Below are 96,520 nucleotides of genomic sequence, written 5' to 3'. Positions count from 1 at the left end.
GCCCCATAAAAAACACCGCGGATCTGTCAGGCAGAACCGCGGTGTTAGGGGTTAGGGCTGCTTCGCAGCCCAACGCGGGCAAGCCCGCTCGCCACAAAAGCCCGCTTGCCACACAAGCTCAATTGCCACATTAGCCCGCTCGCCATAACAAGCCCGCTTGCAACACAAGCGGCTTGCCATAGCTTTAGGAGCGGCTTAGAACACCACGCCTTGGCTGCGCAGGTAGTCGTCGTAGGTGCCGCTGAAGTCGATCACGCCGTTGGCGCTCAACTCGATGATGCGGGTGGCCAGGGACGATACGAACTCACGGTCGTGGCTGACGAAAATCAGCGTGCCCGGGTAGTTCTCCAGCGCCAGGTTCAGCGCCTCGATGGATTCCATGTCCAAGTGGTTGGTCGGTTCGTCCATGATTAGCACGTTCGGCTTTTGCAGGATCAGCTTGCCGAACAGCATGCGACCTTGCTCACCACCGGAGATGACCTTGACCGACTTGAGAATCTCGTCGTTGGAGAACAGCATGCGGCCCAGGGTGCCACGGATCACTTGCTCGCCCTGGGTCCATTGGCCCATCCAGTCGAACAGGGTCATGTCGTCTTCAAAGTCGTGCGCGTGGTCCTGGGCGTAGTAGCCCAGTTCCGCGGCGTCGGTCCACTTGATGCTGCCGGCGTCCGGGGTCAACTCGTTGACCAGGGTGCGCAGCAGGGTGGTCTTGCCGATACCGTTCGGGCCGATGATCGCGACGCGCTCGCCGGCTTCAACCTGGAAGCTGAAGTCCTTGAACAGCGGCTTGCCGTCGAAACCTTTGGCCATCTTCTCGACCATGACCGCCTGGCGGTGCAGCTTTTTGGTCTGTTCGAAACGGATGAACGGGCTCACACGGCTCGAAGGCTTGACCTCGGCCAGTTGGATCTTGTCGATCGCCTTGGCACGGGAAGTCGCCTGCTTGGCTTTCGAGGCGTTGGCCGAGAAGCGGCTGACGAACGATTGCAGTTCGGAGATCTGCGCCTTCTTCTTGGCGTTGTCCGACAGCAGTTGCTCGCGGGACTGGGTCGCCACGGTCATGTACTCGTCGTAGTTGCCCGGGAACAGGCGCAGCTCGCCGTAGTCCAGGTCAGCCATGTGGGTGCACACGCTGTTCAGGAAGTGACGGTCGTGAGAGATGATGATCATCAGGCTGGAGCGCTGGGTCAGGATGTTTTCCAGCCAGCGGATGGTGTTGATGTCCAAGTGGTTGGTCGGTTCGTCGAGCAACAGCACTTCAGGGTCGGAGAACAACGCCTGGGCCAGCAATACACGCAGTTTCCAGCCAGGCGACACTTCACTCATCGGGCCGAAGTGTTGCTCCAACGGGATACCCAGGCCCAGCAGCAGCTCACCGGCGCGGGACTCAGCGGTGTAGCCGTCCATCTCGGCGAATTCGGTTTCCAGCTCGGCCACGGCCATGCCGTCGTCTTCGCTCATTTCCGGCAGCGAGTAGATACGGTCGCGCTCGGCCTTGACCTTCCACAGCTCCTCGTGGCCCATGATCACGGTGTCGAGCACGGTGAATTCTTCGTAGGCGAACTGGTCCTGACGCAGTTTACCCAAGCGAACATTCGGCTCCAGCATGACCTGGCCGCCGGACGGATCGAGGTCGCCACCGAGGATTTTCATGAAGGTCGACTTGCCGCAACCGTTGGCACCGATCAAACCATACCGGTTGCCGGCGCCGAACTTGACCGAGACGTTCTCGAAGAGCGGCTTGGCGCCGAACTGCATGGTGATGTTAGCTGTGGAGATCAATTACTTTACCTATCAATAGCTTAGGGTGCGCTTATTTGAGCTGGGACCAATTTGGGACCAATCTGGAGCTTTTGCATTTCGCTCCAGTCCGAGCTTGAGTTGATCCAACGCGCATAAGTCGAGAGCAGCATCTGCACACTATGGCCGAGCTGCTGGGAGATGAAGGCGGGGTTCATGCCAGACATAATGCATATTGTCGCATAGGTGTGACGACAGTTGTATGGCGGGCGACGACGGATATTCAACGCTTTCAGTGTCGGTATCCATTGCTTGTGCAGGTCGGAGGTCTGCCGCACGTACTCTGCGTTCTTCGACGGCGGGAAGATGAAAGGTGTTTCCAGAACCTTTCCCTTGCCCTTTTTCCGACGTTCTGCATATTCCTTGGCGAACGCCAAGGCGTGCAGGGCGCGGTCATTCAGCAAAACAAAGCGGTCACTGCCCGTTTTCGTGCGCTCCACCACTTCCCCCAAGGCGATCCCGCGACATACGTGGGCCGTCCTCTTCTCTTCGTCAATCGCATCCCAGCGCATAGCCAGGGCTTCGGATAGGCGCATTCCCGTAAAAAATACAAACTCAAAAAATGCCGCATAGATCGTGCTGGGCCAGTGGTCGTGCCCGTACATCTTGGCGATGATCTGGTTGGCTTCGTCCAAGGTGAATGGATCGATTTCCTTTTTAGTGCGCTTGGGCAGCTCGAGGATGGCAGCAGGGTTCTTCGGAATCAGCTCCTCGTTGACCGCCGAATTCAGGATCGTCGACAGCTTCGAAATCGCGTTGCGTTTCACCCCGGGCGATTTCCACTCACTGGCAGCCATTACCCGGCGTAGCAGTGTGGTGGTTATCAGATCTATCCGCACCCGGGCTAGGCCAGGCATCCAGTAGCGGTTCAGCGCGCCCTTGTAGTTCCCCTTCGTGCCGGCCACTACCTCGCGACTGTCCAGCCAGAGCTGGGCGTACTCGCCGAAGTTGATTTTGCCCCCGGATACGTTGCTTGAACTGGGGAACAGCTCGGCGTACTTGTCGTCGTCGAGCAACCCCAGCTTGATCAGGCCTTTTACTTGATCAACAACCTGTGAGGCAGACTTGATTCCTTTCTGTGTCGCGGGATAGGGGAGCGTTTCACTGCGCCGGCTGCCGTTCCACATAAAGCGGATGCGGATCGATCCGTGGTGGAGGTCCATTCCTGCGGGCAAACCCATTGGCTTTCGAGCCATTCGTAGTATCTCCTGATGCTGTAGATAATCCTGCCGCAATGAGTGTTCCAGACACCTTCGGGTTTCTGTTTTCTGGCCCGCTTGGAGCGCAGGGCGGCGAGGGTGGTACCGAGGATTTGGGCCATTTGCGCCTCGGAGACTTTGTCGCCGGTGATGCCGTCGTTGAATTGTTCGGCTGCTGACATGGGGTGTCCTGGCCGCGCGGGGCGGCAAAAGGTGACCCGCCGCTCACCGGCAGGCACATATGGTTTAATAGGAAAAATTCTTGAATGGAATCGAACGATGGATAAGGCGTTCAAACAGCCAATTTTTGTAGTGGGACTGCCGCTTACGATTTGTGGCTTTGTCTTTGGAATTACTGGACTGCTCGCGAGTGGAACACTTGCCTATGTAGCTCCGGGGCTCTTGATACCTGGCTTGGTTTTCCTGGTGATTGGTTGGCGTAGACGGGATCAGTAATGCGCCGAACTCTTGCAGGCGTATGCGGGAATGGAGTGATAGCGTTTTGCTTGTATTCACTGGGCAGTGATACGGGTGTACAACTTCGTTCAACTCATTCAGCAAGCAGGCGAGCACGTGTCACACAACCTCGATGGTCCAGTTGTCCACGTTTATCGGGGTCAAACGATGTTTCTCAAGTTCGTATGGCGGCGCCCTAACGACAAAGCCCCCATTGCTGCCATGATCATCGAACCGGCGCCCATTCATGGCCTGGGCGAGGTTGCCGCCGAACTTACCGGCCCCTGGCCTGACTACCCATCCGCGATCGATGATGCCATGGCTGCTGCTGAGCGTTGGGTTGATAGCCAGCTGCCCTGACACCGATCACCGGCTGGCATGTAGGGGGATTGGGGTTAGGCTGCTGGGTGTTGCACTGTGTCGCGGAAGACATCCATCTGCGCCGCGCCGTCGAGCCAAGCGGCCGCGATCCGGCGTTCAGCCATTGCGGCATATTCCGGATTCAGCTCGCACAGGATCGATTTGCGACCTTCCTGCATGGCGACCACCGCCGTAGTGCCGGCGCCGCCGAAAGGGTCAAGCACAACGCCACCGAGTGGTGCGCCGGCCAGAATGCATGGCCTGATCAGGTCCGGAGGGAAGGTCGCGAAGTGGGCACCCTTGAAACTGTGGGTTGGCACTGTCCAAACGGTGCGCTTGTTTCGCTCGCTGGGCATTATCGCTAGGGCTGAGTCCATCGACTCGTTGTCCTTGATCCTGCCCCGGCATCTCTCCTTGTTATCCGTGCCGTGCCCCCAGCCCACGCCGTTTGATTTCCTGGCCACCGCCTTCATGTTGCCGTTGCTCTTGGCCCCACCATTGGCACGGTCACTGCCGACCTGCGCGAGAACGTCTTGCGAGAGCCGGTTGTGGGTGTTGGGTGAGCATGGCTCAAGGATCGCCGATTGGTCGTAGAAGTACTTCGGTGACTTGCTCAGCAGAAAAATGTATTCGTGGGCCTTAGTGCATCGGTCGCGGACGCTCTCAGGCATCGGGTTCGGCTTGTGCCAGATAATGTCCTGGCGCAGATACCAGCCGTCATCCTGCAGAGCGAAGGCCAACCGCCACGGCATGCCCATCAGGTCTTTGTGCTTGTAGCCTGCTGGCGCTGATCGCCAGCCCGTTGCCTGGCCCTTACCCTGCCATGCACCGTCCCCGCGCTCAGACATGAACGAGCCGCCACCGCCGCGACCACCAGATGCATAGCTGTCTCCCATGTTCACCCAGGCGGTGCCGTCGTCGCGGAGTACTCGACGCACTTCCTGGAACACCTCCACCAGCCGAGCGATAAACTCCGCCGGCGTTTCCTCCAGGCCGATCTGGCCGTCTACGCCGTAATCCCGCAGACCGTAATAGGGCGGGCTGGTCACACACATCTGAACCGATTTGTCTGGTAGCGTCCGCATCGACTCAATGCAGTCGCCGATCAAAACGCGATGCTGTTTCATGGCCTCGGCCCTCGATAGATGAACACGTAGGCGAACCAGAGGGTGGCGATCATGGCGTCACCGCCTGCTGCTCCTGGCGCAATGCCTGCTGCACGGCTTCGACAATCCGACGCAGGTAGGTGAACTTGTGGTTTTCTTCGACAGCCTTACCGTCGAGTGGGTAATGCCACTCATCCCCAAACAGCTCAGTCAATAGCTCGCTCTGATGCCAGCACTCGTTCGGGCTCTCGATGCTGAGTAATGAGTCGATGTCGTGCCAAAGATCGCGGGCTTCATCTTTGCTCAACTCGCCAAGCTCCCAGTCGTGTCGCCCGGTCTGTTGCCGGCGCCGCTGGACGATGCACTTCTTGGCCAGGGTGTGAAGCGCGTCTCCGCTGAATACAGTTGGGCTGATCCCACGATCTAGGCAGTTCAGGACGTAGTCCCATCCGCTGTCGGCGACGAACTCGGCGACGGTGCGCGGCCCCATCCCGCCCCAGTAGGCGTTCCAGCTGTTGTCCCAGCAGTTGATGGTGATCTTGCCCTGGGCGGTCTGGTAGTTCGGGTTCGAGTCAATCGGGCAGTCGCGCCGGCCGAAGTCCTCGAGAAACACAGTTATCGCATCGAGCCGAGGCGCACCGGTAATAACCAGCTTCGTTACTGTCGAGCGCTCCACCTGCAGGGGCGCGGCGACTTGGCTTTCTTCAGGCATGCCGAGATCCTTGCCGCTATAGCGGCTGACTTTGAAGGGATAGGTAGTGAGGGGTAGCTCTTGCTTGTGCGCTAGGTAATGGCTTCCGGTTCGCCCAGGCATCGTCTAGGTTGGGGATGGAGGAAAATCTGATGCGGGACAGCGAATAGTCTTCGTGTAAGATTTCTTAGTGAATCTAGTTTTGGGAAGGACAAGGAATGCTGGGGAAAGAGCTGAGGGCAGAGTATGAAAAAATTCAAGGTGAGTACAATTCGTTCGCAAAAAAAATCGAGACAGTTATAAAGGAATTTATCGAAGTTGATGGCCTTGCTGTTCATTCGATAAGCTCTAGGTGCAAGAGCCCCAAAAGCCTTGAAGCTAAAGCTCAGAAAAAAGTTGATAAAAAAAGTCCATATGGATCATTGGAGGAAATTACTGATCTGGCAGGTGTTCGAATAATAACGCATTTCGCAAGTGATTTGGATCGGGTGGCAACTCTCATCGAGCGCGAATTTGATATTGATTTGAAAAATTCGATCGATAAGCGAATGATGCAGGATCCTGATAGGTTTGGTTATGCGTCTATTCATTACGTAGTTGAGTTTGGCGCTGGCCGTCTTGCTCTTCCTGAGTACTCTCGATACTCGAAATTTAAAGTTGAAGTCCAGATCAGATCTATACTTCAACATGCTTGGGCCGAAATTGAGCATGATATAGGCTACAAAGCTGATGTTGAAATACCTAATAATATTCGGAGAAAATTTTCGAGGCTGTCAGGTCTGTTGGAGCTGGCCGATCAGGAGTTTGTGGCTATAAGCAGTGAGCTTGTAGAGTATGCAAAGTCTATTCGTGAAGCACCTGTAAACAAGCTTGATCAAGTATTTGTTGATAAAACCTCTCTGGAAAGCTTCGTAACTTCTAACGAATATATCGTTAGATTGGATCTCGAGCTGGCCAAAATTATGAGTAATGAAATTTGTGAACCTCAATTCAGCTTTAAGGAAATTGATGCCCTTCGGTATCTTGGGGTGGACACACTTGGTGAGATACTTAGGGGGGTTCGCTCAAATCGTGAACTTATTTTGAGTAGGGCAAGATCTATTGCGGACTCTAGCAATGATTTATCTGCCGGTATGCTTTGTGCCGGCGCGAGTGTTGCGTATCTTATGCAAGTTATCGCCGCGAAAACTAAAGATAAAAAATTTATCAGAGGCTATGTGGATTATCTGGACGTTTATAATCCAGATAATTTCGTTAGCTATTTACTCGATTTTACTAAGACATAGCATTCTCTTTTCGGACAGTTTGTTGGATCCGGAGACTCACGATCACTATGCATGCCCGGGCGGTGGAGTGAGGGAGTTATGCGGCGTCAAACGTGATTTTCTACAGGGGGTATAATCAGTACTTCTAAATCGATGAGTAATATGCTATGCGAGAAAACAGCTATATGTTTGGCCACTGGATTGTTTGCGCCGACCGTTTCAAGACGGCTCCTCTTGGGCTGCTTCTGGGGGGCGTCGGAATAGAGACGAACCCTGGAGACGTGCTTTATTCGATAAAGGGCGATCACCTCTTCTCTCCGAGCGATGAAGACCTTGGAGAGCTGAAAACACTAGGGGATTCTTGGGCTGTTGATCTTGGCGGCGGCCGATCAGGACACATTCTGAGACGGAGTCGTGAGGCCTATCCTCCGCAATAGCCTGAGTCGCACTCAGCGGGGAACATTTCCATTTGATCTCGCGGCCTGGGTGCTGCCGCCCATTGCACGACGGCACGGATGCCAACGGCACCTTTGCGGCGGGCCGTGCGAAACATCACTCGGGGCTTTCCTTTTCTGGTGAACCCCAGGTCTTTCTCGGTGATGTCGATCAGCCTTATCCGATCCTCGGAAAGCAGCCTGATGTCGTCGATATTCGCATTGATGCACGGGTAGCACTCAAGCGACCTATGAGGCAGCACATCAAAGCCTGCGCGATGAAGTAGGGCATCACGCATTGCATCGTCGTGCCGCACTAGGGGCTGCCATAGTTCCCGGCCGCCATGCCGCTCTGATTCCACGATGTGCTCCTCTGCGTCCGAACGGTGCCTGCTCTCGCTGCGCCTTACTCCGGTCATTGCCGTGGACTCCTTATCTGAGTCATTGACGTCGAGCCACTCCAAGGCTGGAAGCACCTTTAGCTCCGCGGTGCAGAATTGACCCTGTCCGCCGGCACCTGGCCAGCCGCGTTTCCGTTTTACCAGTTCGAGCATCCCCTCCGACTCGGTGCGTGCCGTGGTGAATCCATAGCCCTGAGCCAGCGCCTCGCCTCTGGCTACTCGGTCGATCCACCAGCTTGCAGACCATCCAGTGTCGGAGTAGAGGCACACAACATCCTTCAGGCCGCGCTCGTGCGCCCACTGGATAAGGGCGATAGAGTCGTTCCCGTAACTGCAGAACAAAACGTGCATAGGGGATCCTCGCCGGCTGGCGTGATTCGTTGATATGGGGTATTACGGGTGACCGGCATGAAGCCGGATCAAGGAGCGTTTCGTGAGCGATAAGCCTTCAGACAGAGAAGTGGCGAAGCTGATCGGCATAACTGAAAACGAGGTCGGCACCTATCGTGTCAACTCCGATCTGAGGCCTGACGGTCGATGGCTCATCTATTTCGGATACCAGATGCCTGTAGCTTTGCGCAAAGGCCTGACTGGGAGCTTCACGTTCTTAATGCCTGAGATAGGCTAAGCGCAATCTCAAGCGGCCTGGCGCTGTCCCAACACTAGTTGCCGCGCCGCTTCAAACTCGCTGCCGAGGATTTCGGCGGCGCCCTCGATGTTCTCGTGTCCATCCTCAAGCCTGAGGCCGAGATTCAGGTACACGACCCCTTCCAGCTCAAAGAACACGCCGCCGCACATCCACAGCGCGCCTGGGTTAAGGCCGATCGCCTCCCAGGCTTCGTCCATGTCGATGCTGGCGGGGCAATGTTCCTTCCAGAGAGCCAACAGGCGTTCATGCTCGGCGACCTGGGCGGCGCGAGCTTCCTTCGGCGTCCCTTTCGCAGGCTTGGCGCTGGACCTAAGAGCGCGGTAGCCGTACTGATCGGGGCGGCACCAGTGCACGTCCAGCTCGCGGCTATCACTGAGCTTCACGCCACCGACATAGCTCCGATTGCCCGACCGCATCGGCGAGGCCGCACCACCAAACACCTGGCCAAGCTTGGCGCGCTGGGCGTCCCATTCTTTGCGTTTGGCCTCCCAGGCGATTGCCGCGGCAACCACGGCCGGGGCAGTGGTCTTGTACATGTAGTTGCTCATGGATTATCTCCAGTCAGGCGCCGCCCTCCGTTACCGTATGCAACAAAGGTGTAGTGGCGTTTTGATTTTGTATGGGGTATTTGTTCTGGTCCGGCATGGAGCCGATTGAGGAGTTGTAGAAATGAAAAAAAGCGATTTTGAATACGATGCCAATCTTTTTCGTGAGGAAATGGCATCCGCTGACTTTGCTGCTAAGTATGCAGCGGGAAAATTGCTCGCAATGTTTGACCATTGGCGGGAACTGGGAGAGCGTTACCTAGATGGTGCGGTACTGATTTCACCTGCCTCAGGAGAAAGCCGGATAGATGGCGAGGTGATGGGAAAGAAGTTTTCAGTCCGCTACCAGGCGGGTTTGCGGACGGGGAGCGGCATGGTAGAAGCTGCTGTTTGCACAAGCTCTTTGATTTCTTTAGAACCCATTGAAGTTGTCCGATTTTTGGTGGATCAGAACGGCACAATTCTCTCTGTTACTGGCGAGGAGCTTGTTAATCAAGATCACCCACAAGCTAGCTATGTAACTTTCGCTGCAATTATCAGGCGCGTACTCAACGCATCCTCGTGATTTCTAGCGCGCAGGTTTGAAAGCTCCAATTGTCCTGATCATGCTTAATCATCAGCACGATATTGCCGGGGAGGCTCATACTTCTTCGGCGTCGAGCCGAGATGCTTGGCGCTGTCCTATGGCGTAGAGTTCTGCCGCCACGTTTTCGTTAACTTCGATTTTGTGGCGCGAACGAAGCGCATCTGCTGCGCCGTCCTTGCCGAGGGAGTGGACATAGCGAAGGCACCCAGCCATCACCGAAGCCTGCTCGGTGTCTTCAGTCCACGCCATTAGGTCGGCCAGCGCCTGCCGTGTGCCGGGCCGAACCCTGAGCCTCAATTCCTCTTCGGCATTCGCCACGCGCTTCCTGGCGGTTTTTGCCGAGCGCTCCTGCACAGTCTTGGCCATGGCCTACCTCTTCTATTCCGCTGGTCGGCAGTGCGAGCCAGGTTTGACGTTTGCGTTGCTGGACTCGACTCACGCAGCGCATCGATTACCGCCGGCGCGTGACATCGGATAGTCAATCGAGTGTTCTTCGATCAGACGTTTCAACGTGGTGTTGTTGATGTGCAGCTTTTCGCACGCCTGGCGCCGGCTGATACCAAGCTCCTTGTAGGCCTTGATCCGTTCGACCAGGATCAGTTCGTGCGCCTTCACTGCTTGCATCCGCTCAGGGCTGTCATGGCCGCCGTGGGTGCAACGCTTGAAGCTGAAATTTAATTCCTTGGACATGCTCAACAGGGTTCGCCTGCCAATGCCTGTTGCCAGGGCGACTTCTTTTTGCGTGTGGGTTGGTGCCAGTTCCATGACCTTTGCTACTCGCTGCCGCCGCTGTTCTTCCTGGCGCTCCAGCGGGGTAGGCGGCGGTGGCGCGACCGGCTCAACTCGACGCCGAACGAATGGCTTCGGCGCCGGAGGTTCCTGAGGGACGTATGCGACTGGCTTCGGTGGATGTGGTGGCTCGGCCACTTCGATCCTGCCGCCGGCCGCCAGGTACTGCTCGACCGCGGCAGCCAGTTCGTTGGATGCAGGCCGAAGCGCCTCGACCATGCTGAGGTGGTTGCTGATCATGCTGCTTTACTCCGCAGTTTCTCCTCATATCCGTCCACCAGAAGCTTGAACTCCCAAAGCTCCTCTTCAAGCTTGTCGATGTAGTTGTCGTCGCGCTTAAATTCCTGCCACCACAACTGGCGTCCGACCGATTCAAGGGCTGGACAGTACATCCCGATGTGCCACCACTTGCGACCGGTGATCCACATGCACCCCTGTACCTGGTCCATGATCTCGCTGGCGTCATTGTCGATGTGAAACGACCGAAGTTTTTCAGGGGCGAGGAAGCACTTGTACTCCGAGCCGCCATCTTCGCCGATGAAGCCATCTGCACTGGCGCCAAATGCGCCGTCGTCGGTTTTTACAAGTCCGACTTGAGTGACAATCAAGCCGGTTTGAGCTTCATGCTCCATGCGAGCCTGTGGTTCAAGTTCATGCCCGCGGCGCATTTGCCAGGTCTCAAAGCCGCCATCAAGGGGCTTGCCGCTGATCCGCTCCACAGCCAGTCGGAATGCATAATCCTGAGCCTTGGCGGTTGGTTCGCCCTTGTTCGGTCCTGACTTGAGCTTCGCTCGCGCATCGCCAAACATGCTGGCTGTGATAACGCCTGCTCGCTCCTGGTGCCACTCTTCAGAGCCCTGCGCGCAATTCACAATGATCATTCTGGAGTCTCCTCAAATTCAACTTCTTCGTCGACTGTTGGCTCGGGCTGCTGATCTGCGACGTCCTCGCTTTCCGGCTTGGCCTCTTCGGTGGCTTTGAGCTTCACTCCGCGCGCCACCACTGCGGCCTTGAACAGGTCGTAGGCTGTTGTGTCTTTGGCGTCATTGATGACAGCCACCCCGGCCTTCCAAACTTCTGTCAGTGCGTCGGGCGTGATGGCAGCTTCGGCCTGGGTAATCCAGTGAGCGGACAGGGCAGGGTCATGGGGGACTGGTGCGGCTTTCTGGCTTTGCGCCTGAGCCTGAGACTGCTCCTGTGGCCGCAGCTCCTCGGGTAGATCTTCGATGTCCTGCGTGAAGATGTCCGATGCCGCAGTGACGTTGAGCGTCATGGCGATCATGGCCCGCTTGCAGGCCATCTTGAGGATGGTGTTGGCCAGGTCTGCTGGTTCGGTGCGGATCTGATCGGCGGTATTGCCGTTTTTGTAATATTTCTTCCGGCGCAGATTCTCTGGGGTGGCGTCCAATTCCGCTTTGCAGATGACGCCGCGCCACTTGTACTTCTCTTCGCTGGACGAGCATTCGCCGACGCCTTCGCCGAGAGCAACACCGGTCATCTGGTGACGACCAACACAAGTGACCCGGTAGCGTGCTACGCCTGGGCCGGATAGATCTTCAATTCGGTATTCCTGCGCAACCCGGAAGGTCACACAGAGCACCTCTGCACCCGGCTTGTACAGGGTTGGTTTCTGGGTTCCAGGGATGGTGCCGTAGTGCGTTTCACGCTTCATGATGCCCTGCATCACTTCCTGCACCAGGTTAACGCGCTGGCGAATCTCGACGGCCGAGAAGCGGTGAACCTCGGCGGCAGTAAGGCCGGCACTTTCGCGTGCCGGCATTTGAATGATCTCGTTCATGACGACCTCAGTAAGTGATGGCGATGGCTGGAATTTTGCGCTGAGCAATCAAGGTGACTGCCTGTTTCGCGCATTCCACGGGCATACCGCCGGCGATAAATGCGTCCAGCGCGGCGCGGTTGATCTTTGCTTTGTGCGCCTTGTCCGCTTCCCGCGCGGCGGCTTGGCGGTTGATCTCGTCGGCAGCGGCATTTGCCCGTGCGATCTCTGCGAGTCTCGCTCGCTCAGCGGCTTCAGCTTGGCGGCGCTCCGAGTCAATGCGCTCTTGTTCTGCACGCTGCTCAGCAGCGAGCCGAGCGAAGAGTTCCGGCTCGATCCCGAGGACTACGCTGCGGCGGAAGACCTTGGCGAGCTGATCGGCATCGTTCACTCGCACCCGGACGCCACCAGCAGGCCGTCCCCGCATGACCTGGCCATGTGCGAGGCCACGGCGCTGCCCTGGCACATTCTGTCGTGGCCCGAGGGCGATATGCGCACGATCACGCCAACGGGCTGCACGCCGCTGCTCAAGCGCCCGTTCGTGCATGGGGCATGGGACTGCTGGCAGGTTTGCTCCGATTGGTACCAGCGCGAATGGGGCCTGGAGTTTGAATCCTTCCAGCGCACCGACGGCTGGTGGGAGAGTGCCGAGAACGCCAGCCTGTACGAGCAGCACTACGAGGCCGCCGGATTCGTTCGCGTAGACCGGCCGCAGCGCGGCGATATGATCGTTATGCAAGTCGGTCGTACGGTTCACCCGAATCATGCAGGGATCTACCTTGGCACCGATCCGTCGCTGCCTGGTGAGGATTCAGGTGTTTTCGACCCGGGCCCGTTCCTGTTGCACCACCTGTACGGCAGGCCGTCCGAGATCATCGTCTACGGCGGCCCTTGGTATGACCGAACGCGCCTGATCCTCAGGCACAAGGATGCAAAACAACCATGACGCGACAGGGTCGCCGGAGCAGGGCATGCAGACCGCACAATGCTACTTACTGACCATTCACGACCTTTTCAACATTACCGACGCTGGTGTCTGCGGCGCTGAAGCCGAAGTCGCCATTCTGGATGGTGTTGTCGAGATTGATCGCATGAAATTCTCCGGCAAGTGCCAGAGCAAAGGCGGTTACAGCCGCAGCTACTACGGTAAGTCAGGGCTTAAAGCAGCGCTTGTATCTGGGCCTGGGAGAATTGATTTTGGTTTGAAGCAGGCGGTCGCTATCTAGGTTCTTCGCCGCCACCCATAAAGTCATCTGTTCCTAGCCTATGCGACCCATACTTCACAGTGTGGCCATCACCCAGTCGCTCAGCCTCGATCTCTGCGACATTTTTGTCGGCGTAGATGTCAACAAAGCTCCATGGATCATTACGACCCACGGCCCATCCCATCACCCACCCAGGCATATCCGGGTCTGCTGGTAGATTTTTCACGAGACTTCTGACTGACATGGCCATTCCTTGGTAATTAAAAGCGCAACGCTACTACGCCAATCGTCAGGCGAGTTACTGGCATTTCATCCAGCTATATCAAAGATACTGAACGGTCTAAGATGGTGGTTTTGTTGGGACTAGGGAGCTATTGGAATGCCGAAGCGTATAGAGCTCAAGGAGAGCATGAATGCATCACGTGCAGAGCAGATGCTATCTAGCGATCCAGATTCGTTTAAAGACGCTAAATGCTGCGCTCATCGAAGCGAGCTCTTGACGATCGAAGCAGACGGGAAAGAATCCGGTTTTGTTCTTCTTGGTTATTGGCAAGGAGACGACGGAGTAGCTGTTGAGGTTTCTAAGTTCTTCGTTAAGCCTGAGTGTCGCGGGGAGGATGGGATTTCAGTTGCTGCTGCGCGAGAGGTTTTGTCTTTGCTTAAAAAACGTGGACATGAGCACTACGTACTACACTCCCTAAATGAAAAGGCTTCACATTTTTGGAAGAAAGCGCTGTCTGAGGTGAGCTACAGAGAGGACGGAAGCCTATTCAGAGTAGGTGAAGAGGTGTCGTAAAGTCTTCCCTCAAACCTAGGTGAAGCAAGTTTTTGCATCTGGCCACTATTTTGCTCCCTGAAATATGAGAGTAGCCGAAGCTGTTTTTATGTGGGGTATTCACATGGCCAATTTGACATTTGCCGAAGCCGGCCGGGAGCAGGAACTAGCTGCCCAGAAGATTTTGCGGCTCGATCCTGACTGTGGGTTTAGCGAGATCAGAAGTGATGCATTAGATGAGGGTGAGCGCTGCTACGTTATACTTTATGGTAAAGAGGTGGTGGGGTTCTATTCATTTCGCTGGGTTAGTAGCCAGATTTTTTACTTCTTCGTCGCGCCGGCTTGGCGAAAAAAGGGAATCGGAACGCAAGCGTTAGGGCAGCTGATTTTGGAATTGAGGGGGCAAGGAGTTGATCATGTTATTGTGAACATGACTCCCGGGTCAGAACCATTTTGGTATGCAGCTTTTCGTGGCTTCGGAAGTCAGAACGAATGGAGCAGTCGTCACAGATTCTATATCTAAAAAGCTCCTTGGTGCCTCGATCCTTGCTCCACGCCCAGTACCGTGCTGGGCTTTTTGCATTGGATGCTCTCAAGTTGATTTTTAGCTTATAGATCCCTAAGTGGGGAGGCTAGTAGCTCATCTACTTTGTAATTAATGGGCTGCGGCCAAGCCGATCAAGACTATGCTTGAAATGGCAGATAGAGTCACTCCACATTTAATAGCGATCCAAGCATTTTTCCGTATATTTCGATACTCGGGCTCTCCTGTTTTCACAGTATCCCATGTGGATTTCAGTAAGTGAGATGCTGCGTCGCGTATATCAATGCAGCATTTGCTAGCGTTTTCATAGTTCTCTTTGTTGAACTCGTTACGTGCATTTGTGATGTGTCGCATTAAAATGGCTTCATAGCTTTCAGGATCATTTTTTACGCTCTCTGGGTTTAATCTCATCTGAATGCAAGATAATGTTTTTATTGCCTGCTGGAAGGCCTCTTTACTGTTTTCAAACCATTGCTGGTCCAGCTCGACTTCGGTTTTTGTTGACTCATTGTAGTACTCTCGAAGGTTTTCTACTCTGATCAATTCTTGTAGTGCTGCACTATATTCAGCAATCTCGTTCCGCAGGCCATCAATCCATGAGAGTCGGAACTCAGATATTTTGTTTTCTTTTGAGCTTACTAGGTTTGCGAAAGAGAAGAAGCCCGCGATGACGGCAGCTAAAATTGCACCGATTGCAATATATAAAGTGGGTGGCATTGTGGTTGATATGTCCATATTAATTCCATGTCAGTGACAGTCCACACCTTGGTGGCGGTTAATTGGTAAGTGGTGTCATAGTTGTGCGCTCATAAACTCACTCGTAAAATACTCTGCCGGTGGAGCCGCCTAGGATGCGGTCACGGATTGGCATGTGACGGAAATATTCGCCGATAGCGCTGACTGATCCAGGCCTTGGATCTACGTCGTCTCTCCAAAAGGAAGCCTTCAGTGGGATGTCCACATTGAAGAGGCAAACAAACTGCTCCTCATCTAGATCATAGATGACTTTCTCAACAGCTGGCGCAAGCTCCGATCCTGTCATCGTTTCCCATAACGTGCAGCTGGTTCCTTGCTCAAAACGAAGGCCAAGGAAGGGGGCGAAAGGAAGGGTTACCTGATGGCTGCAGTAACCAAGTAGCTCGCCCTTCTGGACGACTCTGACAGCGAGCAAAACCTTATGCATTGGTGCTCCTATTATTGAGGCGTGTTGTCGAAAAGCCCGGCGGGTCGGGCATGGCGTTATTTTAAATTACGCTCGTATAGCAGCTCACTGCACCGACGCGCGACGTTTAGAAATAACCAGGCGCTTACTGCGAGGCCGCCCAAGAATACGAAAGCCAAAATGGCTTTTAGCGGTAGGCCGTGATCGCGAGTCAGGACTAACAGATCAGGTGTCGTTGTGGTGACAACCCATAAGTAAAAGCTGCCAACCAGAAAGCTCGGGGCGCCGATGAAGGCTAGCGCCCAGTCATTGACGCCTGGTCGCTACTGCGCGATATCTCGGCGATTTACCGCGGCATGACCTACTGGGCCCAAGGCCAAGTATTCACGCTGTCGGACATGCCGCGCGCCACCGACTTCGACTTCGCCTATACACGGGCGAACGTGATCGATGGCAAGTTCACATACTCCAGCGCATCGGAACGTACCCGTTACAGCCGCGCGCTGGTCAGCTATGACAACCCGCTGAACAACTACGACACCGATGTCACAGCTGTGACCGATGCCAAGCTGCAGCGGCGCTACGGCGACAACCCGTTGGAGATCAGCGCAATTGGTTGCGACCGAGAGTCGGAGGCCCAGCGGCGCGGTAAGTGGGCGCTGCTCACGAACTCGAAGGACCGGGCTGTCACCTTCAAGGTCGGCCTCGATGGGCGCATCCCGCTCCCTGGCTACGTGATCCCGATCGCTGACGAACTTCTCGCCGGCTGGCCGGTGGGCGGGCGCATCTCGGCGGTGAGCGGCAAGGTCATCACCCTGGATCGCGACACCCAGGCCAAGCCCGGCGATCGGTTGATCCTCAACCTGCCCGACGGCAAGTGCGAGGGCCGCACCGTGCAACTGGTCAGCGGCCGGCAGATCACTGTGACCGTGGCTTACTCCGTGGCGCCTGAGCGCGAACTTGTGTGGGCGCTGGATGCGGACGACCTGGCAATCCCGCTTTATCGTGTCGTAAGCGTGGCCCGGCCGGAGCCAGGCGTGTTTGAAATCTCGGCCGTTCAGTACGACCCGAGCAAGTTCGATCACATCGACACCGGCGCCCGGCTGGAAGAGCGGCCAATCAGTGTTGTGCCGATCACCGTCGTTCCGGCGCCGGCGAGCGTCGACATCACTTCGAACTACTCCGTTGACCAGGGCCTGGCTATCAGCACCATGAACATCTCATGGCCTGCCGTGGCTGGCGCTGTCGCCTATGACGTGGAGTGGCGCAAGGACAGCGGCAACTGGATCAAGCTTCAGCGCACGGGCGCGACAAGCGTTGACGTCACGGGCATTTACTCGGGCGCCTACCTGGCTCGGGTGCGATCGGTGAGCGCCTTCGAGATCTCCTCGATCTGGAAGAGCTCCAGCCTGACCAACCTGGAAGGGAAGGTCGGCTTGCCGCCGGCGGTAGCGTTTCTATCCACCACCAGCGAACTGTTCGGAATCGGCATTCGCTGGGGTTTCCCTGCTGGCGCCGAGGATACCCAGCGCACCGAGCTATGGTATGGCCAGGCCAATGACCTGTCGGTGGCCACCAAGCTGGCCGACCTGGCGCACCCCCAGGCGAATTACAGCATGCAGGCCTTACAGGCAGGTGCTCAGTTCTTCTTCTGGGCGCGCCTTGTGGACCGCACCGGCAACGTGGGGCCGTTCTATCCGGTCGGCAACGGTGTAATGGGTATGGCCAGCGCCGATGCGGCGCCAGTGCTGGACTTGATCGCCGGGCAGATCGGTCGCACGGAGCTTGGCCAGGATATCGTCGACGAAATCGACAAGATTCCAGGCCTGCAGGCGCAGATCGATGCGCTCGATGGGCTGTCGGCCTATGACCCTGAGTCCGTCTACCTCGAGGGCGACCTGGTGGTGGTAGGCAAGCGGATCTATCAGGCGACCCAGTTGGTGCCGGTAGATACCTCGCCGCCGAACGCCGCTTACTGGGTGGACGTGGGCCAGGTGCTGGTCACGGCAAACGGGCTGGCGCGTCAGGTTGAGATCAACACCACCAGCATTACCGAGTTGGATGGTGTGGTCACGGCCCAGGCGTCGAGCCTCCAGGCCTTGCAATCGGCCTACAGGGATGACACCGGCGAGGGTGATCTTGCTGACGCGCTCCAGGGCTACAACGCCTCGGCAAGTTTCGCGCAGGAAGTGAAAACGCGCGCCTCGCAGAACGAGGCCATGGTTCAGCGGCAGACGGAACTCACCGCTTCGGTGGGTGAGGTTAGCGGCTCGGTGACCGAGCTCGAAAGCGTTGTGGTCAGCGATCGCGAGGCAACTGCCCAGGCCATCCAGCAGATCGGCGTGAAGATCGACGACAACTCCGCAGACATCCAGACCGTAAGCCAGGCCCAGGCCGACACCGACGGCAAGTTCTCCACGATGTATTCCGTGAAAATGCAGGTCAATGCTGATGGGCAATTGGTCGCAGCTGGTTTTGGCTTGGGTATTGAGCAGGACGAAGAGGGGGTGCTTCAAAGCCAGTTTCTGGTGAGCGCCGATCGTTTCGCGATCGTCAGCACACTGGCCGGCGGCCAGGTGTTCACCCCGTTCACGGTCGATAACGGGCAAGTCTTCATGCGCGCGGCCTTCATCCAGGACGGCAGCATCACCATGCTGAAGATCGGCCAAGCCCTGCAATCGGACAACTACGTCGCCGGCGTGCAGGGCTGGCGCCTTGATAAAGCGGGCAATCTGGAGTTCAACGGCCCCGCGCCCGGCGGTGGCCGCCTGACTATGACCAACCGCGCTATCAAGGTCTACGACGAAAACAACGTCAAGCGCGTTCAATTGGGGGATCTTGATGCATGAGTTTTGGCATGAGGATATGGGGCGCCGATGGCGCCCTTGAGTTAGATGAAAACTCATTCACGGTGAGGGTCATCTATTCGGGCTTGGTTCCCCGGAGCGGCAGCGGCCGAAGCGTAGATATCGTAGTTCCAGGAGTGGTGCCACTAAATCATTCTGCGGTGTGCGTACCGGTTGGGGGTTATCCCACTGATGCACAATTTCCCAGCGCTATAGGGTTCACCGCGAGCATCGGTGCGGGATTTGTCAGGGTGTATTTCGGCAACCCAAACTCCGGTCCGGTTGGGACTACAACTCAACGTCTTATCGTAACTAGGTATCGATAATGACATATGGACTGAGATTCACAAATAGTAGCGACGTTGTAAATCTTGACTCGGAGTTTGCGAGACTAGTTATTTTGGATACTGGTACGTGGAGCGGCAATGGCTCAGGAATTACCGTTTCTTTTTCCAAGGTCATTAATACAATTGAGCCACCGCTTGTGTTTGTTCGACCAAATCAATCAAACACATTTTGTTTTTGCAAAATTATAGGTTCAACGGGGGCGTGGCGTGGGTTTTCATTCGTGGGGATATCCGGGCAGTCGACTTCGGGGAGGTGGTTTTGCGCGGGCTTTAAGTCCTCCGAAACAGCTAGGTTCGGAATGAGGCTATGGGATGGAGATAGTAATCTTCTGTTTGATACCGGAACCCCGTGCGCGCAGTTCACTAGGTCGATATCTTCGTGGTCGTATCTTGGGAGTAGCTCGACAGGCCAGGGTACGTCTCGGCTTAGCTGGACCTCTTCGTCGAGTCTAAGTACTGATTACATGATGCTAAATAATATTGCCATGGATATAGGTGGCACACAAAGTCGACAAGGCAGCATGTATGCCGTATGGCAATATAATAACGATAGATTAGTGATTCAGGCTGTCGGTGTTGATATGGCCACTTCGCTTTACAATACCGTGATATTTGCCAAGCCAATATCTTAGATGCCTACACAATGTATTTAATGGCTAGACCGCCATGAGCGGTTTTTTATTGCCTGGAGAAAAGTATGAGTTGGTACAAGACGGGCGTTGTTACCGTTACTCAAGGTTCCAATACTGTCATCGGTACGGGAACGTCCTTCATAGCAAATTCGCGCGTAGGCGATGCCTTTCGAGGGCCTGATGGCAAATGGTACGAGGTCATCAACATTGCAAGTAACACGGCAATGTCGATCGCTCCCGACTACCAAGGCCCTACTCTGGCTTCAGGCAGTTATGCGCTCGCCCCTATGCAGGGTTACATCAAAGATTCGGCTGACGCCCTTCGGGCGGCCACGCAGATAATTGCCAGTGGCGTGTCCGACATGCAGGAGCAGGTTGCGGCTGCCACAGAGGCTGCTGAATCCGCCGAACGATCCAAAGCGACGGCCACCGAGCAGGCCGGTATAGCGGGATCAGCAGCGGAGGCCGCTACCGATAATAAAAATGCCGCACTCCTGGCGGCCCAGCAGAGTCAGGGCTCAGCCCAGGCATCCGGCGAAGCTGCTGGTCGAGCGGAGTCGGCGAAAAACTCCATTATCCAGTCCGAGCAGGCGGCAGCGGCCTCGGCTACTGAGGCCGAGGAGTCCGCCGAGCGTGCTGAGGCCGCCACGGTCGGTAAGGCGTCCAGTGGCGACAACAACGACATCAAGTCACTACGTGCACTCACCTTGGATGGCTTCGACCGAATCAGGCAGGGCCTGGCGGCGTTAGTTGGCGCAACGACTGGTGCGGCGGGGGTAAAGGGACTTGTTCCTGCGCCATCTGCAGGGCCGCTCCGGTTCCTTTCTAGCCTGGGAACCTGGTTGGTCGTCAATACCTCGACGTCATGGGGCGCAATTACGGGTGCGCTTTCTGAGCAAGCGGATTTGCAGAATGCCCTAAGCGCGAAGATGGATGCTTCACTTGCGGACTTTGTCTACCTCTACCCAAATGGCACCGAGGCAGCTCCGGGAACCATCGCAATTAACACCCGCCTGGTAGTCGATAACCCGTTCCAAGGGAAGCCCGTTTTCTGTATCGCTGAAATTGTTTACAACAACATTTGGGGTGAGACTGGGTGGATCTACAACGGCGGGGGCTATGGGGTAAAGGCCGCTCAGCTACCTGTTACGGACAAAATCGTAATTCAGAGTGGAAGTTCTTTCGTCATGACCGGATCACAAAACGGGGGTAGCCCGCATGGCAACTCGTCAAATATCAACGCGGCGTCACAAGTTCGCGTTAAGGTCTGGAGGCTCAAAGGATGATGGTGTTTGCAATGGTTGGTGAAAATCTGCAACAAGTTGGCGGTGATTGTCCCGACGGTTTCATTGTGATGAACAGCCTTCGCCCTGAAGATTTAGATGCGCCGTATTACGTCGCGCAGGGAGACGGAGAGTGGGCTGTTAATCAAGAAGCCAAGCAAGCGAGCGAAGGCATGATTGAAAACGCATGGCGCGCCGAACAAATGCCTCTGGCCATGGAGGCAGTAACAGCCTTCCAAATGGGTGAAGAGGATATTCCGGGCACTGAGCAGCTGTGGAAAGACTACTGGATCGCATTGCGCAAATGGACGAACACCAACCCTGACTTCCCCGACACCAGCAAGCGCCCGATCGCGCCAAGCTGACTCATAGCCGAACACCACCACCCGCCATCGAGCGGGTTTATTTTTGCCTGGAGAAAAGCAATGGCACGACTTTCCGAATCGCTCGCCGGCGGCCGCAATGCTTTGGCGTTCCTCGATATGCTCGCCTGGGGCGAGGGCACCAGCACCTCCCCGGCCACGGCCATGGATGGATACGACGTGATCGTGACCGGTATCGACCGTAAGCCCGAGGTATTCAAGGACTTTACGGATCATCCTTTCGCCAAGGGCCGCGCGTCGAAGGTCATCAACAGCAAGGGGCTCACGTCCAACGCTTCCGGCCGCTATCAGCAGATGCTGAAGGACTGGCCGCATTACAAGGCGTTACTCAAGCTGCCGGACTTCAGCCCGATCAGCCAGGACATGTTGGCGCTGCAGCACATCCGTGAGTGCCGGGCATTGCCTGACGTGCTTGCGGGCCGGATCGAGACGGCCATCGCGAAGTGCCGGAACATATGGGCCAGCCTGCCGGGTGCCGGGTATGGCCAGCGCGAGCACCGACTGGAGGACCTGCTGAAGCAATACCGCCTGGCTGGCGGGGCCATGTCGTGACGCCCGGGCAGATCCTGGCCGCGATCCTGCTGGGGATGATGATCACCGCCGTTGGCACCTGGCAGGTCCAGGACTGGCGCTACGGCACAAAGCTGGCAGACATCGGCAAGGCCCAGGCTATCGCTATCACCAATGCGGGCACCGAGGCCCGCGCCGAAGAACAGCGCCGCCAGGCGTCCGTGAATAAGGAAGCAAGCGATGCGCGAGAACAGAACAAGGCTGCAACTGTGGATGCTGGCGCTGCTGATGCCGCTGGTGAGCGGCTGCACATCGAAGCCAACAAGCTTGCCGCCAGTGCCTGCCCCGGCGATCCCGGAGCTGCCCAGCGAGGCGCGTCAGCCACCCGCGCCGCTATGGTGCTCTCCGAACTGTTCGAGCGGGCTGACAAAAGAGCGGGGGAGCTGGCTGTTGCGTATGACCGAGCCCGAATAGCTGGTCTGGCGTGTGAGCGGAGCTATCAATCGCTTACCTCAATTCATCTAGGAAAAGCGGAATAGGGCTTCGTCGACTGAGTGTCGGCGGCGCATGGGCTATAAGCGGCAGCTGTCCTCAGCCTCTAGAGCTTGTCAGTTAGCTCTGAGGCTGCTCCGACTACATTTTTTTTGCCAGAGTGCTTTCATAATCTTGGCGGGCTTCCGCTGTGGGATTCATTCTAGAGAAGCATTGGGTGTCTTTGATGCCTCTCTGGTAGCCTTCATATTGAAAAGAGGCGCCATCACACTCGGCTTTTCACTTATCTTGCAAGGAGCTAAGTCTTTTCAACGACCATCGTCTGACGCCTTCAGAAAATGTAGGGCGGGGAGGCCAGACAGTGATTCTTTCGAAATCTATTTCTAAAGCTTCGCCGACAAAGCGCCCTCTAAAGGTGCGGACATCAGTGTAGACCGTCTCACCCGTTCTACTTAGGAGCGGAGTTCGCGAAACCGCGTTTAAGTCGTTTTCAGTTCGTTTGTATGGCACCGGGCTGCCAACATCGAGACCGGTGCCTTTCATGTAGGAGTCAATTTTTTTGAGTACAACATCAGGTTTTTCTACAGTGCGCCAATAGATGAAATGACCGTCGTCAGTAAATACCAAATAGACGTGCCAAGGGGCGGTGGCTGGTCTCTCTCCTTCGGAATACCACACTCGCTCGCGCACGTCAGGACTGACGCTTGTTGTGCAACTGGAGAGGAGCATTAGGCAAAGCGTAGCAATCAATAAGCGAATCATATTTCCTTCCTTGAGTTACTATCCACCTCGAAGCGTCGCGCGCCGCCGGGCTCTAAAAAAACTTAACGACTTCTGCCTTGCCGATCCGTAAAAGTTGCTCAGTACTCTTAACTCAAGCACTTCTACGAAACCGCAGAGCGCCAAAAGCAAAGACTGAAGACTCGCTTACGATGGAGTCACTCCGACAGATCAGCGTTCACCAGAACAAGCCCTAGATCATCCCGAAGGATATATAGAACGCCTAGAAGGTGCGAGGGCAATGACCTCAGCCAAAATTAAGCGTTATACGTGCCAATTGAGGCATTTGAGTTCGAGGCTCGTCAAGCGATGACGTTGTGAACCTTTCATCTATTGGAGTATGGGGAATTGATCTTCATTCCTCCGCGCATTTTTTTCACACCCGGCTCCATTCCCGCCGGGCAAGCGCCCTGAAAGCTGCCATTAATCACTGTGCGTTGTCTTTCAATTTTTCCATTTAGCTCAAACGACGTATCTGCCGTCAGTACATAGGACTTCGCAAGGTCGCCTTTGAAAGTACCGGCCATAATCGCTTCAGGGCAGCGTGATTTGAAACTGTAGCTATCGCCGCTGCCGCTTTTCGATTCGATTTTGCACTCCTGTTCGAAGTCGCTCCACAGGTCGTCATCTATAAGTCTGTCTTTAGCATGATCGACGCATATTTCCCAGGAAAACGGCGAGGTGGACGGCGTAACCTTCCACAAACCTGAAGCACGTTGCAGGCGCAATGATGGTTCAGCGGCTGCCTCCGACAATGTTACTGATAGAGCAATTGCAGTCGACAAAAATATGGCGAGGTCCTTCATCACGTATCCTATTTGTAGAGCATCAGGTAGAGCAGAGTACTTGAAAAACAAGTGCTCCTCGCTTCGAAAGAGTCATTGATTCTCTGCTGCGCGCCTAAACTGCCCACGGCATCGTCAGCGTTACTCGCATAGCCCGGAATACCTGATGTGCACCCAGTTCATGCTCAAAGAATTATCGCCATCACCGACGCCGGTGACCGAGGACTAATAACACTGCGCGCTTGCCAGGCCTATGTTAGGGAGGTTGTTTGGTGGGATCACTGAACTATACTTCCACCTTACGTTCGCACTGCAGTGACCGAATCATTCCTAAAAGGGGAAGCATGGACAAGCGGCTTGCAGGCCTTTCATTTCTGCTTACCTTAGGATGGGTTACTGCCGTCGGGTTCGTCATGTGGTTTTTTAGCCGATAAGTCCGGCTCTATAAGCTCTGGACCTTGGTTCCTGACGTTGCCGACGCCCCTACCAACAGGAAACCACTCGAACTGTTCGGTAGGCTGGCACAGCTCTTTCGCGATTTCCTCCGCGCGCGCCGGCGAGAGACCAGGTTCGAGCCATTCATTGGCGTGTTCAGGGGTAAGGACCAATGGCCGGCGGTCATGTATGTCCACCATGCCCTGGTCACTGGCCGCAGTGATGATGACGAAGCCGTCGCCCTCATGCAGTTCAAGGCCTGGGTGTACTTGGGCTAAGGCGCCGAAGAACATCGGCTTTCTGCTTTTCAGTCGGATGAAGTATGGCTGTTTCTTTTTCGGGTCGTCCGGGTCTTTGACCCATTCATACCAGCCTTCGCTGGGTACAATCGCGCGGCCAGTTGGCCAAAGCTGTTTGAAGAACTTGCCAGTGGTCACGGTTTCGACCCGAGCATTTATTGGATCAGGGCGCTTTCCTTTCGCCCAGAACGGCGCCCATCCCCATTGCACAGCGTCAATGTGCAACCCATCCTCTTTGCTGTGCAGCAACTGCACACGCGTTGTAGGCGCCACGTTAAACCGATTGATCGGTTGTGCGTCGTAGCCACTGAACAATTCGATCTGAGGGCTCAATTCCTCTATGTAGATCGCCATTCCCTCGTACTGCACGAATCGACCGCACATAGACACACCTCCGCCTGTCGAAATCCCCCATAGAGAAATTGACCGCAAGCCGCTTACAAAGTTAACTGTATATTCGTACAGTATTTGCATAAGGCACCGCCATGAGCTTCAACATCCTGGGTCCAATAGCTGAAGGAGGCGCAAAACTGCCTCTTTGCTCGTTTCATGTACCGGCTGGTTTTCCATCGCCTGCGGCCGATCACATTGAGCAGCATATTTCTCTGGATGAAGTGCTTAACATCAGGGCGCCCCATGTTTATCTGGTGATGATCACAGGTGAGAGCATGCAGGGTGCTGGGATATTCGAGGGTGATCTGGCGGTGGTGGATCGCTCAATTGAGCCTGCGCACGGCCACATAGTGGTGGCCCTCCTAAACAACGACCCCATGTGCAAGCGCCTCTGCAAGCGCGGAAAAGAAGTGATCTTACTGTCTGAAAACCCGAAGTACCCGGCGCGCTATGTACTGGAAGGCGACGAGCTATCGATCTGGGGTGTGATCACCAGCACAGTCCGCAGCCATGTCTAACTCGCCAGTCTTTGCCCTGATCGACTGCAACAGCTTCTATGCCAGTTGCGAGCGTGTATTCCGCCCGGATCTCGCCAGGACGCCGATTGTCGTGCTGAGCAACAATGACGGTTGCGTTATTGCTCGAAGCTACGACGCCAAGCCCTATATCAAGATGGGCGAGCCGTATTTCCAGATCAAGCACAAGCTCAAGCAACACGGAATCATCCCGTTTTCCTCGAACTACGCTCTCTACGGCGACATGAGCGAGCGCGTGATGACGCTTATTGAATCGATGGTGCCCGCCGTCGAGATCTACAGCATCGACGAAGCATTCGCCGACCTCACCGGAATTGGCGGGCTTGACGCTCTCGGCCGGCAGATCCGCGCCCAGGTGCTGCGGTGCACTGGTATCCCCGTCGGGGTGGGAATCGCAAAAGCTCCGGGCGCAGAACTCGCTCTGCAAGAAAGTCCGGGTCTGCATCCGCACCGGCATGTTCAATCCGGACGAGGCGAAGTACGCGAACGGGGTTGTGGTGGACGTGCCTTATCCAACCGACGATGTGCGATTACTCACCAAGACGGCGGTTGATGCGCTCGACCACATCTACCGTCCAGGCTTCAACTACAGCAAGGCCGAGGTGATGCTGCTCAATCTGTGCCAGCCAGGTGAATACACGGATGATCTATTCGCGGTGTCTCAGTCGACCGAAGCGACCAGGGTGATGACCGTACTGGACCAGATCAATGACAGGTGGGGAAGGGGAACACTACGGTCGGCCAGCGTGCCTACGAACCCCAACTGGGGAATGCGCCGGGAGATGATGAGTCAGAGCTACACGACGAGGCTTGATCAGCTTTGGTCGGTGGCTTGCAAGTAGAAAGAGTGGTTTCCGTCGGCAGGACGCTGGGGCAGGGATGGCCCCCATGGTACGCGCATAGCGCCTGCAGTAGCCCTTGAACTTTACTTGCCCTGTCAGCCTCTCAAATTCATAACCACTCATTTGGATTCAAATCATGAGCATTGGCGAAAGACTGAAATCTGAAAGGCTGCGTCTTGGTCTTTCTCAGGCGAGAGTAGGATCGATTGGTGGGGTTGAAGTTAATGCGCAAGGCCGATACGAAAACGGTATCAGATATCCTCGAGCCGATTATCTTGCAGCGATATCTGGGTTAGGCATTGATGTCCTCTTCGTTATCACCGGCCGTCGAAGTCAAGATGGCAATGTCGACACTGCGAAAGCTGCGGAGGCTCTAGATAGCGCAACGGATTGCTTAGAGAAAGCAAAAGAGATGATTCACTAGCAGGTTCTCTCATAGCCGGTTCATTCCGACGCCATGAGGATGGCTAGGCTCAGCTTGATGAACTCTTCGTTGTCATCGAGGGTGTGCAGCGCTCCCCGGATATTTTCTGCGACCTCGGCGGAGCCACGCTGCTCCACCCAGTTTGATAACTCCATGATCGAGGCTTCCAGGGCGAGTTGATTTTCGTAGAGCTTTGATAGCAGGGAAGGGAGTAGGTCGGTATTCGGCATGGCTGATTCTCCGTAGATCTCTCAGCGTAGCAGGCAGTGCATTGAGGGTTTTGATTCGGGTCGGCAGGACGCCGTAGGAGTGCGGTTATGCAGTTCTGGCATGGGCTGAAATTTCCCCGTTGGGACCAGTCTTGGGACCAACGGGTGCATTTCTGTGTGTTATGGCTGATTACTCATGACGACTTCGCCCAGCAAACACTGATCACCGCTAATCACCATTATGCGTTTCAGACCGCATGGTGATGTTAGCTGTGGAGATCAATTACTTTACCTATCAATGGGTTGCGAGCGTGGCGGCAGGAGCCTTCAGGCATGCATCAACAGCGACATCAAGGCGCGAAACCCGGTCGCTGAGCAAAAAATGGGGGATGTGTGTTGGAATTTGGCGCGCATTGTCGCATATGTCAGGCGACAGTTGTATGGCAGGCGAAAGATGGTTTCACCAGCGTCTCCGGCATCGCCAGCCACAACAGGGCCAACGCCAGCGCGGCCACCCCGGCCAGGGTCAGGAACGCGGCGTTATAACCGGCCTGTTGCACCACGAACCCCGCCAGGCTGCTGCTCAGTGCCGCGCCCAGGCCAAACACAGTGGACAGCGCCCCCAAGCTCACATTGAAACGGCCGGTGCCCTGGGTCAGGTCCTTGACGATGACCGGGAACAGCGCGCCAAAGATCCCCGCGCCAATACCATCGAGCATCTGCACCGCCACCAGCCAGTAGGGGTCGCTGGACAGGGTGTACAACACACCGCGCAACGGCAAAATCATGAAACCGGCCAGCAGCAGCGGCTTGCGCCCCCATATATCGGCCTTGAGCCCCACCAGCCAGGCCATCGGCACCATGACCAACTGCGCCGCGACGATGCAGGCTGAGGTTAGCGGTGTGGCCATCTGCAGGTTGATCTGCGAAAGCTTCTGGCTGACCAGCGGCAGCATGGCGGCATTTGCCAGATGAAACAGCGCACAGCAGATGGCAAACAGCAGCAGTGGGCGGTTGGCCAGCAGTACCGTGAGGCCGGAGGGCTGTTCGTGATCGGCGGCGTGGGCAGGGTCGAAGCCGCGCGCCACTTCATGGTCAATCGCCTCGGCCGACACGCAACTGACCGCGATGACACTGGCCGCTGCCATAAAGGCCATCAGGTAAAACACCACCACCGGACCAAACAGGTACGCCAGGCCACCGGCCAGCAATGCGGCCACGGCATTGCCGGCGTGGTTGAAGGTTTCGTTGCGCCCGGTGCGTCGGGTGAACGCGCGCGGCCCGGTAATGCCCAGGGAGATCGCGGAAATCGCCGGGGCAAACACGGAGGCGGCGATGGCGCTGGCTGCCTGGGTCAAGGCAACCAGGCTGAACGAGCTGACAAAGGGCAGCATCAGGCAGCTGACGGTCACCAGCACCGCAGCCACCGCGATCACCCCACGTTTGCTGCGCGTGCGATCGATCAATGCGCCCGCCGGGCCTTGGGTGATCAGTGCCGCGATACCGGCCAGGGTCATGACCACGCCGATACTGGCCGGGTCCCATTGGTGCACGGCCAGCAGGTAAATGGCCAGGTAGGGGCCGAGGCCGTCGCGTACATCTGCCAGGAAAAAATTCAGGCTGTCCAGCGACAGGGTGTTACGCAGGTCGGTCTTGGCCATGGCACGGTCTTTAGGGGGAGGGCGTTCAACGGCTGAACACCTCATGGGCTAATGACCTGTGCGCTTTGCGTTAAGTTCGAGCCGCGCGACTCGACTTTCTCCCAGGCAAAAAAAGCCCGCGAGGAGAGGCGGGCTAAGGGATTCACTGGAGTAGGTAGGCTTCACCCTATAGACCGGAAAGTGAAGGCTTTGTGAAAATGCTGTCGCCTGTTCGTAAGCGGCGCTGATCAGGCGCGGCGCACGAAGGTGCGCATGGTTTGACCTGGGCCAGTACTGAACGAGCGTGGTCGGGGCATACCTTCGTCCGCTGCGATGAACACAAACTCATCCCCTTCAAGGCGATAACTGGCAGGCAGAAACTTGCCGGCGTCATCACCAATGGCGTCAACCCAGGTGATGCTCTTGGGGACGGTGCTGCTGTCCAGGAAAAACCGGCCTGCCAGTAACACTTCGCCCTCGACGGTCTTCACTTCGAAGCGGTCGCCGCGGATGGTGGTGATTGCCCCCGGCGCGCTGTGGGCGTCGACAGGGTTAAGCACGCCACTGTCTTCGAGCGAGGTTTGCTCCCAGGCACCTTGAATGGCCTGCAAATCCGGGTCTGAAATGGATGACATGCGAAATTCCTTTTTCTGAAAGGCGATATGCCTGTCGTTACAGACATTGTGGTGTTATTTATGAACTGAAGTGAAATTACGTGTAGGAGCAATCCTATTTTTTTGATTTTATTGCTATTTATCCTTTGACGACAGGCAATTAACGTTATGTTGCCTGACCGCTGGGTAACGTCTCGAAACGGTTCATCTCTTTTCGACGTGTCTACCAATTCGACACTCGCGTAGTTGATACAAAATTTCACGCTGCTTGGCTGAGGACTCAGTCAATCAGGTGATCCCATGCCAGCAGAGAGCCACGCACGTCGTGTGCCCGGACGTTGCCCCTGTTTATTCAAGTTGTCATCCAGGCCTTTGTTTCAGTGCCGGACCTCAACAACGCATCAGGGTGTAAGAATTTTGAACAACACTCCCCAGCTCCATCAACAGTCACCGTCGGACGAGATTGATCTGATTGAACTGCTTCACGCGATCTGGAACCAGAAAAAACGCGTCATTGCTTGCACGCTGCTCGCGGGCCTTCTGGGAGTAGGCTACGCGCTTCTCGCACCGAGGGTTTATCAGGTCAGCAGTGTGCTGCGCCCTGCTGCAATCAACGAACTGGACGCGCTCAACCGCTCGGAAGTCTATGCGCTACCGCCGGCCAGTGCGTTGTCCAAGGTCGGCGCGCGGCTGGACTCCTATGAAGCCCGCCTGGGTTTTTTCAGGGCCAATGCGGCGCTTTTTGAAGCGTTTCAACGCCCAGGGCAAAGCCTGGAGCAGAGCTTTGAAGCGTTCAACCGTGATGCCATCAAACTGGTGCTGCCCGACCCCAAGAAGGCCGCCTCGCTCAGCAGCTTTATCCGCCTGGAGATGCATTACCCCAAGGAGGTCGACGGCGTCGCGATTCTCAACGGCTTCGTCGATTACGCCATCGCCCTTGAGCGCGAGCAGGTGGGCGCTGACCTCAAGGTGATCGTCAATAACCGTCTTAGTGAACTCAAGGGCAAAATCGACGCGGAGCGTGCCAACTACGACACGGGCAAAGAGTCGAAAATCGCCGGGTTGCTGGAGGAGGACAAAATCAGGCGTGCGCGTTTGCAGGACGAACTCACCGCCTTGCGTTTGCAGATGAAAATGGAGCGCACCGCGCGGCTGGCGGAACTGGCCGAGGCGATTTCGATTGCCAAAGCCATCGGCATCCGCCAACCGACTGCACCAGGTGCCATGGGGGCAGAGGCGCCGCGGGGTACGAGCCCGGTAATGCGCACGGTTGTGACCAATCAGGAGATCCCCCTGTACTTCATGGGGACCGAGGCGCTGGAGGCCGAGCGGGCAGCGTTGCGTAAACGTACCAACGATGATTTCACCCACAGTCGGGTGGCCGAGATCGGCAAGGAATTGCGTATGCTCGACGTCAATCGTGAAGTCGAGGCGCTCAGCAACCGCGAGAATGAAGACGTGTTCCTGCAGAACGTTGACCCGCTCTGGGCAGAAGACGCGCGATTGCGCAGCCTCAACATCGACATGAGCCAGTTGAAACTGGTGAGCGTCGACCGTCAGGCGCAGGAACCCTTGAACCCGATCAAGCCTAAAGGGGCGATGATCATCGCACTGAGTGTGTTGGTTGGGTTGATGCTCGGCATTCTGCTGGCGATGCTCACTTACTTCCATCAAGTGCGACGCGCAACCGGGCCGTTTTCCCTGGTTGACGAGCGGCGCTTGCCGGGCCACTAGCGCACGTCAGGCGTCGCGCGGGCCCGCCATAAGGCTGGCCCGCCGGGGCGCTTATTCACCACACCGAGAAGACAGCTTTTCACAATTCTTAGTTAACTTTTGGTTACAAACTGTGGCTAAATAACTGCCAATGGCCATGAGGCGGTTGGTCAACCAGCCTCTTGTGCCGATTGTGTGAATTGTGATTTCAGGTGCTGCCATCCATCCTCGGCCGTTGTGGGCACGCAGGAGCAGCCTGTTCTCTTCTGACGTGTGACGAAATCCCTTGAAACTCATCATTGTTGTTCTCTACGTTGCCTCCATCGCGTATGTACACCTGCGTGGTCGGGTGCGGCATAAGCTGGGCCGCCAACTCAGCGACCATTCGACCTTCCTGGCGCCGATCAACTGCTTCCTTTATCTGTTCTCCAAGCTGCCCAGCCGACCGTACCTCTCGCCCAGCGATTTTCCCGACCTGAGCCCCTTGCAGGCGCACTGGGAGGAAATTCGCGAGGAAGGCCAGAACCTGATGCGTGCCGGTGAAATCAAGCGCTCCGACCAATACAACGACGTGGGCTTCAACTCCTTCTTCAAATCTGGCTGGAAGCGTTTCTACCTCAAGTGGTACGGCGACAGTCACCCCTCGGCGATGAAGCTGTGCCCGCGCACCACCGAGCTGGTGCAAAGCATCGGCTCGATCAAGGCGGCGATGTTTGCCGAGCTGCCACCGGGCTCCAAGCTGGTGCGCCACCGTGACCCCTACGCCGGTTCCTACCGCTATCACCTGGGCCTGGACACGCCGAATGATCCGGGCTGCTATATCAATGTGGACGGCGAAAATTATTACTGGCGCGATGGCGAGCCTGTGATGTTTGACGAAACCTTCATTCACTACGCTGAGAACACCACGCAGCAGAACCGCATCATTCTGTTCTGCGATGTCGAGCGGCCGATGAAATACCGCTGGGCGGCGGCGTTCAATCGCTGGTTCAGCCGCAACGTGATGGCGGCTGCCGGGTCGCCCAACGATGCCGGAGACAAGACCGGTGGGTTGAACCGGGCGTTTACCCGGCTGTACAAGATTCGCCTGCGCGGCAAAGAGCTTAAAAAGCGCAACCGCACGCGGTATTACCTGGAAAAATGGGCGATCTTCGCCGCTTTGGCGGCGATCTTCCTGCTGATCTAAGGCACAGTCGGGGCGCGACTCACTTAGGCGGTGTCGCGCTCAACTTGTCCCACATCTTGGCGGTGATTTTCTGCCGATGGGCGTAACCGTCCCACGGATCAGCTTTCAACGCGTCCAGGCGTTGGTGCAGGTTGGCCACCGTCCATTGCTGGGCACTGCGCAATCCATTCAACTCATCGCGACTCACCGGTACCGACACCGGCAAGCCTGGCCGTGCGCGCACCGAATAGGCCGCTACGGTGCTGGCACCGCGGGCATTGCGCAGATAGTCGATAAAGATCTTGCCGACGCGGTTTTTCGGCCCTGAAGTGGCGGTAAAGCGCTCGGGCAGTTGCGCGGTCATGAACTGCGCAATGGCCTTGGCGAAGGCTTTCACCGTGTCCCAGCCATCGCGGCGGGCGAGCGGCACGACCAGGTGCAGGCCTTTGCCGCCGCTGGTCTTGACGAAGGCGTGCAGGCCCAGTTCGTCCAGCACCGACAAGGTCAGTTGCGCCGCTTCGACCATGGTTTTCCACGGCAGCGCCGGGTCTGGGTCGAGGTCCAGTACAAACAGGTCCGGTGTTTCGATCTTGTCCCACGTGGCGCCCCAGGTGTGCAGTTCGATCGTGCCCATCTGCACCGCGCCGAGCAGGGCCTGCGCATTGTTTATCTCCATCAGGCGAGCGTGGCCGGGGTCCAGCGCCGGGTCCAGCTGCTTGATGTGAGGAATGGCCAGGCGCTCAGCGTGTTTCTGGAAGAACTGCTCGCCCTCGATGCCTTCCGGCGCCCTCAGCAGTGACACCGGGCGATGGCGCAGGAAGGGCAGCAGCCACTCGCTGATGCGCGCGTAGAACTGTGCCAATTGCTGTTTTTGTGTGCCGCTTTGCGGGTCAATGATCCGCTCGGGATGGGTGATGTTCACGCTGCCGGTCTGCTTGGCTTTGGGGGCCTTGAGGGATTTGGCCGCGCGCGGCTGTTCATGGATGATCTGCGCGGCGGGCTTGTCGGTACGCAACCCCACAAAGGCGGCTTGGCGGACCACGCCTTCACGGGTCCACTCGGCAAACTGCACCTCGCCGACCAATGTCGGTTCCACCCAATGCACGCCCCGTGCCTGGGCGCTGGTGAGCGCTTTGGCCAGCGGCGATGCCTTGCGCTCCAGGGGCGCGAGCTGGGCGAAGATGTGCTTCAGCGCAGCCTGGTCGAACCCGGTGCCCACACGCCCGGCGTACACCAGCCCGGTATCGTCATTGACCGCCAGCAGCAGGGCGCCGAACCCGCTGCGCGAACCCTGGGGGCGGGTGTAGCCGATAATCACGAACTCTTGGCGCAGGCGGCATTTGAGCTTGACCCAATCGGCGTTGCGACTCGACACATACGGGCTGCCGAGACGTTTGCCGATCACCCCCTCCAAGGCCAGGTCGCACGCGCTTTCGAAGATATCGCGCTGGTTGGCGGCAAAGGCCTGGGAGAAGCGCAGCAGTTTGCTTGAGCTGCGCGACAGCGCCGCCTCAAGCGCGGCACGGCGCTGTTCCACCGGCGCCAGGCGTTGGTCACTGCCGTCCAGAAACGGCGCGTCGAACAGGTAATACACAATGTCCAGGCTACGGCCGATATCGAAGGCGTTTTGCAGCGCCTGAAAATCCGGCAGGCCGTCGCCATTGAGGCTGACCACTTCGCCGTCGAGCCAGCTGTCTTTAAGCTTGAGGGCTTGCAGCGCCTTGGTCTGGCGCGGCAGGCGTTCGGTCCAGTCGTGGCCATTGCGGGTGAACAGCCGCACCTCGCCGTCGCGGATGCGCGCCAGCATGCGGTAGCCGTCAAACTTGATTTCGTATTGCCAGTCACCCTCGGGGGCGCGGTCCACCAGCGTGGCCAACTGCGGGGAAAATTGCTCGGGCAGGGCGCTTTGCACCTTCTTGGGGGCAGCCTTGGACTTGGCTTTTGCCTTGGGCTTGGACGCCCCCAACGATGCATCGCTGAGCACGCTGTCGGGCTCGGCCGTGACGATGTCATAGTCGGCGGCAGAGCGTGCCTGCGGGTCTTTCTCCTTGATCAGCAGCCACTGTTGCTTGTCGCCACTGCCCTTGAGGCGGGTACGCACCAGCGCCCAGTCCCCCGAGAGTTTCTCGCCGACCAGGGTGAACTTGAGTTTGCCGGCGGCGTAGGCCTTGTGCGGGTCATCATGGGGCTGCCACACGCCACGGTCCCACACAATCACATCGCCTGCGCCATATTGACCGGCGGGGATGCTGCCCTCGAAGCTCCCATAGCTCAGCGGGTGATCTTCAACGTGCACGGCCAGGCGTTTCTGGCTGGGGTCCAGGCTCGGGCCCTTGGGCACCGCCCAGCTCAGCAGCACACCGTCGAGTTCCAGGCGAAAGTCATAGTGCAGGTTGCGCGCGTCGTGCTTCTGGATCACAAAACTCAGCGCCGAGACCTGGCGCTTGCCGGCAGGTGCGCTGCCTGCCGGTTCGGCGGTGATCCCGAAGTCGCGTTTACGGTTGTATTCGCTCAGCGGCTTTGTCATGGGACACTCCGGCGGATGGCAGGCTCAAGAGGCCTTTTTGCTGGATTTTTTCGCGGCCGGTTTTTTCGCGGCGGGCTTGCCTGCCAGGCTGCGTTTGAGCAACTCCGTCAGGTCGATGACATCGGCGGACTTACGCTCCTCCTGGCCTTCCTGGGATTCCACGTCTTCGATCTTGCCGGCCTTGGCCTTCTTCGCCACCAGCGCCATGATTTTTTCCTGGAAGCTGTCGCGATAGGCCTCCGGCTGCCAGTCGGCGCTCATGTCTTCCACCAGGCGCTTGGCCATGTCCAGCTCGCCCTTGGCCAGGGTCGGCTTGATCACGTCGCTGCCCAGTTCCAGCTCATCCAGGCTGCGTACCTCGGCGGGCCAGCGCAGCATGACCAGCACCAGCGCCGACTCCAGGGGCATCAGCGCGGCCAGGTGCTGCTTGGTGTGCAGCACCACGTTGGCCAGGGCCACCTTGCGGGTTTTTTTCAGGGTTTCGCGTAGCAGTGCGTAGACCTTGCCGCCGCGTTTATCCGGCGCCAGGAAGTAGGGCGTGTCGATGTTCTGCAGCGGGATCTGGTCGCTGTCGACAAACGCGATGATCTCAATGGTCTGGGTCGACTTGGGATGGGCCGAGCGGATTTCGTCCTCACTGAGCACCACATAGCGGCCTTTTTCGAAGGCCACGCCTTTGACGATGTTCTCTTTGGTGACCTCCTTGCCGGTGGTCTTGTTGATGCGTTTGTAGCCCACCGGGTCCATGCTGCGCTTGTCCAGCCAGTCGAAATCCACGCCCTGGGAGGAGGTGGCTGACACCAGCGACACCGGGATATGAACCAAGCCAAAACTGATGGCGCCTTTCCAGATAGAGCGTGGCATACCTGCGATTCCTTGAGCTGGGGCTGTCTTCTGGTGACTCGACGGCGACGCGAAAAGTTTCCCCGGACAGCGCTGCGAACGGATGTGCGGACAGATCGTGTTACACCTGATGAGAAACTATTTAATGCCCAAAGCCGAACCCACGGGTTAGCGTGTTATCGAAAGCACGTAATGCTCGTCTCAAAGAGGCTTTGCCATGAACCGTTGTGTGCGTCATCTCGCAGTGCTGGCATTGGGTCTGGCACTCACGCCGTTGGCCCTGGCGCAAGACCTGCCGGGCCGCAGTGATTCCAACAACAGCCCGATCCACCGGGCCAATCCCAATAGCATGCAGGGCACCCAGCCCAACGCGCCGGCGACCCGCGGTATCCAGACCGGGCCGACCCCGCGCACACCGACCTTGGACAACGGTGGCATCGGCAATCGCTACCCCCAACGCGATGCAGCCCCGAGCCGCCCGGCCACCGACACCCGAACCCCCAGTTACGATGCCAACGGCAATCGCCGGTAAGGAAGACGCCCTATGTTTCTACGTAAAACCCTGCTAGCCGCTCTGTGCGCCACCACGTTGCTGCCCGGCGCTGCTGTTTATGCCGCCGATGCCCAGCAGTTCCCCAGTGAACAGGGCAGCCTTACCCTCACCCCGATCGCCAAAGGCCTGGACCACCCGTGGGCCGTGGCGTTTCTGCCGGACCAGCAAGGCTTCCTGGTCACCGAGCGCCCCGGCCATCTGCGCTTCGTCAGCCCGGACGGCAAGCTGTCTGCGCCGTTGACCGGTGTGCCCGAGGTCTGGGCCAAGGGGCAGGGCGGGCTGCTGGATGTGGTGCTGTCACCGGACTTCAAGCAGGACCGCATGGTCTACCTGACCTACGCCGAGGGCGGTGGCAAGGACGGCAAGGCAGGAACGGCAGTGGGCCGGGGGCGTCTGGCCGCCGACCTCAAGGGCTTGAGCGATTTCAAAGTGATCCTGCGCCAGGAGCCCAAGCTTTCCACCGGCAACCACTTTGGCTCGCGCCTGGCGTTTGACCGGGACGGTTACCTGTTCGTAACCCTTGGCGAAAACAACGATCGCCCGACCGCCCAGGACCTGGACAAGCTGCAAGGCAAGGTCGTGCGCATCTACCCGGACGGTCGCGTGCCGGATGACAACCCATTTGTCGGCCAGCAGGGCGTGCGCCCTGAAATCTGGTCCTACGGCCAGCGCAACCCGCAGGGTCTGGCGTTGAACCCGTGGAGCGGCACGATCTGGGAGAACGAGCACGGCCCGCGTGGCGGTGATGAAATCAACATCATTGAGCGCGGCAAGAACTACGGCTGGCCGCTGGCGACCCACGGAATCAACTACTCGCTGACACCGATTCCCGAAGCCAAGGGCAAAACCGCAGAGGGCACCGTACAGCCGCACCATGTGTGGGAAAAATCACCGGGTATCAGCGGCATGGCGTTCTACGACGCTGATCGCTTCAAACCCTGGCAGCACAACGTGTTCATAGGCGCGCTGGCCACCCAGGAGTTGATTCGCCTGCAGTTCGACGGCGACAAGGTAGTGCATGAGGAGCGTTTGCTTGAAGGCCTGAAGGCGCGGATTCGCGATGTGCGGCAGGGGCCGGATGGCTATCTGTATGTGTTGACCGATGAGGACAACGGCGTGCTGTACCGCGTTGGCCTGAATCAGGACTGATCAATGTGGCAGGGGGGCAAGCCCCCTGCCTCAGGGTCTTAAAGCCCCAGTTCAGACAACCCCGGATGCTCGTCCGGGCGTCGTCCCAGCGGCCAGTGGAACTTGCGCTCGCTCTCCAGTATCGGCAGGTCGTTGATGCAGGCAAAACGGTTGGCCATCAGGCCATGCTCGTCGAACTCCCAATTCTCGTTGCCATATGAGCGGAACCAGTTGCCGGAGTCGTCGTGCCATTCGTAGGCATACCGCACGGCGATGCGGTTATCGCTGAAGGCCCACAATTCCTTGATCAGTCGATAATCCAGCTCCCTGGCCCATTTACGCGTGAGAAAACCCTTGGCTTCTTCGCGGTTATGGACGAACTCGGCGCGGTTACGCCATTGGGTGTCGTGGGTGTAGGCCAGCGATACCCGTTGCGGGTCTCGGGAGTTCCAGCCGTCTTCGGCCAGGCGCACTTTTTCGATGGCCGAGGCGCGGGTAAACGGCGGCAGCGGTGGACGTGTTTCTGCGGTGGATGACATTGGGCAACTCCTGAAAACAATCAGCGGTTATCGAATAGTGCAGGCGCGTGCGTTCACAGCCCCAATAGGGTTTTCGCCATGCATTGCGCGTTATCGGCAGCGGTCGAATCACCCGTGACCAGCGCAACGGTAATCGCGCCGTCGATCAGGATCAGCAGGTGCGCGGCCTGCCGTTCGGGGTCGGGGGTGCCATGGGCTTCACACAGTTCACGTGCGTACTCGAACAGTTTGTGTTTATGCGCCTTGGCCAGCAGGCGGACCGGATTGTGCGGGTCGCCGGTTTCGCCACTGGTGTTGATGAAGGCACAGCCGCGAAAGTCCGCCGAGTCGAACCAGGCCTTGAGCGCGCTGAATATCGCCAACAGCCGTTCGCCGCTGCCTTCGCTGCGCTCCACGTCGCTGCGCAGCCACTGCATCCAACGCTCGTCGCGGCGTTGCAGGGCCGCCAGTACCAACTCATCTTTGTTGGCGAAGTAACGGTAAATACTTTTGCGCGAGACCCCGGCGGTCTTCACCAGCAAATCCATGCCGGTGGCGGCAATGCCATGGCGGTAGATCAGCTTTTCGGTGACGTCGAGGATGATGTCGCGGGTTTCAGTGTTGGTCATCTGGTTCATGTGGCTGACAGTAGAACGATCGTTCTTCTTGGTCAATCAACTTTTTTCCATGCGTGACAGCACCACCTGGGCAGCCCCATGGTGTAAGCTCGGGGCCTCTTAGGAATCGACCCACTGCGAGCCTTATGCCGTCGTTCTTCAAACGCTCCCTGCTGCCCAAACTGCGCGGTTTCCCTGTTACTCCCGAGGCCATTGAGGTGCTGTCCGGCGCCAATGCGTATCGGCGCTGCCTGTTGCAAAAAATCCCCCAGGCCACCCGCCGCATCTACATCGTGGCGCTGTACCTGCAGCAGGACGAAGCAGGGCAGGAGATCTACGACGCGCTGCACGCCGCCAAGGTCGCGCGGCCGGAGCTGGACATCGTGGTAGTGGTCGACTGGCTGCGTGCCCAACGCGGGTTGATCGGCGCCGGCAAGCAACCGGGCAACAGTGCCTGGTACCAGGCCATGACCGCGCGCCACAGCAGTGAAGTGCCGGTTTATGGTGTGCCGGTGCAGACCCGCGAACTGTTCGGCGTGCTGCACCTCAAGGGCTTTGTGATCGACGACAGCGTGTTGTACAGCGGCGCCAGCCTGAACAATGTGTACTTGCACAAGTTCGACAAATACCGCTGTGACCGTTATCACCTGATCCACAACAAACCCCTGGCCGATTCCATGCAGCACCTGGTGGAGCATGGCCTGATCGCCTCCAAGGCGGTCAATCGCCTGGACCTGCCCAACCCGCCCACCACCCGCAGTTTGCGCAACGATATCGGCGACTTGCGCAGCCGCCTCAAGCACGCGACGTATGACACCACCAGCGGGCAGTTGCCCAATGGTCACCTGTCGGTCAGCCCATTGCTGGGGGTCGGCAAGAATAACCCCCTGAACCGGGTGATCCTTGAACTGATCGCCAGCGCGCAGCACCAGCTGACCCTCTGCACGCCGTACTTCAACCTGCCGCTGCCGGTGACCCGAGAGATCAACCGGGCCCTGGCGCGCGGGGTGAAGATCGACATCATCGTCGGCGACAAAACCGCCAACGACTTCTACATCCCGCCGAGCGAGCCGTTCAAGGTGATCGCCGCGCTGCCTTACCTGTATGAAATCAGCCTGCGTCGCTTCGCCAAGCGCCACCAGCCGATGATCGACAGCGGCCAGTTGAACCTGCACCTGTGGCGCGAGGGCGACAACACCTACCACCTCAAGGGCATGTGGGTCGACCAGCGCTACACCCTGCTGACCGGCAACAACCTCAACCCGCGCGCGTTCCGTCTTGACCTGGAAAACGCCTTGCTGATCGACGACCCGCAGGGCCAATGGCTGGCGCCACGGCGTACGGAGCTGGCGCAGATCTTCGAACACACCACGCGCATCGAACGGTATCAGGACTTGCAAACACTGCTGGACTACCCCGAAGCCGTTGGCAAGTTTCTGCGTCGGGTCAGCCGGGTACGGATCGAGCGGTTGCTGTACCGGATTTTGTAAAACCTGCAGGCAAAAAAAGACCCAGCCCTGTTCAAGGGGCCGGGTCTTTTTTTGCCTGGCGTTTAGTTCAAGCTCAGCTTGCCACGCAGGGTGGAGAGGTCTTCAGCCAGGGTGTTGACCGGGCCGACCAGGGCCTTACGGTCGTTTTCCTTGACCTTGTCGTAGGTTTCAAAGCCGCCATCCTTGGTTTTGTACTTGGCCAGGATCTTGTCCACGGTGGCGAAGTTCTTGTCCACCTTGGCCAGGAAGGCCTTGTCTTGCTTCTCGATCTGGCCACGGAACAAGTCGACGATTTTCTTCGCGCCGTCGATGTTGCCCTGGAAGTCATACAGGTCGGTGTGGCTGTAGCGGTCTTCTTCGCCGGAGATCTTGGTGGCGGCCACTTCCTCGAGCAGGGCTGCGGCACCGCCGACGACTTTCTCGGGCGGGAAGGTCAGGCCGTCGACGCGGGTCTTGAGGTCGTTGACATCGGTGTTGAGCTTGGCGGTCAGGGTTTCCAGGCCTTTGGTCGAGTTCTGTGAGAACAGCGCGTATTCGATGCGGTGGAAACCGGTGAAGTCTTCGGCAGTCACGCCTTTTTCATGGTCGTCGACACGCGAATCGATGGACGCATCAAGGTCGCTGAACAGCTCGGCAATCGGCTCGATCGACTCATAGTGCACGCGGGTCGGTGCGTAGAGCTTCTTGGCGGTGGCCAGGTCGCCCTTGTTGATGGCATCGGTGAACGCCTGGGTCTGGGTTACCAACTCGCCGATTTCTTCGGTGACGTAGATCTTGTAGTCCGATACCGGGCCGACCAGGTCCAGCGGCGCCGTGGCGGCGAAAGCGGCCAGGGGCGAGAGGGTCATTAACAACGACAACGCGAGAGTCGATTTCTTCATGGGAGGTGTGCGCTCTAAGGGGGTTTAGGTGTTGGCAGTGGTCTGAGCAGGCGTTGCAGCGAGCAGCGTGCGCCCAATGAAATCCTTGGGCCCTGTGACCCCCGGCAAGGTGAAGAAATACCCGCCGCCGACCGGCTTGAGGTATTCCTCCAGAGGCTCGCCGTTGAGCCGGGTTTGCACACTGATAAAACCTTTCTCCAGGTCAGCCTGGTAGCAGATGAACAGCAGCCCCATGTCCAGCTGACCGTTTTTATTGACGCCGTTGGAGTAGTTGAACGGCCGCCGCAGGATCAGGTTGGCCTGAGTCTGCGGGGTACGCGGGTTGGCCAGGCGGATGTGCGCATCGAGCTTGGTCAACTTGCCTTGCGGGTCCTTGCTGTAATCGGGAACCTGGCTTTCCTGATGGCCCCCCATGGGTGCGCCCGTGGTCTTGATGCGGCCGATGATGCTTTCTTGCTCTTGCAGGGGCGTACGGTCCCAGCGCTCGACGAAGTTGCGGATGATGCGCACCGCCTGGTAGCTGCCATTGACGGCCCAGGCAGGTTCGTCGCTGCCCGGTTGCACCCAGACAATCTGGTTCATCGCCGTGTCGTCGTTGGAATTCGGATTGGCCGAGCCGTCGCGGAAACCGAGGAAATTGCGCGCGCTCTGCGCCGGTTCACCCGGCTTGGCGGGTGCCTGGGGCGGCACGCTGCCTTCCTGCTTCCAGCGCACCAGCAGCAGGTCGGGCAGGTTTTTGACGATGTCGCGCAGGGCGTGGATATTGGTGTCCGGCGTGTTGGAACTGAACTGCAGGCTCAGGTCGCCGTGGCACTGCGCCGGTTCCAGCGCATCGTTGGGGAAGCCGACCATGCGGCTCAGGCGTTTGGGCTTGGCGGCGCTGAGGCCGAAGCGCTCATCGAACAGCGACTCGCCGACCGATACGGTGATGGTCAGGTTGTCCGGCGTGACCACCGGGCCGAGGATGCCGGAATCGGTAGGCGGCAGCTTAGGGTCGACTTGCGGCACGGTGCCGCCGGTCATCAGGAAACTGATGCGCTCGTTCAAGGTGCGGAACAGGCGCTCAAGGTCTTCGCGGTCGCTGGCCAATACGTCGAATGCTACCAGCATGCCGCAGGCCGGGCGCGGGGTGACAATGCCGCTCTGGTGCTTGCCGAGAAAGGCGTGGTGGTCCTGGGTTTTGTCACTGCGCGGAGCGGTGGTGACTTGCTCGGCGGCGGCTGCCATGGCCGGGCAGGTAAGGGTACTGCCGGCGATGGCGGCACCGGTGGCGGCCATGCCCAGCAGGACACGGCGACGTTGTGCAGAAAACTGTTCTGAATCACTCATGTAGTTGGTCGTCTTCACTGCAGGCCGGAGAGGCCAAGGGCGGGGTCGATTCCATCGAGTGCAACGGCCAGAGCCTTGGCCTTGTCTGCGATCTGCTGGCGCTGATCGGCGGTGACGCTGTCATACGTGGCGTAGCCTTTATCGACCTTGAAGCCTTGCAGCTCGGTGTCGAAGGCGGCCAGGGCGCTGTCGATTTTCGGCAACAGGTCGGCAGCGGATTTGGTCAGCAGCGGACGCATCAGCTCGACCACCTTGTGCGCGGCTTCGAGGTTGGCGGCAAACCCATTCAGGTCGACATGGCTGTAGCGCTCCTCTTCACCGCTGATGGCACGTACCTGCGCCAGGCTGTTGAGGTTGCGCACCACGATGCTCACCAGTTGCTCCGGCGGCAGGGACTGGGCCAGCAGTTGCTGCTTGAGGGTGGTCACGTCGGTGACCAGACGCTGGGCAATCGGCGCCAGGCCGTCCAGGCTGCGTTGCTGGAACAGGCTGTATTCGAGACGATGGAAGCCGCTGAACGCCGGGTCCTGTTCGCGCTGTTCAAAGTAATCGGCACGCGCGTTGATGGCGTTGTCCAGCTCCGCCAGGCGTTGGGACGCCGGCGCCAGTCGCTGATAAGCCTCGCGGGCCGGTACATACAGGGCCTGGGCCTGGGCCAGGTCACCGGCGCTGATAGCGTTTTGCAGGGCGGTCACGGCTTTGACCAGGGCGCTGCCCTGGCTGCTCAGGTACACGCGAAATTCCGACAATGGGCCGATAAACGCCACCATCGACGGCTTGGCCTTGGCCTGCGCATCGGACTCAGCCGTCGGCGTCACGTGCAGGGTGCCGCGCGGGTTGCTCAGCAGGCCGCAGGTAATCGCATAGTCGCCGGGCAACAGGTTGGCATTGATCACTTGGCTCAGGCCGGGGGCGATGTTCTCGCGCTCTTCGACCACCAGCACGCCGTCGAGGATTTCCCATTCCACCGCGCGGTCGGAGCGGTTGATGATCCGAAAGCTCGCGCGCCCGGCGGGCACGGTCAGCGCGTTGGGCTCACAGGCATGCGCGTGGATGGTCACGGCGATCTCATTGTGGTTGGTCTGGCGCTTGCTCGCCGCCAGTTGCGAGGCGTAGTAGAACAAGGCGCCGGCGGCGATCATCACGACCACCGAGCCCGCCACGGCCCAGCGCAAGGCGCGGGGTGGCAATGCCGGTTGAGGGGTTGGGTTGGACAAGAGGCGGTCCTTTTACTGGCTGGAAACGGAAGAGGAGGCGGCGGCAGGCTTGGCCGCTGCCGCCGGCAAAAAGAACATCACCAGGGCCACTACCAGATAAATCAGGTAGGCCCCCAGGGTGCTGACGGTCGGCGCTTCCTGGTAACCGAACATGCCGGCCAGCACCGAGCCCAGTGGGCTGTCCATCGGCAGCGCGGCGCTCCAGTCGAACAGCACGGTCTGCAGGTGGTTCCACACGCCCGCTTCGTGCAGCGCCTGGACTGAATTCGCCAGGATGCCGGCGGCGACCACGAGGATGAACAGGCCGGTCCAGCGGAAAAATGCACCGAGGTTCAAACGCATGCTGCCGCTGTAGATCAGGAAACCGACGATGATCGCCAGGATCAGGCCGAGCAGGGCGCCAACCGGCGCACCCGGGCCTTCGCTTTGCTGGAACACCGCCAGCAGGAAAAACACGGTCTCCAGACCCTCGCGGGCCACGGCGAAAAACACCATCAGGATCAGCGCCGTCACCTGGTGTTTGGACCCGGCCAGGGCGTGGTCGAGGGATTCATGCAGGGAGTGCTTGATGGAACGCGCGACCTTGCGCATCCAGAACACCATGGAGCTAAGGATCGCCACCGCCACCAGCCCAACGATGCCTTCGAACAGTTCCTGCTGCTTTTGCGGGAATTCGGCGCTCACCAGTTCCAGGCCGCCACCTACCAGCAACGCCAGTGCAGCGGCGAGGAATACCCCGATCCACACGGCCGGCATCCATTGGCCGCGCCCGGTCTGTTGCAGGTAACTGGCGATGATGCCGACGATCAGCGCAGCTTCAATGCCTTCGCGCAGCATGATGAGAAAAGGAACAAGCATTCGGCACCGCATCAGAACTAGATAGGGGGCTAAGTTGTAACATAATGATACTCATTACTAAACAGGCAATCTTGACGTTTGCTGAACAGTGGCTGAACGGTGGTGGGGAAGGGCAAGCGCCCTTATCATGCACGCCATCTTGTGCGCACCGGATTGCCTAACTGCCCATGTCGGAAAAAGACACCATTTCCATCCACCTCGTGCGCGAAGCCCTGTTGCAGAGCTGCGCACCCGGCGCGACCAGTGCCGAGGTGCTGACCAAGGCCGGCATCGACCCGGCGCTGCTCACCGAGCCCACCGCGCGGGTGTCGGCCACCACCTACGCGCGCCTGTGGCGTTTGCTGGCCAGGCGCATGGACGATGAGTTCTTCGGCATGGACCCGCGCAAACTCAGGTCAGGCAGCCTGGCGTTTCTCTGCCGCGCGGCCATGACCCACGCGAACCTGGGCGTCAGCCTGGAAACCGGCCTGGGCTTTTTATCCTTGATGCTTGAACAATTGCCCGCCCAACTGGTGCGCCAGCAAAGCCTGGCCGAGATCGTGCTGCTGGAGCCGGACGTGCCACCCAAGCGCGCCTTCACCTATTTCACTTACTGGATGATCGTGCATGGCGTCGCTTGCTGGCTGGCGGGGCGACGGATACCGATCCTGGCCATCGAACTGCGCGGCCCGCAGCCGGACTTCTGTGATGATTACCAGGTGATGTTCTCCGACAACCTGCGCTTTGACCGGCCGCGCACCCGCATGATCTTCTCCGCCGACTGCCTCGACCTGCCGATCAAACGCAGCGCCGAAGAACTCAAGCGTTTCCTCGCGCATGCACCGGCCAACATCCTGGTCAAATACCGCGACCCCGACAGCCTGGCCACAGGCATCAAACACGACCTGCGCCAGATGCCGCCCGACACCTGGCCGGAAACCGACGGCCTGGCGGCCACCTTGTGTATCTCCGCCTCCACCCTGCGCCGCCGCCTGGCAGAAGAAGGCCAGACCTACCAGGGCCTCAAAGACAGCGTGCGCAAGGAGCTGGCGATTGTCTGGCTGGCGGAACCGCACATCAGCTTTGCCGAGATCGCCGAGCGGTTGGGGTTTGCTGACACCAGCTCGTTCTACAAGGCGTTTCGTAAGTGGGCCGGGTCCAATCCTGGGCATTATCGAAGTTTGATTCTTGGTGATAACAGCTAGCCAAGCCAAAAAAAAGCCCCGTGACCGAATGGACCACGGGGCAAAAAATTGGCTGGATGCGACCAACCAAAGGAGCTCTTTAAATCACTTGGCGCTGGCCACCACCGTATCCGGCTGCCAGCCACCGCCCAGCGCCTTGTAGATCGCGACGATGCCGCGGTACAGGTCCACTTCGGCCTGGGCCTGGGAGTCTTCGGCGGCCAGGCGCTCACGCTGCGCGTCGAGCAGTACCAGGAAGTCCACGGTGCCTTCGCGGTAGCGGATCGCCGCGAGGTCGGCGGCGGCGCGGCTGGATTCACTCTGACGGATCAGCGAAACCAGGCGCTGTTGGCGTTTGCCGTAGTCACTGAAGGCATTTTCCGATTCTTCCAGTGCCAGTAATACTTGCTGCTCATAGGTTGCCAGGGCGCCATCGGCCTCGGCATTCGCACCACGCAAGCGAGCGCGCACGCTGCCCAGGTCAAACGCGGCCCAGGTGATGCTTGGGCCGAGGGACCAGGCATTGGCGGCAGCCGAGCCGATCTGCGAACCGCGCCCGGCGGTGAAACCGAGGAAGCCGCTGAGGCTGACCCGTGGGAACAGGTCGGCCTTGGCCACGCCGATACGCGCGGTGGCAGCGGCCAGTTTGCGTTCGGCGCTGAGGATGTCCGGGCGCCGCTGCAACAGCTGGCCTGGGTCACCAATGGGCAGTGCCTTGGCGATCGCCGGCAGGTCTTTGGGGCTCAGGTCTACAGTCAACTTGTCGGGGCGCTGGCCGAGCAGGGTGGCGATGCGGTTACGCTCGCGCACTTGTTCGGCTTGCAGTTGCGGCACGCTGGCTTCAACGGCGGCGAGGCGCGCGTCGGCACGCTCCACATCCAGTTGGTCACCTACACCGGCATCCCGCAGGCTGACGGTGATGGTGCGCGATTCCTGCTGGTTCTTGAGGTTGTCCAGAGCAATGCGTTCGCGCAACTGAGCGCCGCGCAATTGGCCGTAGGCATCCACCAGTTCGGCAATCATGCTGACTTGCAGTTGGTACAGGTCTGCTTCGGCAACCTGCTGGTCAGCGTCGCTGGCTTCCAGGTTGCGGCGGATGCGCCCAAACAGGTCGACTTCCCAGGCCATGTCCAGGCCCAGGTCGTAGCGCTCGCTGGTGACGCGCCTGGTGGTCTGGCCCGGGATCTGGCCTTTGCCCACGTCACTGCTGGCGCGGCTGGTGACCACCGGCATGATGTCGTTGGCGGCGTCATCGCGGATGGCGCGTGCCGCCCGCAGACGGGCGAAGGCGACACGCAGGTCGCGGTTACCCTGCAACGACTGGGTGACCAGTTGGTCAAGCGTCGGGTCGTCGAACTGCTGCCACCAGATGCCTTCGTACTTGGCGTGGTCATAGCTTTTGGTGTCGGCGGCGGCCGTGATGTTGGCCGCCTCCAGGTTCTGGGTTGTGTAGTCCGGGCCTACGGCACAGGCGCTCAGCGCCAGGACCAGCAAGCTCGGCAGAAAGACTTTCACACTCATTGCTGTGTCTCCAGCTTCAAGGCCTTGGCCGCTTTGCGCGCCTCCTGGCGCTCCACATAGCGACGGATCAGTACGTAGAACACTGGCGTCAGCAACAGACCGAAGAAGGTCACCCCGATCATCCCGGAGAACACCGCCACGCCCATGGCATGGCGCATCTCGGCACCGGCGCCGCTGGACAACACCAGTGGCACCACACCCATGATGAACGCGAACGAGGTCATCAGAATCGGGCGCAGACGCAGACGGCAGGCTTCGAGTACCGCCGCCAGTGGGTCGAGACCTTCTGCTTGTTTATCCTTGGCAAACTCGACAATCAGAATCGCGTTCTTACACGCCAGGCCCACCAGTACGATCAAGCCGATCTGGGTGAAGATGTTGTTGTCGCCGCCCGAGATGATTACCCCGGTGATGGCCGACAGCAGCGTCATCGGTACGATCAGGATCACCGCCAGTGGCAGGCTCCAGCTTTCGTATTGGGCGGCCAGTACCAGGAACGCCAGCAGTACGCAGAGCGGGAACACGAACAGCGCAGTGTTGCCCGAGAGGATTTGCTGATAGGTCAGGTCGGTCCACTCGTAGGTCATGCCGTTGGGCAATTCATCCTTCAACAGTTTTTCAATCGCGGCCTGGGCCTGGCCGGAGCTGTAGCCCGGTGCGGCGTTGCCGTTGATTTCAGCGGTGATGAAACCGTTGTAGTGCATCACGCGGTCCGGGCCCGAGGTGTCGCTGACCTTGATAAAGGTCGCCAGCGGGATCATCTCGCCTTTGTTGTTACGTACTTTCAGCTGGCCGATCTGATCGGAGTCCTGGCGGAACTGTTGCTCAGCCTGCACGTTGACCTGGTAGGTACGACCGAAGCGGTTGAAGTCGTTGGCATACAGCGAACCCAGGTAGACCTGCAGGGTGTCGAAGATGTCGCTGATCGCCACGCCGTGGGTCTTGGCCTTTTCGCGGTCGATGGCAGCATCGACTTGCGGCACGTTGACCGTGTAGCTGGTGAACAGGCCGAACAGCTCCGGCACGCCGTGGCTCTTGGTGATCACGTTCTGCACTTCTTTGTACAGCTCGTCATAGCCGAGGTTGCCACGGTCTTCGATCTGCAGGCGGAACCCGCCGATGGTGCCCAGGCCCTGTACCGGCGGCGGTGGGAAGATCGCCATGTAGGCTTCTTCAATGTTGGCGTATTGGCCATTCAACGCACCGGCAATCGCACCGGCGGACATGCTTGCGTCTTTACGTTCATCGAACGGCTTCAAGGTCACGAACACGATGCCGCTGTTCGGGCTATTGGTGAAACCGTTGATCGACAGGCCAGGGAACGCAATCGCGCTTTCCACGCCAGGCTGCTTGAGGGCGATGTCCGACATGCGCTTCATCACGCTTTCGGTACGGTCCAGGCTCGCGGCGTCCGGCAGTTGGGCGAAGGCCACCAGGTATTGCTTGTCCTGGGCCGGCACGAAACCGGTCGGGGTATGGGCAAACCCGAAGAAGGTCAGCACCATCAGGCCGGCGTACACGAACAGGGCAATGCCACTGCCGCGAATCACCCGGCGCACGGTACCCACGTAGCCATGGCTGGCCTTTTCGAAAAAGCGGTTGAAGGGACGGAACAGCCAGCCGCCGAACAGTTTGTCGAGGAACTTCGAGAAGCGATCCTTGGGCGCATCGTGACCGCGCAGCAACACCGCGGCCAGGGCAGGGGACAGGGTCAGCGAGTTGAACGCCGAGATCACCGTCGAGATCGCAATGGTCAAGGCGAACTGTTTGTAGAACTGCCCGGTCAAGCCACTGATAAAAGCGGCGGGGATGAACACCGCACACAGCACCAGCGCCGTGGCGATGATCGGCCCGGTCACTTCGCTCATGGCTTTTTCAGTCGCCGGGAACGGCTCCAGGCCCAGCTCGATATTACGCTCGACGTTCTCCACCACCACGATGGCGTCGTCCACCACAATCCCGATGGCCAGTACCAAGCCGAACAATGACAGCGCGTTGAGCGAGAACCCGAACAGGTGCATCACTGCAAACGTACCGATCAACGATACCGGCACCGCCACCAACGGAATGATCGAGGCGCGCCAGGTCTGCAGGAACAGAATCACCACCAGCACCACGAGGATCAGCGCTTCGAACAGCGTGTGCACGACCGCCTCGATCGAGCCGCGAACAAAGATCGTCGGGTCATAGGCAATGCGGTAATCCATGCCTGCCGGGAAGCTCTTTTTCAGCTCGGCCATCTTGCTGCGCACATCGTTGGAGATGTCGATGGCATTGGAGCCAGGGCGCTGGAAAATCGGAATCGCGACGGCGGGCTGGTTGTCGATCAGCGAGCGCAGCGCATATTGGCTGGATCCCAGCTCGACCCGGGCAATGTCCTTGAGGCGTGTGATTTCGCCATTCTCGCCGGCGCGAATCACAATGTTCTCGAACTCTTCCTCAGTGACCAGGCGGCCCTGGGTATTCACCGACAACTGGAAGCTGGTATCTGTCGGCGCAGGCTGGGCACCGAGGGCACCGGCGGCCACTTGACGGTTTTGCTCGCGGATCGCGTTGACCACATCGGTCGCGGTCAGGTTGCGTGAGGCGGTCTTGTTTGGATCGAGCCACACGCGCAGGGAGTAGTCGCCCATGCCGAACAACTGCACGTCGCCGACGCCGCCCAGGCGGGCCAGCTCATCCTTGATGTTGAGGATCGCGTAGTTGGACAGGTACAGCATGTCGTAACGCTGATCCGGGGAGGTCAAGTGCACCACCATGGTCAGGTCCGGGGAGGCCTTGTCCACGGTGATACCGATGCGCGTCACTTCCTCAGGCAGTTTCGGCTGAGTCCGCGTTACACGGTTTTGCACCTGTACCTGCGCGTTGTCCAGGTCGGTACCCAGGGCGAAGGTGATGGTCAGGGTCAGCTTGCCGTCGGCGGTCGACTGCGAGGACATGTACAGCATGTTCTCGACGCCGGTGATGGCCTGCTCCAGGGGAGCGGCCACGGTTTCACCGATGACTTTGGGGTTGGCGCCCGGGAAGTTGGCGCGCACCACCACGGTCGGCGGTACCACTTCCGGGTATTCGCTGATCGGCAACTGGAACAGCGAGATCGCGCCGGCGATCAGGATCAACAGCGACAGCACCGCTGCGAAGATCGGCCGCGAAATAAAGAACTTGGAGAAATTCATCTTGAGTCGTATCCCTTAACCGCGTGGAGCCGCAACGGCTGCGAGCTTGGGCGCGGTTTTGTCCGGCGCCACTTGCTCCAGGTTGCTGGCTTCAAGCGCTTGTCGTTGTTGGGCCAAGGCGGCGAGGGTTTCCTTGCTGGCCATCGGGATGGTTTCCGGGGCGACCGGCGAGCCAGGCCGTACGCGCTGCAGGCCCTTGACGATGATCGTGTCGTCTTTGTTCAGGCCGCTGCGCACAATGCGCAAACCTTCGATCTTGGGCCCCAGTTCAACCGAGCGATACGCCGGCTTGTCGCCGTCCATCACCAGCACGAACTTCTTGCCGAGGTCGGTGCCGACCGCTTCGTCGTTGATCAACACGGCGGAGTAAGTGCCGCTGCCCACCAGCTTCAGGCGTGCATACAGGCCTGGGGTGTATTCGCCCTTGCTGTTATCGAACACGGCGCGACCACGGATGGTGCCGGTGGCCGGGTTGACCTGGTTGTCGACGAAGTTCATCTGGCCCAGGTGCGGGTTGCCGGTTTCATTCGACAGGCCCAGGTACACCGGGGTGGTTGCGCCACGACGGCCCTGGCGAGCCAGCTCGGTGTACTTGAGGAACACGCGCTCATCGGCATCGAAGTAGGCATAGACCTTGTCGGTGGAGACCACGCTGGTCAGCGCCGTGGTGTCGGCGGTCACCAGGTTGCCGGCGGTGATTTCGGCACGGCTGACGCGGCCGCTGATCGGCGAGGTCACGCGGGTAAAACTCAGGTTCAATTTGGCCAGGTCCAACTGCGCCTGGATACCCGCCACGGCAGCGCGAGATTCCTGCGCGGCGGTGGTGCGCGAATCGGCCAGCTCTGCGGAGATCGCGTTGCTCTGGCGCAGGCGTTCGCCGCGCTGGGCTTCGTTATCGCTGCGGGTGGCGGCGGCTTTGGTTTGTGCAAGCTGGGCTTCAAGGCGGCGCACTTCAGCCTGGAACGGACGCGGATCGATCTGGAACAGCAGGTCGCCTTTCTTGACCAAAGCGCCTTCGGTGAAAGCGACTTGGTCAATCTGGCCAGAAACCCGTGGACGGATCTGTACGGTTTCCGGTGCTTCCAGGCGGCCGGTGAACTCGTCCCACTCGTTGACCGGTTGCTCGAGCACCTTGGCCACGCTGACTTTGGCAGCGGGCATGGCGGCCGCTTGTTCCGGAGTTTTGCCGCACGCGCTCATCACCACCACGGCCAAAATCGCCAGGGGGAAGCGCAAATGTTTGAGTGACTGTTCCATGAGGTGCATCCGCCAATGTATTGAGATGGGCGGATCATGCGCGGCGAGGTGCTATGTCACGAATCGAATGAAGCAAAGGTAACTATCATTCGGAATGATATAAGCGCGAGATTAGCCCTCTAGGATGGGGGTTTCGTTAGGGTGCTATCAATAGGAGTGATGACAAAAGACTGTTGCTGGCATCGCAACGACGCTTGCCGGTCAAGCTCGCCGAATAATCCGCCCTCGATCAGTTTGAGCACTGCCCAAGCCGGAAACAATTTGTCACATGCAAGCCTGTTTTCCGATATCGGTTGAAATAGGCAATAAATTCCCTTGATCAGGCAATCACCTCTACCGGCTAACTCCACATACTCCGAGCACACTGGGACACTCAGCGGAGGAAGGCCGGGCCGGTTCGCATTTCATGAAAAACCTTGATCTCCATGTTATCCAGCAAGCCACCACGTGGCTCCAACAAGATCGCTGCGTTTGGCTGTGCACGGTGCTTGCGACGTATGGTTCAGCACCGCGAGGCCCCGGGTCGCTATTGGCAGCGCTGTCGACAGGCGAGTTCTGCGGTTCTCTCTCGGGAGGCTGTGTAGAGGAAGACTTCCTTGAGCGGCTGGGGCGCCATGAGTTCGTCGAGCATAACCATGTGGTGCGCTACGGTGAGGGCGGGCTTGCGCCGTCACTCGAACTGCCGTGCGGCGGCGTACTCGACGTATTAGTCGAAAAGTTCGAACCCGATTGCGCAGCCAGAACACACTTCGCGGCACTGTTGGCCGCGCTGCAAGGGCGCCAGCGCGTGGTGCGGCATGTCACGCTTGGAACCAATGCCCGACATACTCAGAGCGATGCCGGTGCCACCGCGCCGGTCGTGGTTGACGGCGATCAGGTGCGGATTCGTATGGGCGCAGCCCATCGATTGTTGATCGCCGGCCTGTCCCCGGTGGCCGAGTTCTGCGCCGGTTTTGCCGTGGCCCTGGGCTATGAGGTGATCGTCTGCGACCCGCGCGCCGAGTTGACTGCCGCCTTCAGCATGGCCGGGGTGGAAGTGCTCAACGTGTTTCCTGCCACGTTCATCGCTGCAGGCGGATGCCATGCCGGCACGGCGATTGTGGCGTTGACCCACGACCCGCGCATGGACGACCTGACGTTGCTGGAGGCCGTGAGAACCAGCGCTTTTTACATCGGCGCCATGGGCTCGCGGCGCACCAGCGAAAAGCGTCTTGAGCGGGTCAAGCGCATCGGCGCGTTGGCCCCGCAGATGCTCGAGCGCATTCATGCGCCGATTGGACTTAACTTAGGGAGCAAGACCCCAGCCGAGATTGCCCTCGCCGTCATGGCGGATATTGTTCGCTTGAGCAACGGAGTCGTTCGTGACCAACTCTAGACCTGTGCTGATCAAGGATTCACCTGTGCAACCTGTGCTCATGAAAGAACCGATGGCGTGCACCGTCAGCCGCCTTGCGGGCGCGGTGGACCTGGCATTGGGCAGCGATGACGAAAAGATTGGCGCATTACCTGGACTGGACCTGTACCGGCGTACCGATATCACCGCACCCATGCACTGTATTTATGGCCTGGGCATTGGCGTCACCCTGCAAGGTTGCAAGCGGGTATTGGTCGGCAGTGAGGTACTGACCTACGGGCCGGGCCAGTCGATGGTCACCAGTGTTGATCTGCCGGTCATTTCACAGGTCAGCCAGGCAACCGTGGCGCAACCGTTTTTAGGGATTATGTTGGCGCTGGACAACGCTACCGTGATGCAAGTCGCTGACCGCATGAAACTGTCCCAACGCCTGCGGGAGCAAGAGTTTCGAGCGGTGAGCGTACACCCCCTGGACACGGGTGTGCTGGACGCCGTGCGGCGCCTGGTGGACCTGCTCGTCGAGCCGCATTTGCTTGAAACCCTGGCGCCGCTGATCAAGGAAGAACTGATTGCGCGACTGTTGAGCGGCGCCCACGGCCCACAGTTACTGCACGTGATCGCTGCCGGGTCGCCCAGCCAGCACATTGCCAGGACCGTTGCCTGGCTCAAACTCAACTATCGCCAGGCCCTGCGCATGGATGACCTGGCCGCCCACGCCCACATGAGCCCGTCGACGTTTCGCCAGCATTTTCGCGCCCTGACGGGCATGAGTCCGCTGCAATATCAGAAGCAACTACGGCTGCAAGCCGCACGGCAGTTGATGCTCAGCCAGGGCGTGGATGCCAGCAGCGCCGGTGGCATCGTCGGGTACGAAAGCTCTTCGCAGTTTAGCCGCGAATACAGCCGCCTGTTTGGCGAACCGCCACAACGCGACATCAAGCGAATCCGCGTCTAGCAGCGTCGGATAGAGGAGGGCGCCGCCACCCCGGCGTTCGCGGTGCCGAGCGTTGAACCGTGGCGTTGCAACAGCTCGATCTGCTCAGCCGGCACCAGCGTGCGCAGGGTTTTGTAGAGCACGCGGGTTTCCAGCAGGTTCCACACCCGCAGCATGGTTTCCAGCGCATCCAGGGGTTTGCTGATGAAATCCCGGGCACCAAGGGCGAGGGCGCGCAGGCGCGTGTCGCGGGTGGCATCGGCGGTGAGCACGAGGATCGGCAGGTATTCACCCGTGGGGATGCGCCGATTGAGTTGTTCCAGCACCGCAAAACCGTCGAGCTCAGGCATGTGCAAGTCAAGAATCACCAGGTCCGGCTCGAAGCTGTTGAACAGCTCCAGTGTGCGCAAAGGCTCGGTGCTGCTCAGCACGTTGTTCAGCCCTTCGCGCGCCAGCAATTGCTCCACCAGGTCGAGATTCGGGCGTTGGTCGTCGATGATCAGAATACGCAGGTCGAGGTTCACACAGGCTCCGGAAAGTACTGGTCGAGGTGGGCGAGAAACGCGGGGACGTTAATCGGCTTATTCAAAATCGCTGTCGCGCCCGCATCCTGCAGGGCCTGGCGGGTGACTTCGCTGGCGTCGGCGGTGATCATCAGCACGGGTGTGAACTGGGTGATCGCAGACTTGCGCAAACGCTGCAGCACGGCCAGGCCGTCGATGTCTGGCAGTGTCACGTCGAGCAGAATCAGCTGGGGCACATGCTGTGCCGCGAGGTCCAGGCCCAGTTGGCCTTGCATGCTGGAAAGCAGCTTGATCCCCGGCCTGCGGTGCAGCAAGGTTTCGATCAACGCCAGGCTGGAGAGGTTGTCTTCGATGTACAGCACCTTGCCGTGGATCGCGGGGGCAGGGCGTGCTGGCGTGCTGTCGACTGCGGCAGCGACGGGCTCGCTGCTGGGCTGCACGCGCACAAACGGCAGCTCCAGGGTAAAGCGTGAGCCGCTGCCGTGTTGGCTGTGCACACTCAATTTGCCATGCATCTTTTCCAGCAGGCTTTTACTCAGCGCCAGGCCCAGGCCGCTACCTTCGACGTTCGGGTCGGCCCCCAGGCGCTCGAACGGCTTGAACAGTTGCCCGATGTGGTCAGCTGCGATGCCCTTGCCGGTATCGCACACCGACACGCCGATACGCTGCCCCTCGACCTTGACTTCAATGCTCACCCGGCCCTGGGGCCTGTTGTACTTAATGGCGTTGGACAGCAGGTTCAGCAGCACCTGGGTGAGGCGCTGGCGGTCGGCCGCGATGCCGATATCCGCCGCCAGCGCAGGCAGCGCCTGCAACTCAATGCCCGCGTCGGTGGCCATGGGTGACACCAGCGCCAGGGCTTCGCGCAACGTGCCCGCCAAGGCAATCGGTTCGATGTTCAACGGCAAGCGTCCCGCCTCGATCTTGGCAATGTCCAACACTTCGTTGATCAGCGTCAGCAGGTGCTGGCCGGCGCGCAGGATGTGACCGACCTGGGGTTTTTGCCCCGCCAGCGAGTCCATGTCCAGCAGTTGTGCAAAACCCAGGATCGAGTTGAGCGGGGTGCGCAGTTCGTGGCTCATGCGTGAGAGAAACTCGCTCTTGGCCCGGCTGGCGCGTTCGGCCTCCTCGCGGGCGGTGCCCAGGGCAATTTCCGCTGCGCGACGGTCGGTGATGTCGCGGGTGATTTTCGAGAAACCGCGCAGTGCGCCGGTGCTGTCGTACTGCGCGGTGATCACCACGCTGGCCCAGAAGCGCGTACCGTCCTTGCGGCAACGCCAGCCCTCTTCGGTGTAGTCACCATCGCGAGTGGCTTCGTGCAACGCCATATCCGGGTGTTGCGGGCATTCTTCCGGCAGGTAAAACACCGAGAAGTGCTGGCCGAGGATCTCCTGCTCGGTGTAGCCCTTGATCCGCTCGGCGCCGTTGTTCCAACTGGTGACATGGCCTGCGCTGTCGAGGGCGAAGATCCCGTAGTCCTTGACCCCGTCGATGATCAGCCGCAAGCGCTCTTCGTTCTCGCGCAGGGCGCGTTCGCGCTCGGCCAGCAGCACCCCGGCCTCCACCAGGCGCGTGCCCAACTGGCCGATTTCGTCGTTTTCCGGCGGCTGCGGCTGCAGTGGCTGGCCGAGGGCCAGGCGTTGCGCGTTGCCTTGCACGTGCTGCACCCGCGCGACGATTCCCTTGGACAGAAACAGCACCGCGACGATGGCCCCAAATAGCCCACAGATCGCCGCCAGCCAGGTGGACAGCAGCAGCCGCTGGCGTGTTTCGGCGGCCGCCGTGGTGCGTTCGGCGAGCAGCGAGTCCTCAAGGGTGAGCATGGTGCCGATGTGCTGACGCAAGGCGTCGAGGATGTATTTGTTGCTGACCAGCGTGCTGGTAATCGACTCGGGGCTAATCGTCGGGTCGCTGAGCATGTCTTCCAGGCCATCGATTTTGCTGTGGATCAGCGGCGTGATCGAGGCGAGTTGCTCACGCACCCGTGGGTCGCGAACATCGCCGTCGAGTCGACGCAGGGCTGACTCAATCTGCGGCTTGGCGTTGAGGTAGCCGGGCAGGAAGTCCTCGTGGCGGGTCAGCAGGTAGCCGCGCACGCTGGCGGCAGCTTCGGCCAGCAGCGTGTGCACGGCGCGGATATCGCCTTGTACGCGCAATACCCGGCGCACGTCTTCTTCGGCGCGGGCGGTCTGCCGTTCGGTGATGTAGATCAGCACCAGGGACAACAACAGCACCACCAGCGGCAGCGAAATCACCACCAGCGCCTTGCCGCGCAAGGGCAGGTCCGCCCACCGCCTGGCGTACACGCGCCTCATGGTTGCGTCACCAGGCCCAACGCGATACCGCGCACGGCAGCCTGGGTGCGGTCGGCTGCACCGAGCTTGCCGATCACCCGTTCGACATGGGCTTTTGCGGTGCCGGTGGTAATGCCCAGGCGTTCACCGATTTCCCGGTTGCTCATGCCGTTGGCGACAAGCCCGAGCACCTGACGCTCGCGTGGGGTCAGGTTTTCCGTCGCCGCTGCGCCATTGGCGTTGCGCTCGGTCATGCGGCGCAGCAGGCGAGCGCTCACCGCACTGTTGAGCGCTTCCTCACCGGCGGCGACCCGTTGCAACGCCTCGATCACCTCGTTGCGGCTGGCGTCTTTGAGCAGGTAACCGACCGCCCCGGCATTCATCGCGGCTTCCAGGTGGTCGGGGCTGTCATCCATGGTGAAAATCACCACCTTGACCGCCGGCAGGCGCTGTTGCAGCAGGCGGGCGGCGCCGAGGCCGTTGAGCACCGGCATACGGATATCGAGGATGACGATGTCGGGCAGTAACTGTTCGCACAGTTCCACCGCTTGTTGGCCATCACGCGCCTGGCCGACCACTTCAAATTGCGGGTGACCGGCCAGCAACGCGACAAACCCGGTGCGCGTGACTTCATGATCATCCGCCAGCACCAGGCGCAAGAGTGGGCTCATTGAGGTGTTCCATCCAGGTGGGCCGGCACGCGAGCGTGCAGTTGGGTGCCGCACTTGATCGCGCTGACGCAGGTAAAGGCACCGCCCAGCAGGCTGGCACGCTCGTGCATGGTGGCGAGGCCCAGGTGCTGGGCATCCTGGGTGTCGAGTTGCTGCTCGAGGGCAAAGCCCTTGCCATTGTCGTTCACGCGCAGCGAAGCCTGGCCGTCGTGCAGTTCCACGGCCAATTGCACGGCGCTGGCCTGTGCGTGCTTGAGCACGTTGTTGATGGCTTCCTGGCCGATTCTGAACAAGGCGGTTTCCACCTGACTGGGCAAGCGCCCTGTGTAGGCGGTGGTCCATTGCACGCTGACGGCGGCTTCGCGCAGGCGGTCGGCCTCTTTGTCGAGCGCCTTGAACAAGCCGAAATCATCCAGCACCGTCGGGCGCAGGCCGGCGATCAGCTGCCGGCCTTCACCCACCGAGTGCTGGGCCAGGGTCAGAATCGCCTGCAGGTCTGCGTTCAACGTGCCTGGCAGCGTCGGGCAGCGGCCGGCGAACCCTTGCAGGCGCTGATGTAACCCTGCGAGGGTTTGCGCCAGGCCGTCGTGCAGGTCGTAGGCCACGCGTTTGCGCTCGTCCTCCTGAGCCCGCAGCAACCGGTCGACAAGCTCGGACAGCGTCCTGTCGCGGGTTTTGAGGGTGCTCAGCAAGCGTTGGTTTTCCAGGTGCGCGGCCAGCAGCGTGGCGAGCAACTGCAGCGATTCACTGTCTTCATGGTCTGGCGCTCGCAGGCTGACACTGTTGCCCAGCACCAGTACACCAAAGGCCTCGCCGTCGCCGCTGCGCAAGGGCACTTGCAACACACTGGGCAGCGCGCTTCCCGGCAGCTCCAGCCAGCACGGTGCGCGTAGGCGGCGGTCGGCGATGGCGCCAAGGCTGGCGAGTCGATCCGGGCTGCCATGGCGCGCGGTGAGGGTGGCACACCCCTCGGCATCCCACTCCTGAATCAGCCCGTGGTCCATCGCCAGAAACGCGCTGGCCCGCGCCAGCACGCGTTCGCGCATCGCGTCAGGCGCCAGTTGCGGTAACGCCTGCCCGGTGTCCACCAGCAGGCGCAAACGCGCGGTGCGACTTTCGGATTGTCGATAGTGCGCGCGGATAGCCAGGGCACTACCGGGATCGTGTGGCGTGTTTTGCATGCGTGGGCTCCGGCGTCTCAGGCTCGCGGGCGCGATGGCAGTTATTAAACCTTGTTGAGCGGGTTGGGCGCCATCTGCCAAATGGCATAGTTAAATGGCTCCGGTTGGCCGATGGCGAGCGGGCAGGCGATTGGCACAGTGTGCTCACCCATACAGGAGCATCCCAATGAACGTCAAAACCGTGTCGATCGCCGTGATTTTCGCCTTGAGCGCCCCCTTTGTGCAGGCTGCCGAGACATCACCCTATGTCTACCGCGAAGTCGCCCAGGCGCCTGCCAATGTGAAAGACCGCGAGATTGCCGGGTTGTTTGATCGCTGGAACAGCGCGTTGCAGACCGGTAACGTCAAGGCCGTGGTCGACTTGTATGCGCCGGGCGCGGTGTTGCAACCGACCGTGTCCAACCAGGTGCGCAGCACGCCGGCGCAAATCACGGACTACTTCGATCACTTCCTGGTGCTCAAGCCGGTCGGCCAGATCAACTACCGAGAGATCCGCCAGCTGGGGACCAACGTGGCAATGGACAGCGGGGTCTACACCTTCACGCTGACCGAGGCGACCGGCAAGATCCGCCACGTTCAGGCACGCTACACCTTCGTCTACGAAAAGGTTGGCGAGGAGTGGAAAATCCTCAACCACCATTCCTCGGCGATGCCTGAAGTGCAGGTCAAACACGCCAAGCAGTAACCGCGGGTTCAAACAGTCCACGCCCTTGCGGGTGTGGACTTTTTTGCGTTTTCGCCACGTCGGATCGGGCAAGCAATTGCGTCGATCAGGCAACCGTGGCGTGCCGGGGGCACAGCATACTGGTGAGGACTTACCCAATCGATAAGCGTCACGTGCGCTTTTGTGGAGGACACTCATGCGTTTGCCTGACCGCGCCACCCCGTTCAGCCAGTTCGTTGAGTTTGTGGTCGACCCCCTGCATGTGCAGGCGCTGGTGACGGCGCTGATCGCACGCGTCGAGCGCTTTACCTGTCACTGCCCAGGGTTCATCAGCGCGCAGGTGCACGTCAGCGAGGCCGGCGACCGGGTGCTGATGCAACTGTTGTGGCCCTCCAAGCGATACAGCGAGCTGGCGATTGAACGCGCCCAAACGGTTGAGCCCGATCTGTTTGATCTGGCACGCCAGCATCACGCCAGCGCGCTGTTTTTCAGCACCTTCAATGCGGTGGCGCAGGTGTGTGCAGCACCAGCGGCCCAAGGTGGGGCGCAATGACGCCTGCGGGCACGCTCAAGTGGGCGCACGTACTACCGGCGGAAAGAACCGCGCTGGTGCTGGGGTTTGCCTTTCATTTCTGCGTGCTGGCGAGCTACTACCTGGTGCGGCCGTTGCGTGACGCACTGGGCCTGGAAGGCGGCGCAGACAAATTGCAGTGGCTGTTCACCGCGACTTTTGTGGTCATGCTGCTGATGGTTCCGCTGTTCGGCGCGTTGGTTTCTCGGCTGCCGGCGACGCGGTTTATCCCGCTGATCTATCGATTCGTGGCCGCCACCATGCTGGTGTTCGGTGTGTTGATTGCCGCAAAGGTCGCGCCTGTGCAGGTCGGCCAGGTGTTTTTCGTGTGGATCAGCGTCTACAACCTGTTCATCGTGTCGATTTTCTGGAGCGTGCTGGTCGACCGTTTTTCCAGCGAACAAGGCGTGCGTTTGTTTGGCTTTATTGCGGCGGGTGGGACGTTGGGGACCTTCATCGGCCCGCTGTTGGCCGCGACCCTGGCCACCCGGCTCGGGCCGATTGCACTGACACTGGCGGCAGCACTGCTGCTGGAACTGGCGGTGCGTTGCTATCGGGCATTGTTGTCACGCACCGATGCGCAAGCGCGCAGCGTCGCGCAAGGGCAGCGCCGGATGGGCGGCAGCATGCTCGCCGGCCTCACGCTGATTGCTCGTTCACCCTACCTGCTGGGGCTGGTGCTGTTCATGCTCCTGCACACCACGGCGGCGACTTTTTTGTACTTCGAGCAGGGTCGGATAGTCGCTGGGAGCTACGCGGATGTGGCCAGCAGAACGCGGTTTTTTGCGCTCATCGATCTTATCGTTTCGGCGTTGACCTTAACCTTTCAACTCTTGCTCACGGCGCCGCTGATACGCCGGGTCGGCGTCGGCGGTGCACTGGTGGCGCTGCCCGTGGTGACGCTGGTGGCATTCACTGCGATGGCGTTGGCACCCGTGCCGGTAACGGTGGCGTTGGCGCAGGGCCTGCGTCGCGCGATTGAATTTTCGGTGGTGCGCCCGGCGCGCGAAGTGCTCTGGACCGTCGTCAGCCGCGAGGAAAAGTACAAGGCCAAAAATGTCATCGAGACCCTGGTGTATCGCGGTGGCGATGCGCTCAGCGGGTGGCTTTCGGTCGGGTTGGCTGCAGCGGGCGCAGGGTTTGGCGTTGTCGCCGTGTTGATTGTGCCGGTTGCCGGCTTTTGGTGCGGTGTGTGCTATTGGTTGGCAAACCGTCAGCGACAGATGGCGGCCAAGGCATCAGTATCAACTGATGCCGAATAGGCCAATTATTGCGCGCCGTCCAGCAACCATTGGGCGATTGACTGCGCATCGGCGTCGGACACCTGCGCTTGTGGCGGCATCGGCATCGGCCCCCATTTGCCGGTGCCACCGGCCTTGATGCTGGCTGCCAGTTGCTCGGCCGTGGTGTCGCTGCCCGCGTACTTTTGCGCGATACCCGTCCAGGAGGGCCCCACGACCTGTGCATTGGCTTGATGACAGCCCACGCAAGCGTAACGCTGGACCAGTGCCTGGCTCGCTACAGCCTCGCTGGTGAGTGTGCCCAGTGCCGCCGCCAGCAGGGCGCTGTAGGCCAGCAGGGGCGCCCGGGGCATCCGCGGTAATTTCAGGTATTGGTTCAATTGGCGTCTCTCTCATCAATCAAAAAAGCGGTGCAGCGGGCTGCACCGCGTGGTTCAGGCGAGCTTGAAGGGCAATTCACGCACAGGCTTGCCGGTGATCTGCGCAATGGCGTTGGCGAACGCCGGCGCCAGCGGCGGCAGGCCAGGTTCGCCCATGCCGGTGGGCGGCTCCGCACTCGGCACGGTGTGCACCGAAAACTGCGGCATGTCGGCGATACGCGGCACGCTGAAATCGGCAAAATTGCTTTGCTGCACCACCCCGTCCTTGAGGGTTATGGCGCCGCCCGGCAGGCACATCGACAGGCCCATCAACGCTGCGCCCTGTACCTGGGCTTCGACGCTGCGAGGGTTGACCACCAGGTTGCAATGCACGCCTGCGGTCACCTGGTGCAACACCGCACGGCCGTCCTGTACCGAAGCTTCGACGACATAGGCGACGACCGAACTGAACGACTCATGCACCGCCACACCCCAGGCGCGACCCGCCGGCAGTTGGCGCTTGCCGTACTCACTCTTGTCGACTGCCAATTGCAGCGCCGCGCTATGGCGCGGGCTTTTGTCGGCAAACAGTTTCAGCCGGTAAGCCACGGGATCCTGCCGGGTGGCGCGGGCAATTTCATCAATCAAGGTTTCCATCACGAACGCGGTATGGGTGGAACCCACACTGCGCCACCACAGCACGGGCACGTTGAGCTTGGGGTGATGCACCGTCAGGCGCATCGGAATCGGATAAGGCTCACGCAGGCCTTCGGTGGCGGTGGGGTCAATGCCATTCTTGACCCGCCCGCCGAACATGGTGCCCGTCACAATCGACTGCCCGACCAGCACGTGGTCCCAGGCCAGGACGTTGCCGCTGGCGTCGAAACCGATGCGCGCGCGGTGCAGGTGCATGGGGCGGTAGTAGCCGCCCTTGATGTCGTCTTCGCGGCTCCACACGGTGCGCACGGGGACGTTTAATCCCGCTGTTCGTGCCCCCTTGGCCACTTCACAGGCCAACACCACAATGTCGCAGGTGGCGATACCGCGCCGGCCAAAACCGCCGCCGGCCGTCTGCACGTTGATCTGAACCTGCTCGGGTTTGAGGCTCAGCACGCGTGCGGCCGCCGCGTTGTCGGCACCGGCAAACTGCGTACCGACCCATAACTCGGCGCGGCCCTGGGACAGCTGGACGGTGCAGTTCAGCGGTTCCATCGGGGCATGGGCCAGGTACGGAAACACGAACTCAGCTTCGAGGGTATGCGGCGCCGTTGCCAGCGGCGTCATATCCGCATCGAAATGGCGGGGGCCAGGGCGCCCGGCCAAGGCTTTGTAGTCGGCCAGTTGCTGCTCGCTGTCGACCTTTTCCACTGCCGCCGTATCCCACTGGACGTTGAGCGCATCACGCCCCTGCTTGGCCTGCCAATAGCCTTCAGCCACGACTGCCACGCCTTCAGCCCCGCCATCAAGCGGCACGCGATAGACCGCCTTTACTCCACGGATCGCGCGTGCTGCGCGGTCATCCAGCGTCGCCAGCCTGGCGCCGAAGACCGGCGGGCGCGCGACCACGGCGGTGAGTTGCTCGGGCAGGCGCATGTCAATCCCGAAATCCTGCTGGCCGCTGCTCTTGGCCTTGGCATCGATGCGCGTCGTGGCCTGGCCAATGATGCGAAAATCCTTGGGGTCCTTGAGGCTGACCTGTTCCGGCACCGGCATTGCCATCGCGGCCTCGGCCAGTTCGCCGTAGCTGGCGGTGCGGCCGCCGGGGCCGAGCACGTGGCCGGCGCGCGTACTCAAACGGGCCACGTCGACGTTCCAGCGCGCTGCCGCAGCGGCCAGCAGCATCGCGCGGGCACGGGCACCGAGTTCGCGGTACTGGGTGTAGCTGTTCTTGATGGAGTTGGAGCCGCCGGTCAGGTGCATGCCAAAGCGCGGGTCCTGATAGGCCAGGTCACTGGTGCCGTTGCGACTGCGCACCAGGCTCCAGTCGGCATCCAGTTCCTCGGCAAGAATCATCGGCAAGCCGGTCTGTACGCCCTGGCCGAATTCCAGCCGGTTGATGGTCACCGTCACTTCGCCATTGGCGGCGATCTGTACGAAAGCGTTGGGTTGTTGCGTCGGCTTCAACGGCTCCACCGCAGCGCCGCCAGCCTGCTGTGCCAGGGCCAGGTGAGGAAAGGCGCCCAGGGCCAGGCCCCCGATCCCGAGCATCTTCAAAAAGCTTCGCCGCGCGTAGGTGGCAGGGCCGTCGACCTGATCGCGCTCCAGCATATGTTGCAGGACGCGAGGCAGCTCCTCTGGAAAAAGATCGTTCAGCATGGGGCAGCTCCAGTCAGGCGAGGGCTTTGGCGGCGTCAGCCACCGCAGCGCGGATGCGCACGTACGTGCCACAGCGACAGATGTTGCCCATCATCGCCGAGTCGATCTCGGCCGCCGTGGGCTGCTTGCCCTTGGGCTGGGCCTTGAGAAAGGCTGTCGCGCTCATGATCTGGCCGCTCTGGCAGTAGCCGCATTGCGCCACGTCGTGTTTGACCCACGCCTCGTGCACCGCCGTGCCGACCGGGTCACTGCCGTTGGTTGCCGCCTCGATCGTGGTGATCCTGCGGCCCTCGGCGGCGGTTATCGGTCTTGCTCACCACGTATCGCCAATCCGCCCCGACCAGATCGACATCTTCCCAGCGCATCTGGGCGAGTTCGCCGGGGCGCACGGGTAACATCACCAGCAGACGCATTGCGGTGGCAACGCTGCCGGCGTTGCAGTCATCCAAGCGCAGAAGAAGCCGGCCTAGGTCGGCGGGCCTTTCGATCGCCGGGTTGCTGGTGACCACGTGGCGGATCTTCAATTCCTCGATGTTGCTGAGCGCCACGTTACGCTCCACCCAGCCGCGTCCTTCGGCGAAACCCAGCACGGCACGGATGAGGGTGCGCACGCGCCGGGCCATGGCCATGGTGCGCTGGCGACGCAACTCGGTGATGATCGCGGTGATGTGCTCCAGCTTGATCTGGCTGACCGGCTGATTGCCAATGGCAGGCAAGATGTGGTTTTTCAGCGCTCCGCGAAACCCTGCGATGGATTTGGTCACCAGTTCGGGGGACTTGAACGCCAGCCATTGCTCGGCGACGTAAGCGAAGGTGCGCGCTTCGTTGAGCAACTGTGCTTCGATCTTGGCGGTCTTGGCCTTGAGTGGGGCGATGTGGTTGGCCACGTCACGGCGTGCATCGCGGGCAATATCGCGGGCCTCTTTCAGCCCGATGTCGGGGTAAGCGCCGATCGAGAAACGGTTCTCCTTGCCGTGCAGCCGATATTTAAAGCGCCAGCGTTTGGAGGGAGACTTGCCGACCGTGCTGGACGGCCTCACCTCCAGGTAGAGGCCCGGGACTTCCCCATCGGCGTGCTTACCGGGCTCGGTCAGCGAGCGGATGTAGGCATCGCTGAGTTTTCGCTTGAAAACAACCGCAGTAGTGAAGGGCATCGGTGGGGGCATCCTTTTTTAAGGAAGCGAAATTGACCCTGATTTTGCCCCCAAGGGTGCTGGAATCCAGTGGATTTAGATAAACGGTAGTGGACGAAGTAAGCCTATAACGCAATGTTATTAAAGGCTTTTTGGACCTCTGTGGAATTTAGTTACAAACTCTCGGGGTCCCCAAAAAACATCTGAATCCGCGACCGTAGCCACCGCTCCCCAGGGTCATTGTCCTGTGACCCACGCCAGGCCATGTGCAATTCGAATGAGCGCACTGGCAAGGGTGGGTCTTCGGCGCGCAGGCCGCCGGCGGCGGTGAGTGCCTCGGCGGCGTAGTCCGGCACGGTGGCCAGGATGTCGGTGCCCGCGAGCAAGGTGCCCAGGCCGTTAAACTGTGGCACGGCGAGGACCACGTGGCGCTTGCGATCGAGTTTTTCCAGCTCTTCGTCAATGAACCCGCTCAAGTCACCGGCAAACGACACCAGGGCGTGGGGGCGGGCGCAGAAGTCGTCCAGGCTCAGCGAGCCTGGCACGCTGTCGGCGCGCAGCAGTTTTGGCAGGCTGCGACGCAAGACTTTGCGCTTGGCGTTGGCCGGCAGGTCGGCGGTGTAGCTGACGCCGATGGAGATTTCACCGGAGGCCAGCAGGCCGGGCATCAGAATGTAGTTGACGCGCCGTACCACCAGCACGATGCCAGGGGCCTCGGCACGCAGGCGTTTGAGCAGTTGCGGCAGCAGGGCGAACTCGACGTCGTCGGACAGGCCGATACGGAACACGGCGGTGCTGGTGGCCGGGTCGAACTCGGCGGCGCGGCTGACGGCGGTAGAGATCGAGTCGAGGGCCGGGGAGAGCAGGGCGAAGATCTCCACTGCGCGCGCCGACGGCTCCATGCTGCGCCCGGTGCGTACAAACAGCGGGTCATCAAACAAACCGCGCAGGCGCGACAACGCAGCGCTGATGGCCGGCTGGCCAAGGAACAATTTCTCGGCGGCGCGGGTCACACTGCGCTCGTGCATCAAGGTTTCGAATACGATCAAGAGGTTAAGGTCGACACGACGCAGGTCGTTACGGTTCATCTTGTGTCCTGGAAGAGTCTGCAAACTTGACGAGAGCGGCCACATGTAAACAATGACCGGCATGAATCTTACGGGGAAAGACTGGTACTCTGCACCGGCTAATTGAGTTTTCCTACGATACTTGAGGTCTATTCCTCAGTTGCGGAATCAATGACAGACATGTCGACTATTAATGGCGACCGGTGGCCTTACCCGGAAAGCCCAGATAGAGTTCATGGCATTAGAGGTTACTTTGACGAGGTTTGCGATGTCCCGCACGATCCGTTTTCACAAGTTTGGTCCGGCCGAGGTGCTCAAGTGCGAAGAGCATGTAGCCGCGCTGCCCGCACCGGGCGAAGTGCAGGTGCGTGTCGAAGCGATTGGCATCAGCTGGTACGACATTTTGTGGCGCCAGAACCTGGCGTCTTCCCATGCACGTCTGCCATCCGGCCTTGGCCATGAGATGGCCGGGGTTGTGGTCGCCGTGGGCGATGGTGTGGATGACTTGGCAGTGGGCGATAAGGTCGCCAGTTTTCCGGCCGAGAGCCCCAATGATTACCCGGTGTATGGCGAGCAGATTGTCCTGCCCCGTTCGGCCCTGACCCGTTACCCGGATGTCTTGAGTCCCATCGAGGCCAGCGTGCACTACACGCCGCTGTTGATCGCCTACTTTGCATACGTGGACCTGGCACGTGTCAAACCCGGGCAATTCGCTCTGGTGACCGACGCGAGCCACTGCGCGGGCCCCTCGTTTGTGCAGTTGGGCAAGGCTCTGGGTGTACGGGTGATTGCTGCCACCAAGGACAGCGAAGAGCGTGAGTACCTGCTCTCCTTGGGCGCGGAAAAGGTCATCGTCACCGAAGAGCAGGACCTGCTGATGCAAGTCAACAAGTTCACCGACAACCGCGGCGTCGACGTGGTGTTCGATGGCTTGGGCGGCCCACAGATGTCCTTGCTCGGTGATGTACTGGCGCCCCGTGGCAGCCTGGTGCTGTATGGGCTGCAGGGTGGCAACCAGACGCCATTTCCGGCGTGTGCGGCGTTCCAGAAGAACATTCAGTTCTTTGTGCACTGCATCGGTAACTTCACCGGCAAGCCTGAACTGGGCATCATCCAGGACCAGGTCGCGTTGCAGCGTGCTTTGCGCGATATCAACCAGCTCACCGCCGACCGCGTGCTGGTGCCGCTGAAAACCACGGTGTTTCCGTTCAATCAGTTCGTGGAAGCGCACCGCTATATGGACGAATGTCCGTGCCGTGAGCGTGTGGCATTGCAGGTCGAAGCTGTTTAATGCGTAGGAATATTCGTAAACGAGTATTCCTGACGGCTGGCGCAGGAGGCAAATGCGCCATTTGAAAGGGCTGAACCCACGCAGTCGATAAGCTGCCCATTCGGTGCTTCGGCCCCTGATTCTTACCGTTACTCCCGAACGCCGCCCTGTATTCCAGCGCGGCGTCTTTGTGTGTGCGCCATTTATGCATGGCCTGTCGTTGAACTGCACTGGTTTTTGCTCGGCTTCTGTATCTATTAATCATTATTCCAGCACTGATAATTGCGCCTTCACTTTCATCTCAAGGATTGAGCAATGATTGAATCTCCAGCACAACGGTTGCGAGTTACTCGCACTAACGCGACGGCCTTTTTATTGCGCCATGGAAACAGCTGCTTTCACGCAGGGTGCCAACCCGGCAGGCGGGGAAGTTACTGGGGCCTCTTTGTCGGACGCTTCTTTAAATTGTTAATTAGAGATATGTAGGAGCCTGTCGGAAGGGTCCTAAGGCTGCGCCACCGGTACGTACAGCCCCTAACAATCAAGGGTTTGATGTGCTATGGGTGCGTCGTTTTGGCCCAACGGTAAGCGTGTCATTTTGTTACTCGGTGCTAATGTCTATTCATTGGCGCCTGTAACGGTGCGCGAACTTCTTACGTGTTTAATGAGTCGAGCAAATACTGTCAGCAGTTGCTTGAAACTGATATTTCAACTCAGGTAGTAGAACGATGAGCACTATTCACGAACAAGCTATGAATTATGTTTACCAGCAAGTTCTGCAACGTTTGATTGGGCACTTTAATCGCGCTGAACGCACCGCCCTCCAATTGTTGATCCAGCGAATCGTTGTGGCGGCAGGGGGTATGGAGCAGGTGGGCGATTACAAGGTGCTGGTGGCCCATGGTGGCGGTGAGGTCAGCAGCTACACCTTGGCGTTGCTGCGTGCAGCGCAATTGTCGATTGCCGGGCGGGCCCCGCGCACCTTCCAGTTGCGGGTAGCCACGCTGCGTCACGCGGGCATGAGCGAGCGCCGGCTGGAAACCCTGAATCGAGGCTACAGTCGCTTGTTTCTTCACGACGACCCCAGGGTTGAGTTACTGATGGTGGAAAACCAAGAGGTACAGCCCTTCAACCACCTGCGACCGGTTTCCGCTATCGGGCGCGAAGCCAGCCAGCGCAGTATGTTGATGGTGGGGCACCTGACCTCGGGTGACTGCCGTGCGACGCTGTGCAATGACACTTACCTGGCCCTGGGTGATTTCTACCAGCGGGTCAGCACGTGGCACGGTGGGGTCCATGCGCTGGTCAGCGGTGACTCACCCCGCCAACAAAGCCAACTGCTGGCCTGGCTCAAGAAAACCGCGCAGGGCGCCGGGGTGCCTATCGCCAAAGATTGGCCGTTGTCGCTTAATGGCCTGTTCGCACGTATGGAAGAATGGAGCGTCGGCTATTACCGCGATATCTTCGGCGAACATTATGTGGCCAATGACAACCCCAGCAAATCCAGCCATCGAAACCTGGCTTACATTGGCGTTGCCGACCTGCTGGACGATATCGACCCCGGCGCATCGTCGCTGCTCACCGAGTTCATGGCCTACGCCCCCGATCCCTTGGGGTTCCACTTCAATTACCCGTCGTTTTCCAGTCCCTTGCTGATGGCGCATCTGCGCGGGCTGCAGGCTCAGTGCCTGCGAGAGCTTGACTATGAGGAGGGCGTCGCAGGCTTCATCCAACAGGCGGTTCCGTACATGCGCCGCCTGCACCTGTCCGAGCCATTGCTCGCCGAGGCTGTCACCTGCGATGGTCGCGTGCTGTCGAGCACCAGCGCCCAACAATTCTTTGGCCTGGATGAAACCCAACTGACGTGCCTGCTGTTTTCGCCGTTTATCCACCATGGCGAGCGGCTGGAAGGCTATTTGCGCCAATGCCATCCGGGCATGCTGGTGGCGTTGCCCGAACTGCACAAAGTGCTTCAGGGCAAGCCGTGTGCAGAAATGCTGCAGCAGTGGGTGGTAGACACCAGCGGTTTGCCAATGCCCTTGTTGCAGCACTTGTATCGCAAGCGGCCGCTGGCCAGTCCAGGCAAGCGACCCACCCCGGGGGCAACGGCCCGCGTCACTTCGCAGGCCATTAAAATGTCCGGTCGATGACCCTGCGCGGCGAGCGGCACGTGGACTTTGCCTACCAGGCGGTCTATCGCTACATGATCAGCCTGATCAACGAAGTCAGCACCGATGCCCGGGTGAAGCTGCCGTCCTTGCGACAATTGGCCGGGCGCTTGAATGTATCGATCTCGACGATCCAGTACGCGTACTCGCTGCTGGAGAAGGAGGGCAGGGTCTATTCCGTGGCGAAGTCGGGCTATTACGCCTGGCCTATGTCGGCCAATCCGTCGAACTGGGCCGGTGGTGATTTGCTTGATCGACTCTACGCTGCGACGCGCCGTCCTGGCATGGTGGTGCTCAGCGGCGATGAACCCGCGCTGCTGGCCTCCCTGGACGCGAGCCTATTGCGCATCGAACGCGACCTGGTGCGCCAATACCCGCGCCAGTTGCAACCCTGGTCCCAGCCTTACGGTGTCTGGGAACTGCGTGCGGTGTTGGCCGCACGCTACACCTCATCGCCCACGCGCTGCTGGCATGCGGATGATGTGTACATCGGTGCAGACCTGCGCGGTGTACTCGATATTCTGGTGGAAGTCCTGGGTCTGCGGGGCACGACCGTGATTGTCGAATCGCCCTGCGACTGGCTGATCCTGCGGCTGTTCCAGGACGCCGGGGTGCACATCATCGAGCTGCCCTGGACGCCGGCGGGGCACTTGGACCTGCCAACTCTCGATCAGCTGCTTTGCAGTGAGGCGGTGCAGTTGGTGGTCTTGTCGTCGGCGGTCAGCCTGCCAGCAGGGGTGGCCATGCCTGCCGACGACCGTCTGGAAGTGGCGCAGTTGTTGGAGCGCCACGGCTGCTGGCTGCTGGAAAACGACAGCTTTGGCGAGCTGGGCTTCACGGCGTCCTACACGGCGCTGCGAGAGCTGGTGAACCCGGAGTGGCTGATTGTGTTTTCCTCGTTCGAGAAGGTGCTGGGGTCGGAAGCGCCCTATGGCTATCTGTTGTCACGGCGCCTGGGCAGCGAATTGCAGCGCCAGTTTCTGCTGCGCTCATTCCGCCTGTCTGCGATTCGCCAGCGCGCCATTGCCCGCCTGTACCAAAGCGGGCGGATCGACCAGCACCTGCAGGCGCTGCGTCAACTCCTGCGGGAGCAGGCCGAAGAAATGAGCCTGCGCCTTGATCAGCATCTGGGTGAGCAGCTCACGTATCAGCCACCGGCCGCCGGAGCCACCTTTTGGCTGGGTTCTAAGCGGGCCGTGGACATGCGCCAGGTGTTCCAGCTGATGCTGGCTCAGCAGGTGGTGGTGGCGCCTGGCGAGCTGTTCAGCGTGAGTGGCCTGCATCACCAGCACCTGCGGCTGAGTCATACCTTTCATGGGCAGCCCAACCTGACTATCGCCCTGTCGGCATTGAGCGACGCGTTGCGCCAGGCGCAGATAGGCTGAGCGCGTGAAGTTTCTCTTGATGCTGTAGGATCGATACCGTCGCGCAGCAGTCCAACTCTCAGTAAACTGCCATTTTTTTCCGAATCCTTCTCTCCGAGGTTTATGCATGACAATCAGTCCTTTTGCGGGCAAACCGGCGCCAGCCCAGTTGCTGGTGGATATCCCGCGACTGGTCACGGCCTATTACACCGGCCAGCCTGATGCAGCAATCTCCACCCAGCGCGTGGCCTTCGGCACCTCCGGGCACCGTGGCAGTTCGTTCGAGCTGAGCTTCAACGAATGGCACGTGCTCGCCATCAGCCAGGCCATCTGCCTGTATCGCGAAGCGCAGGGCATCAATGGCCCGCTGTTCGTAGGCCTGGACACCCACGCGCTGTCGACCCCCGCCGGTGCCAGTGCGCTGGAAGTGCTGGCCGCCAACGGCGTGCACGTGATGCTGGCCGAGGGCGACGAATACACGCCGACGCCGGCGATTTCTCACGCCATCATCTGCTACAACCGTGGCCGCACGACTGGCCTGGCTGACGGCATCGTAATTACGCCGTCCCACAACCCGCCTCAAAGCGGCGGCTACAAGTACAACCCGCCCAATGGCGGCCCGGCGGATACCCATGTCACCAAGTGGATCGAGGCCAAGGCCAACGAGCTGCTGGCCAACAAACTGGCCGGGGTCAAGCGCATCACCCACGCCCAGGCCCTCAAGGCCGACACCACCCATCGCCATGACTACCTCAACAGCTATGTGGCCGACCTGATCAATGTCATCGACATGGACGCGATCCGCAGCGCCGACCTGCGCCTGGGCGTGGACCCGCTGGGCGGAGCAGGGGTGCGTTACTGGTCGGCGATTGCCGAGCACTACCGGTTGAACCTCGACGTGGTCAACACCGAGGTGGATTCCACATTCCGCTTCATGAGCGTCGACTGGGACGGCCAGATCCGCATGGACCCATCCTCCAGCTACGCCATGCAAGGCCTGATCGGCCTCAAGGAACGCTTTGACGTGGCCTTCGCCTGCGATCCGGACCACGACCGTCACGGTATTGTGACGCCGTCCGGTGGCCTGTTGGCGCCGAACAATTACCTGGCGGTGTCCATCGACTACCTGTTTCAGAACCGTCCAGACTGGCGCGCCGACGCCGCTGTAGGCAAGACCGTGGTCAGCAGCGGCCTGATCGATCGCGTGGCTGCGCGTATAGGCCGCCGCCTGTATGAAGTGCCGGTGGGCTTCAAGTGGTTTGCTGATGGGCTGTTCGAAGGCTCGCTGGGCTTTGGCGGTGAAGAGAGCGCCGGTGCTTCGTTCCTGCGCAAGGACGGCACCGTATGGAGCACCGATAAGGATGGCCTGATCCCCGCGCTGCTGGCGGCCGAGATGACCTCACGCAAAGGCCAGGACCCCAGCCAGATCTATCGCGGGCTGACCGACGCTTTGGGCGAGCCGTTTGCCATTCGTGTTGACGCCAAGGCGACCCCTGCGCAAAAAGCCCTGTTGGGCAAGCTGGCGCCGGAGCAAGTGACGTCCACCGAACTGGCGGGCGAAAGCATTCAGCAGATCCTCAGCCACGCGCCGGGTAACAACCAGGCAATTGGCGGCTTGAAAGTGATGACCGAAAACGGCTGGTTCGCCGCACGGCCATCGGGCACCGAGGACATCTACAAGATCTACGCCGAAAGCTTTATTGGCGAAGATCACCTCAAACAGTTGGTAGAAGAGGCTCAGGTATTGGTTGATGGCGCTATCAGCGCCAACTGATACCGCGATGTAAAAACTGTGGGAGGGGTGGTGCCCCTCCCACAGTTGTTTTTGCTCGGACTTCAGCTCAGGCCAGGTCGACCAACACGATCTCGCTGTCCTCAATCGCGGTAACGCGCACTACCTGTTCATCCTCCACCGCAACGCCATCTCGAGCTTGCGCGCGCAAGCCGTTGACTTCAATCACACCGGTTGCCGGCACCAGGTACGCCCGGCGCCCGCTGTCCAAGCTATATTCAGCGCTTTCTCCGGCCTTCAGGTTGGCGGCCACCAGGCGTGCATCGGCGCGAATGCGCAGGCTTTGATTGTCACCGGCCTTGCCGCTGGCCAAGGTTACAAACCCTTCGCGATCACCCTTGGGAAAGGGCTTGGCGCCCCAGGATGGCGGTAAGCCGCTTTCGTTCGGGATAATCCAGATCTGGAAGATCTTGGTCGGCGTGGCCTCCAGGTTGTATTCGCTGTGGGCGATCCCGGTACCTGCGCTCATTACCTGTACATCGCCAGCCTCGGTACGGCCCTTGTTGCCGAGGTTGTCGGCATGGCTGATGGCGCCTTCACGCACATAAGTGATGATCTCCATATCGCGGTGCGCATGCTGCGGGAAGCCGGTGCCAGGCGCGATGATGTCGTCGTTCCACACCCGCAGGTTGCCCCAGTGCATGCGCTTGGGGTCGTGGTACTCGGCGAATGAAAAGTGGTGATGGGCGTCAAGCCAGCCATGGTGGGCGCCGCCCAGGGAATTGAAAGGTCGAAGTTCAAGCATGATCGTCTCCTGTTGATGGCGCCCATCATCCAATAGGCCATGATCGATAAAAAGCGTAAAAAATGCCTCGTTCCTATCGGCAGATTAGATTGATTAATGGCGTTTTGACTTTCACTTCATCGCCTAACTGCATGACAGCAAAGCAATTGGCTGGAACTCAAGGACGATTCCGGCGACCATGGCGCACTGTTTTAAACCCAGCTCATCCCAGGAGTCCGCGTGCCGCACCAGAAGCCTGATTTGCCCCCTGATCTGCGCCCCCTGGCAGAAATGCCGCTGCTCAAACGCCTTGCCGCTCGCCTGTTTGGCCACGGGCTGACCCGCCTGCGCGCGCAGCATCGGTTTTCCTGGTTGCATGGCCAGGCGGACGGGTTCCGCAGTGGTCACGAAGCCGGTGTGGAGTACGGTTATCGCGAGGGCAAGGCCGAGGGCATCGAGGAGGGGCGGCAAGTCCTGCTGATTCGCGACTTTCGCCCCGAGGAGCACCGCGCGCCGAGTGTGGACGACAGCTTGTTTGATGATTGGCGCCTGCCGCTGAGCGCCGAGATCAAAAAACGCATCAAGGCGGATGTCGGCCGGTTGTTGCCAGCCCACGCCCAGCCCAGCGCCGCGCAGTGGAAGATGATCTTCAGCGATACACCCTCTACGTCGGTGATCGCCGGCGCCGGTGCGGGTAAATCCACCTCGCTGGTACTGCGCATCTTGTTGCTCACCCACTACCTGGGCTTTGAGTTGAGCTCGATGACCGTGGTGACCTTTACCCGCGAGTCGCGCAAAGACTTCGTCAACAAGCTCATGGAGATTCTCAGCCTATGGGGCCAACCCCTGGGTCTTAAAGAAGCACAGGCGGTGGTGCGCACCTTTCACTCGCGCATCCTGCCGATGGTGCGCAGCCTGCCGGGTTTCGAGCGCCTGCAGGCGTTCGAGAACCTCAGTGCCGGTTTCGAGGAGGCGGACAGCAACCCGTTCGACTTGCGTATTGGCGATGCTCAGCGCCAGCAGATGAATGCCTGTTATCACCGGCTGCACGGCCACCATGCGCGGTTCCGTGAGCTGATTGCACCCTTGGCGCGCCAGGGCATGCAGCTCAAAGAGGTGGAGCGTGACCACCCCGACGTGCAGAAGCGCGTCGCCGTGACCGAACTGGCCGCCAAGCGTGATGAGGAACTCTGCGACGTTATCGAAGACCTCTGGTTCAGAGCGGGTGCCTGGCCGATCAAAGGCATCGAGCCCAGCCGCCAGGCCTTCGAGATCAACGGTGCGCAGTTTCACTGTCACGGTTACATCCCTGAGCTGGATGCTTGGGTAGTGCTGGGCTTCGATGCGCGGGAAAACCCGCAGATCAGTCGGCCCAACGCAAAACTGTCGGTACGGGCGGAGTGGGCAGTAAAGCGTACGTTGTTTCAAGCTTTCTGCCGTAAGCCACTGATATGGTTAGATAGTTATGAGTCATCAAGACGGCTTTTAAGCAGTTTGGCGGGGGATGCCAGCGCCGGGCCAGGCTTTGATTACAAGGTCAAAGGCGAACTCGCTTCGGCGCCGCTGCTGGACTGTTTCGTGATGGCTGCCGGGTTTATCGAAAACCTCGGGCTGGACGTGCCCACCGCCGTCGGCCAGATGACCTTCGCCAAGGACGACCCTGACCGATTCTTCTTTGAAGCCCTGAGCATCTTCTGGAAAGCCCTGGAAGACCACCTACTCGATCAATCGCCGCCGATCATGACCTATAACCGGATGTTCTCGCTGTTTGGCGAAAATACTCCTGAAAACCTCAAGTTGCTCAGTGATCCACTGCTGCGGCCGATGTCGCACCTGATGATCGATGAGTTCCAGGACGTGTCGCCGCAGATCGTCTCGTGGCTGCGCGCCAGCCTGCGCGAAATCCGCAGCCGTGGCCCGGCGATGCACGTCGGCCGTGGGGCACAGCGCTCCTCGTTGCTGTGCGTGGGGGACGACTGGCAGTCAATCTACGGTTGGCGCGGCAGCTCGCCCAAGTATTTCATGGCCTTCGACAAGGAGTTTCCTTCACCGAGCACCACCCGCGTGATGCTGGGTGAGAACTACCGTAGCCATCAGCACATCATCGATGCGGCTGAACATATTGTGCGCGCTGCGCCGGCGATTCCTGGCAAAAAGGCCAAGGCCAGCGGCATGCCCAAGGCGTTAGTGCCGGTGGTGGTGCAAGAGCGTGATGACGCAGCGCTGGGACGGCAATTGCTGGAGCACTACCAGCAGGGTGATTCGGTATTAATGTTGTATCGAAAAAGTAGTGATAAGTTGTTGATTGAAGAGCATATTCAGTCTGTAGTTAATGTGGATTCTAGCTTGCCGCCTGGCGCGCGCCGGTTGAAACAGCTGACCTATCACAGTGCCAAGGGCCTGCAAGCGGATGCGGTTTTTCTGCTGGGCGATTGCCAACACATGACCAGCTCGCCCTACAAGAACCAGGTGTATCGCATGGCAGGTCTGGGCAAGGACGGTGACAGCGAACCCTACGACTCGGCGCAAAAGGACGAAATACTGCGCCTGGCGTACGTCGGTATCACCCGCGCCGTCAGCCACTGCTATTGGTATGTGGAAAAGCCCGAAGGCCAGGCGGTGAATGTGCCCAAGGCGTCGGAGCGGGTCGATGGGAAGAAAGCGTTTTTCGACGACAGACGCGGCTAACGACTGAATACGCATCAAGTGTGGGAGCGGGCTTGCTCGCGAAGGCGGTGTATCAGTGATAAATGTTTTGACTGAAACTCCGCATTCGCGAGCAAGCCCGCTCCCACACAACTGCTTTCCCACATTAACTGGATACTGGATCAGGCCCGCAACGACAACGGCGGCACAAAGGACTCCAGCTCATCCTCGACCGCCTCGATGATGCGCTCCACGTCGGCGGCGTTCATTACCGTGGCGCAGGGGATGCCGGCAATCGCGATCAGGGTTTCACCGCTGGCGCGGTCGAACAGGCGGGCGACCATACTGCCCGGCGCATCCATGCTGCCTTCGAAACCCATCGGATGAAAATGCCAGCGCATCAGCTGGCAGGCGTTGGGGAACGTCACTTTGTTCATGTTGCCCACCTTGTTCATTGAGCGCTTCCTTTAGCTCGCGGCAGGGGCCAGGACCGTCACTGGTCGTGGCGTCGAAGCATTCAAAATAGCATTCGTGCGCACGCCCACGCGCACTTTTTTCGCCCCGTTCGGCGGTTGTTTTCGATTCACTTGATATGGGTCATGCCTTACCCAAAATCAGGCAAATTGCCATTAGTCAGTCGAGCCAAACAGCCATTGAATGCGCCGATAAAATTCGGCACTCTCCAAGGTTTACCCGCCGCCGAGCCCTCCATGCCCGACATCGCCCCTGACGACGACTGCCAGCACACCCAAGCCACGGGCGAGCTGGTGTTGCGTCACCACCTGTGTTGGCGCCATCGCGACCTTGAGGGCGTGATGTCCTACTACCACCCGGACATCCAGTACCACGATTTTTTCCAGAACCGCGTCATCGGTTACGCCGAGTTGCGTGAGTACCTGCGCGCCAGCATGCCGCGTGAGGTCGATGAGGCGATTGAACACACCGACCGCATTCGCGCCGATGGCGACACGGCGTTTATCCAGTACCGCATTACTTTGCGCGGCAGCCAGGGGCTGGTGTCGTTCCGCACCAGTGAAGCCATCACCGTGCGCGACGGGCTGATCTGGCGGGTCAACGAATACGCCTCCCTGGTGCATGAGCAACCCGCCCGGGCCCTGCGGCCCACGGTCAGCCGCCTGGGCCTGTCGCCCCAGCAATTGGGGCATATGGCCAATGACCTGCAGCACTACTTCGAACTCAAGCAGCCTTATCTGGACCCGGAGCTGGACCTGCAACGCGTTTCCAGGGAATGTGGCTACAGCCGCAATCAGATTTCCTACCTGCTGAACCAAGTGTTGGGGCAGAGCTTCTACCGCTACGTCAACCACGCCCGGCTCCAGCACTTGCTGGCGTCTCTGGATAAGGCGTTGACGCCGATCAAGATCGATGACTTGGCCTTCGCCGCCGGTTTCAACTCGCTGTCGGCGTTCTACAGCGCATTCCGCCAGCACACGGGCCAGTCGCCCAAGGCCTACGTCAAACAACTTTCGCTGCGTGCACGCGCGCAAGACAGCCCCTGACATCGCGCTCTAGGATCGACCCTATCGTAACGAGGTGGGGAGCTTGGCATGCCGGCATGGCGCAGTATCAGTTTGTGGATGGACCAGTTGGATGACCCGCTGCACGCGCGGCCGTCGCTGGCGCATGACCTGGACGTTGACGTGGCCATTATCGGCGCCGGCTACACCGGCCTGTGGACCGCCTACTACCTGAAACGCCAGGCGCCTGAGCTGAACATCGCGATTATCGAAGCGCAAACCGCCGGCTTCGGCGCATCAGGCCGCAACGGCGGCTGGCTGATGGGCAACCTGCTGGGCGAAGACCGCCTGCTCGCCGGTCTGGCCCCCGAGCAGCGCCGTGCCTCGTTCGACCTGTTGCACGCCATCCCCGACGAAGTCGCCCAGGTGCTGGCCCGCGAAGGCATCGACTGCGACTACCGCAAGGGCGGCGCGTTGTATTGCGCGGCGCGTTACCCGGAGCAGGAAGGCAGCTTGCGGCGCTATCTGGACAAGCTCCATGCCCAAGGCTTGACGCAAGCCGACTACCGTTGGCTCAACCCCCAGCAACTGGCCGAACAGATCCGCATCGCCAAGCCCTATGGCGGTATCTATGCACCCCATGTCGCCACGATCAACCCGGCCAAGCTGGTGCGTGGCCTGGCACGGGTGGTGGAGCGCATGGGCGTGAGGATTTATGAAAGCAGCCCGGTCACCCAGTGGCAGCCCGGCTGTGTGCGTACCGCCCAGGCCAGTGTGCGCGCCGCCTGGGTGGTGCCTGCCGTGGAAGGCTATGCCGCGACGTTGCCGCCTTTGGGGCGGTATCAGTTGCCGGTGCAAAGCCTGATTGTCGCCACGGAACCGCTGCCCGCCAGCACCTGGGATGAAATCGGCCTGAGCCACGGCCAGGCGTTTGGCGAAAGTAGCCGCCAGGTCACCTATGGCCAACGTTCAGCCGATAATCGCCTGGTCTTCGGTGCCCGGGGCGGCTACCAGTTTGCCGGCAAGCTGCGGCATAACTTCGATTTGACCGACAGCGAGGTAGAGCTGCGTCGCTATCTGTTCGGTGAACTCTTCCCACAGCTCAAGAACGTGCGGATTACTCATTCCTGGGGCGGCAACCTCGGTATGTCGCGGCATTTTCGTCCGCACATGCTCTGCGATCACGCCACCGGCATCGCGCTGTCCGGCGGCTATGGCGGGGAGGGCGTGGGCGCCACGAACCTGGGTGGCCGCACCCTGGCTGACTTGATCCTGAAGCGTGACACGCCGCTGGTTGAGCAACCCTGGGTGATCCGCGAGCGCGGCCTGGATGCGCTCAAGGCCTGGGAGCCGGAGCCCTGCCGCTGGCTGGGCTACAACGCGATCATTCGCAGTTTTGTCCATGAAGACCAGGTACTGGCCAACCCCAACAGCGCCCCCTGGCGCCGCAAGCTGGCAACCGGCGTGGCGCAGTTCATGGAAGGTTTCATGCAGTAAATCGTTCCATTCACACGGGAAAACCCATGAGCATCACTCAATTCAAAGACACGCTGAATGCCCACCTGCCGGACTCATCACCGGTGGCAGTGCCCTTGGGCGAGCCCGTCGCCGTGGCCTCGACCCTGAGCGTCGAGCGCAACGACGGCGTCGAAACCGGCATCTGGGAGTGCACTCCTGGCCGCTGGCGTCGGCAGATCACCGCCCAGGAGTTTTGCCACTTTATCCAGGGCCGCTGCACGTTCACCCCGGACAACGGTGAAGTCATTCATATACACGCCGGTGATGCACTGATGTTGCCGGCCAACAGCACCGGAATCTGGGATATCCAGGAAACGGTGCGCAAGACCTACGTATTGATCCTGTAACGCTTTGATCCTTGATCGCCTGCCATAAAAACAGCCCTAAAACCGCCAGGAAATCGAACCATGAAAGCCATTGCCCTGTTGCCCTTGATGTTGGTGGCCTCTGTCAGCCAGGCCGCCGAGACGGTGAAAATCTACAACTGGTCGGACTACATCGCGCCGGACACCACGCAGAACTTCCAGAAAGAAACCGGCATCGGTTTCACTTACGACGTCTACGACAGCAACGAAACCCTCGACGGCAAGTTGATGACCGGTAAATCGGGCTATGACGTGGTGTTCCCGTCCAACCATTTCATGGCCCGGCAGATCCAGGGCGGGGCGCTCAAAAAGCTCGACAAGAGCCAGTTGCCCAATTGGAAAAACCTCAACCCCGTGCTGCTCAAGGCTTTGGAAAACAACGACCCGGGCAACGCCCATGGCTTTCCGTACCTGTGGGGCAGCACCGGCATTGGTTACAACATCGACAAGGTCAAGGCGGTATTGGGCGACAACGCACCGGTGGATTCCTGGGACCTGATTTTCAAGCCAGAGAACATGGCCAAGCTGCAGAAATGCGGCGTGGCGATCCTCGACAACGGCCCGGAGCTGCTGCCGGCCGCCCTGAATTACCTGGGTTTGCCGCACCATAGCAAGAAGCCCGAGGACTATAAAAAAGCGCAAGACCTGCTGATGAAAGTGCGGCCTTACGTGGCGTACTTCCATTCCTCCAAATACACCGCGGACCTCGCCAACGGTGATATCTGCGTGGCGGTCGGCTTCTCCGGCGACATCCTGCAGGCTGAAAGCCGGGCCAAGGAAGCCAAGAACGGCGTGAACATCGGCTACAACATTCCCAAGGAGGGCGCCGCTATCTGGTTTGACATGGTCGCCATGCCCGCCGACGCCCCTGACGAAAAGGCCGGTTATGCGTTCATGAACTACCTGTTGCGCCCGCAAGTGATGGCCAGCATCACCAACTACGTGCATTACGCCAACGGTAACGAAGCCGCCGACAGCCTGGTCGACCCTGCGATCAAGGCCGACACCAAGGTTTACCCGAGCCCCGAGATGATGGGCAAGCTGTTTGCGTTGGAGGCGATGCCGCTGAACATCGACCGAGTCCGTACGCGGGTATGGAACACCATTCGCACCGGTCGTTGAGTGGGTAGCCACACTGGAGTCTCTGTGTGGCCAACTGATTGTGGGCCTGTGTGACCAGCCGATTTTTGTGGCGAGCGGGCTTGCCCGCGTTGGGCTGCGCAGCAGCCCCAGGATGGCCCAGGCTGATCTGATACACCGCATTTGGCTGGGATGGGGGCGCTTCGCGCCCCAACGCGGGCAAGCCCGCTCGCCACACAAGCCGCTCGCCACACATGATCATTCGCCACACGAGCCTATGCGTTTGCCCCGGCAATAGGGGACAACTCTGGTTAATTAGTTAAACTACTGGCTGTTTAATATTGCCAATGACACCGTGACAATATAGCGGGTCGATTAACTAAGTCGGTCACGCAAGTTGTTTTGGCTTTACCGCTATTTAATATTCAAATAAGAGTCGCTGGCTTTTGTCGGACAAAAGCAAGTGCGCCCAATAGATACGGCCTCGCAAATCTTTGAGTTGTTTGCGCGGTTGTTTTGCATGGGGAAATAGAGGTAGACGAATGATTTCAGGTTGTGTCAGTTTTCTTACGCCTTCAAAAGAGGCGAGTGATAGGACGATCTCGCCCGCGGGGTTCCTATCGATCAAAGACTGATGCACTTGCAAACAAGGAAGTACGTTTATGTCAAAAGTTAAAGACAACGCTAGCGTGTCAGCGGCGCAAGCCAGCACCGCTTACTCGCAAATCGATAGCTTCAGCCATCTGTACGACCGTGGCGGCAGCCTCACGGTCAATGGCAAACCGTCCTACTCCGTCGACCAGGCGGCCACCCAGCTGCTGCGCGACGGTGCCGCCTACCGTGACGCTGACGGCAACGGCAAGATCGACCTGACCTACACCTTCCTGACCTCGGCGTCGTCGAGCACCCTGAACAAACATGGCATCTCGGGCTTCAGCCAGTTCACCGCTCAGCAAAAAGCGCAGGCAGTCCTGGCCATGCAATCGTGGGCGGATGTGGCCAATGTAGCCTTCACCGAGAAAGCCAGCGGCGGCGATGGCCACATGACGTTCGGCAACTACAGCAGCGGCCAGGACGGCGCCGCTGCCTTCGCTTACCTGCCAGGTACCGGCGCTGGCTACGACGGCACCTCGTGGTACCTGACCAATAGCAGCTATACGCCGAACAAAACGCCGGACCTGAACAACTATGGCCGGCAGACCTTAACCCACGAAATCGGGCACACCCTCGGCCTGGCCCACCCTGGCGATTACAACGCCGGGAACGGCAACCCGACCTACAACGACGCGACCTATGGACAGGACACGCGCGGCTACAGCCTGATGAGCTACTGGAGCGAGAGCAACACCAACCAGAACTTCAGTAAAGGCGGGGTGGAGGCCTATGCGTCCGGGCCGCTGATCGACGACATCGCGGCGATTCAGAAGCTCTACGGCGCCAACTACAGCACGCGCGCCGGCGACACCACCTACGGCTTCAACTCCAACACCGGGCGGGATTTCCTCAGCGCCAGCTCCAACGCCGACAAGCTTGTGTTCTCGGTGTGGGACGGCGGTGGCAACGACACTCTGGATTTTTCCGGGTTTACCCAGAACCAGAAGATCAACCTCAATGAGGCCTCGTTCTCCGACGTTGGCGGCCTGGTTGGCAACGTGTCGATCGCCAAGGGCGTGACCATCGAGAATGCGTTCGGCGGTGCCGGCAATGACCTGATCATCGGCAATAACACGGCCAACGTGATCAAGGGCGGCGCGGGCAACGACCTGATCTACGGCGGCGGGGGTGCCGACCAGTTGTGGGGCGGCGCGGGCAACGACACCTTTGTGTTCGGCGCCAGTTCCGACTCCAAGCCGGGTGCGGCGGACAAGATCTTTGACTTTACCTCGGGTTCGGACAAGATCGACCTGTCCGGCATCACCAAGGGGGCGGGCCTGACCTTCGTCAATGCCTTCACCGGGCATGCCGGCGATGCTGTGCTGACCTACGCGGCGGGTACCAACCTGGGCACCTTGGCAGTCGACTTCTCCGGGCACGGCGTGGCGGATTTCCTCGTCACCACCGTAGGCCAGGCAGCGGTCAGCGACATCGTGGCGTGATGCAGGAGCGCGGCGTTTCGGCGCCGCGCTTTTAGGGAGTAAGCGTGAAGATGCAGCGTTTTTTCAAAGTGATCGCCCGCGTTGTGCAGGTGATGTTCGTGTCGGCAGGAGCCCACGTAATGGCGAGCAGTCTTGTATTACCCTCCAGCGCCCAATTGGCCGGGCACTGGCAATTGCACCAGGCTGACCAGGTCTGCGCGCTGGACCTGCTGGAGCCGGCCAATGCGCTGGGCGGCGATGTGGCCTGTGCTGCGCAATGGTTGGGCGACACCCCCCTGAGCTGGCAGCCGACCCCCGATGGCATCTGGCTGATGAATGCCCAAGGCAGCGGGATTACCCACCTCAATCGGCAGAAAGAAGGTGAATATAAAGGTCGCACGCCAAGTGGCCTCGACGTTGTATTGCAACGCACACCTTAGTTGTTCGTTATAAGCCGATAACTCGATTTTAATAGTTGGCCGCTCCGTCATCGGGGTTGGGGTAACTATTGCCCGTCATTCGCTCAGAGAAGATCAAAAGATATGGCGAAGTTCCAGGCCGTGGCGCCCTTGTTCAAGGCGCTGGGCGAATACAAGAGCATTCTGATCAGCATTGGTTGCTTTACGGCGTTAATTAACCTGTTGATGCTGGTGCCCTCGATTTACATGCTGCAAGTGTATGACCGCGTGTTGTCCTCGCAGAATGAAACCACCTTGGTGATGTTGACGCTGATGGTCGTCGGGTTCTTCGCGTTTATCGGCACGCTGGAAGTCATCCGCAGTTTTATCGTGATCCGCATCGGCAGCCAGTTGGAGCGGCGTTTCAACTTGCGCGTGTACAAGGCCGCCTTTGAACGCAACCTGCAGCGCGGCCAGGGGCACGCCGGGCAATCACTGGGCGATTTGACCCATATCCGCCAATTCATCACCGGGCCTGCGCTGTTCGCGTTCTTTGATGCGCCGTGGTTTCCCATCTACCTGTTCGTGATTTTTCTGTTCAGCGTGTGGCTTGGTGTACTGGCTACGGCGGGGGCGGTGCTCTTGATCGCCTTGGCGTGCCTCAACGAATACCTGACCAAAAAACCCTTGGGCGAGGCCAGCGGTTTCTCCCAGCAGTCGACCCAGTTGGCCACCAGCCATTTGCACAACGCCGAGACCATCCAGGCCATGGGCATGCTTGGCGCGCTGCGCAAGCGTTGGTTTGCCGTGCATTCGCAGTTTCTCGCTCTGCAAAACACCGCCAGCGACACCGGCTCGGTGATCACCTCGTTGAGCAAGTCCCTGCGCCTGTGCCTGCAATCACTGGTGTTGGGGTTGGGTGCATTGCTGGTGATCAGGGGCGATATGACCGCCGGGATGATGATCGCCGGTTCGATTCTGATGGGCCGGGTGCTCAGCCCCATCGACCAGTTGATTGCGGTATGGAAGCAATGGAGTTCGGCCAAGCTGGCTTATCAGCGGCTGGACGATTTGCTGCGTGAGTTTCCCCCGCACGTTGAGCAGATGAAATTGCCGGCGCCCAAAGGCCAGGTCAATTTTGAACAGGTCAGCGCCGGCCCGCCCGGCCAGCGCATGGCAACCCTGCAGCAGGTCAGCTTTCAACTGGGCGCCGGCGAAGTGCTCGGCGTGCTCGGCGCCTCGGGTTCCGGCAAGTCCACCCTGGCCCGCGTGCTGGTGGGCGTGTGGCCGACCCTGGCGGGCACCGTGCGCCTGGATGGCGCGGACATCCATCGCTGGGACCGCGACGACCTCGGCCCCTACATCGGCTATTTGCCCCAGGACATTGAGCTGTTCAGCGGCAGCATCGCCGACAACATCGCGCGCTTTCGCGAGGCCGACCCGGCGCAGGTGGTGCAGGCCGCGCAACAAGCCGGTGTGCATGAGTTGATCCTGCGCTTGCCGCACGGTTACGACACGTTGCTGGGCGATAACGGCGGCGGCCTGTCCGGCGGCCAGAAGCAACGGGTTGCCCTGGCGCGTGCCCTGTACGGCGGGCCACGGCTGATCGTGCTGGATGAGCCCAATTCCAACCTCGACACCGTGGGCGAAGCCGCCCTGGCGAGTGCCATCGTGCAGATGAAAGCCCAGGGCAGCAGCGTGGTGTTGGTGACCCATCGTTCTTCGGCGTTGGCCCAGGCCGACAAGTTGCTGGTGCTCAATGAGGGGCGCTTGCAGGCATTCGGGCCGAGCCAGGAGGTGCTGCGCGCGCTGTCCGGTCAGCAGGAGGCGCCCAAGGAGAAGACCGGGGTGAGTTTCAGTCGTCAGTATCAAGCGGGAAGGAACCCAGGCGCATGAGCAGCATTACGGTTGAAGACGGTTTCAAAGAACACGACGCAAGGTTTTTTGTGCGCATGGGCTGGCTGCTGACGGTGGTCGGCGCCGGTGGGTTTTTCCTGTGGGCCAGCCTGGCGCCCCTCGATCAGGGGATCGCGGTACAGGGCACGGTGGTGGTGTCGGGCAAGCGCAAAGCCGTGCAAACCTTCAGCCCCGGCGTCGTCAGCGCGATTCTGGTGAAAGAAGGCGAACAGGTTAAACAGGGCCAACCGGTGTTTCGTCTTGACCAGACCCGCAACCAGGCCGACGTGCAGTCCCTGCAAGCCCAGTACCGTATGGCCTGGGCCAGCGTGGCGCGCTGGCAGAGCGAGCGTGACAACCGTTCGGCCATCACGTTTCCGGCCGAGCTGAGCACGCATGCCGACGCGGCCCTGGCCCTGGTGCTGGAAGGCCAGCGTCAGCTGTTCAGCAGCCGCCGCGAAGCCTTTGCCCGTGAACAGGCGGGGATTCGCGCAAGTATCGACGGCGCCACTGCGCAACTCGGCGGCATGCGCCGTGCCCGCAGTGACCTGAATGCCCAGGCCCAATCCCTGCGCGAGCAATTGAGCAACCTGCAACCCCTGGCCGACAACGGCTATATCCCGCGCAACCGGCTGATGGAGTACCAGCGCCAGCTGTCCCAGGTGCAACAGGACCTGGCGCAGAACACCGGCGAAAGCGGAAGGGTGGAGCAGGGCATCCTCGAGTCGCGTCTGAAATTGCAGCAGCACAGCGAGGAGTATCAAAAGGAAGTACGCAGCCAGCTCGCCGATGCGCAGTTACGCAGCCTGACCCTGGAACAGCAACTGACCTCGGCCGGGTTCGAGCTGCAACACAGCGAAATCAATGCGCCAGCCGACGGTATCGCGGTCAACCTCAGCGTGCATACCGTCGGTGCCGTGGTGCGCGCCGGTGAAACCCTGCTGGAGATCGTGCCTCAGGGCACGCAGCTGGAAGTCGAAGGGCATTTGCCGGTGCATTTGGTCGACAAGGTTGGCACGCACTTGCCTGTCGATATCCTGTTCACCGCGTTCAATCAGAGCCGTACGCCGCGCGTGCCGGGGGAGGTCAGCCTGATTGCTGCCGACCAGATGCTCGATGAGAAAACCGGCGCGCCGTATTACGTGCTGCGCACCACGGTCAGCGCGGCGGCGCTGGAGCAACTGCATGGCCTGGTGGTTAAGCCGGGCATGCCTGCCGAGATGTTCGTGCGTACCGGCGAGCGCTCGTTGCTCAACTACCTGTTCAAGCCGCTGCTGGATCGCGCCAACTCCGCGTTGACCGAGGAATGAACATGAAACCAGTGTTCATCGCGGTGTTGCTGATCAGCGCCAACGCCCAGGCGGCCATGGGCCCGTTCGATGTGTATGAGCAGGCCTTGCGTAACGATCCGGTGTTTCTGGGCGCCATCAAGGAGCGTGACGCGGGCCTGGAAAATCGCGCCATCGGCCGCGCCGGCTTGCTGCCCAAGCTCTCCTACAACTACAACAAGGGTCGCAACAATTCCCAGGCCACCTTGCCCGACGGCCGCGGCGGCAGTTACCACGACGACCGCAACTACAACAGCTACGGCTCGACTTTCAGCCTGCAACAGCCGTTGTTTGACTACGAGGCCTACGCCAACTACCGCAAGGGCGTGGCCCAGGCGCTGTTCGCCGATGAAAGCTTTCGCGACAAGAGCCAGGCCCTGCTGGTGCGGGTGCTTACCTATTACACCCAGGCGCTGTTTGCCCAGGATCAAATCGACATTGCCCGCGCCAAGAAGAAAGCCTTTGAACAGCAATTCCAGCAGAACCAGCACCTGTTCCGGCAAGGCGAGGGCACTCGTACCGATATCCTCGAAGCCGAGTCGCGTTATGAGCTGGCCAGCGCCGAAGAGATCGAGGCCCTGGATGAGCAGGACGCCTCACTGCGCGAACTGGGCGCCTTGATCGGCGTGCAAAGCGTCAACATCAACGACCTGGCGCCGCTGAACCAGGGCTTCGCCGCGTTCACCTTGACCCCGGCCAACTACGACACCTGGCATGAGTTGGCGATCAGCAATAACCCCACCCTGGCCTCCCAACGCCAAGCCCTGGAAGTGGCGCGTTATGAGGTAGAACGCAACCGCGCCGGGCATTTGCCCAAGGTCACGGCGTATGCCAGCTCGCGCCAGCAAGAGTCCGACAGCGGCAACACCTATAACCAGCGCTATGACACCAATACCATTGGCGTCGAAGTCAGCCTGCCGTTGTACGCCGGTGGCGGCATCTCGGCCTCTACCCGCCAGGCCAGCCGGGCGATGGAGCAGGCCGAGTACGAGCTGGAAGGCAAGACCCGCGAAACCCTGATCGAGCTGCGCCGGCAGTTCAGCGCGTGCCTGTCTGGGGTTAGCAAGTTACGCGCGTATCAGAAGGCGTTGACGTCGGCAGAGGCGCTGGTGGTGTCGACCCAACAAAGCATCCTTGGTGGCGAGCGCGTCAACCTCGACGCGTTGAATGCCGAACAGCAGCTCTACAGCACCCGCCGCGACCTGGCCCAGGCGCGCTACGACTATTTGATGGCCTGGACCAAGTTGCATTACTACGCCGGCAATTTGCGCGACACCGACCTGGCCAAGGTGGACGAGGCGTTTGGCCCCGCACAGCAGTGATTCGCTTCCTCGACAACATCAACAACAGAGAGGCAATACCATGGGTGTGTTCGATTATAAAAACCTCGGGGCTGAGGGCTCCAAAGTGTTGTTCGCCGATGCCATGGCGATCACCTTGTATACCTACCACAACCTGGATAACGGCTTTGCCGTGGGCTACCAGCACAATGGCTTGGGCCTGGGGCTGCCGGCCACGCTGGTCGGGGCGCTGCTGGGCAGCAGCGACTCACAGGGCGTGATTCCGGGCATCCCCTGGAACCCCGATTCGGAAAAGGCCGCCCTGGAGGCCGTGCAAAAAGCTGGCTGGACGCCCATCAGTGCCGACGCCCTGGGCTATGCCGGCAAGGTTGACGCCAGGGGCACGTTCTTGGGCGAAAAGGCTGGCTACACCACGGCCCAGGTCGAAGTGCTGGGCAAGTACGATGACGCGGGCAAACTGTTGGAAATCGGCATTGGCTTTCGAGGCACCTCCGGCCCACGGGAAAGTTTGATCAGCGATTCCGTCGGCGACCTGGTCAGCGATTTGCTCGCAGCGCTGGGGCCCAAGGATTATGCGAAGAATTACGCCGGTGAAGCCTTCGGCGGCTTGCTCAAAAACGTCGCCGCCCATGCCGCCGCCCACGGCCTGAGCGGTGCGGACGTGCTGGTCAGCGGGCACAGCCTGGGCGGCTTGGCGGTCAACAGCATGGCCGACTTGAGCGCGAGTCAATGGGCAGGGTTCTACAAAGATGCCCACTATGTGGCCTACGCCTCGCCGACCCAGAGCGCCGGCGACAAAGTCCTGAATGTCGGCTATGAAAACGACCCGGTGTTTCGCGCGCTGGATGGTTCTTCCTTCAACTGGTCATCCCTGGGCGTGCACGACACGCCCCATGCCTCGACCACCGACAATATTGTCAGCTTCAACGACCACTACGCGTCGACGCTGTGGAATGTGCTGCCGTTCTCCATCACCAACCTGCCGACCTGGATTTCGCATTTGCCTACCGGCTACGGCGACGGCATGACGCGCATCCTGGCCTCCGGGTTCTATGAGCAGATGACCCGCGACTCGACGATTATCGTTGCCAACCTGTCCGACCCGGCCCGAGCCAACACCTGGGTGCAGGACCTCAACCGCAATGCCGAGCCGCACAAGGGCCCTACCTTTATCGTCGGCAGTGACGGCAACGACTTGATCCAGGGAGGCAAGGGCGTGGACTTTATCGAGGGCGGCAAGGGCAATGACACGATCCGCGACAGCAGCGGGCATAACACCTTCCTGTTCAGCGGGCATTTTGGCCAGGATCGCGTAATCGGCTATCAGCCGACCGACACGCTAGTGTTCAAGGAGGTGCAGGGGAGTGTGGTCTACCGTGAACACGCCGGGGACACGGTGATCAGTGTTGGCGCGGATTCGGTGACGTTGGTTGGGGTGAGCGGGGTGTCGGGCGAGGTAGTCATCGGTTGATGACTGCAATGCAAATAAACAGGTGGGAGCACGCCTGCTCCCACATTTATCAGGTATTTGTCGCCAAAAATCAGTCTTCCTTACGCACCGTGGCCACGTCATCGGCCTTCACGCGGATGCGCTTGCCGGCAATGTCGGTGAACTCGTAGAAGCCATCGGCGGATTTGGTTTTTGGCGAATCCTTGGTCAAATACTGCGTGCCATTTTGCAGCGTCACTACGGTTTGCGTCGCGCAACCGGCCATCAGCAGAAAAGTGAGTGCAACCAGTGGCAGACCCAAATTCTTCATGTTCATAACCCTTACCTTTAACCTTGAAAAATCCCGTCCCAGAGGCGCGGGCCACAAATGTTACGCCATCGACTCCCCCATCTGATCACTTTTATGCAGAAAGTTGCCTGCGCCATTTATCTATTACCGATTGCAACAGTGCGGTGGCGACGGCACTCTGTATGCATAACCAGTATTTGATCAATGCGTACCATGGCCAATCCCCTCGACGACCCGCTCTATTACCTGCATAACTTCCGCCAGGTCCTGCATTGGCTGGGGCAACGCTATGCAGATTTGCTCGACCCCGATGAAGTGCATTTCATTCAGCAATTTGACAGGTTGCCGCAAGCGTCCCAGGCGCTGTTGGTGCGCATGGTGATGCGCAAGGGCGTGCATTTTCGCGCGGGTAAGCTCAGCTACCTGGAGATCGGTTGCCCCCACGCCGCTGTCGGCCCGCTGCTGGAACTTGGTTGGGTGGACGCGCACTGTTTGCTCGGCGTTGAAGCGTTGTGCGCCTTGCTGCAAAAAGGCGAGCTGCTCGCGGCCTTCAGGCCCTGGATCGACCAGCCGAGGGGCAACAAGGCTGACTGGCTGGAGGGCCTGGCCGCGCAGTTCACCGAACCGCGCAGTTTTGCCCAGTGGTGCCCCGAGATTGCCGACACGCTCTACAGCCTCAGCGTGATGGAGCTGTGCGACCGGCTGCGCCTGATGTTCTTCGGCAACCTGCATCAGGACTGGTCTGAGTTCGTGCTGGCTGACCTGGGCATCTACACCTATGAAAAGGTCGAGTTCTGCGCTGAGTCCCGCGGCCTGCGCAGCCGAGAGGACGTGCACGGCTACCTGTTTTTGCACCAGTGCCAGCAAGGCTTCGAAAGCGGCGAGCCGCTGGAGGACGTGCTGGCGCGGGTCGAGACGCTGCACACCGACAACCCCTGGCTGGAAAAGCGCCGGGCCAAGCTGCTGTTTCAGATCGGTCAGTATTGTGAGCGCAGCGCCGAGCTGGACCTGGCGCAGCAGATCTACCGCGCCTGCGCTTACCCCGGCGCCCGCGCACGGCTGATCCGCGTGCTGGAGCGCAAGGAGGATTACGCCCAGGCCATGGCCCTGGCAAGCGCGGCGCAACAGGCGCCGGAAAGCGCCGCCGAGCAGCAGCACCTGCTGCGGGTGTTGCCGCGCCTGCGGCGCAAACTCGGCGAACCGGCCGTGCCCAAGGCCACACCGCGCGCCGTCACGCGCCTCGACCTGGAACTGACCCCGCCCGAGCCGCTGATGTCGGTGGAGTACTGCGTGCAGGCGCACCTCGGCGAGCCCGACGCGCCGGTGCACTACGTGGAGAACGGCCTGATCAATTCACTCTTCGGCCTGTTGTGCTGGGAGGCGATTTTTGCGCCGTTGCCGGGTGCGTTTTTCCACCCGTTCCAGCGCGGGCCGGCGGACCTGCACAGCGCAGACTTCCACCAACGCCGCGCGCCGCTGTTTGCCGCGTGCTTCGAGCAACTGCAGGGTGAGCGCTACAAGGCCACGATTCGCCAACGTTACCGCGAGAAGTGGGCCATCCAGTCGCCTTTCGTGTTCTGGAACCTGCTCAGCGAAGAGCTGCTGGAACAGGCCCTGGACTGCTTGCCTGCCGAACACCTGCGTTACTGGTTCGAGCGACTGTTGTTGGATATTCGCGCCAACCGCGCGGGCATGCCCGACCTGATCCAGTTCTGGCCAGCGCAAAAAACCTACCGCATGATCGAGGTCAAGGGCCCGGGCGACCGTTTGCAAGACAACCAGCTGCGTTGGCTGGAGTTCTGCGGCGAATACCAGATGCCGGTCACCGTCTGCTATGTGCGCTGGGCGGAGCAAAGCGCTTGAGCTACACCGTAGCCGTACGCGCGCTCTGTGAGTTCACCGCCAAGGTGGGCGATCTGGACCTGCGTTTTACGCCGTCGCCCAGCGCTCAGGAAGGCATCATTGGCCATCGCACCGTGGCCTCGCGGCGCAGCGCTCACTATCAGCATGAAGTGAGCCTGGAAGGCGACTACCAGCAACTGCGGGTGCGGGGCAGGGCAGACGGCTACGACCCGGACGCCAACCGCCTGGAGGAGGTCAAGACTTACCGTGGTGACCTCGCTGCGCAGCCCGCCAACCATCGGCAACTGCATTGGGCCCAGGTCAAGGTGTACGGTTGGTTGATGTGCCGCACGCTCGGCCTCACGCACATCAACCTGGCGCTGGTGTACTTCGATATCGTCGGCGAAGGCGAGACCGTGCTCAGCCAGCCCTTTACGGCCGCCGAGCTGGAGCCCTTCTTCAACCAGCAATGCGCGCTGTTCCTCGGCTGGGCCGAGCAGGAGATGGCGCACCGCGCCGCGCGCAACCGTGCCGCGCAAACCTTGGGCTTCCCCCATGCCGACTTTCGTCCCGGCCAGCGCGCGCTGGCCGAGTCGGTGTACAAGGCCGTCACCACCGGCCGCTGCCTGATGGCGCAAGCACCCACGGGGATTGGTAAAACCATCGGCACAATCTTTGCGCTGCTCAAGGCCCTGGCGCCCCAGCAACTGGACAAAATGTTCTTCCTCACGGCCAAGACCCCCGGGCGCAAACTCGCCCTTGATGCCGCGCAGGTGCTGTTCAGCAGCAGCCCCGACCTGCCATTGCGCGTCCTGGAACTGGTGGCGCGCGACAAGGCCTGCGAACACCCGGACAAAGCCTGTCACGGCGAGTCCTGCCCCTTGGCCAAGGGTTTCTACGATCGTTTGCCCGCCGCGCGCGTCGCTGCGTCCCGGCTGCGCCTGCTCGACCAGCGCAACCTGCGTGACGTGGCCTTGGCCCATGACGTGTGCCCCTATTACTTGAGCCAGGAAATGGCGCGCTGGGCTGACCTGGTGGTCGCCGACTACAACTATTACTTCGACTTTGGCGCCATGCTGTTCGGCCTGGCCCAGCTCAACCTATGGCGCGCCGCGGTGCTGGTGGACGAGGCCCATAACCTGGTGGAGCGCGCGCGTTCGATGTACAGCGCCAGCCTTGACCAATACAGCCTCAAAACCCTGCGCGAGAGCGCCCCCGAGCCGCTGAAGAAGCCCTTGCAGCGCCTGAACCGCGAATGGAACGCGCTGCACAAGGATCAACTGGCGCCGTACCAGGCCTACGCCACCCGCCCGGAAAAACTGTTGCAGGCCCTGAGTCTGTGCACCGGCGCGATGGGCGACTACTTCAATGACCACCCCGAGGCGTTGGCGGGGGACCTGCAGGCCTTCTATTTTGAAGCGCTGCAATTTGCCAAGGTCGCCGAGCTGTTCAATGAGCACTTCATCTTTGATATCAGCAAGCGCCAGTTCAGTGGCAAGCGCAGCAGTTCAACCCTGTGCCTGCGCAACGTGGTGCCCGCCGAGTTCATTCGCCCACGCCTGACGGCGGCCCGCAGCTGCGTGCTGTTCTCCGCCACGCTCAGCCCGCGCCATTACTACGCCGACCTGCTGGGCCTGCCGCCGGACACTGCCTGGATCGATGTCGAATCGCCGTTCAAGGCCGAACAACTGCAGGTGCGCATCGTCGATCAGATCTCGACACGCTTTGTGCATCGCGAGGCTTCGTTGGCGCCGATTGTCGAGCTGATCGCCCAGCAGTTCAGCCGCCAGCCGGGTAACTACCTGGCGTTTTTCTCAAGCTTTGATTACCTGCAACAGGTGGCGCAATTGTTGGCCGAGCGCCACCCGCAGATCGCGCTGTGGCTGCAATCGCGCGGCATGGCCGAGGTTGAGCGCCAGGGCTTTCTCGACCAGTTCACCGAGCACAGCCAGGGCATCGGCTTTGCCGTGCTCGGCGGTGCGTTTGGCGAAGGTATCGACCTGCCCGGTGCGCGCCTGATCGGCGCGTTTATCGCCACCCTGGGCTTGCCGCAACTGAATCCGGTCAACGAGCAGATGAAGGCGCGCATGGGCGCCGTTTTCGGCGCCGGCTATGACTACACCTATCTGTACCCCGGCGTGCAGAAAGTCGTGCAGGCAGCCGGCAGGGTGATCCGCAGCCAGCAGGACCAGGGCGTGGTGATGCTGATCGACGACCGCTTCGGCGAAGCGCGGGTGCGCCAGTTGCTGCCACGTTGGTGGGTGGTTGATTGAGTTATTCCTGGCATCAATGATGCTGGTGCCTGTGCAGCGAATCACGCAGGCTAGGCAAAACCTTCATACAGGCTACGCCCATGAGCCACTCGATCGCGCACACCCTGGCTGTCAACGGTATTGAGCTCTGCATCCACGTCGCGGGCCCGGAGCACGGCCAACCGATCTGGCTGCTCCATGGCTTCCCGGAGTGCTGGCACTCTTGGCGCGAGCAGATTCCGGCGCTGACCGCAGCGGGTTATCGGGTGTTCGCCCCACAGATGCGCGGTTATGGGCAATCGAGTTCGCCGGCTGCAGTCGCCGACTACGACCTGCTGACGCTGTGTGCCGATATCCAGCAGGCCATGGACCATTTTGGCCATGCACAGGTTGTAATGGTTGGCCATGACTGGGGCGCCGTGGTGGCGTGGCACCTGGCGTTGCTCGAGCCTGAGCGGGTGACGCGGCTGATCACGATGTCGGTGCCGTTTGCCGGGCGGGCGCGCCGACCGGTGATCGAGATCCTGCGCGAGCTGTACGCCGATCGTTTCAATTACATCGTGTATTTTCAGGAACCGGGCGTGGCCGAGCGGGAATTGAATGCCGATATCGAACGCACGCTGCGCCTGTTCATGCAGGACCAGGACGTGTTTTTGCAGCAGAAACCAGCCAGTGCGCGCTTGCTGGAAGGCACCTCACCGCCTGACGCGTTGCCGTCCTGGTGTTCACGCGAGGACCTCGACGTTTACCTGCAGACATTCGCCAAGCACGGGTTTCGCGGCCCGTTGAACTGGTACCGCAACTTCGAGCGCAACTGGCAGCGCACCGAATGCCTCGCCGGCCGCCAGGTCATGCAACCCACGCTGTTCCTGATCGGTGACCGCGACCCCGTCGGTGTGTTTGAAGCCCACACCCTCAAGCGCATGCCCGATTCGGTGCCGCACCTTGAGCAGCATGTGCTGCCCAACTGCGGTCACTGGATCCAGAACGAGCAGGGGGCGCAGGTCAACGCGCTGATGCTCGCGTTTCTAGGAAAAAGGTAAACCTGGCGCCGTGGCCGGGTCAGTCCACCCGGCGAACGCTGCGCCCCCCATATCGCGCGGCTGTGTGCCTTAGACCACTTCCAGGTAGGAGCTGTGTATGGCCCGCGCCAGCTCGCGTACGGTGTCGATAAATTCCGTCAGGCGGCTGTGCAGGCCGTCTTCGAGAATCTCGTCGATCCCCGTATACCTCAGCCGTGCCTCGAATTCCGCCGCCAAGCGCTGCGCCTCACGCCCGTAGCTGCCGGGCAGGTCTGCGAGGATGTGACTCAACTCCTCGATGCACGCGTGCAACGAACGCGGTACATCGCTGCGCAACAACAGCAGTTCCGACACCGAGCGCGCGTTCAGCGCATTCGGGTACAGCTCGGTGTAGGCCTCAAACGACGATAACGCGCGCAGCAGGGCGCTCCACTGATAGTAACCGCGTGCCGACAGGTCGCTGACCTCTTCAGATTCCTCGCCGAACATCTCATAGCGCGCATCCAGCAGGCGCAAGGTATTGTCCGCGCGCTCGACAAAGGTACCCAGGCGAATAAACCGGTAGGCGTCATTGCGCATGATGGTGCCGGACGTGGCGCCACGGAACAGGTGCGAACGCTGCTTGACCCAATCACAGAAGTGACTGATGCCATGCCGCGCCAGGCCGCCGGCGGCGATGCTGCGCATTTCCAGCCAGGTGGCGTTGAGGTTTTCCCACATGTCGGCAGTGATACGCCCACGCACGGCATGGGCATTGCCCCGTGCAGCGCGCAGGCAGTTGTAGATGCTCGCGGGGTTTTCTTCGTCGAGGGCGAAGAAATGCAGCATGCGCTCGGCATCCAGTGTCTGGTGACGTTCCAGGTAGCTGTCCAGGGTGCCGCTGCTGAGCAACGACATTGCCAGTTCATCCAGGCCATCGCTGCGCCCGGCCTGGGGCATCAAGGACAGCGAGTAACTGACTTCAAGCATGCGCGCCAGGTTCTCGGCGCGCTCCAGGTAACGCGACATCCAGTACAGATCTGCTGCGGTTCTACTCAACATACTCAGCCCTCCACCACCCAGGTGTCCTTGGTTCCGCCGCCTTGGGACGAGTTGACGATCAACGAGCCTTCACGCAGGGCCACCCGCGTCAGGCCGCCGGGCACCAGGCGGGTTTCCTTGCCCGAGAGCACGAAGGGCCGCAGGTCAATGTGCCGGGGCGCGATGCCGTTTTCGACAAAGGTGGGGCAGGTGGACAGGCTCAGGGTTGGTTGCGCAATGTACGCGTGGGGGCGCGCCTTGATGCGTTGGCGGAAGTCTTCGATCTCGGCGGCCGTGGACGCCGGGCCGACCAGCATGCCGTAGCCGCCGGAGCCCTGGGTTTCCTTGACCACCAGGTCTGCCAGGTTGGCCAGCACATGGGACAGCTCATCGGGCTTGCGGCACTGGAAGGTCGGTACGTTTTGCAGGATGGGTTCTTCATCCAGGTAAAACTTGATCATCGCCGGCACGTAGGGGTAGATCGATTTGTCATCGGCCACGCCGGTGCCGATGGCGTTGGCGAGCACTACATTGCCCGCGCAGTAGGCGGCTACCAGGCCGGGCACGCCAAGCATGGAGTCGGGGTTGAAGGCTTTGGGGTCGAGGAAGGCGTCGTCGATCCGCCGATAAATCACGTCGACCGGCTTGGGGCCGTCGGTGGTGCGCATGAAGACCTTGAGGTCGTGCACGAACAGGTCGGCGCCTTCCACCAGTTCCACGCCCATTTCCCGGGCCAGGAACGCGTGCTCGAAAAACGCACTGTTAAAGCGCCCTGGGGTCAGCACCACCACATTGGGGTTGTCCAGGCGACTCGAGCTTTTCAGGGTCTTGAGCAGCAGGTTGGGGTAGTGGTCCACCGGCGCGATGCGCTGCTTGGCGAACACTTCGGGGAACAGGCGCATCATCATCTTGCGGTCTTCGAGCATGTAGCTCACGCCGCTGGGGGTGCGCAGGTTGTCTTCGAGCACGTAATAGGTGCCGTCGCCATCGCGCACCAGGTCCACCCCGGAGATGTGCGAGTAGATGTCGCGGTGCAGGTCCAGGCCGACCATGGCCTTCTGGTAACCCTCGTTGCCCAGCACCTGGTCCGCCGGAATGATCCCGGCCTTGATGATGCGCTGGTCGTGGTAGATGTCGGCGAGGAACATGTTCAGCGCATTCACGCGCTGGATACAGCCGCGTTCGATCACGCTCCATTCACTGGCGGGGATGCTGCGCGGGATGATGTCGAAGGGGATCAGGCGCTCGGTGTCTTGTTCGTCGCCGTAGAGGGTGAAGGTGATCCCCGCGCGATGGAACAGCAGATCAGCTTCGCGACGACGCTGGGCCAGCAGTTCCGGCGGCGTGTTGGCCAGCCAGCGGGAGAAATCCTGATAGTGCGCACGGCACTCGCCGTTTGCGTGATTCATTTCATCAAAGAAAGATCGAGCCATTCCAGTACCTTGTCAGTGCCGAGGGGTGCGCGGAGTGGCACTGCCGCTTTAAAAAACGCATTTTTTTATGAGCCTGTGGCTGAGGGTGCCAACAGACCTGGTCCTTACTTTCTTATGGGGTCGGCTCTGGGTCGGGGGGTAACGATTGCTCCTGAATCCGGGCAGATGAATGGATAAAGCAATGCTTGTGCCGGAATCGGCACTTGGCACTGATTAGTCGGACGCGAACGGGCATTCGTGGCGAGCGGGCTTGCCCGCGCTGGAGTGCGCAGCGCTCCCGCTTTTTTTTTTGGGGCCACGCCGCCCAAATCGGGGAAGGCCCCGCGCCCACAAAGCCCCCCGGGGGCAAC

The 96,520-nt window shown here is 60.0% G+C and carries 84 protein-coding genes and 4 pseudogenes; 45 read left to right on the top strand and 43 right to left on the bottom strand.

Annotated elements, in window-relative coordinates; translation table 11 throughout:
* Window positions 1–195: 195 nt before the first annotated feature.
* Both GIW02_RS08135 and GIW02_RS08130 read right to left on the bottom strand, forming a co-directional pair.
* Window positions 196–1,782, bottom strand: coding sequence for an ABC-F family ATPase (locus tag GIW02_RS08135; RefSeq protein ID WP_101269772.1), 1,587 nt, complete (start codon window positions 1,780–1,782; stop codon window positions 196–198).
* Between the two features lie 20 nt (window positions 1,783–1,802).
* Complete coding sequence (locus GIW02_RS08130) at window positions 1,803–2,996, bottom strand: tyrosine-type recombinase/integrase (RefSeq protein WP_236418109.1); 1,194 nt, start codon at window positions 2,994–2,996, stop codon at window positions 1,803–1,805.
* A 627-nt stretch (window positions 2,997–3,623) separates the two neighbouring features.
* Here GIW02_RS08130 and GIW02_RS08125 point away from each other — a divergent pair.
* Window positions 3,624–3,815, top strand: coding sequence for a hypothetical protein (locus GIW02_RS08125; RefSeq protein ID WP_236418110.1), 192 nt, complete (start codon window positions 3,624–3,626; stop codon window positions 3,813–3,815).
* Window positions 3,816–3,850: 35 nt separating this feature from the next.
* Here GIW02_RS08125 and GIW02_RS08120 read toward each other — a convergent pair whose 3' ends face one another.
* Window positions 3,851–4,942: a site-specific DNA-methyltransferase gene (locus GIW02_RS08120; RefSeq protein WP_236418111.1), complete on the bottom strand. Its 1,092-nt coding sequence runs from the start codon at window positions 4,940–4,942 to the stop codon at window positions 3,851–3,853.
* A gap of 49 nt (window positions 4,943–4,991) precedes the next feature.
* The gene (locus tag GIW02_RS08115) at window positions 4,992–5,633 is read right to left on the bottom strand and encodes a hypothetical protein (RefSeq protein WP_236418113.1); all 642 of its coding nucleotides are present in this window, start codon (window positions 5,631–5,633) and stop codon (window positions 4,992–4,994) included.
* A gap of 197 nt (window positions 5,634–5,830) precedes the next feature.
* Between GIW02_RS08115 and GIW02_RS08110 the strand changes: the two genes are divergently transcribed.
* On the top strand, window positions 5,831–6,898 hold the full coding sequence (locus tag GIW02_RS08110; RefSeq protein WP_236418114.1) for a hypothetical protein: 1,068 nt from the start codon (window positions 5,831–5,833) through the stop codon (window positions 6,896–6,898).
* Between the two features lie 400 nt (window positions 6,899–7,298).
* Here GIW02_RS08110 and GIW02_RS08105 read toward each other — a convergent pair whose 3' ends face one another.
* Window positions 7,299–8,063, bottom strand: coding sequence for an adenine nucleotide alpha hydrolase family protein (locus GIW02_RS08105; RefSeq protein WP_236418115.1), 765 nt, complete (start codon window positions 8,061–8,063; stop codon window positions 7,299–7,301).
* Between the two features lie 82 nt (window positions 8,064–8,145).
* Here GIW02_RS08105 and GIW02_RS08100 point away from each other — a divergent pair, with 82 nt between their 5' ends.
* Window positions 8,146–8,340, top strand: a complete 195-nt coding sequence (locus tag GIW02_RS08100; protein ID WP_236418116.1) for a hypothetical protein — start codon at window positions 8,146–8,148, stop codon at window positions 8,338–8,340.
* A gap of 8 nt (window positions 8,341–8,348) precedes the next feature.
* Here GIW02_RS08100 and GIW02_RS08095 read toward each other — a convergent pair whose 3' ends face one another.
* A complete protein-coding gene (locus GIW02_RS08095; RefSeq protein WP_236418117.1) occupies window positions 8,349–8,909 on the bottom strand; it encodes a hypothetical protein in 561 nt (186 codons plus the stop codon).
* Window positions 8,910–9,030: 121 nt separating this feature from the next.
* On the opposite strand from GIW02_RS08095, the gene GIW02_RS08090 reads away from it, so the two are divergent.
* On the top strand, window positions 9,031–9,471 hold the full coding sequence (locus GIW02_RS08090) for a hypothetical protein (protein WP_236418118.1): 441 nt from the start codon (window positions 9,031–9,033) through the stop codon (window positions 9,469–9,471).
* Window positions 9,472–9,546: 75 nt separating this feature from the next.
* On the opposite strand, the gene GIW02_RS08085 is transcribed toward GIW02_RS08090, so the two are convergent.
* The 4 genes from GIW02_RS08085 to GIW02_RS08070 form a co-directional block, all read right to left on the bottom strand.
* On the bottom strand, window positions 9,547–9,858 hold the full coding sequence (locus GIW02_RS08085) for a hypothetical protein (RefSeq protein WP_236418119.1): 312 nt from the start codon (window positions 9,856–9,858) through the stop codon (window positions 9,547–9,549).
* 69 nt (window positions 9,859–9,927) lie between these two features.
* Window positions 9,928–10,521 carry a hypothetical protein gene (locus tag GIW02_RS08080; RefSeq protein ID WP_236418120.1) on the bottom strand — a complete coding sequence of 198 codons (594 nt, stop codon included), beginning with the start codon at window positions 10,519–10,521 and terminating at the stop codon, window positions 9,928–9,930.
* Window positions 10,518–11,162 carry a lambda exonuclease family protein gene (locus tag GIW02_RS08075; protein WP_057712091.1) on the bottom strand — a complete coding sequence of 215 codons (645 nt, stop codon included), beginning with the start codon at window positions 11,160–11,162 and terminating at the stop codon, window positions 10,518–10,520. The genes GIW02_RS08080 and GIW02_RS08075 overlap by 4 nt, the downstream gene beginning before the upstream one ends.
* Complete coding sequence (locus tag GIW02_RS08070; RefSeq protein WP_236418122.1) at window positions 11,159–12,079, bottom strand: hypothetical protein; 921 nt, start codon at window positions 12,077–12,079, stop codon at window positions 11,159–11,161. Before GIW02_RS08070 ends, GIW02_RS08075 begins: the two co-directional genes overlap by 4 nt.
* Here GIW02_RS08070 and GIW02_RS08065 point away from each other — a divergent pair.
* The 4 genes from GIW02_RS08065 to GIW02_RS08045 all read left to right on the top strand — a co-directional run bounded on the left by GIW02_RS08065 (window position 12,078) and on the right by GIW02_RS08045 (window position 14,561).
* Complete coding sequence (locus GIW02_RS08065; RefSeq protein WP_236421822.1) at window positions 12,078–13,004, top strand: C40 family peptidase; 927 nt, start codon at window positions 12,078–12,080, stop codon at window positions 13,002–13,004. The genes GIW02_RS08070 and GIW02_RS08065 overlap by 2 nt on opposite strands.
* Before the next feature lie 25 nt (window positions 13,005–13,029).
* The gene (locus tag GIW02_RS08060) at window positions 13,030–13,284 is read left to right on the top strand and encodes a hypothetical protein (RefSeq protein WP_236420073.1); all 255 of its coding nucleotides are present in this window, start codon (window positions 13,030–13,032) and stop codon (window positions 13,282–13,284) included.
* A gap of 358 nt (window positions 13,285–13,642) precedes the next feature.
* Window positions 13,643–14,059, top strand: a complete 417-nt coding sequence (locus GIW02_RS08050; RefSeq protein WP_236418613.1) for a GNAT family N-acetyltransferase — start codon at window positions 13,643–13,645, stop codon at window positions 14,057–14,059.
* A 103-nt stretch (window positions 14,060–14,162) separates the two neighbouring features.
* On the top strand, window positions 14,163–14,561 hold the full coding sequence (locus GIW02_RS08045) for a GNAT family N-acetyltransferase (RefSeq protein ID WP_236418614.1): 399 nt from the start codon (window positions 14,163–14,165) through the stop codon (window positions 14,559–14,561).
* 132 nt (window positions 14,562–14,693) lie between these two features.
* On the opposite strand, the gene GIW02_RS08040 is transcribed toward GIW02_RS08045, so the two are convergent.
* Entirely contained in the window at window positions 14,694–15,317 is a 624-nt protein-coding gene (locus tag GIW02_RS08040; RefSeq protein WP_236418615.1) for a hypothetical protein, read from the bottom strand.
* Between the two features lie 79 nt (window positions 15,318–15,396).
* Window positions 15,397–15,765 carry a hypothetical protein gene (locus GIW02_RS08035; protein ID WP_177015812.1) on the bottom strand — a complete coding sequence of 123 codons (369 nt, stop codon included), beginning with the start codon at window positions 15,763–15,765 and terminating at the stop codon, window positions 15,397–15,399.
* Between the two features lie 290 nt (window positions 15,766–16,055).
* On the opposite strand from GIW02_RS08035, the pseudogene GIW02_RS08030 reads away from it, so the two are divergent.
* The 5 genes and pseudogenes from GIW02_RS08030 to GIW02_RS08010 form a co-directional block, all read left to right on the top strand.
* Window positions 16,056–18,593, top strand: a pseudogene (locus tag GIW02_RS08030) (host specificity protein J); the annotation flags it as partial.
* Between the two features lie 1,041 nt (window positions 18,594–19,634).
* A complete protein-coding gene (locus GIW02_RS08025; RefSeq protein WP_236418616.1) occupies window positions 19,635–20,855 on the top strand; it encodes a hypothetical protein in 1,221 nt (406 codons plus the stop codon).
* Window positions 20,852–21,217: a hypothetical protein gene (locus tag GIW02_RS08020; RefSeq protein WP_236418617.1), complete on the top strand. Its 366-nt coding sequence runs from the start codon at window positions 20,852–20,854 to the stop codon at window positions 21,215–21,217. Before GIW02_RS08025 ends, GIW02_RS08020 begins: the two co-directional genes overlap by 4 nt.
* Window positions 21,218–21,277: 60 nt before the next feature.
* Complete coding sequence (locus tag GIW02_RS08015; protein ID WP_236418618.1) at window positions 21,278–21,787, top strand: glycoside hydrolase family 24 protein; 510 nt, start codon at window positions 21,278–21,280, stop codon at window positions 21,785–21,787.
* Window positions 21,784–22,284, top strand: a complete 501-nt coding sequence (locus GIW02_RS08010; protein ID WP_236418619.1) for a DUF2514 domain-containing protein — start codon at window positions 21,784–21,786, stop codon at window positions 22,282–22,284. The genes GIW02_RS08015 and GIW02_RS08010 overlap by 4 nt, the downstream gene beginning before the upstream one ends.
* A gap of 232 nt (window positions 22,285–22,516) precedes the next feature.
* On the opposite strand, the gene GIW02_RS08005 is transcribed toward GIW02_RS08010, so the two are convergent.
* The 3 genes from GIW02_RS08005 to GIW02_RS07995 all read right to left on the bottom strand — a co-directional run bounded on the left by GIW02_RS08005 (window position 22,517) and on the right by GIW02_RS07995 (window position 24,920).
* On the bottom strand, window positions 22,517–22,999 hold the full coding sequence (locus tag GIW02_RS08005; protein ID WP_236418620.1) for a hypothetical protein: 483 nt from the start codon (window positions 22,997–22,999) through the stop codon (window positions 22,517–22,519).
* 344 nt (window positions 23,000–23,343) lie between these two features.
* A complete protein-coding gene (locus tag GIW02_RS08000; RefSeq protein WP_236418254.1) occupies window positions 23,344–23,823 on the bottom strand; it encodes a DUF3617 family protein in 480 nt (159 codons plus the stop codon).
* Window positions 23,824–24,185: 362 nt separating this feature from the next.
* A complete protein-coding gene (locus GIW02_RS07995) occupies window positions 24,186–24,920 on the bottom strand; it encodes an SOS response-associated peptidase family protein (protein WP_236418255.1) in 735 nt (244 codons plus the stop codon).
* Window positions 24,921–25,021: 101 nt separating this feature from the next.
* Here GIW02_RS07995 and GIW02_RS07990 point away from each other — a divergent pair, with 101 nt between their 5' ends.
* The 3 genes and pseudogenes from GIW02_RS07990 (at window position 25,022) to GIW02_RS07980 (ending at window position 26,731) form a co-directional block, all read left to right on the top strand.
* The gene (locus tag GIW02_RS07990; RefSeq protein WP_032891241.1) at window positions 25,022–25,447 is read left to right on the top strand and encodes a LexA family protein; all 426 of its coding nucleotides are present in this window, start codon (window positions 25,022–25,024) and stop codon (window positions 25,445–25,447) included.
* Window positions 25,440–26,307 (top strand): annotated as a pseudogene (locus tag GIW02_RS07985) (Y-family DNA polymerase). The gene GIW02_RS07990 and the pseudogene GIW02_RS07985 overlap by 8 nt, the downstream one beginning before the upstream one ends.
* A gap of 136 nt (window positions 26,308–26,443) precedes the next feature.
* Complete coding sequence (locus GIW02_RS07980) at window positions 26,444–26,731, top strand: helix-turn-helix domain-containing protein (protein ID WP_236418253.1); 288 nt, start codon at window positions 26,444–26,446, stop codon at window positions 26,729–26,731.
* A 20-nt stretch (window positions 26,732–26,751) separates the two neighbouring features.
* On the opposite strand, the gene GIW02_RS07975 is transcribed toward GIW02_RS07980, so the two are convergent.
* From GIW02_RS07975 to GIW02_RS07965, 3 genes are all read right to left on the bottom strand, one after another.
* Entirely contained in the window at window positions 26,752–26,961 is a 210-nt protein-coding gene (locus GIW02_RS07975; protein ID WP_236418252.1) for a hypothetical protein, read from the bottom strand.
* Between the two features lie 404 nt (window positions 26,962–27,365).
* Entirely contained in the window at window positions 27,366–28,601 is a 1,236-nt protein-coding gene (locus GIW02_RS07970) for an MFS transporter (protein ID WP_236418251.1), read from the bottom strand.
* Between the two features lie 227 nt (window positions 28,602–28,828).
* Entirely contained in the window at window positions 28,829–29,215 is a 387-nt protein-coding gene (locus tag GIW02_RS07965) for a TIGR03067 domain-containing protein (protein WP_236418250.1), read from the bottom strand.
* A gap of 396 nt (window positions 29,216–29,611) precedes the next feature.
* On the opposite strand from GIW02_RS07965, the gene GIW02_RS07960 reads away from it, so the two are divergent.
* Both GIW02_RS07960 and lpxO read left to right on the top strand, forming a co-directional pair.
* Window positions 29,612–30,928, top strand: a complete 1,317-nt coding sequence (locus GIW02_RS07960) for a Wzz/FepE/Etk N-terminal domain-containing protein (RefSeq protein WP_236418249.1) — start codon at window positions 29,612–29,614, stop codon at window positions 30,926–30,928.
* 265 nt (window positions 30,929–31,193) lie between these two features.
* On the top strand, window positions 31,194–32,093 hold the full coding sequence (gene lpxO, locus GIW02_RS07955; protein ID WP_236418247.1) for a lipid A hydroxylase LpxO: 900 nt from the start codon (window positions 31,194–31,196) through the stop codon (window positions 32,091–32,093).
* A gap of 19 nt (window positions 32,094–32,112) precedes the next feature.
* Here lpxO and ligD read toward each other — a convergent pair whose 3' ends face one another.
* Together ligD and ku are read right to left on the bottom strand one after the other, a co-directional pair.
* A complete protein-coding gene (gene ligD, locus GIW02_RS07950; protein ID WP_236418246.1) occupies window positions 32,113–34,599 on the bottom strand; it encodes a DNA ligase D in 2,487 nt (828 codons plus the stop codon).
* Between the two features lie 24 nt (window positions 34,600–34,623).
* Window positions 34,624–35,463 (bottom strand): non-homologous end joining protein Ku, encoded by an 840-nt coding sequence (ku, locus tag GIW02_RS07945; RefSeq protein ID WP_236421820.1) that lies wholly within the window; start codon window positions 35,461–35,463, stop codon window positions 34,624–34,626.
* Between the two features lie 196 nt (window positions 35,464–35,659).
* Between ku and GIW02_RS07940 the strand changes: the two genes are divergently transcribed.
* Window positions 35,660–35,974: a hypothetical protein gene (locus GIW02_RS07940; protein WP_236414839.1), complete on the top strand. Its 315-nt coding sequence runs from the start codon at window positions 35,660–35,662 to the stop codon at window positions 35,972–35,974.
* Between the two features lie 12 nt (window positions 35,975–35,986).
* Complete coding sequence (locus GIW02_RS07935) at window positions 35,987–37,144, top strand: PQQ-dependent sugar dehydrogenase (RefSeq protein ID WP_236414837.1); 1,158 nt, start codon at window positions 35,987–35,989, stop codon at window positions 37,142–37,144.
* 38 nt (window positions 37,145–37,182) lie between these two features.
* Here the strand turns inward: GIW02_RS07935 and GIW02_RS07930 are convergent, their stop codons facing one another.
* Window positions 37,183–37,662, bottom strand: coding sequence for a nuclear transport factor 2 family protein (locus tag GIW02_RS07930; RefSeq protein WP_236414835.1), 480 nt, complete (start codon window positions 37,660–37,662; stop codon window positions 37,183–37,185).
* Window positions 37,663–37,715: 53 nt separating this feature from the next.
* The gene (locus tag GIW02_RS07925) at window positions 37,716–38,279 is read right to left on the bottom strand and encodes a TetR/AcrR family transcriptional regulator (RefSeq protein WP_236414844.1); all 564 of its coding nucleotides are present in this window, start codon (window positions 38,277–38,279) and stop codon (window positions 37,716–37,718) included.
* A gap of 125 nt (window positions 38,280–38,404) precedes the next feature.
* On the opposite strand from GIW02_RS07925, the gene pssA reads away from it, so the two are divergent.
* Window positions 38,405–39,748: a CDP-diacylglycerol--serine O-phosphatidyltransferase gene (gene pssA / locus GIW02_RS07920; RefSeq protein WP_236414834.1), complete on the top strand. Its 1,344-nt coding sequence runs from the start codon at window positions 38,405–38,407 to the stop codon at window positions 39,746–39,748.
* 62 nt (window positions 39,749–39,810) lie between these two features.
* Here the strand turns inward: pssA and efeO (GIW02_RS07915) are convergent, their stop codons facing one another.
* Genes efeO (GIW02_RS07915) through efeU form a run of 4 tightly spaced genes read right to left on the bottom strand, consistent with a single transcriptional unit; the run spans window position 39,811 to window position 44,033 of the window.
* Window positions 39,811–40,629: an iron uptake system protein EfeO gene (gene efeO, locus GIW02_RS07915; RefSeq protein ID WP_236414832.1), complete on the bottom strand. Its 819-nt coding sequence runs from the start codon at window positions 40,627–40,629 to the stop codon at window positions 39,811–39,813.
* 24 nt (window positions 40,630–40,653) lie between these two features.
* Window positions 40,654–41,958, bottom strand: coding sequence for an iron uptake transporter deferrochelatase/peroxidase subunit (efeB, locus tag GIW02_RS07910; protein ID WP_236414830.1), 1,305 nt, complete (start codon window positions 41,956–41,958; stop codon window positions 40,654–40,656).
* A 14-nt stretch (window positions 41,959–41,972) separates the two neighbouring features.
* A complete protein-coding gene (efeO, locus tag GIW02_RS07905) occupies window positions 41,973–43,175 on the bottom strand; it encodes an iron uptake system protein EfeO (protein ID WP_236414828.1) in 1,203 nt (400 codons plus the stop codon).
* A gap of 12 nt (window positions 43,176–43,187) precedes the next feature.
* Window positions 43,188–44,033 carry an iron uptake transporter permease EfeU gene (gene efeU, locus GIW02_RS07900; RefSeq protein ID WP_236414826.1) on the bottom strand — a complete coding sequence of 282 codons (846 nt, stop codon included), beginning with the start codon at window positions 44,031–44,033 and terminating at the stop codon, window positions 43,188–43,190.
* A 167-nt stretch (window positions 44,034–44,200) separates the two neighbouring features.
* Between efeU and GIW02_RS07895 the strand changes: the two genes are divergently transcribed.
* Window positions 44,201–45,217, top strand: a complete 1,017-nt coding sequence (locus tag GIW02_RS07895; protein ID WP_236414824.1) for an AraC family transcriptional regulator — start codon at window positions 44,201–44,203, stop codon at window positions 45,215–45,217.
* 84 nt (window positions 45,218–45,301) lie between these two features.
* Here GIW02_RS07895 and GIW02_RS07890 read toward each other — a convergent pair whose 3' ends face one another.
* From GIW02_RS07890 to mexE, 3 genes are read right to left on the bottom strand one after another with little or no spacing between them, the layout of a single operon-like run.
* Complete coding sequence (locus tag GIW02_RS07890) at window positions 45,302–46,717, bottom strand: TolC family protein (RefSeq protein ID WP_236414822.1); 1,416 nt, start codon at window positions 46,715–46,717, stop codon at window positions 45,302–45,304.
* Complete coding sequence (locus GIW02_RS07885; protein WP_236421819.1) at window positions 46,714–49,893, bottom strand: efflux RND transporter permease subunit; 3,180 nt, start codon at window positions 49,891–49,893, stop codon at window positions 46,714–46,716. Before GIW02_RS07885 ends, GIW02_RS07890 begins: the two co-directional genes overlap by 4 nt.
* A gap of 15 nt (window positions 49,894–49,908) precedes the next feature.
* Window positions 49,909–51,150, bottom strand: a complete 1,242-nt coding sequence (gene mexE / locus GIW02_RS07880; protein ID WP_236414818.1) for a multidrug efflux RND transporter periplasmic adaptor subunit MexE — start codon at window positions 51,148–51,150, stop codon at window positions 49,909–49,911.
* 406 nt (window positions 51,151–51,556) lie between these two features.
* Between mexE and GIW02_RS07875 the strand changes: the two genes are divergently transcribed.
* Both GIW02_RS07875 and GIW02_RS07870 read left to right on the top strand, forming a co-directional pair.
* Window positions 51,557–52,525, top strand: coding sequence for an XdhC family protein (locus GIW02_RS07875; protein WP_236414816.1), 969 nt, complete (start codon window positions 51,557–51,559; stop codon window positions 52,523–52,525).
* Between the two features lie 52 nt (window positions 52,526–52,577).
* Window positions 52,578–53,459 carry an AraC family transcriptional regulator gene (locus GIW02_RS07870; RefSeq protein ID WP_236414842.1) on the top strand — a complete coding sequence of 294 codons (882 nt, stop codon included), beginning with the start codon at window positions 52,578–52,580 and terminating at the stop codon, window positions 53,457–53,459.
* Here GIW02_RS07870 and GIW02_RS07865 read toward each other — a convergent pair.
* From GIW02_RS07865 to GIW02_RS07850, 4 genes are read right to left on the bottom strand one after another with little or no spacing between them, the layout of a single operon-like run.
* The gene (locus GIW02_RS07865) at window positions 53,456–53,962 is read right to left on the bottom strand and encodes a response regulator (RefSeq protein ID WP_236414814.1); all 507 of its coding nucleotides are present in this window, start codon (window positions 53,960–53,962) and stop codon (window positions 53,456–53,458) included. The genes GIW02_RS07870 and GIW02_RS07865 overlap by 4 nt on opposite strands.
* Complete coding sequence (locus GIW02_RS07860) at window positions 53,959–56,277, bottom strand: ATP-binding protein (protein ID WP_236414812.1); 2,319 nt, start codon at window positions 56,275–56,277, stop codon at window positions 53,959–53,961. Before GIW02_RS07860 ends, GIW02_RS07865 begins: the two co-directional genes overlap by 4 nt.
* Complete coding sequence (locus tag GIW02_RS07855) at window positions 56,274–56,927, bottom strand: response regulator transcription factor (RefSeq protein ID WP_236421818.1); 654 nt, start codon at window positions 56,925–56,927, stop codon at window positions 56,274–56,276. The genes GIW02_RS07860 and GIW02_RS07855 overlap by 4 nt, the downstream gene beginning before the upstream one ends.
* Entirely contained in the window at window positions 56,924–58,108 is a 1,185-nt protein-coding gene (locus GIW02_RS07850) for a sensor histidine kinase (RefSeq protein ID WP_236421817.1), read from the bottom strand. The genes GIW02_RS07855 and GIW02_RS07850 overlap by 4 nt, the downstream gene beginning before the upstream one ends.
* A gap of 166 nt (window positions 58,109–58,274) precedes the next feature.
* Between GIW02_RS07850 and GIW02_RS07845 the strand changes: the two genes are divergently transcribed.
* From GIW02_RS07845 to GIW02_RS07835, 3 genes are all read left to right on the top strand, one after another.
* A complete protein-coding gene (locus GIW02_RS07845; protein WP_236411969.1) occupies window positions 58,275–58,793 on the top strand; it encodes an SgcJ/EcaC family oxidoreductase in 519 nt (172 codons plus the stop codon).
* A 175-nt stretch (window positions 58,794–58,968) separates the two neighbouring features.
* Window positions 58,969–59,325 carry an antibiotic biosynthesis monooxygenase gene (locus GIW02_RS07840; RefSeq protein ID WP_236411967.1) on the top strand — a complete coding sequence of 119 codons (357 nt, stop codon included), beginning with the start codon at window positions 58,969–58,971 and terminating at the stop codon, window positions 59,323–59,325.
* Entirely contained in the window at window positions 59,322–60,605 is a 1,284-nt protein-coding gene (locus GIW02_RS07835; RefSeq protein WP_236411965.1) for an MFS transporter, read from the top strand. Before GIW02_RS07840 ends, GIW02_RS07835 begins: the two co-directional genes overlap by 4 nt.
* Before the next feature lie 5 nt (window positions 60,606–60,610).
* Here the strand turns inward: GIW02_RS07835 and GIW02_RS07830 are convergent, their stop codons facing one another.
* From GIW02_RS07830 to GIW02_RS07810, 5 genes and pseudogenes are all read right to left on the bottom strand, one after another.
* On the bottom strand, window positions 60,611–60,937 hold the full coding sequence (locus GIW02_RS07830; RefSeq protein ID WP_236411963.1) for a c-type cytochrome: 327 nt from the start codon (window positions 60,935–60,937) through the stop codon (window positions 60,611–60,613).
* Between the two features lie 81 nt (window positions 60,938–61,018).
* Window positions 61,019–63,259 (bottom strand): xanthine dehydrogenase family protein molybdopterin-binding subunit, encoded by a 2,241-nt coding sequence (locus GIW02_RS07825; protein WP_236421816.1) that lies wholly within the window; start codon window positions 63,257–63,259, stop codon window positions 61,019–61,021.
* 13 nt (window positions 63,260–63,272) lie between these two features.
* Window positions 63,273–63,566, bottom strand: a pseudogene (locus GIW02_RS07820) ((2Fe-2S)-binding protein); the annotation flags it as partial.
* Window positions 63,565–64,413, bottom strand: a pseudogene (locus tag GIW02_RS07815) (tyrosine-type recombinase/integrase); the annotation flags it as partial. The pseudogenes GIW02_RS07820 and GIW02_RS07815, both read right to left, overlap by 2 nt.
* 152 nt (window positions 64,414–64,565) lie before the next feature.
* Window positions 64,566–65,480: a LysR substrate-binding domain-containing protein gene (locus GIW02_RS07810; protein WP_236411959.1), complete on the bottom strand. Its 915-nt coding sequence runs from the start codon at window positions 65,478–65,480 to the stop codon at window positions 64,566–64,568.
* A 247-nt stretch (window positions 65,481–65,727) separates the two neighbouring features.
* Between GIW02_RS07810 and GIW02_RS07805 the strand changes: the two genes are divergently transcribed.
* The 4 genes from GIW02_RS07805 (at window position 65,728) to pgm (ending at window position 72,035) form a co-directional block, all read left to right on the top strand.
* Window positions 65,728–66,750, top strand: coding sequence for a zinc-dependent alcohol dehydrogenase family protein (locus GIW02_RS07805; protein WP_236411956.1), 1,023 nt, complete (start codon window positions 65,728–65,730; stop codon window positions 66,748–66,750).
* 707 nt (window positions 66,751–67,457) lie between these two features.
* A complete protein-coding gene (locus tag GIW02_RS07800; RefSeq protein WP_236411955.1) occupies window positions 67,458–68,879 on the top strand; it encodes a hypothetical protein in 1,422 nt (473 codons plus the stop codon).
* Window positions 68,876–70,282, top strand: a complete 1,407-nt coding sequence (locus GIW02_RS07795) for an aminotransferase-like domain-containing protein (protein WP_236411954.1) — start codon at window positions 68,876–68,878, stop codon at window positions 70,280–70,282. The genes GIW02_RS07800 and GIW02_RS07795 overlap by 4 nt, the downstream gene beginning before the upstream one ends.
* Before the next feature lie 106 nt (window positions 70,283–70,388).
* A complete protein-coding gene (pgm, locus tag GIW02_RS07790; protein WP_236411953.1) occupies window positions 70,389–72,035 on the top strand; it encodes a phosphoglucomutase (alpha-D-glucose-1,6-bisphosphate-dependent) in 1,647 nt (548 codons plus the stop codon).
* 67 nt (window positions 72,036–72,102) lie between these two features.
* Here pgm and GIW02_RS07785 read toward each other — a convergent pair whose 3' ends face one another.
* Entirely contained in the window at window positions 72,103–72,798 is a 696-nt protein-coding gene (locus tag GIW02_RS07785) for a pirin family protein (protein ID WP_236411952.1), read from the bottom strand.
* A gap of 219 nt (window positions 72,799–73,017) precedes the next feature.
* Between GIW02_RS07785 and GIW02_RS07780 the strand changes: the two genes are divergently transcribed.
* A complete protein-coding gene (locus GIW02_RS07780; protein WP_236411950.1) occupies window positions 73,018–75,465 on the top strand; it encodes a UvrD-helicase domain-containing protein in 2,448 nt (815 codons plus the stop codon).
* Window positions 75,466–75,605: 140 nt separating this feature from the next.
* Here GIW02_RS07780 and GIW02_RS07775 read toward each other — a convergent pair whose 3' ends face one another.
* Window positions 75,606–75,878: a DUF1652 domain-containing protein gene (locus tag GIW02_RS07775; protein ID WP_027605770.1), complete on the bottom strand. Its 273-nt coding sequence runs from the start codon at window positions 75,876–75,878 to the stop codon at window positions 75,606–75,608.
* A 255-nt stretch (window positions 75,879–76,133) separates the two neighbouring features.
* Here GIW02_RS07775 and GIW02_RS07770 point away from each other — a divergent pair, with 255 nt between their 5' ends.
* The 10 genes from GIW02_RS07770 (at window position 76,134) to GIW02_RS07725 (ending at window position 88,333) form a co-directional block, all read left to right on the top strand.
* Window positions 76,134–76,943: a helix-turn-helix domain-containing protein gene (locus GIW02_RS07770; RefSeq protein WP_236411947.1), complete on the top strand. Its 810-nt coding sequence runs from the start codon at window positions 76,134–76,136 to the stop codon at window positions 76,941–76,943.
* A 48-nt stretch (window positions 76,944–76,991) separates the two neighbouring features.
* Window positions 76,992–78,398: an FAD-dependent oxidoreductase gene (locus GIW02_RS07765; protein ID WP_236411945.1), complete on the top strand. Its 1,407-nt coding sequence runs from the start codon at window positions 76,992–76,994 to the stop codon at window positions 78,396–78,398.
* Window positions 78,399–78,424: 26 nt separating this feature from the next.
* Window positions 78,425–78,766: a cupin domain-containing protein gene (locus GIW02_RS07760; protein ID WP_236411943.1), complete on the top strand. Its 342-nt coding sequence runs from the start codon at window positions 78,425–78,427 to the stop codon at window positions 78,764–78,766.
* Window positions 78,767–78,826: 60 nt separating this feature from the next.
* Entirely contained in the window at window positions 78,827–79,906 is a 1,080-nt protein-coding gene (locus tag GIW02_RS07755; RefSeq protein ID WP_236411941.1) for a polyamine ABC transporter substrate-binding protein, read from the top strand.
* Window positions 79,907–80,526: 620 nt separating this feature from the next.
* A complete protein-coding gene (locus tag GIW02_RS07750; RefSeq protein WP_236411939.1) occupies window positions 80,527–81,960 on the top strand; it encodes a serralysin family metalloprotease in 1,434 nt (477 codons plus the stop codon).
* A gap of 50 nt (window positions 81,961–82,010) precedes the next feature.
* Window positions 82,011–82,379: a protease inhibitor Inh/omp19 family protein gene (locus GIW02_RS07745; RefSeq protein WP_236411970.1), complete on the top strand. Its 369-nt coding sequence runs from the start codon at window positions 82,011–82,013 to the stop codon at window positions 82,377–82,379.
* Window positions 82,380–82,481: 102 nt separating this feature from the next.
* Entirely contained in the window at window positions 82,482–84,233 is a 1,752-nt protein-coding gene (locus GIW02_RS07740; RefSeq protein WP_236411936.1) for a type I secretion system permease/ATPase, read from the top strand.
* On the top strand, window positions 84,230–85,543 hold the full coding sequence (locus GIW02_RS07735) for an HlyD family type I secretion periplasmic adaptor subunit (protein WP_236411929.1): 1,314 nt from the start codon (window positions 84,230–84,232) through the stop codon (window positions 85,541–85,543). Before GIW02_RS07740 ends, GIW02_RS07735 begins: the two co-directional genes overlap by 4 nt.
* A 2-nt stretch (window positions 85,544–85,545) precedes the next feature.
* The gene (locus GIW02_RS07730; RefSeq protein ID WP_236411928.1) at window positions 85,546–86,883 is read left to right on the top strand and encodes a TolC family outer membrane protein; all 1,338 of its coding nucleotides are present in this window, start codon (window positions 85,546–85,548) and stop codon (window positions 86,881–86,883) included.
* Window positions 86,884–86,923: 40 nt separating this feature from the next.
* Window positions 86,924–88,333, top strand: a complete 1,410-nt coding sequence (locus tag GIW02_RS07725) for a polyurethane esterase (protein ID WP_236411927.1) — start codon at window positions 86,924–86,926, stop codon at window positions 88,331–88,333.
* Between the two features lie 70 nt (window positions 88,334–88,403).
* Here the strand turns inward: GIW02_RS07725 and GIW02_RS07720 are convergent, their stop codons facing one another.
* Complete coding sequence (locus tag GIW02_RS07720) at window positions 88,404–88,628, bottom strand: YgdI/YgdR family lipoprotein (protein ID WP_236411926.1); 225 nt, start codon at window positions 88,626–88,628, stop codon at window positions 88,404–88,406.
* 186 nt (window positions 88,629–88,814) lie between these two features.
* On the opposite strand from GIW02_RS07720, the gene GIW02_RS07715 reads away from it, so the two are divergent.
* The 3 genes from GIW02_RS07715 (at window position 88,815) to GIW02_RS07705 (ending at window position 93,738) form a co-directional block, all read left to right on the top strand.
* Window positions 88,815–90,464, top strand: a complete 1,650-nt coding sequence (locus tag GIW02_RS07715) for a VRR-NUC domain-containing protein (protein ID WP_236411925.1) — start codon at window positions 88,815–88,817, stop codon at window positions 90,462–90,464.
* Window positions 90,461–92,716 carry an ATP-dependent DNA helicase gene (locus tag GIW02_RS07710; protein ID WP_236411921.1) on the top strand — a complete coding sequence of 752 codons (2,256 nt, stop codon included), beginning with the start codon at window positions 90,461–90,463 and terminating at the stop codon, window positions 92,714–92,716. Before GIW02_RS07715 ends, GIW02_RS07710 begins: the two co-directional genes overlap by 4 nt.
* Window positions 92,717–92,796: 80 nt before the next feature.
* Window positions 92,797–93,738: an alpha/beta hydrolase gene (locus GIW02_RS07705; protein WP_236411920.1), complete on the top strand. Its 942-nt coding sequence runs from the start codon at window positions 92,797–92,799 to the stop codon at window positions 93,736–93,738.
* A 69-nt stretch (window positions 93,739–93,807) separates the two neighbouring features.
* Here GIW02_RS07705 and GIW02_RS07700 read toward each other — a convergent pair whose 3' ends face one another.
* Both GIW02_RS07700 and GIW02_RS07695 read right to left on the bottom strand, forming a co-directional pair.
* A complete protein-coding gene (locus GIW02_RS07700; RefSeq protein ID WP_122717112.1) occupies window positions 93,808–94,758 on the bottom strand; it encodes an alpha-E domain-containing protein in 951 nt (316 codons plus the stop codon).
* Window positions 94,759–94,760: 2 nt separating this feature from the next.
* Complete coding sequence (locus GIW02_RS07695) at window positions 94,761–96,170, bottom strand: circularly permuted type 2 ATP-grasp protein (protein WP_236421815.1); 1,410 nt, start codon at window positions 96,168–96,170, stop codon at window positions 94,761–94,763.
* Window positions 96,171–96,520: the final 350 nt, after the last annotated feature.

It is taken from the genome of Pseudomonas syringae (assembly GCF_021606685.1).
Classification (GTDB): domain Bacteria; phylum Pseudomonadota; class Gammaproteobacteria; order Pseudomonadales; family Pseudomonadaceae; genus Aquipseudomonas; species Aquipseudomonas syringae_R.
This window is presented reverse-complemented; position numbering and strand designations above follow the sequence as displayed.

Coding starts and splice junctions, on each gene's coding strand:
- GIW02_RS08130 (WP_236418109.1), bottom strand. CDS start 2,996: ATGGCTCGAAAGCCAATGGGTTTGCCCGCAGGAATGGACCTCCACCAC.
- GIW02_RS08125 (WP_236418110.1), top strand. CDS start 3,624: ATGTTTCTCAAGTTCGTATGGCGGCGCCCTAACGACAAAGCCCCCATT.
- GIW02_RS08120 (WP_236418111.1), bottom strand. CDS start 4,942: ATGAAACAGCATCGCGTTTTGATCGGCGACTGCATTGAGTCGATGCGG.
- GIW02_RS08115 (WP_236418113.1), bottom strand. CDS start 5,633: ATGCCTGAAGAAAGCCAAGTCGCCGCGCCCCTGCAGGTGGAGCGCTCG.
- GIW02_RS08110 (WP_236418114.1), top strand. CDS start 5,831: ATGCTGGGGAAAGAGCTGAGGGCAGAGTATGAAAAAATTCAAGGTGAG.
- GIW02_RS08105 (WP_236418115.1), bottom strand. CDS start 8,063: ATGCACGTTTTGTTCTGCAGTTACGGGAACGACTCTATCGCCCTTATC.
- GIW02_RS08095 (WP_236418117.1), bottom strand. CDS start 8,909: ATGAGCAACTACATGTACAAGACCACTGCCCCGGCCGTGGTTGCCGCG.
- GIW02_RS08090 (WP_236418118.1), top strand. CDS start 9,031: ATGAAAAAAAGCGATTTTGAATACGATGCCAATCTTTTTCGTGAGGAA.
- GIW02_RS08085 (WP_236418119.1), bottom strand. CDS start 9,858: ATGGCCAAGACTGTGCAGGAGCGCTCGGCAAAAACCGCCAGGAAGCGC.
- GIW02_RS08080 (WP_236418120.1), bottom strand. CDS start 10,521: ATGATCAGCAACCACCTCAGCATGGTCGAGGCGCTTCGGCCTGCATCC.
- GIW02_RS08075 (WP_057712091.1), bottom strand. CDS start 11,162: ATGATCATTGTGAATTGCGCGCAGGGCTCTGAAGAGTGGCACCAGGAG.
- GIW02_RS08065 (WP_236421822.1), top strand. CDS start 12,078: ATGACGACCTCAGTAAGTGATGGCGATGGCTGGAATTTTGCGCTGAGC.
- GIW02_RS08070 (WP_236418122.1), bottom strand. CDS start 12,079: ATGAACGAGATCATTCAAATGCCGGCACGCGAAAGTGCCGGCCTTACT.
- GIW02_RS08060 (WP_236420073.1), top strand. CDS start 13,030: ATGCAGACCGCACAATGCTACTTACTGACCATTCACGACCTTTTCAAC.
- GIW02_RS08050 (WP_236418613.1), top strand. CDS start 13,643: ATGCCGAAGCGTATAGAGCTCAAGGAGAGCATGAATGCATCACGTGCA.
- GIW02_RS08045 (WP_236418614.1), top strand. CDS start 14,163: ATGGCCAATTTGACATTTGCCGAAGCCGGCCGGGAGCAGGAACTAGCT.
- GIW02_RS08040 (WP_236418615.1), bottom strand. CDS start 15,317: ATGGACATATCAACCACAATGCCACCCACTTTATATATTGCAATCGGT.
- GIW02_RS08035 (WP_177015812.1), bottom strand. CDS start 15,765: ATGCATAAGGTTTTGCTCGCTGTCAGAGTCGTCCAGAAGGGCGAGCTA.
- GIW02_RS08025 (WP_236418616.1), top strand. CDS start 19,635: ATGAGTTGGTACAAGACGGGCGTTGTTACCGTTACTCAAGGTTCCAAT.
- GIW02_RS08020 (WP_236418617.1), top strand. CDS start 20,852: ATGATGGTGTTTGCAATGGTTGGTGAAAATCTGCAACAAGTTGGCGGT.
- GIW02_RS08015 (WP_236418618.1), top strand. CDS start 21,278: ATGGCACGACTTTCCGAATCGCTCGCCGGCGGCCGCAATGCTTTGGCG.
- GIW02_RS08005 (WP_236418620.1), bottom strand. CDS start 22,999: ATGATTCGCTTATTGATTGCTACGCTTTGCCTAATGCTCCTCTCCAGT.
- GIW02_RS08000 (WP_236418254.1), bottom strand. CDS start 23,823: ATGAAGGACCTCGCCATATTTTTGTCGACTGCAATTGCTCTATCAGTA.
- GIW02_RS07995 (WP_236418255.1), bottom strand. CDS start 24,920: ATGTGCGGTCGATTCGTGCAGTACGAGGGAATGGCGATCTACATAGAG.
- GIW02_RS07990 (WP_032891241.1), top strand. CDS start 25,022: ATGAGCTTCAACATCCTGGGTCCAATAGCTGAAGGAGGCGCAAAACTG.
- GIW02_RS07980 (WP_236418253.1), top strand. CDS start 26,444: ATGAGCATTGGCGAAAGACTGAAATCTGAAAGGCTGCGTCTTGGTCTT.
- GIW02_RS07975 (WP_236418252.1), bottom strand. CDS start 26,961: ATGCCGAATACCGACCTACTCCCTTCCCTGCTATCAAAGCTCTACGAA.
- GIW02_RS07970 (WP_236418251.1), bottom strand. CDS start 28,601: ATGGCCAAGACCGACCTGCGTAACACCCTGTCGCTGGACAGCCTGAAT.
- GIW02_RS07965 (WP_236418250.1), bottom strand. CDS start 29,215: ATGTCATCCATTTCAGACCCGGATTTGCAGGCCATTCAAGGTGCCTGG.
- ligD (WP_236418246.1), bottom strand. CDS start 34,599: ATGACAAAGCCGCTGAGCGAATACAACCGTAAACGCGACTTCGGGATC.
- ku (WP_236421820.1), bottom strand. CDS start 35,463: ATGCCACGCTCTATCTGGAAAGGCGCCATCAGTTTTGGCTTGGTTCAT.
- GIW02_RS07940 (WP_236414839.1), top strand. CDS start 35,660: ATGAACCGTTGTGTGCGTCATCTCGCAGTGCTGGCATTGGGTCTGGCA.
- GIW02_RS07935 (WP_236414837.1), top strand. CDS start 35,987: ATGTTTCTACGTAAAACCCTGCTAGCCGCTCTGTGCGCCACCACGTTG.
- GIW02_RS07930 (WP_236414835.1), bottom strand. CDS start 37,662: ATGTCATCCACCGCAGAAACACGTCCACCGCTGCCGCCGTTTACCCGC.
- GIW02_RS07925 (WP_236414844.1), bottom strand. CDS start 38,279: ATGAACCAGATGACCAACACTGAAACCCGCGACATCATCCTCGACGTC.
- pssA (WP_236414834.1), top strand. CDS start 38,405: ATGCCGTCGTTCTTCAAACGCTCCCTGCTGCCCAAACTGCGCGGTTTC.
- efeO (WP_236414832.1), bottom strand. CDS start 40,629: ATGAAGAAATCGACTCTCGCGTTGTCGTTGTTAATGACCCTCTCGCCC.
- efeB (WP_236414830.1), bottom strand. CDS start 41,958: ATGAGTGATTCAGAACAGTTTTCTGCACAACGTCGCCGTGTCCTGCTG.
- efeU (WP_236414826.1), bottom strand. CDS start 44,033: ATGCTTGTTCCTTTTCTCATCATGCTGCGCGAAGGCATTGAAGCTGCG.
- GIW02_RS07895 (WP_236414824.1), top strand. CDS start 44,201: ATGTCGGAAAAAGACACCATTTCCATCCACCTCGTGCGCGAAGCCCTG.
- GIW02_RS07890 (WP_236414822.1), bottom strand. CDS start 46,717: ATGAGTGTGAAAGTCTTTCTGCCGAGCTTGCTGGTCCTGGCGCTGAGC.
- GIW02_RS07885 (WP_236421819.1), bottom strand. CDS start 49,893: ATGAATTTCTCCAAGTTCTTTATTTCGCGGCCGATCTTCGCAGCGGTG.
- mexE (WP_236414818.1), bottom strand. CDS start 51,150: ATGGAACAGTCACTCAAACATTTGCGCTTCCCCCTGGCGATTTTGGCC.
- GIW02_RS07875 (WP_236414816.1), top strand. CDS start 51,557: ATGAAAAACCTTGATCTCCATGTTATCCAGCAAGCCACCACGTGGCTC.
- GIW02_RS07870 (WP_236414842.1), top strand. CDS start 52,578: ATGGCGTGCACCGTCAGCCGCCTTGCGGGCGCGGTGGACCTGGCATTG.
- GIW02_RS07860 (WP_236414812.1), bottom strand. CDS start 56,277: ATGAGGCGCGTGTACGCCAGGCGGTGGGCGGACCTGCCCTTGCGCGGC.
- GIW02_RS07855 (WP_236421818.1), bottom strand. CDS start 56,927: ATGAGCCCACTCTTGCGCCTGGTGCTGGCGGATGATCATGAAGTCACG.
- GIW02_RS07850 (WP_236421817.1), bottom strand. CDS start 58,108: ATGCAAAACACGCCACACGATCCCGGTAGTGCCCTGGCTATCCGCGCG.
- GIW02_RS07845 (WP_236411969.1), top strand. CDS start 58,275: ATGAACGTCAAAACCGTGTCGATCGCCGTGATTTTCGCCTTGAGCGCC.
- GIW02_RS07840 (WP_236411967.1), top strand. CDS start 58,969: ATGCGTTTGCCTGACCGCGCCACCCCGTTCAGCCAGTTCGTTGAGTTT.
- GIW02_RS07835 (WP_236411965.1), top strand. CDS start 59,322: ATGACGCCTGCGGGCACGCTCAAGTGGGCGCACGTACTACCGGCGGAA.
- GIW02_RS07830 (WP_236411963.1), bottom strand. CDS start 60,937: ATGCCCCGGGCGCCCCTGCTGGCCTACAGCGCCCTGCTGGCGGCGGCA.
- GIW02_RS07825 (WP_236421816.1), bottom strand. CDS start 63,259: ATGCTGAACGATCTTTTTCCAGAGGAGCTGCCTCGCGTCCTGCAACAT.
- GIW02_RS07810 (WP_236411959.1), bottom strand. CDS start 65,480: ATGAACCGTAACGACCTGCGTCGTGTCGACCTTAACCTCTTGATCGTA.
- GIW02_RS07805 (WP_236411956.1), top strand. CDS start 65,728: ATGTCCCGCACGATCCGTTTTCACAAGTTTGGTCCGGCCGAGGTGCTC.
- GIW02_RS07800 (WP_236411955.1), top strand. CDS start 67,458: ATGAGCACTATTCACGAACAAGCTATGAATTATGTTTACCAGCAAGTT.
- GIW02_RS07795 (WP_236411954.1), top strand. CDS start 68,876: ATGACCCTGCGCGGCGAGCGGCACGTGGACTTTGCCTACCAGGCGGTC.
- pgm (WP_236411953.1), top strand. CDS start 70,389: ATGACAATCAGTCCTTTTGCGGGCAAACCGGCGCCAGCCCAGTTGCTG.
- GIW02_RS07785 (WP_236411952.1), bottom strand. CDS start 72,798: ATGCTTGAACTTCGACCTTTCAATTCCCTGGGCGGCGCCCACCATGGC.
- GIW02_RS07775 (WP_027605770.1), bottom strand. CDS start 75,878: ATGAACAAGGTGGGCAACATGAACAAAGTGACGTTCCCCAACGCCTGC.
- GIW02_RS07770 (WP_236411947.1), top strand. CDS start 76,134: ATGCCCGACATCGCCCCTGACGACGACTGCCAGCACACCCAAGCCACG.
- GIW02_RS07765 (WP_236411945.1), top strand. CDS start 76,992: ATGCCGGCATGGCGCAGTATCAGTTTGTGGATGGACCAGTTGGATGAC.
- GIW02_RS07760 (WP_236411943.1), top strand. CDS start 78,425: ATGAGCATCACTCAATTCAAAGACACGCTGAATGCCCACCTGCCGGAC.
- GIW02_RS07755 (WP_236411941.1), top strand. CDS start 78,827: ATGAAAGCCATTGCCCTGTTGCCCTTGATGTTGGTGGCCTCTGTCAGC.
- GIW02_RS07750 (WP_236411939.1), top strand. CDS start 80,527: ATGTCAAAAGTTAAAGACAACGCTAGCGTGTCAGCGGCGCAAGCCAGC.
- GIW02_RS07745 (WP_236411970.1), top strand. CDS start 82,011: ATGCAGCGTTTTTTCAAAGTGATCGCCCGCGTTGTGCAGGTGATGTTC.
- GIW02_RS07740 (WP_236411936.1), top strand. CDS start 82,482: ATGGCGAAGTTCCAGGCCGTGGCGCCCTTGTTCAAGGCGCTGGGCGAA.
- GIW02_RS07735 (WP_236411929.1), top strand. CDS start 84,230: ATGAGCAGCATTACGGTTGAAGACGGTTTCAAAGAACACGACGCAAGG.
- GIW02_RS07730 (WP_236411928.1), top strand. CDS start 85,546: ATGAAACCAGTGTTCATCGCGGTGTTGCTGATCAGCGCCAACGCCCAG.
- GIW02_RS07725 (WP_236411927.1), top strand. CDS start 86,924: ATGGGTGTGTTCGATTATAAAAACCTCGGGGCTGAGGGCTCCAAAGTG.
- GIW02_RS07720 (WP_236411926.1), bottom strand. CDS start 88,628: ATGAACATGAAGAATTTGGGTCTGCCACTGGTTGCACTCACTTTTCTG.
- GIW02_RS07715 (WP_236411925.1), top strand. CDS start 88,815: ATGGCCAATCCCCTCGACGACCCGCTCTATTACCTGCATAACTTCCGC.
- GIW02_RS07705 (WP_236411920.1), top strand. CDS start 92,797: ATGAGCCACTCGATCGCGCACACCCTGGCTGTCAACGGTATTGAGCTC.
- GIW02_RS07700 (WP_122717112.1), bottom strand. CDS start 94,758: ATGTTGAGTAGAACCGCAGCAGATCTGTACTGGATGTCGCGTTACCTG.
- GIW02_RS07695 (WP_236421815.1), bottom strand. CDS start 96,170: ATGGCTCGATCTTTCTTTGATGAAATGAATCACGCAAACGGCGAGTGC.